Source organism: Streptomyces cyaneofuscatus, from assembly GCF_042718795.1.
Lineage (GTDB): Bacteria > Actinomycetota > Actinomycetes > Streptomycetales > Streptomycetaceae > Streptomyces > Streptomyces cyaneofuscatus_A.
In genome coordinates this window covers 105820-219185 of sequence record NZ_JBHXOX010000002.1, presented here as the reverse complement: position 1 = coordinate 219185, position 113366 = coordinate 105820, and the positions used below count along the sequence as shown (strand labels likewise).

Annotated in this window: 100 protein-coding genes, 1 tRNA gene and 3 pseudogenes (1 of these 104 running past the window's edge); 55 read left to right on the top strand and 49 right to left on the bottom strand. The window is 71.5% G+C overall.

Annotated features, from left to right (window positions below):
* The 3 genes from gntD to ACFWRT_RS02670 all read left to right on the top strand — a co-directional run.
* On the top strand, nt 1-485 hold the 3' end of the coding sequence (gntD, locus tag ACFWRT_RS02680; protein WP_380949377.1) for a guanitoxin biosynthesis L-enduracididine beta-hydroxylase GntD. Its footprint begins 604 nt before the window's first position; 485 of the gene's 1089 nt are visible here — the last part of the coding sequence; its start codon lies off the left edge, out of view; it ends in the stop codon at nt 483-485.
* A gap of 32 nt (nt 486-517) precedes the next feature.
* Entirely contained in the window at nt 518-1288 is a 771-nt protein-coding gene (locus ACFWRT_RS02675; protein ID WP_380949378.1) for an SDR family NAD(P)-dependent oxidoreductase, read from the top strand.
* An 83-nt stretch (nt 1289-1371) separates the two neighbouring features.
* Nucleotides 1372-2715: a cytochrome P450 gene (locus ACFWRT_RS02670; RefSeq protein ID WP_380949379.1), complete on the top strand. Its 1344-nt coding sequence runs from the start codon at nt 1372-1374 to the stop codon at nt 2713-2715.
* Here ACFWRT_RS02670 and ACFWRT_RS02665 read toward each other — a convergent pair.
* Nucleotides 2672-3349 (bottom strand): annotated as a pseudogene (locus ACFWRT_RS02665) (thioesterase II family protein); the annotation flags it as partial. The gene ACFWRT_RS02670 and the pseudogene ACFWRT_RS02665 overlap by 44 nt on opposite strands.
* A 257-nt stretch (nt 3350-3606) precedes the next feature.
* Between ACFWRT_RS02665 and ACFWRT_RS02660 the strand changes: the two are divergent.
* Complete coding sequence (locus ACFWRT_RS02660) at nt 3607-3951, top strand: acyl carrier protein (protein WP_380949380.1); 345 nt, start codon at nt 3607-3609, stop codon at nt 3949-3951.
* The gene (locus ACFWRT_RS02655; protein WP_380949381.1) at nt 3948-5696 is read left to right on the top strand and encodes an acyl-CoA dehydrogenase family protein; all 1749 of its coding nucleotides are present in this window, start codon (nt 3948-3950) and stop codon (nt 5694-5696) included. Before ACFWRT_RS02660 ends, ACFWRT_RS02655 begins: the two co-directional genes overlap by 4 nt.
* 25 nt (nt 5697-5721) lie before the next feature.
* Here ACFWRT_RS02655 and ACFWRT_RS02650 read toward each other — a convergent pair whose 3' ends face one another.
* Together ACFWRT_RS02650 and ACFWRT_RS02645 are read right to left on the bottom strand one after the other, a co-directional pair.
* Nucleotides 5722-7122 carry a helix-turn-helix domain-containing protein gene (locus ACFWRT_RS02650; protein ID WP_380949382.1) on the bottom strand — a complete coding sequence of 467 codons (1401 nt, stop codon included), beginning with the start codon at nt 7120-7122 and terminating at the stop codon, nt 5722-5724.
* A 608-nt stretch (nt 7123-7730) separates the two neighbouring features.
* Nucleotides 7731-8483 (bottom strand): 4'-phosphopantetheinyl transferase family protein, encoded by a 753-nt coding sequence (locus ACFWRT_RS02645; protein ID WP_380949383.1) that lies wholly within the window; start codon nt 8481-8483, stop codon nt 7731-7733.
* 299 nt (nt 8484-8782) lie between these two features.
* Here ACFWRT_RS02645 and ACFWRT_RS02640 point away from each other — a divergent pair, with 299 nt between their 5' ends.
* The 5 genes from ACFWRT_RS02640 (at nt 8783) to ACFWRT_RS02620 (ending at nt 14476) form a co-directional block, all read left to right on the top strand.
* The gene (locus ACFWRT_RS02640) at nt 8783-10174 is read left to right on the top strand and encodes an MFS transporter (RefSeq protein WP_380949384.1); all 1392 of its coding nucleotides are present in this window, start codon (nt 8783-8785) and stop codon (nt 10172-10174) included.
* A gap of 59 nt (nt 10175-10233) precedes the next feature.
* A complete protein-coding gene (locus tag ACFWRT_RS02635; protein ID WP_380949385.1) occupies nt 10234-11562 on the top strand; it encodes an amidase in 1329 nt (442 codons plus the stop codon).
* Nucleotides 11563-11572: 10 nt separating this feature from the next.
* On the top strand, nt 11573-12601 hold the full coding sequence (locus tag ACFWRT_RS02630) for a 3-oxoacyl-ACP synthase III family protein (protein ID WP_380949386.1): 1029 nt from the start codon (nt 11573-11575) through the stop codon (nt 12599-12601).
* A gap of 61 nt (nt 12602-12662) precedes the next feature.
* The gene (locus ACFWRT_RS02625; protein WP_380949387.1) at nt 12663-12959 is read left to right on the top strand and encodes an acyl carrier protein; all 297 of its coding nucleotides are present in this window, start codon (nt 12663-12665) and stop codon (nt 12957-12959) included.
* Nucleotides 12956-14476, top strand: coding sequence for an AMP-binding protein (locus tag ACFWRT_RS02620; RefSeq protein WP_380949388.1), 1521 nt, complete (start codon nt 12956-12958; stop codon nt 14474-14476). Before ACFWRT_RS02625 ends, ACFWRT_RS02620 begins: the two co-directional genes overlap by 4 nt.
* Before the next feature lie 340 nt (nt 14477-14816).
* Here the strand turns inward: ACFWRT_RS02620 and ACFWRT_RS02615 are convergent, their stop codons facing one another.
* From ACFWRT_RS02615 to ACFWRT_RS02605, 3 genes are all read right to left on the bottom strand, one after another.
* Entirely contained in the window at nt 14817-15377 is a 561-nt protein-coding gene (locus ACFWRT_RS02615) for a hypothetical protein (protein WP_380949389.1), read from the bottom strand.
* 62 nt (nt 15378-15439) lie between these two features.
* Nucleotides 15440-17740: a hypothetical protein gene (locus ACFWRT_RS02610; RefSeq protein ID WP_380949390.1), complete on the bottom strand. Its 2301-nt coding sequence runs from the start codon at nt 17738-17740 to the stop codon at nt 15440-15442.
* A 37-nt stretch (nt 17741-17777) separates the two neighbouring features.
* Complete coding sequence (locus ACFWRT_RS02605; protein ID WP_380949391.1) at nt 17778-18275, bottom strand: hypothetical protein; 498 nt, start codon at nt 18273-18275, stop codon at nt 17778-17780.
* Between the two features lie 261 nt (nt 18276-18536).
* Between ACFWRT_RS02605 and ACFWRT_RS02600 the strand changes: the two genes are divergently transcribed.
* Complete coding sequence (locus ACFWRT_RS02600; RefSeq protein ID WP_380949392.1) at nt 18537-19820, top strand: MFS transporter; 1284 nt, start codon at nt 18537-18539, stop codon at nt 19818-19820.
* 34 nt (nt 19821-19854) lie between these two features.
* Here ACFWRT_RS02600 and ACFWRT_RS02595 read toward each other — a convergent pair whose 3' ends face one another.
* Both ACFWRT_RS02595 and ACFWRT_RS02590 read right to left on the bottom strand, forming a co-directional pair.
* Nucleotides 19855-21228, bottom strand: coding sequence for a carboxyl transferase domain-containing protein (locus tag ACFWRT_RS02595; RefSeq protein ID WP_380949393.1), 1374 nt, complete (start codon nt 21226-21228; stop codon nt 19855-19857).
* Nucleotides 21218-22762, bottom strand: a complete 1545-nt coding sequence (locus tag ACFWRT_RS02590) for an acyl-CoA synthetase (protein WP_380949394.1) — start codon at nt 22760-22762, stop codon at nt 21218-21220. The genes ACFWRT_RS02595 and ACFWRT_RS02590 overlap by 11 nt, the downstream gene beginning before the upstream one ends.
* Before the next feature lie 182 nt (nt 22763-22944).
* Between ACFWRT_RS02590 and ACFWRT_RS02585 the strand changes: the two genes are divergently transcribed.
* The 3 genes from ACFWRT_RS02585 to ACFWRT_RS02575 all read left to right on the top strand — a co-directional run bounded on the left by ACFWRT_RS02585 (nt 22945) and on the right by ACFWRT_RS02575 (nt 28246).
* The gene (locus ACFWRT_RS02585; RefSeq protein ID WP_380949395.1) at nt 22945-23322 is read left to right on the top strand and encodes a DUF6086 family protein; all 378 of its coding nucleotides are present in this window, start codon (nt 22945-22947) and stop codon (nt 23320-23322) included.
* A 248-nt stretch (nt 23323-23570) separates the two neighbouring features.
* Nucleotides 23571-26081 carry a PQQ-dependent sugar dehydrogenase gene (locus ACFWRT_RS02580; protein ID WP_380949396.1) on the top strand — a complete coding sequence of 837 codons (2511 nt, stop codon included), beginning with the start codon at nt 23571-23573 and terminating at the stop codon, nt 26079-26081.
* Nucleotides 26078-28246, top strand: a complete 2169-nt coding sequence (locus ACFWRT_RS02575; RefSeq protein WP_380949397.1) for a glycoside hydrolase family 99 protein — start codon at nt 26078-26080, stop codon at nt 28244-28246. The genes ACFWRT_RS02580 and ACFWRT_RS02575 overlap by 4 nt, the downstream gene beginning before the upstream one ends.
* Nucleotides 28247-28315: 69 nt before the next feature.
* Here the strand turns inward: ACFWRT_RS02575 and ACFWRT_RS02570 are convergent, their stop codons facing one another.
* Nucleotides 28316-29548, bottom strand: coding sequence for an MFS transporter (locus tag ACFWRT_RS02570; protein WP_380949398.1), 1233 nt, complete (start codon nt 29546-29548; stop codon nt 28316-28318).
* Between the two features lie 137 nt (nt 29549-29685).
* Between ACFWRT_RS02570 and ACFWRT_RS02565 the strand changes: the two genes are divergently transcribed.
* Nucleotides 29686-30117 carry an Lrp/AsnC family transcriptional regulator gene (locus tag ACFWRT_RS02565; RefSeq protein WP_327218053.1) on the top strand — a complete coding sequence of 144 codons (432 nt, stop codon included), beginning with the start codon at nt 29686-29688 and terminating at the stop codon, nt 30115-30117.
* Nucleotides 30118-30130: 13 nt separating this feature from the next.
* Here the strand turns inward: ACFWRT_RS02565 and ACFWRT_RS02560 are convergent, their stop codons facing one another.
* The 3 genes from ACFWRT_RS02560 to ACFWRT_RS02550 all read right to left on the bottom strand — a co-directional run bounded on the left by ACFWRT_RS02560 (nt 30131) and on the right by ACFWRT_RS02550 (nt 33489).
* Nucleotides 30131-31732 (bottom strand): sensor histidine kinase, encoded by a 1602-nt coding sequence (locus ACFWRT_RS02560; RefSeq protein WP_380949399.1) that lies wholly within the window; start codon nt 31730-31732, stop codon nt 30131-30133.
* 8 nt (nt 31733-31740) lie between these two features.
* Entirely contained in the window at nt 31741-32778 is a 1038-nt protein-coding gene (gene mreB / locus ACFWRT_RS02555; RefSeq protein ID WP_380949400.1) for a rod shape-determining protein, read from the bottom strand.
* Nucleotides 32779-32922: 144 nt separating this feature from the next.
* Nucleotides 32923-33489, bottom strand: coding sequence for an RNA-binding protein (locus tag ACFWRT_RS02550; RefSeq protein WP_380949401.1), 567 nt, complete (start codon nt 33487-33489; stop codon nt 32923-32925).
* Between the two features lie 124 nt (nt 33490-33613).
* Here ACFWRT_RS02550 and ACFWRT_RS02545 point away from each other — a divergent pair, with 124 nt between their 5' ends.
* Entirely contained in the window at nt 33614-34363 is a 750-nt protein-coding gene (locus ACFWRT_RS02545; protein WP_380949402.1) for an SCO2400 family protein, read from the top strand.
* A gap of 38 nt (nt 34364-34401) precedes the next feature.
* Here the strand turns inward: ACFWRT_RS02545 and ACFWRT_RS02540 are convergent, their stop codons facing one another.
* On the bottom strand, nt 34402-34827 hold the full coding sequence (locus ACFWRT_RS02540; protein ID WP_380949403.1) for a MarR family winged helix-turn-helix transcriptional regulator: 426 nt from the start codon (nt 34825-34827) through the stop codon (nt 34402-34404).
* Between the two features lie 117 nt (nt 34828-34944).
* Here ACFWRT_RS02540 and ACFWRT_RS02535 point away from each other — a divergent pair, with 117 nt between their 5' ends.
* The 4 genes from ACFWRT_RS02535 (at nt 34945) to ACFWRT_RS02520 (ending at nt 38019) form a co-directional block, all read left to right on the top strand.
* Complete coding sequence (locus tag ACFWRT_RS02535; RefSeq protein WP_380949404.1) at nt 34945-35964, top strand: NADP-dependent oxidoreductase; 1020 nt, start codon at nt 34945-34947, stop codon at nt 35962-35964.
* A 158-nt stretch (nt 35965-36122) separates the two neighbouring features.
* A complete protein-coding gene (locus tag ACFWRT_RS02530; protein WP_380949405.1) occupies nt 36123-36551 on the top strand; it encodes an organic hydroperoxide resistance protein in 429 nt (142 codons plus the stop codon).
* An 86-nt stretch (nt 36552-36637) separates the two neighbouring features.
* Entirely contained in the window at nt 36638-37414 is a 777-nt protein-coding gene (locus tag ACFWRT_RS02525) for an EI24 domain-containing protein (RefSeq protein WP_380949406.1), read from the top strand.
* Nucleotides 37411-38019 carry a LysE family translocator gene (locus ACFWRT_RS02520; protein WP_380949407.1) on the top strand — a complete coding sequence of 203 codons (609 nt, stop codon included), beginning with the start codon at nt 37411-37413 and terminating at the stop codon, nt 38017-38019. Before ACFWRT_RS02525 ends, ACFWRT_RS02520 begins: the two co-directional genes overlap by 4 nt.
* Nucleotides 38020-38051: 32 nt before the next feature.
* Here the strand turns inward: ACFWRT_RS02520 and ACFWRT_RS02515 are convergent, their stop codons facing one another.
* Nucleotides 38052-38642, bottom strand: coding sequence for a TetR/AcrR family transcriptional regulator (locus tag ACFWRT_RS02515; RefSeq protein ID WP_380949408.1), 591 nt, complete (start codon nt 38640-38642; stop codon nt 38052-38054).
* 199 nt (nt 38643-38841) lie between these two features.
* On the opposite strand from ACFWRT_RS02515, the gene ACFWRT_RS02510 reads away from it, so the two are divergent.
* A complete protein-coding gene (locus tag ACFWRT_RS02510; RefSeq protein ID WP_380949409.1) occupies nt 38842-41430 on the top strand; it encodes a glycoside hydrolase family 3 C-terminal domain-containing protein in 2589 nt (862 codons plus the stop codon).
* On the opposite strand, the gene ACFWRT_RS02505 is transcribed toward ACFWRT_RS02510, so the two are convergent.
* The gene (locus ACFWRT_RS02505; protein ID WP_380949410.1) at nt 41418-42554 is read right to left on the bottom strand and encodes an amidinotransferase; all 1137 of its coding nucleotides are present in this window, start codon (nt 42552-42554) and stop codon (nt 41418-41420) included. The genes ACFWRT_RS02510 and ACFWRT_RS02505 overlap by 13 nt on opposite strands.
* 94 nt (nt 42555-42648) lie before the next feature.
* Nucleotides 42649-43560: an SGNH/GDSL hydrolase family protein gene (locus ACFWRT_RS02500; protein WP_380949411.1), complete on the bottom strand. Its 912-nt coding sequence runs from the start codon at nt 43558-43560 to the stop codon at nt 42649-42651.
* Nucleotides 43561-43975: 415 nt separating this feature from the next.
* On the opposite strand from ACFWRT_RS02500, the gene ACFWRT_RS02495 reads away from it, so the two are divergent.
* A complete protein-coding gene (locus ACFWRT_RS02495) occupies nt 43976-44470 on the top strand; it encodes a DUF3145 domain-containing protein (RefSeq protein WP_380949412.1) in 495 nt (164 codons plus the stop codon).
* 110 nt (nt 44471-44580) lie between these two features.
* Here the strand turns inward: ACFWRT_RS02495 and fabF are convergent, their stop codons facing one another.
* The 5 genes from fabF to ACFWRT_RS02470 all read right to left on the bottom strand — a co-directional run bounded on the left by fabF (nt 44581) and on the right by ACFWRT_RS02470 (nt 49481).
* Nucleotides 44581-45843, bottom strand: a complete 1263-nt coding sequence (fabF, locus tag ACFWRT_RS02490) for a beta-ketoacyl-ACP synthase II (protein WP_380949413.1) — start codon at nt 45841-45843, stop codon at nt 44581-44583.
* A 76-nt stretch (nt 45844-45919) separates the two neighbouring features.
* The gene (locus ACFWRT_RS02485; protein WP_014045780.1) at nt 45920-46168 is read right to left on the bottom strand and encodes an acyl carrier protein; all 249 of its coding nucleotides are present in this window, start codon (nt 46166-46168) and stop codon (nt 45920-45922) included.
* Between the two features lie 63 nt (nt 46169-46231).
* On the bottom strand, nt 46232-47263 hold the full coding sequence (locus ACFWRT_RS02480) for a ketoacyl-ACP synthase III (protein ID WP_380949414.1): 1032 nt from the start codon (nt 47261-47263) through the stop codon (nt 46232-46234).
* Nucleotides 47264-47274: 11 nt separating this feature from the next.
* A complete protein-coding gene (locus ACFWRT_RS02475; RefSeq protein WP_380949415.1) occupies nt 47275-48192 on the bottom strand; it encodes an ACP S-malonyltransferase in 918 nt (305 codons plus the stop codon).
* Nucleotides 48193-48281: 89 nt separating this feature from the next.
* Entirely contained in the window at nt 48282-49481 is a 1200-nt protein-coding gene (locus tag ACFWRT_RS02470) for a PucR family transcriptional regulator (RefSeq protein ID WP_380949417.1), read from the bottom strand.
* A 123-nt stretch (nt 49482-49604) separates the two neighbouring features.
* On the opposite strand from ACFWRT_RS02470, the gene ACFWRT_RS02465 reads away from it, so the two are divergent.
* From ACFWRT_RS02465 to ACFWRT_RS02455, 3 genes are read left to right on the top strand one after another with little or no spacing between them, the layout of a single operon-like run.
* A complete protein-coding gene (locus ACFWRT_RS02465) occupies nt 49605-50261 on the top strand; it encodes a pirin family protein (protein WP_380949418.1) in 657 nt (218 codons plus the stop codon).
* 58 nt (nt 50262-50319) lie between these two features.
* Nucleotides 50320-50655, top strand: a complete 336-nt coding sequence (locus ACFWRT_RS02460) for a hypothetical protein (protein ID WP_380949419.1) — start codon at nt 50320-50322, stop codon at nt 50653-50655.
* A gap of 11 nt (nt 50656-50666) precedes the next feature.
* Nucleotides 50667-50846: a hypothetical protein gene (locus ACFWRT_RS02455; protein ID WP_380949420.1), complete on the top strand. Its 180-nt coding sequence runs from the start codon at nt 50667-50669 to the stop codon at nt 50844-50846.
* Nucleotides 50847-50917: 71 nt separating this feature from the next.
* Here the strand turns inward: ACFWRT_RS02455 and ACFWRT_RS02450 are convergent, their stop codons facing one another.
* Both ACFWRT_RS02450 and ACFWRT_RS02445 read right to left on the bottom strand, forming a co-directional pair.
* On the bottom strand, nt 50918-51184 hold the full coding sequence (locus ACFWRT_RS02450) for a DUF397 domain-containing protein (protein ID WP_380949421.1): 267 nt from the start codon (nt 51182-51184) through the stop codon (nt 50918-50920).
* Nucleotides 51168-51992: a helix-turn-helix domain-containing protein gene (locus ACFWRT_RS02445; protein ID WP_380949422.1), complete on the bottom strand. Its 825-nt coding sequence runs from the start codon at nt 51990-51992 to the stop codon at nt 51168-51170. The genes ACFWRT_RS02450 and ACFWRT_RS02445 overlap by 17 nt, the downstream gene beginning before the upstream one ends.
* An 84-nt stretch (nt 51993-52076) precedes the next feature.
* On the opposite strand from ACFWRT_RS02445, the gene ACFWRT_RS02440 reads away from it, so the two are divergent.
* Nucleotides 52077-52559 (top strand): ATP-binding protein, encoded by a 483-nt coding sequence (locus ACFWRT_RS02440; protein WP_380949423.1) that lies wholly within the window; start codon nt 52077-52079, stop codon nt 52557-52559.
* Here ACFWRT_RS02440 and ACFWRT_RS02435 read toward each other — a convergent pair.
* Nucleotides 52525-53340 (bottom strand): serine hydrolase domain-containing protein, encoded by an 816-nt coding sequence (locus ACFWRT_RS02435; protein ID WP_380949424.1) that lies wholly within the window; start codon nt 53338-53340, stop codon nt 52525-52527. The two genes, ACFWRT_RS02440 and ACFWRT_RS02435, sit on opposite strands and share 35 nt — an antisense overlap.
* A 147-nt stretch (nt 53341-53487) precedes the next feature.
* Between ACFWRT_RS02435 and ACFWRT_RS02430 the strand changes: the two genes are divergently transcribed.
* From ACFWRT_RS02430 to ACFWRT_RS02420, 3 genes are all read left to right on the top strand, one after another.
* Nucleotides 53488-54027 carry a hypothetical protein gene (locus tag ACFWRT_RS02430; protein WP_380949593.1) on the top strand — a complete coding sequence of 180 codons (540 nt, stop codon included), beginning with the start codon at nt 53488-53490 and terminating at the stop codon, nt 54025-54027.
* Between the two features lie 98 nt (nt 54028-54125).
* Entirely contained in the window at nt 54126-54632 is a 507-nt protein-coding gene (locus ACFWRT_RS02425) for a MerR family transcriptional regulator (RefSeq protein WP_380949425.1), read from the top strand.
* Nucleotides 54632-55678: an aldo/keto reductase gene (locus ACFWRT_RS02420; protein WP_380949426.1), complete on the top strand. Its 1047-nt coding sequence runs from the start codon at nt 54632-54634 to the stop codon at nt 55676-55678. The genes ACFWRT_RS02425 and ACFWRT_RS02420 overlap by 1 nt, the downstream gene beginning before the upstream one ends.
* 17 nt (nt 55679-55695) lie before the next feature.
* On the opposite strand, the gene ACFWRT_RS02415 is transcribed toward ACFWRT_RS02420, so the two are convergent.
* From ACFWRT_RS02415 to ACFWRT_RS02385, 7 genes are all read right to left on the bottom strand, one after another.
* Entirely contained in the window at nt 55696-56937 is a 1242-nt protein-coding gene (locus tag ACFWRT_RS02415) for an acyltransferase family protein (RefSeq protein WP_380949427.1), read from the bottom strand.
* On the bottom strand, nt 56934-57995 hold the full coding sequence (locus tag ACFWRT_RS02410) for an alpha/beta hydrolase (RefSeq protein ID WP_380949428.1): 1062 nt from the start codon (nt 57993-57995) through the stop codon (nt 56934-56936). The genes ACFWRT_RS02415 and ACFWRT_RS02410 overlap by 4 nt, the downstream gene beginning before the upstream one ends.
* 129 nt (nt 57996-58124) lie before the next feature.
* On the bottom strand, nt 58125-58814 hold the full coding sequence (locus ACFWRT_RS02405) for a response regulator (protein WP_380949429.1): 690 nt from the start codon (nt 58812-58814) through the stop codon (nt 58125-58127).
* The gene (locus ACFWRT_RS02400; RefSeq protein WP_380949430.1) at nt 58811-60193 is read right to left on the bottom strand and encodes a sensor histidine kinase; all 1383 of its coding nucleotides are present in this window, start codon (nt 60191-60193) and stop codon (nt 58811-58813) included. Before ACFWRT_RS02400 ends, ACFWRT_RS02405 begins: the two co-directional genes overlap by 4 nt.
* A 181-nt stretch (nt 60194-60374) precedes the next feature.
* Nucleotides 60375-61343 (bottom strand): DUF4429 domain-containing protein, encoded by a 969-nt coding sequence (locus tag ACFWRT_RS02395; protein WP_380949431.1) that lies wholly within the window; start codon nt 61341-61343, stop codon nt 60375-60377.
* A gap of 86 nt (nt 61344-61429) precedes the next feature.
* Nucleotides 61430-62638, bottom strand: coding sequence for an alpha/beta hydrolase (locus ACFWRT_RS02390; protein ID WP_380949432.1), 1209 nt, complete (start codon nt 62636-62638; stop codon nt 61430-61432).
* 148 nt (nt 62639-62786) lie between these two features.
* Entirely contained in the window at nt 62787-63443 is a 657-nt protein-coding gene (locus ACFWRT_RS02385) for a TetR family transcriptional regulator (RefSeq protein WP_380949433.1), read from the bottom strand.
* Nucleotides 63444-63558: 115 nt separating this feature from the next.
* Here ACFWRT_RS02385 and ACFWRT_RS02380 point away from each other — a divergent pair, with 115 nt between their 5' ends.
* Together ACFWRT_RS02380 and ACFWRT_RS02375 are read left to right on the top strand one after the other, a co-directional pair.
* On the top strand, nt 63559-65178 hold the full coding sequence (locus ACFWRT_RS02380; RefSeq protein ID WP_380949434.1) for an MFS transporter: 1620 nt from the start codon (nt 63559-63561) through the stop codon (nt 65176-65178).
* 219 nt (nt 65179-65397) lie between these two features.
* Complete coding sequence (locus tag ACFWRT_RS02375) at nt 65398-65829, top strand: peptidase inhibitor family I36 protein (RefSeq protein ID WP_380949435.1); 432 nt, start codon at nt 65398-65400, stop codon at nt 65827-65829.
* Between the two features lie 74 nt (nt 65830-65903).
* Here ACFWRT_RS02375 and aceE read toward each other — a convergent pair whose 3' ends face one another.
* The gene (aceE, locus tag ACFWRT_RS02370) at nt 65904-68636 is read right to left on the bottom strand and encodes a pyruvate dehydrogenase (acetyl-transferring), homodimeric type (RefSeq protein ID WP_380949436.1); all 2733 of its coding nucleotides are present in this window, start codon (nt 68634-68636) and stop codon (nt 65904-65906) included.
* Nucleotides 68637-69142: 506 nt separating this feature from the next.
* Between aceE and ACFWRT_RS02365 the strand changes: the two genes are divergently transcribed.
* The 6 genes from ACFWRT_RS02365 (at nt 69143) to ACFWRT_RS02340 (ending at nt 73975) form a co-directional block, all read left to right on the top strand.
* Nucleotides 69143-69580, top strand: a complete 438-nt coding sequence (locus ACFWRT_RS02365) for a DUF3052 domain-containing protein (RefSeq protein ID WP_018486931.1) — start codon at nt 69143-69145, stop codon at nt 69578-69580.
* Between the two features lie 197 nt (nt 69581-69777).
* A complete protein-coding gene (locus tag ACFWRT_RS02360; protein ID WP_380949437.1) occupies nt 69778-70236 on the top strand; it encodes a peroxiredoxin in 459 nt (152 codons plus the stop codon).
* A 138-nt stretch (nt 70237-70374) separates the two neighbouring features.
* A complete protein-coding gene (locus ACFWRT_RS02355; RefSeq protein ID WP_096623105.1) occupies nt 70375-70950 on the top strand; it encodes a TerD family protein in 576 nt (191 codons plus the stop codon).
* A 306-nt stretch (nt 70951-71256) separates the two neighbouring features.
* On the top strand, nt 71257-71832 hold the full coding sequence (locus ACFWRT_RS02350) for a TerD family protein (RefSeq protein WP_070203934.1): 576 nt from the start codon (nt 71257-71259) through the stop codon (nt 71830-71832).
* Between the two features lie 70 nt (nt 71833-71902).
* Nucleotides 71903-73063: a DUF475 domain-containing protein gene (locus ACFWRT_RS02345; RefSeq protein ID WP_380949438.1), complete on the top strand. Its 1161-nt coding sequence runs from the start codon at nt 71903-71905 to the stop codon at nt 73061-73063.
* A 177-nt stretch (nt 73064-73240) separates the two neighbouring features.
* Nucleotides 73241-73975 (top strand): TerD family protein, encoded by a 735-nt coding sequence (locus ACFWRT_RS02340; protein WP_380949439.1) that lies wholly within the window; start codon nt 73241-73243, stop codon nt 73973-73975.
* A gap of 68 nt (nt 73976-74043) precedes the next feature.
* Here the strand turns inward: ACFWRT_RS02340 and ACFWRT_RS02335 are convergent, their stop codons facing one another.
* On the bottom strand, nt 74044-74979 hold the full coding sequence (locus tag ACFWRT_RS02335; protein ID WP_380949440.1) for a TerD family protein: 936 nt from the start codon (nt 74977-74979) through the stop codon (nt 74044-74046).
* Between the two features lie 246 nt (nt 74980-75225).
* Here ACFWRT_RS02335 and ACFWRT_RS02330 point away from each other — a divergent pair, with 246 nt between their 5' ends.
* The 4 genes from ACFWRT_RS02330 (at nt 75226) to ACFWRT_RS02315 (ending at nt 80527) form a co-directional block, all read left to right on the top strand.
* Complete coding sequence (locus ACFWRT_RS02330; RefSeq protein WP_380949441.1) at nt 75226-76398, top strand: HpcH/HpaI aldolase/citrate lyase family protein; 1173 nt, start codon at nt 75226-75228, stop codon at nt 76396-76398.
* A gap of 36 nt (nt 76399-76434) precedes the next feature.
* Nucleotides 76435-78927, top strand: coding sequence for a phosphoribosyltransferase (locus tag ACFWRT_RS02325; protein ID WP_380949442.1), 2493 nt, complete (start codon nt 76435-76437; stop codon nt 78925-78927).
* Nucleotides 78924-79757, top strand: a complete 834-nt coding sequence (locus ACFWRT_RS02320) for an HAD family hydrolase (RefSeq protein ID WP_380949443.1) — start codon at nt 78924-78926, stop codon at nt 79755-79757. The genes ACFWRT_RS02325 and ACFWRT_RS02320 overlap by 4 nt, the downstream gene beginning before the upstream one ends.
* A 110-nt stretch (nt 79758-79867) precedes the next feature.
* Nucleotides 79868-80527 (top strand): O-methyltransferase, encoded by a 660-nt coding sequence (locus tag ACFWRT_RS02315; protein WP_380949444.1) that lies wholly within the window; start codon nt 79868-79870, stop codon nt 80525-80527.
* 83 nt (nt 80528-80610) lie between these two features.
* Here ACFWRT_RS02315 and ACFWRT_RS02310 read toward each other — a convergent pair whose 3' ends face one another.
* From ACFWRT_RS02310 to ACFWRT_RS02300, 3 genes are all read right to left on the bottom strand, one after another.
* The gene (locus ACFWRT_RS02310) at nt 80611-80832 is read right to left on the bottom strand and encodes an FmdB family zinc ribbon protein (protein WP_026241426.1); all 222 of its coding nucleotides are present in this window, start codon (nt 80830-80832) and stop codon (nt 80611-80613) included.
* Nucleotides 80833-80938: 106 nt separating this feature from the next.
* Nucleotides 80939-82414 carry a hypothetical protein gene (locus ACFWRT_RS02305; protein WP_380949445.1) on the bottom strand — a complete coding sequence of 492 codons (1476 nt, stop codon included), beginning with the start codon at nt 82412-82414 and terminating at the stop codon, nt 80939-80941.
* Nucleotides 82415-82498: 84 nt separating this feature from the next.
* Complete coding sequence (locus tag ACFWRT_RS02300) at nt 82499-83299, bottom strand: DUF4097 family beta strand repeat-containing protein (RefSeq protein ID WP_380949446.1); 801 nt, start codon at nt 83297-83299, stop codon at nt 82499-82501.
* Nucleotides 83300-83557: 258 nt separating this feature from the next.
* On the opposite strand from ACFWRT_RS02300, the gene ACFWRT_RS02295 reads away from it, so the two are divergent.
* From ACFWRT_RS02295 to ACFWRT_RS02260, 8 genes and pseudogenes are all read left to right on the top strand, one after another.
* A tRNA-Val gene (locus tag ACFWRT_RS02295) sits at nt 83558-83629 on the top strand.
* 289 nt (nt 83630-83918) lie between these two features.
* On the top strand, nt 83919-86756 hold the full coding sequence (locus tag ACFWRT_RS02290; protein WP_380949447.1) for a CDP-glycerol glycerophosphotransferase family protein: 2838 nt from the start codon (nt 83919-83921) through the stop codon (nt 86754-86756).
* 150 nt (nt 86757-86906) lie between these two features.
* On the top strand, nt 86907-87230 hold the full coding sequence (locus ACFWRT_RS02285) for a TraR/DksA family transcriptional regulator (protein WP_380949594.1): 324 nt from the start codon (nt 86907-86909) through the stop codon (nt 87228-87230).
* Nucleotides 87231-87256: 26 nt separating this feature from the next.
* Nucleotides 87257-87415: pseudogene (locus ACFWRT_RS02280) on the top strand (GNAT family N-acetyltransferase); the annotation flags it as partial.
* Between the two features lie 78 nt (nt 87416-87493).
* The gene (locus ACFWRT_RS02275; RefSeq protein WP_030564620.1) at nt 87494-87712 is read left to right on the top strand and encodes a hypothetical protein; all 219 of its coding nucleotides are present in this window, start codon (nt 87494-87496) and stop codon (nt 87710-87712) included.
* Nucleotides 87713-87946: 234 nt separating this feature from the next.
* On the top strand, nt 87947-88396 hold the full coding sequence (locus tag ACFWRT_RS02270; RefSeq protein ID WP_380949448.1) for a DUF7144 family membrane protein: 450 nt from the start codon (nt 87947-87949) through the stop codon (nt 88394-88396).
* A 1-nt stretch (nt 88397) separates the two neighbouring features.
* Nucleotides 88398-89789, top strand: a pseudogene (locus ACFWRT_RS02265) (DUF1254 domain-containing protein).
* A 64-nt stretch (nt 89790-89853) separates the two neighbouring features.
* On the top strand, nt 89854-90093 hold the full coding sequence (locus ACFWRT_RS02260) for a DUF2277 domain-containing protein (RefSeq protein ID WP_380949449.1): 240 nt from the start codon (nt 89854-89856) through the stop codon (nt 90091-90093).
* 12 nt (nt 90094-90105) lie between these two features.
* Here ACFWRT_RS02260 and ACFWRT_RS02255 read toward each other — a convergent pair whose 3' ends face one another.
* Nucleotides 90106-90903 (bottom strand): DedA family protein, encoded by a 798-nt coding sequence (locus ACFWRT_RS02255; protein WP_380949450.1) that lies wholly within the window; start codon nt 90901-90903, stop codon nt 90106-90108.
* A gap of 363 nt (nt 90904-91266) precedes the next feature.
* On the opposite strand from ACFWRT_RS02255, the gene ACFWRT_RS02250 reads away from it, so the two are divergent.
* Nucleotides 91267-91848 (top strand): superoxide dismutase family protein, encoded by a 582-nt coding sequence (locus ACFWRT_RS02250; protein ID WP_380949595.1) that lies wholly within the window; start codon nt 91267-91269, stop codon nt 91846-91848.
* A gap of 107 nt (nt 91849-91955) precedes the next feature.
* Here ACFWRT_RS02250 and ACFWRT_RS02245 read toward each other — a convergent pair whose 3' ends face one another.
* The 3 genes from ACFWRT_RS02245 to ACFWRT_RS02235 form a co-directional block, all read right to left on the bottom strand.
* Nucleotides 91956-92405, bottom strand: coding sequence for a DoxX family protein (locus tag ACFWRT_RS02245; RefSeq protein ID WP_380949451.1), 450 nt, complete (start codon nt 92403-92405; stop codon nt 91956-91958).
* A 114-nt stretch (nt 92406-92519) separates the two neighbouring features.
* Nucleotides 92520-94199, bottom strand: coding sequence for an alkaline phosphatase D family protein (locus ACFWRT_RS02240; protein WP_380949452.1), 1680 nt, complete (start codon nt 94197-94199; stop codon nt 92520-92522).
* A 152-nt stretch (nt 94200-94351) separates the two neighbouring features.
* Nucleotides 94352-94996, bottom strand: a complete 645-nt coding sequence (locus ACFWRT_RS02235) for an HNH endonuclease family protein (protein WP_380949453.1) — start codon at nt 94994-94996, stop codon at nt 94352-94354.
* A gap of 242 nt (nt 94997-95238) precedes the next feature.
* On the opposite strand from ACFWRT_RS02235, the gene ACFWRT_RS02230 reads away from it, so the two are divergent.
* Entirely contained in the window at nt 95239-95973 is a 735-nt protein-coding gene (locus ACFWRT_RS02230; protein WP_380949454.1) for an ABC transporter permease, read from the top strand.
* Nucleotides 95974-96012: 39 nt separating this feature from the next.
* Here ACFWRT_RS02230 and ACFWRT_RS02225 read toward each other — a convergent pair whose 3' ends face one another.
* Together ACFWRT_RS02225 and ACFWRT_RS02220 are read right to left on the bottom strand one after the other, a co-directional pair.
* Entirely contained in the window at nt 96013-96675 is a 663-nt protein-coding gene (locus tag ACFWRT_RS02225; protein WP_380949455.1) for an HAD-IA family hydrolase, read from the bottom strand.
* A gap of 216 nt (nt 96676-96891) precedes the next feature.
* Nucleotides 96892-97995 (bottom strand): peptidoglycan-binding domain-containing protein, encoded by a 1104-nt coding sequence (locus ACFWRT_RS02220; RefSeq protein WP_381121208.1) that lies wholly within the window; start codon nt 97993-97995, stop codon nt 96892-96894.
* 180 nt (nt 97996-98175) lie between these two features.
* Here ACFWRT_RS02220 and ACFWRT_RS02215 point away from each other — a divergent pair, with 180 nt between their 5' ends.
* Complete coding sequence (locus tag ACFWRT_RS02215; protein ID WP_380949457.1) at nt 98176-100269, top strand: MDR family MFS transporter; 2094 nt, start codon at nt 98176-98178, stop codon at nt 100267-100269.
* A gap of 15 nt (nt 100270-100284) precedes the next feature.
* Here ACFWRT_RS02215 and ACFWRT_RS02210 read toward each other — a convergent pair whose 3' ends face one another.
* Entirely contained in the window at nt 100285-100773 is a 489-nt protein-coding gene (locus tag ACFWRT_RS02210) for a GNAT family N-acetyltransferase (protein ID WP_380949458.1), read from the bottom strand.
* A gap of 61 nt (nt 100774-100834) precedes the next feature.
* Between ACFWRT_RS02210 and ACFWRT_RS02205 the strand changes: the two genes are divergently transcribed.
* Nucleotides 100835-102013 carry a serpin family protein gene (locus tag ACFWRT_RS02205; RefSeq protein WP_380949460.1) on the top strand — a complete coding sequence of 393 codons (1179 nt, stop codon included), beginning with the start codon at nt 100835-100837 and terminating at the stop codon, nt 102011-102013.
* 132 nt (nt 102014-102145) lie between these two features.
* Entirely contained in the window at nt 102146-104221 is a 2076-nt protein-coding gene (locus ACFWRT_RS02200; RefSeq protein ID WP_380949461.1) for a bifunctional glycosyltransferase 87/phosphatase PAP2 family protein, read from the top strand.
* Between the two features lie 122 nt (nt 104222-104343).
* Here the strand turns inward: ACFWRT_RS02200 and ACFWRT_RS02195 are convergent, their stop codons facing one another.
* A complete protein-coding gene (locus ACFWRT_RS02195) occupies nt 104344-105606 on the bottom strand; it encodes a cytochrome P450 (RefSeq protein ID WP_380949462.1) in 1263 nt (420 codons plus the stop codon).
* Nucleotides 105607-105912: 306 nt separating this feature from the next.
* On the opposite strand from ACFWRT_RS02195, the gene ACFWRT_RS02190 reads away from it, so the two are divergent.
* Nucleotides 105913-107091 carry a steroid 3-ketoacyl-CoA thiolase gene (locus ACFWRT_RS02190; RefSeq protein ID WP_380949463.1) on the top strand — a complete coding sequence of 393 codons (1179 nt, stop codon included), beginning with the start codon at nt 105913-105915 and terminating at the stop codon, nt 107089-107091.
* Nucleotides 107092-107156: 65 nt separating this feature from the next.
* On the opposite strand, the gene ACFWRT_RS02185 is transcribed toward ACFWRT_RS02190, so the two are convergent.
* From ACFWRT_RS02185 to ACFWRT_RS02165, 5 genes are read right to left on the bottom strand one after another with little or no spacing between them, the layout of a single operon-like run.
* Nucleotides 107157-107990: an ECF transporter S component gene (locus ACFWRT_RS02185; protein WP_380949465.1), complete on the bottom strand. Its 834-nt coding sequence runs from the start codon at nt 107988-107990 to the stop codon at nt 107157-107159.
* Nucleotides 107987-109690: an ABC transporter ATP-binding protein gene (locus ACFWRT_RS02180; RefSeq protein WP_380949467.1), complete on the bottom strand. Its 1704-nt coding sequence runs from the start codon at nt 109688-109690 to the stop codon at nt 107987-107989. Before ACFWRT_RS02180 ends, ACFWRT_RS02185 begins: the two co-directional genes overlap by 4 nt.
* Nucleotides 109687-110880 carry an energy-coupling factor transporter transmembrane component T gene (locus ACFWRT_RS02175; protein ID WP_380949469.1) on the bottom strand — a complete coding sequence of 398 codons (1194 nt, stop codon included), beginning with the start codon at nt 110878-110880 and terminating at the stop codon, nt 109687-109689. The genes ACFWRT_RS02180 and ACFWRT_RS02175 overlap by 4 nt, the downstream gene beginning before the upstream one ends.
* Nucleotides 110877-111611, bottom strand: coding sequence for an SCO2322 family protein (locus tag ACFWRT_RS02170; protein WP_380949471.1), 735 nt, complete (start codon nt 111609-111611; stop codon nt 110877-110879). The genes ACFWRT_RS02175 and ACFWRT_RS02170 overlap by 4 nt, the downstream gene beginning before the upstream one ends.
* Entirely contained in the window at nt 111608-112861 is a 1254-nt protein-coding gene (locus tag ACFWRT_RS02165; protein WP_380949472.1) for a prenyltransferase/squalene oxidase repeat-containing protein, read from the bottom strand. Before ACFWRT_RS02165 ends, ACFWRT_RS02170 begins: the two co-directional genes overlap by 4 nt.
* Nucleotides 112862-113366: the final 505 nt, after the last annotated feature.

The following is a 113366-nucleotide window of genomic DNA, read 5'->3' as shown; positions in this document are numbered from 1 at the left end:
TCGCCTCCGTCCGTGACGTCCGGCTGAGCGACCACGACCGCGCGGTACTCGCCGAGGCCCGCTTCCGGATCATGCCGGACACCGAGCACATACGGCAGCTAGAGGCCCTGGACCCCGCACATCCCGCGCTGGAGAAGCTGTACGGGATGATCGACAGCGCCGTTCCGACCGCCGTTCTGTCGGGCGACCGGTTCAATCCCTACCTGCGCATCGACCGGCCGTTCATGGATGTCGCACCGGGGGACACCGAGGCCGAGGGCGCGCTCGACCGGCTGATGGCCGAGCTGCACCGGGTACAGCGGGACGTCGCTGTGGGCCCCGGCTCGCTGCTCATCGTGGACAACTACCGGGCCGTGCACGGCCGCCGGTCGTTCACAGCCCGGTACGACGGCACCGACCGCTGGCTGAAGAAGCTCACCGTCAGCCGCAACCTGCGCCGCAACTTCAGCGGATACGTACTCGGCAACCACCGCGTCATCGTCTGAGCCGGTCGGGCGGAAGGAGCAGGAGAGGCATCATGCGCACAGTCATCGTGTCCGGCGCGTCCAGCGGTATCGGACTCGCCACCGCCGAGCGGTTCGCCCGCTCGGGCGACCACGTGGTCAATCTCGACATCCAGGCACTCACCGGGGACGCGGCGGACGGCCCTCGCGAGGGGGGAGGCGAGATCCGGACGGTCATGCTCGACATCGCCGACTGGACCGCCGTGGGTGAAGCCGTCGACCGGGTGCACGCCGAGCGCGGCCGCATCGACGTCGTCATCGCCAATGCGGGCATCAGCGTCCGGCATTCCGTCCTCGACCTCACCGAGGCGGACGCCCGGCGCACCCTGGATGTCAATCTGATGGGTGTCCTGGCCCTGTGGCGGCACGCCGTTCCGCACATGCTGCGGGAGGGACGCGGGGTGCTCCTGGCGACGGCGTCCGTCAACGGGTCGCGCGGCTACCCCCTCTACGCGGACTACAACGCCAGCAAGGCAGGTGTCGCCTCGCTGTGCCAGACCTTCGCCGTGGAGCTGAGCCCGCTGATCAGGACGGCGTGTGTCGCCCCCGGCGCCGTACTGACACCCATGCAGCGCGCCGAGTACACCGACGCGATGCTCGACGAGGTCAACGAACGCATCCCGGCCCGGCGGCACGCCCTGCCCGAGGAGATCGCGGACGTGTTCCATTTCCTGGCCTCGCCGCAGGCGTCCTTCATCTCCGGTCAGCAGTTCACCGTGGACGGCGCGGAGACAGCCGGAGCCACCACAGCGTTCTTCCCCGGCCCCACCGAGCCGATGCGCTGACCCGGACGGCGGCGCCCGGCCGCCGTCCGCATCGCGCCCTTTTGCTGTCGCCCGCCCGTAACCGAGTCCGAGGAAACCGCCCCATGGACACCCGCCCCGCGCTCGACCAGGGCCCGCTCGACGCCGTCGATCTGGCCGATCCGCTCCTGCACGCCCACCACGACCTCGGACCGTGGTGGCGCCGGCTGCGGGACGAGGCGCCGGTGCACTGGCAGCCCGAGAGCGGCAGCCGTCCAGGGTTCTGGGTGATCAGTGGTCACGCGGACGTCGTCTCGGTGCTCAGCGACAGCGCGAACTTCACCTCGGAGCGGGGAAACGTGCTGGACACCCTGCTCGCCGGTGGTGACTCGGCGGCCGGGAGGATGCTCGCCGTCACGGACGGGCAGCCGCACAAGGCGCTGCGCAGCGCCCTGCTCAAGCCGTTCTCGCCGCGCTCCCTCGACGTGGTGGTCGAGAGCGTGCGGCGGGGTACCCGGCGGCTGGTCGAGGAGGCGGTGGAGCGGGGCGAGGTGGACTTCGCCGCCGACGTGGCCGCGCACATCCCGCTCGCCGCCATCTGCGACCTGCTCGGCGTGCCGCCCACCGACCGGCAGCACATCATCGAGCTCACCTCCTCCGCCCTGTCCACCGAGGACGGGCTCCCCGACGAGGAGGCCACCTGGGCGTCGCGCAACGGACTGCTGCTCTACTTCTCGGAGCTTGCCGCCGCCCGGCACGCCAAACCGTACGACGATGTTGTCAGCCTGCTGGTGACCAAGGAGATCGACGGGCGGCCCCTCACGCACGAGGAGATCGTCTTCAACTGCTACAGCATCATCATGGGCGGCCACGAGACGACCCGCTTCTCGATGGTCGGCGGGCTCCAGGCGCTGATGGAGCGGCCCGGCCAGTGGCGGGCCCTCAAGTCCGGCGAAGTGACGACGGACTCGGCGGTCGAGGAGGTACTGCGCTGGACGAGCCCTGCCCTGCACAGCGGGCGGACCGCGACCCAGGACCTCTTCCTCGGCGACCAGTTCGTCGAGGAGGGCGACGTCGTCACCACCTGGCTGGCCTCCGCCAACCGCGACGGCCGGGTCTTCGCCGAGCCCGACGAGTTCGACCTGGCGAGGACCCCCAACAAGCACCTGACGTTCGCCTACGGGCCCCACTTCTGCCTCGGTGCGTTCCTCGCCCGCGCCGAGCTGACGGCCCTCCTGGAGAGCCTGTGCGACCTGGTCGCACAGGCTCGTCCGACAGGCCCGCCGACCTACGTGTACTCGAACTTCCTGAGCGGTCTCTCGTCCCAGCCGGTGAGCCTCACCGGAGAGCCGGCAGGGAGTCGAGCACCGCTGACATCGTCTGCCGGGGGTGGGTGCCCGGGAACGAGTGACCGCCGGGCAGCACCCGGGTCCGGTGCTCCGCCGGTGTGTACGCGGCCCACGGTCTGACCTGTGCCACCGGGGCCACCGTGTCGTCCTCGCCGGCCAAGGTGAAGAGCGGGCAGCTCACGGCGACCGGGTGCGGAATGACGTAGCCCTCGGCGAGGGCCAGGTCGCCCCGGACAGCCGTCAGCAGATCGCTCAGGAAGTCGGGGAAGGCCAGGAGTTCGCGCGGCAGCCCGCCGGTACTCAGCAGCCAGGCGATCAGCTCGTCGTCGGAGCCGGCCGAGATCGGCTCACGCGTCAGGGGCAGATGCGGCGCGCGGGACGCCGAGGCCAGCAGGGCGCTGGGCGGCCGCAGCCCCGCCCGCTCGATCCGCAGCACCAGCTCGTACGCCACCACGGCGCCGAAGCTGTGACCGAACAGGGCGTAGGGCAGATTCAGTTCGGGCTCAACGCCGTGGAGAAGGGCCTCGACCAGTGCGTCGAGATCGTCCGGTACGGGCTCGTCGATCCGGGATCCGCGGCCCGGCAACTCCACCGGCACCAGCTCCAGGTGCTCGGGGACGTAAGGCCGCCAGGCATGGAAGGCGCCCGCGCCACTGCCCGCGGGCGGAAGGCATATCAGCCTCAGGCGCGGGTTCCCTACGGTGAACCGGGCGCTGACCCAGTCGGCTGCCGGCGTGCTGTCCACTGTGCTCATGCCGGTCAGCCTCATCGCCGAGCCCGGTTCCGGCAAGGCAGGCGGGCGGCAACTTCGGTGGAGCGGACGGTTCTTGGAGCGCTGTTCACACCTCGACGGCCGGGCCGGGGCCACCTCCCCGGGGCCTGACGACTGACGAGGCGTCATGATGCCCTGGACGAATGGTCGGCCGGGTTGCCCGACAGGCTTCTAGTTGCCGCGCGCTTGCCGGGCCCATTGCCTGGGCCCGGACATCGGCAGGTCCTAGCGTCGACGGCATGACTCACACTCCTGCCGCGATCGGCACCGAGGCCATCGCTCCCGTGGTGATCGGTATGGTCCAGGTGGTCGCGCCTCGCAAGCTGGACCGGATCGATCTCGACCACCGGCTCATCGGTGACCTCGGCTTCCACTCCTTGGTTCTCGCGGAGCTCGGCTACAACCTGGAGGATCTCTTCACCCTCCAGGCGCTGAACCCTGAGGCCGCCATGAAGCTGGAGCGGGTCAGTGATGTGATCGAGCTGGTCAGCGCCGAGGTGGTCGCGGGCCGGGCGGAGCTGCCCGACGCGGAAGCCTTGGACGGCATGTTCAGCCGCTACGGCGTCGACAGCCCCCTGGTATGAGCGGCCCCGCGGGCGAGCGCCCGGCCCACGCGCTGGTCGCCGATCTGGAGCGGACGCTCGGTGACCCGGCTGCGGGGAGCGGCCCCTTCAGCTTCGCCGAGATCGTGGCGCACGAGGAGAACGACAGTCTTCCGCCAGGGGCGGTGGAGCTGCTCAGATCGTGGGGATTCTCCGGTTACCTGGTGCCCGAGGAGTTCGGCGGCCGGCTCCGGAACCTCGAAGACCTCTTCCTGCTCACCCGTACGCTCGCGCGCCGCAATCTGACACTCGCGGTGATGTTCGGCTCCGCCCTTCTCGGGGTCAACTCGGTCTGGCTGTGGGGGAACGACGAGCAGCGCGCACGGGTCGCGGGTGCCCTCCTGGACGGGGAACTCGCCTGCTTCGCGGTTTCCGAACCCGGCCACGGCAGCGATCTCGGCACCAACGAGACCACGGCCGAGCCCGATGGTGACGATTTCCTCCTGACCGGCGAGAAGTGGCCCGTCGGCAATGCGACCCGGGGCCGCTTCGTCACCGTCTACGCGGCGATCGACGGTTCGCGGTCCTCCTTGCTGCTCCTTGACAAGAAGCAGATGGAGGAGGGGAGTTGGACCAACCACCCGTTCGTGAGAACGGTCGGGCTGCGCGGCCACGACCTCAGCGGGATCACCTTCGACCGCACCAGGGTGCCCGCCGGCGCACTCCTCGGGCGCCCCGGGGCCGGACTGGTCGGAATCCTTCAGGTGCTCCAGATCACCCGGACGGCGATCGGAGCACTGTCCATCGGCACCATGGACTCGGTATTGCGGATCGCTCTGCGTCACGCGCGTGAGCGAGTGCTCTACGGACAGGAGATCTACCAGCTTCCGGTCATCCGCCGGCATCTGGTCCACTCCCATGTGGACCTGCTGATCGCGGAGTGCACGGCGCTGCCGGTGGCGCGTTCGCTCTCCATCGTGCCGTCCCGGCTCAGCCTGTGGTCTTCGGTGGTCAAATACCTCGTGCCGACCCTCGGCGAGGAGGTGGTGCAGGAGGCGGCCAGGGTTCTCGGAGCCCGGAGCTATCTGCGGGAAGGCGTGGCTTCCGGCGCGTTCCAGAAGCTCCAGCGCGACCACGCGATAGCGAGCATCTTCGAGGGCACCACGCACGTCAATCTCCACAGCATCGCCGCACAGCTTCCCGCGGTGGCGCGCGTGGCCGACCGTCCCGCCGTCGGCGGGGAAGGGGTGCTGCGGCAGCTCTTCGACTGGTCCGAGGACGCCCCGCAGTGGCATCCGTCGGGCAGGGCGCTGCGGCTCACCAACGCCAGTGAGGACGAGATCACCCGGGGCTGGGGCCCGGCGGCCGACGAGGCCCGCCGGATCGCGGAACGCGAACTCGCCGGTCCCGAGGGCGCCGCGCTCGTCAAGGTTCTCAGCGAGCTCTCCCGACGCCGGACCGACTTCTACACGCGGATCGCCGCCGAGGCGCCCGACGCCGCCTCCACGCACGGGCAGGATCAGGCCACCGAGCACAGCGTCCACCACGCGGCTGCCTCCTGCCTCTACACCTGGCTCTACTCCTTCGAGCGGGAGCGGGCGGAGCCGGGGGGCAGCGGATGGCTGGTGCTGGCGCTTCAGCGACTACTGCGGCGGCTCGACCACACGACCGAGCTGGAGGAGAGCTGCCTGCCGTGGCTGGAGGAGCTGATGCTGTCGAGCCTCGAAGGCCCGCGCCATTTCTCGCTCCAGACGGTCAGGTCAGCTGCCGGGCCGGCGCCGGCATGAGCGGGCCGCCCTCCCCGGTGGCGCGTCAGATGGCCCGGCGCCAGGCGCTGCCCGCGAGTACAGGCCGGTCGCGGGCCTGCTCCGCGGACCGTCCGAGGTCCGTCGAGGCTTCCTCCTGTGTGACCCAATGGCGTACGAGTGCGTGGACCCCGTATCTGTACTGCTGCCCCCGATTGATCTGGACCAGTGAGACGTCGGCGAGTTCGGCCAGGAGGTGGGCGACGCGTGTGCTTCCGAAACCCCCGCCCGCCTGGGCCGGGATCGCGTCCAGGGAGAACGTGCCGGGCAGCGAGGACAGCTCACGGAGCAGCTCGCGATGAGGGGCGGGCAGCAGTTCGTAGCTCCACCGCACGCTGTCCGACAGCGTGCGGTGCCGCGACAGGTCACCGGCGTCGACATGTGCGAGCAGGTGGAAGAGCGTCCTGTCGTGCAGGAGGGTGGTGAGAGGGAGCGATCTGAGTCCTCGCGCGGCCACTTCTATCGCGAGTGGCATGCCGTCGAGGAGCCGGCAGAGCTGCTGCACCAGCGGCAGGCGGTTGCCCAGGTCGAGCGTCGGCAGACTGGCCCGTACCCGGCGCAGGAACAGCTCCACCGCGCTCGGGAGTTCGGTGTCCGAGCCGTCCCGCCGGTCGCACGAAAGCGGCTCGACCTCCCAGGTCTCGGCCGCGCCGACGGCCAGGGCGCGGCGCGAGGTCACGATGATCTGGAGCCCGGGATGCTCGTCGAGGAGTTGCCGCGCGATCCGCGCCGTCTGCTGCGAGACATGCTCGGCGCTGTCCAGGACCAGGAGCCGCCGTCCGAGCCCGGCACCGCCCCGCACACCGGCTTCGTTGCTGCTGGTCAGGCGCCGCACTACACGCGTCAACTCAGCCGCCGAGGCGGCGGGTTCCCGATGCTGGGGCGGGATGTCGTGCAGTTCGGCGACGGCCACGCCGCCCTGGAACAGCGGGCGCAGCCGGGACGCCGCTGCCAGGGCGATGCGGGTCTTGCCCACTCCGCCGGGTCCGGTGAGAACGATCAGCCGGCTGCGCTGCGCGGCGGAGAGGACGTGCTCCAGGTCGGCCTGGCGGCCCACCAACGCGTCGCCCAAGGGCCGGGGGCCCTGCCATGGCGGGAGTGCTGTCGGGTCGGAGTGGAGGTCCGGGGACTGCCCGAGCGCCGGCCTGCGCCCGCTGTCCCAGGGCGCCGGCTCGGGGAACGCGGTGGCGGTGGCGCCGAGCGCGGTGAGCAGCAGGCTGACGGAGGTCCGACGTGGGTTGGTGTTGGAGCCGGTTTCCAGATTGCGGATGGTCCGGACACTGACGCCGGAGCGGTCGGAGAGCTCCTCCTGCGTCCAGCCGGACAGTCTGCGTTGATTGACCAGGAAGTCGCGGAGCTGATGAATGTCTGTTCTGTCGAAAGAGTAGTGTTCCTTCAGAATCGGCATGTAAGCCCCCCGTGAATTATGAACAGTGCCAGTCGTGCGCATCCGCGCGATGCGAAAATCCGGTCGCCGCATTCTTTATGAGAGCGGTGGTACCGATAGGCGAGCCGTGGCGTTTGTAGCGCCGTGAGGTTCGCGTGTGCGCTGACGAGCGGCTCAGTGAAACATCTCCTGCAATTACGGAGGACCCTACTCCAAGACCTCATCCGAGTGGGAGATGCGGAGGCGGCAGAAAATTCGGCTGAGCAGGACGGATCGGGCCGCTCCGGCTTTGACCAGCAGTGACTCGTCGGCAATCGCGCGGCCCACCGGTGCACATGCTGAAATCATCAGCATGTGCCTATTCGTTCCTTGTGGAGCACGTGCATGGGGAGGCATGGGTACGGCAAGGTGCTGCTTGCTCGTATCGCCTGCGCAGCGCCCGTCCAACGCGTCGCCCTTCCGGGCGCCCGGACAAGAAGCGCCGCACTCTTCCGGGGTCGATCGGGGCTCCCGTCCCCGAAGGGGCGTTGACCGAGTCGACGAACGCTCATGACGGCCTGAAAGTACCGCATCGATGTGCTCTCGGACGGGCGAGATTGGCTTGAAATGGCATTGCCGCACGATGAAGCTCACCTGTTCCACCGGGTTGCTTGTTGCTGATTGTCCCAATTTTTCCCTGCTTTCGACGCCAAATCATCCAGGAGGTCGGATGATATGTAGCTGGCCGAAAGTGCCACTACGCACAGGAGGAGGCCGGAACGTGCCGCCCAGCGGCCGGTGAACCCGGCTGGGCCGCGGGATGAAATGGGTGGGTCAGACGTCGGGGGGACTGCGAGGAACGTGCCGTGGGGCCGCAGTCGGACAGTGAAGTCCCGAAAGCCGAAACGGGTTCCCGTCCACGGCGAGAACGCCTTGTAGGAAGCCTCTTTGGCGCAGAAGAGCAGACGGTCCAGTGGCAGACCGGCGGCCGAGGGAAAGTCCTGCCGGAGCCAGCCCGCTTCGACGTCCGTGACGATCCGCTCCGCCATAAAGGGGGAGAGGGGCTCCCGCGGTTCCGCGTCGATGCCCAGAGCCGCGAAGTCCTTGGTCAGCGCGACAGCGGCCGCGCGATAGTTCCGGCAATGGGTCATGCTCCCCACGACCCCCGCGGGCCAGCCGGGTGCGCCCAGGGGGCCGGGCACCAAGGGTGCCGGGTCCACCCCGAGGGCGGTCAGTGCCGCACGGGCGCACCCGCGCACCGTGGTGAACTCCTTGCGCCGCTCGTCGAGCACCCCTTCCACCGCCGCCTGTTCGGTGGCGAAGAGGGTGACGGCGCCGTCCGGGCCGTCGTCGTCGAATGCCTCCCGTGCTCGCACCTCGGTGGGCACCACCTCAGCGATCACGCCTCGCCTCCTCCTGCTGGACAACGGGTCACGCGGACGTCGCGATTCTTCCGGTAGCGGTGCGCCGGTCCTGCCGTCGGGGGTTCGATCCGGTGGCGGGGCGGGGCGGGGCGGGCCGGATCCGCGCCGGGACCATCGAGGTGTAAGACCGTGGTCCGGTCGATCGAGCGGCAATTCCCGCCCCGTGAGTTGCCGGTGCGCTGCCTGGCCCGGCCCGTTCTCCATCGACCAGCATGCATCGCAGGTCGGCGGCATACGCCCGGACGAGCGTGGAGACAAAGGACAGGGGACGACTAGCCATGGCGCAGGCGCGTCCCGAGGAGACCGGGCCGGCTTCGGTCAGCCCCCCGTCACTGTGGCGGGATCGCGACTACATGTACTGGTGGTCGGGCAACGGCCTGTCGACGCTGGGCACCAGCGTGTCGACGCTCGCCTTCCCGCTGCTCATCCTCCACCTGACCGGATCCGCCGCCCAAGCCGGCGTCATCACCGTCCTGCACATGGTCGGCAAGCTGGCCACCCTCGCGGTGGGCGGGGCGCTGGCGGACCGGGTGTCCCGCCGCGCCATCCTGTGTCTCGCACCGCTGGTCCAGGCGGTGTCGATGGGCGTCGTCGCCCTGCTGGTGTACCGGGGCACCCCCTCGATCACCGCGATCGGCGCGATGGCCCTGGTCAGTGGTCTGGCGGCCGGCCTGCGGGTCGCTGTCTCGATGCCGGTTCTCCGCAGGATCGTCCCCAAGGAGCAGATAGCGACCGCGACGGCCCAGGGGATGGGGCGCGACATGGTCGCCCAGTTGGTCGGAGCTCCGCTCGGTGGCCTCCTCTACGCGATGGGCCGCTGGATCCCGTTCCTCTTCGACGCGGTCTCCTTCCTCTTCGTCACCCTGGGCTCCCTGCTGATCCGCCGGCCCCTCGGCCCGGATCGGCACCCGGGCGACGGGCCCAGGTCCAGTCTGGCCAAGGACGTGGGCGACGGCCTGCGCATGATCAAGCGCAGCGACTACCTGGTGTTCACGCTCATCTGGGGCGCTGTGCTCAACGCCGTCGCCGAGGGCTTCATCCTGCTCTTCGTGGTGCTGATACAGCACCGGGGAGGCGGGCCCACGGCGGTCGGTCTCGCCACCTCGCTCGCGGTCACCGGTGGTGTCATCGGAGCGGTCCTCGGTCCTTTGCTGATGGGCAAGCTGGGCGCACGGCGGGTCCTGATCATCTCCGCGTGGGTCTTCATGGCCTCCTTCGCCGTGGTGGTGTCGGTCTCCCAGCCGTGGCAGATCGGCCTGGTGGTGATGGTGGCCATGATCAGCATGGTGCCGATGAACGTCGTGACCGAGTCGTACGAGGTCCGGCTGGTCCCGGACCAGTACCAGGGCAGAGTCGCGGCGACCAGTCGCTTCTTCGTCCAAGGGGTCCAGTGGATCGGCCCGTTGGGAGCGGGCATCCTCGCCGACGCGGCTGGCGTGGAGCGGGCCATCCTGGTGCTGGCCGCCGCCATGGCCCTGCTGGCTGTCACCCTGCACGCGGCGCGGCGGTATCTCAGGGTGCTCGACATCCCGCTGGCCGACGTGGAGGAACTGCTCCCGCCGGGCGCCCCGCCCCCCGGTGAGGAGAGCGGGCCGACGGCCCCTCCGGAGAACGACATCCCCACTCCGGCGACCGGTACCAAGACGCTGGGAGAGGCACAGCAGCGGTGACGGGCCTCCGCCCGCCGACCGGAACACATGCCCGCCGACCGGAACGTACGAAGGAAGTCATGGAAGATCTTGTTCAGCCCATATCGCTGACGGACGCCGCCGAAAGCCTGCGGACGGGTGCTGTCGAGCCGCAGAAGTACGCGGCGAGAACCATCGAGCGCATCGCGGAAGTGGACGGTACGGTCCAGTCCTTCGTGGCCGAGCCCGGCCGGGCGGACCGGTTGGCCCTCGCCGCCCAGGAAGCCGTCCGGCACGGGACGGAGCCGGGCGACCGTCCTCCGCTGTATGGAGTCCCGGTCGGGATCAAGGACATCATCCACGTCGAGGGGCTGCCCACCGCAGCGGGTTCGGCACTGCCGCCCGAGGCCCTGGCAGGACGGCAGGCCACGGTCGTGGACCGGCTGCTCAAGGCCGGGGCGGTCATCGCGGGGAAGACGGTGACAGGCGAGTTCGCCGTGACGGCGCCGGGGCCCACCCGCAATCCGCACCGTCCGGAGCACACCCCGGGCGGCACGAGCAGCGGCTCCGCCGCGGCCGTCGCCTCGGGTCTGGTGCCCCTCGCCATCGGTACCCAGACCATCGGGTCGCTCATCCGCCCCGCCGCCTACTGCGGAGTGGTCGGCTTCAAGCCCAGCCACGGACGCATTCCGCTGGACGGTGTCCTCCCCGTCGCCCCGACCTTCGACACCGTGGGCATGATCACCGCTCGGGTCGCCGACGTCGCGCTGGCCGCGAGCTGTCTGTGCGACGACTGGCGGTCCGACCGCGCGGTCCCCGGCCGGCCGGTGCTCGGCATCCCGGAGGGTCCGTACCTGAACTTCGCCGAGCCCGAGGCCCGTAGCGCTTTCGACGAGCAGGTGGCCGCGTTGCGCACGGCGGGCTACGACGTGGTGAGCGTCCCCCTGTTCGAGAACTTCGAGGAAGAGGTCTTCGACTTCTTCGTGATCAATCTCTACGAGCTGTCCCAAGCGCACGCCGACTGGTTCGCACGCTACGAGGAGCTCTACGACGAGCGCACCGCCGAGGCCATCCGCCAGGGCCAGGGTGCCCAGGCGTCCGACCATGCCGCCTCACTGGCGCGACGCGAAGCGTTCCGTGACCGGCTGGCCGCCTCCACGGCCGAGCACGGCGTCGACCTGTGGATCACCCCTGCCGCCACCGGACCGGCTCCGCTCGGCCTGGAGAGCGCCGGAGACTCGGTGATGTCCCTGCCGTGGAGCGGCGTCGGCCTCCCGTGCCTCACGATCCCCACCGCCCGTCCCGCGGGTGCCCTCCCGCTCGGCTTCCAGTGCGTAGGCCGTGCCGGTGAGGACGAGTCCCTGCTGCACTGGGGCCTCGGCCTCGAAGCCGTACTCACCTCCCGGGGGACCGATACCCGTGAGAACTGAAGGACGACCCGTGGAGACTCCGGCGGAGATGGGCATCGTCGCGACCGGTACCGCGTTCGGCACTCCACGTGATGTGGCCGGAACCGCGCACGAGTACCTTCCCGATCCCGAGGCCGTCACCAAGCTGGGCTACGAGAGCTACCACCGGGTGGCCGACGGGGTGACCGCCGTCGACCTGGCGGCCGAGGCGTCCCGCGTCGCCCTGAAGAACGCCGGCCTCTCCATCGCGGACGTGGACCTGATCGTCCTCGGCCATTCCGACATCCCCCAGTACCTGGGATGGGACCCCTCGGCGGCGGTGGCCAGGGCGCTCGGCGCCCAGGGCACCCCGACCGTGCTGTTCACCCAGTCCTGCGCCGCGTGGTCGTTGGCCTTCGACCACGCGGCGGGTGCGATGGCGCTATCGCCCGACACGGGCACCGTACTGGTGGCCATGGTCAACGTGGTCAGCGAGACGCACACCAACCGGATGGATTTCAACGGCACCATCGCCAGTGATGGAGCCGCCGCCGCCGTCCTGCGCCGGGGGCATCCCCGCCTCCGCCGGCTCTCCTCCGCCAGCTTCACCAATCCTGAGTTCGCGGATCTGTTCCGTATCGACATCGGCGGGTCCGCCCACCCCGTACCGCCCCCGGGCCGTACCCATCGCGACCTGGACCCGATGATCGCGGTCTACGAGCACTTCGGCGCGGACCCCGAGCGCTTCGGACGGTTCATCGGGGAGGTCGTCGGACGCTTCACCGACGTGGTCGATCAAGCTCTGGCACGGGCCGGCCGGGACCGGAGCGAACTGACCCGGCTCGTCTACTTCAACGACAGCCAACGGGCGATCCACGGTGCCGCCGACGCGATCGGCATCCATCTCGCCCGCACCAACGCCGAACTCGCCCGCCGACTCGGCCACATGGGCGCCGCCGATCAACTGGTCTCCCTCCACCTGCACGCGGAGGCCGGAGAGCTGGCGCCGGGGGACCTCGTCGCCCTCGCGGGTGTCGCCTCCCCCGGCATGCACTGGTTCTGCACGCTCCTCGAGGTGTGAGACCGAAGCATCGAGACAAGGCGGCGCTACCCATGTCACGACCCCAGGATGGGAAACAGAAATGACCACCGAGTCCGGGATCGAGCCGGAGGAACTGATCAGGATCTCCGACGAGCAGATCGCCCGATTCGTCGTCGAGCGCTTTCTCTCCGATGTCGAGTGGACCGAACTCGACCCGGACTACGATCTGTTGGTGACCGGGGTGATCGACAGCCTCGGGGTGCTGCAGATCGCGAGCTGGCTGGCGAAGCAACACGGCATCACTCTGGCCGGCCCTGAACTGACGGCCGGGAACTTCCGTTCCGTGCGGGCCATCCGGACGACGGCCGAGCGCGCGGAAGCGGGTGGCGTGGCATGACCCGCTCACTCGTCGCATCGTTCACGGCTCGCGCGGCCGCCCAGCCCGGCGCACCCGCGCTCATCTGGGAGGACCGGCCCGTAAGTTACGGCGATCTGTACGCCATGGCGGCCAGGGCACGCACCCAGGTCGAGGAGGCGTCGCCGGCCGCCGACCGTCCCGTCGGTCTGCTGGTACGCAAGTCACCGGAAGCCGTGGCCCTGGCGCTCGGCTGCCTGATGGCCGGCCGCTCCTTCCTCCTGCCCTCGCACGAGCTTCCCGAGGCGCCCCTGAAAGCCCTCTTCCAGCAAACGGGATGCGCGGTGGTGCTCGGCCTCGCCGACGCTCCACCCGTCGACCGGGTGGTGGATCCGGCCGGGGCTCCTACGGGCGGTGAGAAGTACCCCCCGGCCGCGGCCGTCGACGACGAAGCCGTGACCTTCATGCTCACCACGTCCGGCTCGACCGGTCTGCCCAAGGTCGTTCCGCTGTCGTCCGGGGCAGTCGGCCGCTTCACCGAGTGGGCGGCCGACACCTTCGGGATCACGACCGGCGTCGCTGTCCTCAACTACGCGCCGCTCAACTTCGATCTCTGCATGCTGGACGTGTGGACGACGCTGGCGTACGGCGGCACCGTCGTGCTGGTCGACCCGGACAGGGGCACCTCGGCCGGCTATCTGCGTGATCTGGTCGCCGATCACGAGGTATCCGTGGTTCAAGGTGTGCCGATGCTCTTCCAACTGCTCGCAGAGGCGACAGCGGAAAGCGGCCCTCTCGACACGCCCGAGCACGTCATCTTCGCCGGTGACAGCATGCCCGCTCGTGTGCTGGCCGGGGTGTCCACCACCTTCTCCAAGGCACGCTGGTACAACAACTACGGCTGTACGGAGACGAACAACAGCTTCCTCCACGAAGTGGACCAGGACCGGCCCCTCCGTACCCCGCTGCCGATCGGCCGGCCGCTGGCCGGTGTGCGCTGGCTGATCATCGGCCAGGACGGCCGGGCGTTGGCCGGCCCCGGACAGGGGGAGCTCTTGGTCAACACCCCCTTCCAGAGCGCGGGATACGTGAACGCGCCCAACGCGAAGACCTTCGCCCCGCACCCGGACGGTGCACCCGGCCTTGTCTACTACCGCACCGGCGACGTGGTCACCCTGCACGAGGACGGCGCCCTGAGCGTGATCGGCCGGACCGACTACCTGGTGAAGGTGCGTGGTTTCCAGGTCAGCACCCAGAGTGTGGAGCAGATCCTTCTGGACCACCCGGCCGTCGCCGAGGCCGCCGTCATCGCCCTCCCCGATCCGGTCGCCGGTCATCGCCTGCATGCCCGCCTTCGGCTGACCGATGCGGGAAGTGTGAACAGCCTTTCGCTGCGCCGGCATTGCTCGGAGCGAACGGTGCGCGCGGCGATCCCCAGCGTGATCGAGATGGTGACGGACCCGCTGCCCAGGACCTCCACCGGCAAAGTCGACCGTAACCGGATCAAGGCCTGCGTTCTCGCAGCCGAGGAGGAACGGGCCCGGACGCCGCGGCCCTGAGGCGCCGCAGTGCGGTCGATCATGGGGCTTGGTGGTCGATCTGATGCTCCTCGGGTCCCACGGGTCACGCCGGCGACGTCACCAAGCCCCACGCCTTGATTGACTTTGCGCCATCGGCCCCGACGTGACCTGATGCGGTGCAGCGAACACTGCACCGCATCCGCTGGAGCCGGACCGAGCGGGATTCGGCCGGATGGAGACGGGTTGCTTTGTCCGGCGTTCCGACAGTGTCGCAGGTGAGACGTGCCACTCGTCGGGTTCGAGTCCCACCGAGCGTCCCCAGGCAGAAGCGTTCTGGCCTGGGGACTCGGCTCTCCGGGGGCGTTTCACCGCGGCAAGGTCACCGGCAGGCCGCCGACCCCTCGACCGCCTTGGTGTAGGCGGTGAGGAGTTTCTCGATGGCGTCCGGATCGTCCACGCCCGATTCGCGGGTCTCGACCGCTACGTAGAGGTCCTGCTCCGGATGCCTCGATACCTTGCAGGAAGGGACGGTCCTGCCGACGCCGGCTTTCCCGCTGTAAATGAAGCGTTCGTCTTCGGACATCGTTCCTTCCTTCGTGCCGGGATACGCCGGCGCGACCGCCGCCGTGGTCTTCCCCTCACTCCACCAGGCCTGGGCGAGGCTGAGAACCAGCTTGCTGTCCACGGACAGGTTGCAGCGGATGGTTCCGCCGTTCGGCTTCTGAGTGGCCGAGGTGAGGGAGTCGCCGCCGGGCAGCACGGCCTTCACCAGCGCGGGTTCCACGGCGATGCCGCACAAGGAGCTGGGCACGGTGTACGCCTTCTTGGGCGGTTCGTCGCCGGAGCACGCCGACAGGGTGGCGGCGAGGGCGACGGCGGCCGACAGGGAGACGACCCTGCTGGTGAACCGACGGCGCCGAAGAGTTCCACGGGCAGACAACGAGAGAAGCCTTTCGATGCGGGAGCAGGGAAGACGCGGCAGGCGCCGTCCCGGGCATGCGGTCAGATGTCCGTCTTCAAGTGGGGGTTCATTTGGTCGGTGCTCGTGCCGGCGGCCATGAACCCGTCCTGCGTGGCCCTGCGCGCCTTCTCGTCGATGCTGTTGTCCATCAGGTCGTCACGGCCGTGCGCCTTCGCCGCCGCCTCCACGGCTTGCTCGGTGTATTCCGAGTTCTTCTCGACACCGCTCTCCCACAATTCGCCCATGACGGGGCCTGCATCGTCCTTGGCCTTCCCCTCGGCGTCCTTGAAGAAGGATTCCAGGACCATGCTGCTCGCCGTCTCCGCCAAGCCGCCGGCCACCGCGCCGCCGACCGGGCTGGCGACGAACGACGTACCGACGCCGATACCTGTACCGATGCCCCCCGAGATGGCGTTCTTCCACTGCGCCACGGACTGCTCGTACTTCTTGTCGGCCTCCTCGGCGTCGCCGGCGACCGCCTCCTGGCGGCCCATGGCGAGCGTGCCGGACACCTCGCCCGAGCCGTGGGCGATCTCGTGGACAGCGAACTCCGGGTCCTTCGAGTAGACCTTGTCGGCCGACAGGTCCGGGTTCAGGTGGTAGTCCATGAGGTTCGCCATGTACGCCTTGTTGGCCACCTCCACGGCCGCGTACCCCTCGGGGTTCTGCCCCACGGTCAGCAGCAGGGCGTTCACATCACGGTGGTTGAGCGTGGCGGAGCTGCCGGCGACGGGGAACAGCCTGTCCGTCTCCCCGTCCGAGTCGTTCGTCATCGCCCGGTTGATGTCCGGCAGGTACTCCGAGGTGATCTGCCCGATGCTGTCGGACATGTAGTTGTGCTTCGTGAGCCGTTCGTTGTCCTCCGCCACGGAGGCCACGATCGACTCGAAGAGCTTGGTCTGGCCCTCGTTGTGGGCCGGAGTGTCCGCCGTCGGCAGCTCGCCCGCCGGGTGCCCGGTCGTGGCGGCCTCCAGGGCGAGGGCGAGGTTGTTGCGGCCGGTGTTGTCGTCGTCGCCCTTGAGGTTGCTCTCCTGCGGCCATTCCCGCTCCTCGAACAGGTACTGGAAGTTGGAGAGCGGGACGTTCCCCTTCTTGCCGTTACCGTCCGTGTCGCGCTCGAAGGGGGAGTCGTCCTTGGAGACGTACCCCTCGTTGAAGAAGTCCGTCGCCGCGTCCGGGCTGTTGGACAGGCCCTTGAGGTAGCCGGTCAGCGGGTCGTCGCCGCTGTCGTCGCCGATGCGGTTGAGCCAGGGGTCGATGCCCAGGTGCTGCCACGCCATGTTGGCGTGCTCGCCGTTGCCGGTGAGCTTGCGTTCCGTCTCCATGAGCTTGGTGCCGTAGCTCTTGAGGAACTGGTCGTCGTAGTCGCCGGTCCGCATCAGGTTGCTCATGACCTGGAAGCCCATGGGGCCGCCGCCGTCCCGGCCGATGGGCTGGTCGCCGAGCTTGATCATGTTGCCCTTCCAGCTCGTCATGTCGGCGGAGTCGCTCTGTGTGGCGGTGGCGAGCGTCAGACCGAGATTGCGCTGGAGGTCGTCGAGCTTGTCGAGCCGTTCGCGGCCCACGTTGTGGTTCACGGCCGGGTCGTTGATGCCCTGCCAGAACTCGAGGGTCTTCTGCGGCCCGAGCTGCGTGGCGAACCGCTCGGCGAACAGCGGGTCGTCCTTGTACGTGGCCAGACCGTCGTTGATCTTGTCGAAGTCGGCGGGGGTGAGGTCCTTGGGCTTCTTCGCCGCGATCTTGGCGAGGTCCTCCGCCGCCTGGACGGCCTCTGCCGCGGAGTCGCGGTCCTTGTAGCTCGCGTCCGAGAAGCCCGTCCTGGCCTGATCGGCTATCGCGGTCAGTACCTTGCTCGCCGAGGTGTCGCTCTCCGTGGCCTTCTGGAGGATGGCCTGGACCTCGTCGCGCAGCGCGGTGACATCGCTCTCGCTGTGCTCCGGAACCGAGGTGCCCTTCGCCGCCCGGTCGGGGTGGATGTTCATCGTGACGGTGAAACCGCCGTCACCGGAGTTGGTGACGGTCAGGTTCTTCCGCGCCCCGCGGCTGATGGCGCCTTCGAGGTCCTTCTTGTACTGCCGCAGCTCGTCCCGGGTGTCGCTGAGGATCTTGTGAATAATGTTCGCCTGCGTGTGGGCATCGGCGAACTCGCCGGCGGTCTTGCCGACGAACTCCTTGGTGACCTGTGCGTTCATGCCGGCCCAGTCGGCCGTGTTGGCGGCCTTGCGCAGCCCGTCCTGGGCCTGCTTCTTCAGGTCCACGAGGTGCCGTACGAGCAGGCCCCAGTCGGAGACGGCTTCGTCGAGGGTCGCGAAGTTGGCGAAGCGCAGCGCGTCGAGATCCATGAGGTGTCGTTTCTCCTGTACGTCTGTGGTCGCGCCGCTACTTCTTCGCCTCGTACGCCGGGTTCTTCGCTCCCGGCTCGCCAACCCGCTCGTCGAATCCGGCGTCCAGGGTGGCGATGCTGCTCATCTGCCGGTGGATGTAGTGCTCGTCACCGGCGTGCACCTTCTTGGTGACCTGCATGTGGTTGGCGATATGGGCGCACGCGTCCATGAGCGACTTCAGCTGGTCGTCCCACCGGCTCGACACGTGCTTCAGCCCGCCGCCCAGCGCGAAACCCTGACCGCTCAGGTCACCGGCGGCCTTGTCGCTGCTGGGAACGGCCACCCGGGCCTTGTTCCAGAGGCTGTCGTAGAGGCGGTGCGCCTCACTGCCGATCTTCGTCAGATCGCTCTGGCCCACCTTCAGGTCGCCCGTCTGCCCGGGAAGCCGAGCGGCGGAGCCGCCGTCCCCGGGGTCGAGCTGGTTCAGCTGCATCCCGCTCGGCTGCCGGTCGGCGGCGTCCGCCTTCAGTTGCTCCCACTCGTCCCATGCCATGGAAAAACCTTCCCCCGTGCACCCGCTGCGTTCCGTGGCGCCCGATGGCGCCTCTGCTCCAGGCCAAGCTAGCAACTCGACCAGGTGTTCACAGGGGCGTCGTCCGGTCCCTGGGCGAGGGGTGTGGCCATCTCGTGAAGGCTTCGGGGACGGCGTCGTCCGATGTGCCGAAGTCGAGTGGTTTGCCTCCTTTTGCGTCCTGTCAGGGCTCATCAAAGGTCCATCTTCACGGGCGGGGCAGGTGCATGGCTACCATCCCCTGTGACCGAATCAACCGAACCACCTGTACACCGCACGCGAATATTCGCCGACCTCACCCCGCTGCGGTCCTCGCCCGACTACCGGCGGCTCTGGTTCGGCAACACCGTGTCCTGGATCGGGCAGGGGATGACGGCCCTCGCCGTGTCGCTCCAGGTCTACGACATCACCGGGTCCGCGTTCTCCGTGGGGCTCATCGGGTTCTGTTCGCTCGTGCCGCTCGTGGTGTTCGGGCTCTACGGCGGGGCCGTCGCCGACACCGTCGACCGGCGCAAGCTCGGGCTGTTCAGCGCCGCGGGGTCGTTCTCGCTGGCCCTCGTCCTGATGGCCGCGACCTTCGCGGGCGTCGAGAACGTCGGCCTGCTGTACGCGATCGTCGCCCTCCAGGCCGTCTGCTTCGCGCTCAACGCACCCGCACGCTCGTCGATGGTCGCCCGGCTGCTGCCGCCCGAACAGCTCCCCGCCGCCAACGCGTTGAGCTCCATGACCAGTACGACGGGCGCCCTCATCGGGCCGATGCTGGGCGGGCTGATCGTCGGCTGGTGGGGGTACCGCGCCGCGTACACCGTCGACGCCCTCACCTTCACCGCCTCCCTCTACGCGATGTGGCGGCTGCCCGCCATGCTGCCCGACCGGGAGGGCCAGGAGGACCGGGAGGGTGGCGGGGCGCGTAAACGGGCCTCCGTGCTGGACGGGCTGCGGTTCCTCGCGGGCCGGCCCAACCTCCGGATGACCTTCCTGACCGACCTGTGCGCCATGGTCCTCGCCCACCCCCGGGCGCTCTTCCCGGTCGTCGCCATCGTCTGGTACGGAGGTGACGCCCGGACCACCGGCATGCTCGTCGCCGCCCCCGCGCTCGGGGCGCTCCTCGGCGGGGTGTTCTCCGGCTGGCTCGGCCGGGTCCGGCTGCACGGCCTCGCCGTCCTGCTGGCCGTCGGCAGTTGGGGCGCCGCCATCGCCGTCTTCGGGCTCACCCGGCACCTCTGGCTCGGGCTGCTCTTCCTGGCGCTCGCCGGGTGTGCCGACACCGTGTCCATGGTCTTCCGCAACACCATGCTCCAGGCGGCCGTCCCCGACGAGATGCGCGGCCGGCTCCAGGGCGTGTTCATCGTCGTCGTCGCGGGCGGGCCCCGGCTCGGCGACTTCCTGGCCGGTTCGGTCGCCGACCTCACCTCGCCCGCCGTGGCCGTCGTCGGCGGAGGTGTCGCGTGTGTCGTCGCCGTCTCCCTGCTCGCCCTGAAGTGGCGCGGCTTCGCCCGCTACGACGCCCGGGACCCGCAGCCGTGAGCGCCTGCCGGCCCTGCCTCACGTGACGCCTGCCTCACGTGACGATCGAGCGGGCGATGCCCAACTCCACCAGGTCCTGCGGGCGCAGGCGGAGCTGGTCGGCGGTGGCGCCCGTCTCCGCCGGTGCGCGCTTGAGGATCGCCGCCGCGAGCTCGGGGGCGATGACGGAGAAGTAACTGTCCGCCGTGACATGGGTGTTGCCCGGCGCCGCGAGGGCCAGTGCGCCGCCCGAGCCGCCCTCGCCGATCACCAGCGTCGTCACCGGGACCCGGGCAGCCGCGATCGCCGCGAAGGTGTCCGCGATGGCCGCGCCCGCGCCCGCCCGCTCCGCCTCGGCGTCGTTGGCGGCGCCCGGGGTGTCGACCAGGGTGAGGACGGGTACGCCGAGCCGGTCCGCGAGCCGGATCGTGCGGGCCGCCGCGCGGTACCCGGCCGGGCGGGTCGGGGTCCCGCACTGGGCGACGTACGCGACCGGCTGCCCGTCCGCGCGCAGCCCGAAGCCGGTCAGCAGTCCCGGGTCCGTCGAGCCGCATCTGTCCCCGTGGAGGGGGAGCCGTACGGTGAAGTAGTCCGCCAAGTACGCCTCCGCGCGCGGGCGTTGCGCCGAACGGGCCCGCTCCACCGCCTTTCGGCCGCTCGTGGGCAGCCCGGAGGCGGCGGACGGCTGGGCGCGGGGGAGCGGTGCGGCGGCGGGCAGCCCTTCGTGCGGGCCGGGAGGGCCCGGCCCCAGCGCCCGCAGCCAGAGCCCCACCGTGCCCGCCAGCTCCCCGACCGGGACCACCGCGTCCACCTGGCCCGCCGCGAACTGGCCCTCGGCGCCGTACGCGTACGGGTCCGCGTCCGGCGGCCGCACCCGGGACCCGGCGAACCCGACCTGGGCGCCCGGCAGGGCCAGCACCACGTCCGCGCCCGCCCCCACCGTGGCCCAGCCGCCGCCGGTCGTGGGGTCGCGGACCACGGCGATCTGCGGGAGCCCCGCCGCCCGCAGCCGGGTGGAGGCGGCCGCCACCCGCTGGAGCTGGGTGAGCGCGACCATGCCCTCCTGCATCCGGCTGCCGCCCGTGGCGACGAGCGCCAGCAGCGGGAGCCGGCGGGACAGGGCCAGTTCGTAGGCGGCTTCCAGGCGGTCGCCCGTCAACTGGCCCAACGAGCCGCCCAGGAAGCCGAACTCGAAGGCCAGCAGCACGCACGCGCGGTCTCCGACGACCCCGGTGCCGTACACCACGGACTCTTCCTCGCCGGTCCGGGCCGAGGCACGTTCCCGCGCCGCGTCGTACCCTGCCCAGCCGAGCGGGCCGTCCGGCGGCAGGGTGCGCGGCGGCGGGCGGTGCTCGGTGAAGCCCGCCGCGCCGGTGAGCAGCGCGATCGCCTCCCGGGCCGTCATGCGCGAGGACGGGTCAGCGGGCATGGAGCGACCTCTTCATGATCTTGCCCAGGTCGTTCCGGGGCAGCACGTCCAGGAAGTGCACCGTGCGCGGGCGCTTGTGCGGGGCCAACTGGCCCGCCACATGGTCCGCCAACTCTTCGGCCCGGGGCGGAGAGTCCGGGTCGGCCGCGACCACCCAGGCCACGACCCGCTCGCCAAGGTCCGGGTCCGCTTCACCGGTCACGGCCACCTCCCGGACGCCGGGGTGGCCGAGCAGCACGTTCTCGATCTCGCCCGCGCCGATCTTGTAGCCGCCGCTCTTGATCAGGTCGGTGGCCTTGCGCCCGACGATCGTGACGTACCCGTCCTCGTCCACCGTGCCGACATCGCCCGTACGGAACCAGCCGTCGGCCGTGTGCGCGGCGGCCGTGGCGTCGGGCCGGTTCAGGTAGCCGGTGAAGAGGTTCGGGCCGCGCACCTGGATCTCGCCGATCGCCTCCGGCCCCTCCAGCACCGTGCCGTCCTCCTCCACCAGGCGCAGCTCCACCCCGGCCAGCGGCGGGCCGACCGTGCCCGGGCGGGGTGCGCCGTCCGCCCGGATTCCCGTGTTCATCAGGGTCTCCGTCATCCCGTACCGCTCGATCACGCGCCGCCCGGTCGCCGCCGCGATGCGCTCGTGGTCGTGGACGGGGAGCGCCGCCGAACCGGAGACCAGCAGCCGCGCCCCGGCCAGCGCCTCGGCCAGCGCCCCGGCCAACGCCTCGGTCAACGGCCTTACGAGACCGTCCCGTTCGGCGCCACCGACCCGGGGGTCCCGATCCCCGCCACCCGCCGGCGCGTCCAGCGCCTCGGCCAGCCGGTGGTACATCGTCGGTACGCCGAACAGCATCGTGCCCCCGGACCCCAGCTCCCGCGCCACCCCCTCGGCGGAGAACTTGCCCAGGTGGCGCAGGGAGCCGCCCCGCCGCAACGGGCCGAGCACGCCCAGGATCAGCCCGTGGACGTGGAACAGCGGCAGCGCGTGGACCAGGACGTCGTCGCCGGTCCACCCCCAGGCCTCCTCCAGCGCGTCCAGCGACGCGGCGATCGCACGGCGTGGCAGAACGGCCCCCTTGGGCGGGCCGGTGGTGCCGGAGGTGTAGACGATCAGGGCGGGGGCCTCGGCGGCCGCCTCACCCGGCCCGTACCCCTCCGGAGCCTCGGACGCCGCCGCCCGCGCGTCCACGGTCACCCGGCGCAGCTTCTCCAGCGCCGGGGGCAGCGCGTCGTCCGGGCCCGCCAGCACGGCCGTGGGCTCGCTGTCGGCCAGGATGTGCGCCAACTCGGCTTCGCCGGTACGAGGGTTGAGCGGTACGGCCGGCACCCCGGCCCGCAGCGCCGCCACCACCGCGATCACCGTCTCCGCCGTCGGGGTGGCCCAGACGGCGACCCGGCCCGCGTCCGCGATCCGGGCGGCGAGGGCGGTGGAGGCGGCGGCCAGCTCGCCGTAGGTCAGGGAGAGGGCGCCGAAGCGGACGGCCTCCCGGGAGGCTGCCGGGCCGGTGGGGGACTGGAGCGCGGGAAGAAGGAGGGTCACGCCGGGAAGCCTAGGGCGTCGGCGGCGGCCCCGCCGGGAGCCGGAGGCCGATGAGGGCAGCGTCACCATCGGACGGTCGCGGTCTCCATCCGGGGGCCGCCCCGGCCCTCCCCCCGCCGCTCACTAAACTCCCCCGAAAAGATCCACCGGGGGAGAACCGGGGAGAGCCGGGGAGGGCCGACATGAGCCAGTTCTACGACCTGGGTGACCGGACCCTGTGGAACCCGTCCCACGGGGTCTCTCTGCTGTTCACGGCCCAGATCGCCGCGCACGAGACCGAAGTGGGGATCTCGTCCGGCATCGGCCCCATGGAAGCCGACGAGTGCCGGATCGACCCCGTCGCCTTCGCGGCCTTCGCCGGTGCGCTGCTCACCTGGCGCTCCCGCTCCCCGCACCCCGTCCGGGCCGCCCTCTCCGACGGGTTCCTGGCCATGGTGCTCGCCCTGGCCGAGCGAGGGGGGATCGAGGTGGAGTGGCCGCACGCCACTGCCACCGAGGCCGGCTGGGGCGCCGAAATCCGGCAGAAGGCACGCGAGCTGCACCGTCACCTGGCGGCCTGAGGCAGGTTCGGCGCAAGGCGCACGCACCCGCGCCACATCGCTGCACGGAGCACTGAACCGCAATTTCGACACGCCATTGACAAATTAATTTTGCGTTGCCAGCATGCAAAAAGCCTGCCCCACACGGGCGTTGGAGCGCTCTCCCGAAGAAAAATGCCGCCCGCTCCCCGGCGCTTGCACGTCGCAAAGCGCGACAGCGCCTTGCCTGACAGACCCCACGTACCGTCAGGAAGGAACAACCGCACCCCATGTCACCCGCACCCCCACGCTGGTCCAGATACGCCACCGCGCTCGCCGCCCTGCTGGCGACCACCCTGGCCGTCCCCACCGCCACCGCCACGGCAGCGGCCACGGCCGCCGATCCCGGCGCCCGCGCCCCACACGCCGCCGACACCTCTGCCGCCGACATCCCCGCCGCCGACTTCCAGCAGGTCCAACTCGCCCTCGGCCCGGCCGAACTGGGCGAGGCCATGTCCCTCGCCGTGCTGCCCGACCGGTCCGTCCTGCACACCGCCCGCGACGGCACACTCCGTCTCACCGACGCGGCCGGGGCGACGAAGACGGCGGGCAAGCTCGACGTCTACACGCACGACGAGGAAGGCCTCCAAGGCGTTGCCGTCGACCCGGACTTCGCGGCCAACCGGTACGTCTACCTCTACTACTCGCCCGCCCTGGACACCCCGCCCGGTGACGCCCCCACCACCGGCTCGGCCGCCGACTTCGAACCGTGGAAGGGCCACCTGAACCTCTCCCGCTTCGTGCTGAAGGCCGACGGAACACTGGATACCGCCAGCGAGAAGGTCGTCCTGGAAATCGAGAGCGACCGGGGCCAGTGCTGCCACGTCGGCGGTGACATCGACTTCGACGCCGCCGGGAACCTCTACCTCACCACCGGCGACGACACCAACCCCTTCGAGTCGGCCGGCTACGCGCCCATCGACGAACGCACGGACCGCAACCCGCAGTTCGACGCCCAGCGCTCCTCCGGAAACACGAACGACCTGCGCGGCAAGCTGCTCCGGATCAAGCCCACGGCCGACGGGGGCTACACCGTCCCGGCGGGCAACCTCTTCGCCCCCGGCACCGCGAACACCCGCCCCGAGATCTACGCGATGGGCTTCCGCAACCCCTTCCGGATGTCCGTCGACAAGTCGACCGGAGCCGTCTACATCGGCGACTACGGCCCCGACGCCGGAACCACCGACCCGAACCGGGGCCCCAGCGGCCAGGTCGAGTTCAACCGCGTCACCCAGCCCGGCAACTTCGGCTGGCCGTACTGCACGGGCACCAACACGCCCACGGAGACGTACGGCGAGTACACCTTCCCCGGCGGCCCCGCCGGACCGAAGTACGACTGCGCGGCCGGCCCGGCCAACAACTCCTTCCGCAACACCGGCCTCGCCGCCCTCCCGCCCGCTCAGCCCGCCTGGATCCGGTACGCCGGTGACGCGGGCTCCCCGCCGGAGTTCGGCGGCGGCTCGGAGTCCCCGATGGCCGGACCCGTATACGACTTCGACCCGGACCTCGACTCCGCCGTGAAGTTCCCGGCCTCCCTCGACGGCCGGTTCTTCGCCACCGAGTACGGCCGCAAGTGGATCAAGCCGGTCGAGGTGAAGGCCGACGGATCGCCCGGCGCCATCGACACCTTCCCGTGGACCGGCACCCAGGTGATGGACTCCGCGTTCGGACCGGACGGGGCGCTGTACGTCCTCGACTACGGGACCGGCGCGAGCAATCAGGCCCTCTACCGCATCGAGTACCTCGCGGGCAGCAACCGCTCCCCGGTCGCGAAGGCCGCCGCCGACAAGACCTCCGGCCCCACCCCGCTCGCGGTCTCCTTCTCCTCGGCCGGCAGCAACGACCCCGAGGGCGGAAACCTCACCTATGCCTGGGACTTCGGCGACGGGTCCACCTCGACCGACCCGAACCCCGACCACACCTACACCACCGCCGGGACCTTCAACCCGACCCTCACCGTCACCGACCCCGAAGGCCTCACCGGCACCGCGAGCCTGGTCGTCACGGCGGGCAACACCGCACCGACGGTCACCCTCACCACCCCGGTGGACGGCACGCTCTTCTCCTTCGGCGACTCCGTCCCGTTCACCGTGACCGTCAGCGACCCCGAGGACGGCACGGTCGACTGCTCCAAGGTCAAGGTCACCTACCTCCTCGGCCACGACAGCCACCGCCACCAGATCACCTCGAAGAACGGCTGCTCCGGCACCATCGACGTACCCGTGGACGGCGAGCACGACAGCGCCGCCAACATCTACGGGGTCTTCGACGCCGAGTACACCGACGCGGGCGGGCTGACCACGCACAGCGACTCCATCCTCCAGCCCCGCCACCGCCAGGGCGAGCACTTCGCCGCCCAGGACGGCATCGAGGTCGCCGCGCACGGGCCCGCCGAGGGCGGCGCCACCGTCGGCTACACCGACGACGGCGACTGGGTCTCCTTCGAGCCGTACGTCCTGGCCAACGCCACCTCCGTCACCGCCCGGGTCGCCTCCGGTGGCGCGGGCGGCACCCTGGAGGTACGGGCGGGCTCGCCCACCGGCACGCTCCTGTCCACCCTCACCGTCGCCCCGACCGGCGGCTGGGAGAACTTCGTGAACCTCACGGCGGACGTGAACAACGCGCCCGCCGGATCCACCGAACTCTTCTTCGTCTTCAAGGGACCGACGGGCCAGGGCAGCCTCTTCGACCTGGACGCCTTCACGTTCGACACGCAGGGAGCACAGGTGAGCAACCGATGAGACGATCCCGCATCCGCCGCCTGGCCTGCGCCGCAGCGCTCGCTCTCGGAGCGGCCCTTCTGAGCCCCACCGTCCCGAGCGCGGCGGCGGCCGCCGACCCGTACCAGATCCTGGTCTTCTCCAAGACCGCCGGATTCCGCCACGACTCCATCCCGGCGGGCATCGCCGCCATCCAACAGCTGGGCGCGGCGAACGACTTCACCGTCACCGCCACCGAGGACGCGACCGCCTTCACCCCGCAGAACCTTGCCACGTACGAGGCCGTCGTCTTCCTCTCCACCACCGGCGACGTCCTGAACGACAGCCAGCAGAGCGCACTGAAGGGGTACGTCGACGGGGGCGGCGGCTTCGTCGGCGTCCACGCGGCGGCGGACACCGAGTACGACTGGCCGGAGTACGAGGATCTCGTCGGCGCCTGGTTCCGGAGCCACCCGGCGATCCAGGAGGCCCGCCTCACCACCGAGGACCACGTCCACCCGGCCACCGCGCACCTGGACGACACCTGGACGCGGACCGACGAGTGGTACAACTACCGCTCCAACCCGCGCGGGGACGTCCACGTCCTCCAGTCGCTCGACGAATCCAGTTACAGCGGCGGCGAGATGGCCGGCGACCACCCCATCACCTGGTGCCACGAGCAGCAGGACGGCCGCTCCTTCTACACCGGCCTCGGCCACACCATCGAGTCCTTCGCCGACCCGGACTTCCGCCAACTCCTCCTGGGCGGCATCCAGTACGCGGCTGGAGCCGTCGAGGCGGACTGCTCCTCCACCGGGGACCCCGACCCGGATGGCGACAGCGCCGAGGCGGAAACGTACACCTCTTCCTCCGGCGTCCAGACCGCCCCGCACGCGACGGCGAGCGGCGGCGCCACCCTCGGCTACATCGACCACGGCGACTGGGCGGGCTACGCCTCTCTCGACACCGCCGGGGCCACCACCTTCACCGCCCGGGTCTCCTCGGCCGGTGCGGGCGGCACCATCGAGGTCCGCGCCGGCTCGGCCACCGGGCAGCTCCTCGGCTCGGTGGAGGTCACGCCCACCGGCGGCTGGGACACCTTCACCGATGTCACCACCACGCTCACCGCCGCCGCACCGGGCGCGGGTCCGCTCTTCCTGCGGTTCACCGGGGGCGCGGGCGCCCTCTTCGACGTCGACCGCCTCACCCTCACCCGCGCCCCGGCCGCCGAGGACGAGGGCTCCTCCAACGTCCACCTCTTCTACTACCCCTGGTACGGCACCCCCGAAGGCCCGGCGGGGAGCTGGCGCCACTGGCAGCAGGGCGGCCACACCCCGCCCGCCTCCATCGGCGCCGACCTCTACCCCAAGCTCGGCCCGTACGACTCCGGGGACATCGCCGGCGCGGTCGACCAGCACATGGAGTGGGTGCGGCGGTCCGGCGCGGGCGTGATCGTCTCCAGTTGGTGGGGGCAGGGGAGTTACGAGGACGGCCTCGCCGCCGGCCTCCTGGACGCCGCCGCCCGCCACGGCATCGAGGTCGCCTGGCACATCGAGCCGTACAACGGCCGCACCGCCGCCTCCGTCGTCGACGACATCGCCTACCTGGAAGGGAAGTTCGGCGACCACCCCGCCTTCTACCGGGACGCGGCCCACGGTGACCGCAACGCCTACTACGTCTTCGAGAGCCTGAGGATCCAGGACTGGTCGGCCCTGGACGCCGTCAAGGACACCGCCATCGTCCTCGCCCAGACCACGGACACCAGCAAGGTCGCCCACTTCGGCGGGATCTACACCTACGACGGCATCGCCGGCGCCACCGCCCCCGGCTGGAAGAACGCGGGCGACCACGCCAAGGCCAACGGCCTGGTCTGGGCCCCCTCGGTCGCCCCCGGCTACAACGACGACCGGGCCGTCCCCGGCAACACCACCCCCACCCTCGGCCGCGCGGACGGCGCCTCCTACGACCGCCAGTGGAACAACGCCCTGGACCCGGCCATCGGCGGTGACCCCACCTGGGTCTCCGTCACCTCGTTCAACGAGTGGCACGAGGGCAGCTCCATCGAACCGGCCGCCTCCGACCCGCCCCCGGGCCACGGCTACGAGACCTTCGAGGGGGCCTACGGCAAGACCGGTGAGGCCGCCGAGACGGCCTACCTGGACCGGACCGCGTACTGGACGGACCGCTTCGAACAGCAGCGCGGGTAGAACCGGGGGACACACACGAACGGCCGCGTTCCGGCGGGAACGCGGCCGTTCTCCCGCATCGCGTACGCCTCACCCGTCGCGCTGGACGTTCCGCATCCGCCCGTACGCGTACACGCACCCCGCCAGCGCCAGATCGGACAGGAGCATGAAGCCGATGGCGTACGAGTCCTTGGCGCTGTAGATCGCCCCCATCACCAGCGGCGGCACGAAACCGCCGAGCCCGCCCATCGCGCCCACGATGCCCGTCACACTGCCCACCTTCGGCTGCGGGGTCACCTGCGAGACCAGGGCGAAGACGCTGCCGCTCGCGGTGCCGAGTCCGGCTGCCATGGCCAGCAGAGCGATGGTGCCGACCGGATTCAGCGGCGGCTCGAAGGCCTGGACGACCGCCATCAGGGCCGCCAGCAGCAGTGCGGCGGAGGTCACCAGCGCCGGGTGGCTCCGGTCCGAGAGCCAGCCGCCGATCGGCCGGAAGACGACCGTGACGAGCGCGAACCCGGCCGCTTTGGTGCCCGCCTCGGTGGGTGACATCTCGTACCAGGTCTTCAGGTACGTCGGCAGGTAGACCCCGAACGCCACGATCCCGCCGAAGCCGATCGCGTACAGCGCCGACAGCTCCCAGGTCACCCGCAGCTTCGCGGCCTCGCCCAGCCGGTGTGCCAACGTGTCCGTGGGGATCTTCCGGTCGGGGTGGTCGCTGACCAGGACGGCGGCGAGCAGCGCGAACACCACCAGCGCGCCCGCGACCACGAGGAACGGCAGGTTGTCGCCGTGCTTGGCGATGCGCGGGGTGAAGTAGCCGGACAGCGCGACCCCGCCCATGCCCATCCCGAACACGCCCAGCGCGAACCCCCGCTTGGCCGGCGGGAACCAGGAGTTGACCAGCGGGACGCCGATCGCGAACGTCGTGCCGCCGAGCCCGAGCAGGAAGCCGACCGCGATCATCGCGCCGTACGAGTTCTTCGCCGGGATCAGCAGCAGCACCGGCACGACCGTCAGCGCCGACACCAGCGGGAACATCAGCTTCGCGCCGTACTTGTCGGTCAGCGCGCCCACCGGGATCCGGCCGAGCGACCCGACGAGCACCGGCACGGCCACCAGGAACGACTGCTGGAACGAGCTGAGCCCGAGCCGGTCCTTGTAGTCGCCGGACATCGGCGCGATCAGGTTCCACGCCCAGAAGGTGAGGGCGAAGCCGACTGTCGCCATGGCGAGATTGCGGTACGCGGCCGGGGAGGGCGCGGCGGCCGCAGGGGCGGGGGCGTCCGGAGGCTCGGGGGACTGCTTGACGGCGGTGTTCACACGGCAAGTCAAGGCCGCGGGGGAGTGCACGGCCCGCCGGACTGCGCCGACCGGGCGACAGAGGGCTCTCCCCGGATCCCCCCGGTTCCCCTCGGCTCCCTTCAGCCGATATCGCCACAAGCTGGGACAATCGCGGTATGGATCGGCTGGACAGGGAAATCCTCGGCATTCTCCAGGAGGACGCGCGGATCTCGTACCGGGATCTGGGCGTACGCGTGGGGCTCAGCGCCAACGCGGCGGGCGACCGGGTCCGCCGCATGCGCAAGGACGGGGTCATCCGCGGCTTCACCGTCATCGTCGACCCGGCCGCCGACACCCGTTCGGGCCTGGTCGTCTTCATCGATGTGACGCTGCGGCTCGACACGACGAACGAGGAGTTCGAGCGCTCGGTGCTGATGCTGCCCGGGATCACGGAGGTGGTGCACGTGACGGGCGGCCACGACTACCTGATCCGCGCCACGGCGGCCGACCCGGTGGCGCTGGACTCGCTGCTGCGGCGGCTGAAACGGGAGGCGGGGGTGGCCCACTCCACCACCCGGATCGCGCTGCGGGCGGCCCCGAAGCGCTGACCCGCTCACCGCATCACAGCGGCGCCTCCCAGGTCAGCGCCGTCGACCGGCCCCCCTCCTCGTCCCGCCCGTCATCGGCCACCGCCAGACGCACCGCACTCCGCCCGTCCGGCAGCCGCACCGTCGCGTCCACCGCCACCTCGATCGCCGAGACCCCGGGCCTGCGGTGCGCGGCGGCCAGCGCCCCGCGCAGCGCGGCCAGCAGCTCCCGGCCCGTCTCCTCGCCCACCAGCGCGTCCACCGCCCCCGTGAAGTGCACCGACGGCGGGAACCCCAGCAGCGCCGCCGCGCCCCCGGTCTCCCGCAGCACCCGGCCCCGGAACGTGCTCGGGGCCTCGGCCGGCGGCTGCTGGAGGGCGAAGATCGCGGTGCGGACCTCCTGGATGGTGGAGTCCAGCTCGTCCACGGCCCGCCCGAGCAGCTCACCGGCCTCTCTCTCGCCCGGCTTCTCGCCCGGCTTCTCGCCCGGCTTCTCGCCCGGCTTCTCGCTGGTCTCCGCTCCGGCCGCTCTCGTCGCTCCCGTCACTCCGGTCACTCCCGTCACTCCGGTCGCCCCCATCGCCCGCCGGCGCGTCGACTCCAGCATCATCTCCGTCGCGAAGAGCCGCTGGACCACCAGATCGTGCAGGTCACGGGCGATCCGGTCGCGGTCCTCGTACACCGCGAGCTGCTCCCGGTCCGCCTGCGCGTCGGCCATCACCAGCGCCAGGGCGGCCTGCGAGGCGAACTGGGTCGCCAGCAGCCGGTCGACCGCCGTGTACGGGGGTGCGCCGCGCCGCCGGGGCAGCGCGAGGGTGCCGATGAGCCGGCCGCCGCTCTGGAGCGGCAGCATCATGCTGGGCCCGAACCGGGACCGTACGTCGGTGGTCATCCGGGGATCGGTGGCGGAGTCGTCGATGAACACCGGCTCGCCGCCGAGCAGTTGGACCAGGACGGGGGAGCCGGGGGCGATGGTCGTGCCGACGATGCCCGCCGGGTCGTCGAGCGTGGAGGCGGTCACGATCTCCATCCCGCCCGCCTCGGTGGGCTGGAGGATCACCCCGGCCGAGGCACCGGCCAGCACCCGGGCGCTCTCGGCCACGGTCATCAGGGCGTCGGCCGCGTCCGTACCGGTCAGCAGGGCCGTGGTGACGGCGGCCGCCCCCTCGATCCACCGCTCACGCTGCCGGGCGCTCTCGTAGAGCCGGGCGTTGCCGATGGCGATGCCCGCCTGGGAGGCGAGGACGTGCAACAGGGCCCGGTCCGTCTCGGAGAAGGGGCCCGAACTCTTCTCCGCCAGGCAGAGGTGGCCGAAGAGTTGGGTGTGAACCTGGATCGGGGCGGTGAGGAAGGCCGGGGCGGGCGGTGCCTTCTTCCCCTCCTCGGGAGGAAGGGCCGCCCGCCGCTCCGGGAGGAGGTGGCCGACGCGCTCCCGCTCCGCCTCGGTCATCCCCGTCGTGTACAGCGCCTCGGTCCGGTCCTGGTCGGGTTCCAGCACGCCGAGGGCGCCGTAGCGGGCCCCGGTCAGCGTGGTCGCGGTGTCCACGATCTGCTGGAGGGTGGCCCGGAGCCCGAGGTCGCTGCCGATGCTGAGGACGGCCTCCAGAAGGAGCGGCAGCCGGCCTACGGAGGTCAAGGCACGCCCTAACCCGCCAGCGGGTCGAGGACCATCGGCTGGATCCTGCCGTCCAGCATCGCGCCGAGGCCGAGCACCGAGCAGACGTCGGGGCGGTCGGCGATGTGCACCGGCATGCCGGTCGCGTCCCGGAGCATCTCGTCGAACCCGGGGAGCAGCGCACTGCCGCCCACCATCATGATCCCGCGGTCCGCGAGGTCGGCGACCAGGTCGGGCGGGCACTCGCGCAGCACCTTGCCGACGCCGTCCAGGACGGCGGTGAGCGGCGTGTGGATGGCCTTCCGTACGGCGGCGGTGTCGACCTGCACCGAGCGGGCCAGGCCGGTCGCCACGTCCCGACCGTGGATCTCGGTGAGCGCGGGCCCGGTGAGCTGGAGGCCGTTGCCGTGCAGCGCCAGTTGCAGGGGGCGCACGGACTGGCTGGGCAGCATCAGCGCGTGGTGCTGGCGCAGGTACTGGATCACCGCCTCGTCGATGGCGTTGCCGCCGACCGGGAGCCGGACGGCCGTCACGATCGAGCCGAGCGAGAGCACCGCGATCTGCGTGGTGGCCGCGCCGCACGCCATGATCATGGTCGCGGTCGGCTGTTCCACCGGCAGCCCGCAGCCGGCCGCCGCCGCGATCAGCGTGTCCACCAGCTCGACCCGCCGGGCGCCGAGCCCGGTGAGCGTCTCCACCGTGGCGCGCCGGGCCAGCGGATCGGCCTCGTGCGGGATGCAGGCGGCGGCACGCAGTCGCGGCTTGCGGCGCAACTGGCGGCGGAGCTTGTCGCCGAGCAGATGGCGCAGCATCCGCTGGGCCATCTCGATGTCGACGACGGAGCCGCCGGAGACCGGGCGGACCACCCGGATGTACTCGGGGGTGCGGCCGGTCATCTGCTCGGCCAGCACGCCGACCGCGATGAGCGATCCGGTACGGGTGTTGACGGCGGCGACGCTCGGTTCGTCGACGACGAGCCCGAGCCCCTTGACGTACACACGGGTCCTCGCGGCCCCGAGATCGACGGCGATGTGGCAACGCTGCAACTGCTCAAGGCTGACGGTCACGGCAGGTTCTCCCGAGAGCACGGATGGGGGTACCGGCGGCAGCCGGCCTCTCATCGCATCGTCGCCTTCCCCGCCGGGCCGCGCGCGCTGGGATGCGCCGTACGTGGGTCACGACCTGACGCCCCGCCAGGTTGTACGCAGCACTCAGCCGGGGAGCAACCGCTGGAACAGCCCCCAGGTGAACTCGGCGACGTACGCCTCCCCGCTCCCCGGGTCGGTGACGGCCAGCGCCCACCGGGTCGGCGCGCTGCCCTCCATCGGCCGGGCCGGCGGAAAGGCCCGGGCCACCTCGTCCACGGTGCACGACCAGGGGCGGAGCGAAGGTACGGAGGTGAGCTGCGGGCCCGTCGCCCCCGGCGCCCGGACGAGCCACTCGTTCCACACGGCCCCGCCCGGCCCGGCCATCACCTCGAACCGGAGGTCCGGCCAGAGCGGCACCGGCCAGAGCAGCGCCTCGCACTCCAGGTCGCCGACCCGGCGCTTCAGCGTCAGCTCCGGCTCTCCGAGCACCGAGCGGTAGCGCCGCAGCGATCCCCGCCCCCGGGGCGCGCGGACCATGGCCTGCCAGCGGCGGTTGGCCTCCCGCATGTCGGCGAGCGAGGCGCTCAGCTCCTGCCGTGCCTCCTCGACCAGATCCGGTTGGTGGTCGGCCATCCGGCGGAGCAGGACGAGCTGGAACGCGAGCGGGCCGAAGGGGGTGGAGGCGGTCATGCCGCCCATCTTCCCGCAGGTCAGGCGTATCGGACCGGTCGTCCGCGGAATCCCGTGTTCCTCACAGGATCCTCACCTGGTCCGCTTCCTCCGCCGATCCGCGCACGTCTAATCTGCGGGCGCCATGGATTACTGCCACCCGTGCCGACGGCATCTCAACGGCGCCCTGGCCTGCGCCGGGTGCGGGACTCCCGCCGAGGCACTGGGCCCCTTCGCGGTGCCCGCGCCGACGCCCACGGGCCACGCGCGGGACGCCCCCGCCGATCCCGCCGCGCCCACACCCGCCGCCCGCTCGCGCCGGCGTGCGCGGGGCAGCCACCGCAGACGCGGCCGTACGGCGCTGCTCGCGGTGGGCGGTCTGGTCCTCGCGGCGGGTGCGCTGAGCCTGGCGGAGCTCGCCATGGAGCCGGGCCGGGACGACACCGCCGCCGACTTCGTCGAGGACGCGCCGCGCGACCCGGATGATCCGCCCGCCCCGGACTCCGTCTCCGGCGAGCCGCCGCAGGACCCGGGCCCGGTCACGACCGGTCGCGGCCGGCCCGTGGACCCGTCGCCGTCGGGCAGCGCCCGGGCGGCCGACCCGGCGAAGTCACCCGGCGCCTCCGCCACGGCCGCGCCCACGGAGTCGCAGGAACCCGACCCCGGCTCGGACCCCGACCTGGACGGCACGACCACCGCACCCGCCTCGCCCCCGGACGCCTCGGACAGCCCGCCCGCCGACCCGCCGGGCCCGGTCGAGCCGGGAGACCCGCAGGAGCCGCCGACCGTACCGGCGCCTCCGCCCCCGCCGGGCGACCCGACCGAGGACCCGACGCCCACGCCCTCCCCGACCCCGTCGCCGACCTGCACCCCGTTCCTCTGGTGGTGCCGGTAAGGGCTGCCGGGTGGTGGTGCCGGTAAGGGCTGCCGGGGTTACGCCTCGCCCAGCATCCGCCGCAGCAGATCCCGCAGTACGGTCCGCTCCGCGTCCGAGAGCCCGGCCAGCGGCTCCCGGGCGAAGTTCAGCGAGTCGCGCAGCTCCCGGGCCGTCCGCCGCCCCGCCTCCGTCGCGGCGGCCAGCTTCACCCGGCGGTCCACCGGGTCCGCCCGGCGTTCGACCAGGCCACGGGTCTCCAGGCGGTCCACGATGCCGGTCACGTTCGACGGCTCGCACTTCAGCTTGACGGCGATCTTCCGCATCGGGGTCGGCTCCAGCGCGAGCAGCCCGAGGACCCGCGCCTGCGCCCCGGTGAGGGAGTGCTCGGCGGCGGCCCGGTCGTACTCCTCGTGGTAGCGCGCCACGACGGTGCCGATGAGTTCGACGACCTCAAGGGTCAAGGGGTCTGTGCGGGTGGCCATGGGGACCAGCGTACCGATTTACTTGACAATATGAAATATTCAGGTGCACGGTTGTTTCATGTCATGAAGCTTTCCCCCAAGGCTTCCCCCGTAGGACATTGAGGAGAACCCGAGCCCATGTCTGCAGCACTTCCCACGTCCAGCCGCGAATGGCACCTCGTCGCCCGCCCCCACGGCTGGCCCGCGTCCGAGGACTTCGCGCTGCGTGAGACCGCGGTGGCCGCTCCGGCCGAAGGCCGCATCCTCGTCCGCAACAAGTTCTTCTCCGTCGACCCGTACATGCGGGGCCGGATGAACGACGTGAAGTCGTACACCCCGCCCTTCAAGCTCGACCACCCCATGGACGGCGGCGCGGTCGGCGAGGTCATCGCCTCGAACGCGGAGGGCTTCGCCGTCGGCGACCACGTCCTGCACGGCCTCGGCTGGCGCGAGATCGCCGACGTGCCCGCGAAGCACGCGGTGAAGGTCGACCCCGACCTCGCCCCGCTCTCCGCCTACCTCGGCGTGCTCGGCATGACCGGACTCACCGCCTACGCGGGCCTGTTCGACGTCGCCTCCTTCAAGGAGGGCGACGCGGTCTTCGTCTCCGGCGCCGCCGGTGCCGTCGGCAGCCAGGTCGGCCAGCTCGCCAAGCTCAAGGGCGCCTCCCGGGTCATCGGCTCCGCGGGCTCCGACGAGAAGGTCAAGCTCCTCATCGAGGAGTACGGCTTCGACGCCGCGTTCAACTACAAGAACGGGCCCGTCCGCGACCAGCTCAAGGAAGCCGCCCCGGACGGCATCGACGTCTACTTCGACAACGTCGGCGGCGACCACCTGGAAGCGGCCATCGGCGCGCTCAACGTGCACGGCCGCGCCACCATCTGCGGCATGATCGCGCAGTACAACGCGACCGAGCCGACCCCCGGCCCGCGCAACATGGCGCTGATCATCGGCAAGCGGCTGCGCCTCCAGGGCATGCTCGTCGGCGACCACGCCGACCTCCAGCCGAAGTTCGTCGAGGAGGTCGCCGGCTGGCTGGCCTCCGGTGAGCTGAAGTACCGCGAGACGACGGTTGAGGGCATCGAACGCGGCTACGACGCGTTTATCGGCCTCCTGCGCGGTGAGAACACCGGGAAGATGATCGTTTCACTCGCGTGACCCGGCCCTGACCCACCCCGGGTTCGCCCCGGGCCCGGGGCGGGCCCGCCCCTGACCCACCACCCCTGGCCCGTTCCGGTCACGCGTTAGGCTCATCCCCAGGCCGTCGCGATCGTGGGCGCGAGTCGCGGCGCACCAACAGGAGGAATCCTCACATCATGACCATCCAGAAGATCGACGTCGCCTACACCGCTGTCGCCACCGCCGAGAACGGCCGTGACGGCCGCGTCTCCTCGGACGACGGCCAGCTCGACGTCGTCGTCAACCCGCCGAAGGCCCTCGGCGGCAACGGCGCCGGCACCAACCCGGAGCAGCTCTTCGCGGCGGGCTACAGCGCCTGCTTCCAGGGCGCGCTGGGCGTCGTCGCCCGCCAGGAGAAGGCCGACATCTCCGGCTACACGGTCACCGCCTCGGTCTCCATCGGCAAGACCGAGGCCGGCGGCTTCGGCCTGGAGGTCGCCATCAGCGCGACCATCCCCAACGTCGACGCCGCCACCGCCCAGTCGCTCATCGAGAAGGCCCACCAGGTCTGCCCGTACTCGAACGCGACCCGCGGCAACATCAAGGTCGAGCTCTCGGTCGCCTGACCCGGCAGCAGCCTTCGCGCGTGAGGACCGCACCCCACTCCGGGGTGCGGTCCTCACCGCTTCCCGTACGCCAGTACGCTGACGCCATGAGCGATCTCGGGGCAGGCTTCGGCTACTTGATGAAGGGGCAGCGCTGGGTCATCGGGCACGGCCGGTGGTTCGGCTTCGGGCTGCTGCCCGGACTGATCACCCTCGTCGTGTACGCCGGTGCCCTGGTCGGACTCGGTTACGGCGCCGACGACTTCGTCGCCTGGGCCACCCCGTTCGCCGACGACTGGTCCTCGCCCTGGATGGGCCTGCTCCGCACCACGCTGACCGCGTTCGTCTTCGTCTTCGGCCTGTTCCTCGCGGTCATCACCTTCACCGCGGTCACCCTCCTGGTCGGCCAGCCGTTCTACGAGTCGCTCTCCGAGGAGGTCGAGCGCGACGCGGGCGGCGAGGTCCACGAGTCCGGACTGCCGCTCTGGCGCGAACTGTGGATCTCCGCCCGGGACTCCGTACGCATCCTGCTGCGCGTCGCCCTCTTCGGGATCGTCCTCTTCGCCTGCGGCTTCATCCCGGTCGTCGGCCAGACCGTCGTGCCCGCGCTCGGCTTCTGCGTCTCCGGCTACTTCCTGACCCAGGAGCTGACCGGCGTGGCCCTCCAGCGCCGGGGGCTGCACCTCAAGAAGCGGCTCGGCCTGCTGCGCACCCGCCGGCTGCTGGTGCTCGGCTTCGGCGTCCCGCTCGCCCTCTCGTTCCTGGTCCCGTTCGTCGCGGTGTTCCTGATGCCGGGAGCGGTCGCCGGGGCCACCCTCCTCGCCCGTGAACTGGTCGACCCGGCCGCGGGCCTCCCCGCCGCCCCGAAGGAGTGGGCCGCATGACCGAGCTGCTGGCCGTCGCCGCCATCACCGTCCTCGCCGTCATCAGCCCGGGCGCCGACTTCGCCATGGTCGTCCGCAACAGCTATCTGTACGGGCGCACCACCGGCGTCCTCGCGGCGGCCGGGGTCGCGGCGGGCGTCCTGGTCCACGTCACGTACACGATGCTCGGCGTCGGGCTGCTCATCGCCTCCTCCACCGCCCTGTTCACCGCGGTGAAGCTCGCCGGCGCCGCCTACCTGATCTACATCGGCGTACGCACCTTCCTGGCCCGCGCCGACCTCGACGTCGACCTGAGCGACCGGCCCGGGCTCACCCGCTTCGGGGCGCTGCGCAGCGGCTTCCTGACCAACGCGCTCAACCCGAAGACCACCCTGTTCGTCGTCGCGACCTTCACCCAGGTCGTCGGCCCGGAGACCGCGCTGTGGCAGCAGGCGGGCTACGGACTCTTCATGTCGGTGGCGCACCTCGGCTGGTTCGCGCTGGTCGCGCTCTTCTTCTCGCACTCCCGGCTGCGCGGCGCGATGCTGCGCCGCCAGAAGGCACTGAACCGGTCCATCGGCTCGGTCCTGGTCGGCCTCGGCGTCACCCTGGGCCTCGCGCGCTGAGACCGGCAGCTGTACGAGGGGTCCTCAAAGCGCTACGAGGGGTCCCCGGGCCCCCGCAACAGCCCCAGGAAGTCCCCGAACGCCCCCGGCATGTCCACCGCATCCGGGTCCAGCAGCCACTGGTACTGCAACCCGTCCATCACCGCCACCAGCAGCACCGCCGCCCGCTCCGGGCTCAGCCCGCCCGGCAGCGTGTCGCCGTACTCGGCGCGCAGGGTGGCCGCCATGCCCGCCCGGACCTGGGTGTAGCGCCGGGTGAAGAACTCCCGGGCCGGGTGGTCCTCCGTCACGCTCTCGCCGAGCAGCGCCGAGAAGGTCCGCACGATCACCGGCCGCATCGCGTTGTACTCCACCAGCGAGCCCAGCAGCTCCAGCCGCCACGCCCCCTGCTCGCCCTTGTCCCCGCCCCGGCCCCCGCCCGTGTCCCACCGGTCCCGGTCCTCCAGCACCGCCACCAGCAGCGCCTCCTTGGTCGGGAAGTAGTGCAGCAGCCCCTGCTGGGTCAGCCCCACCCGCTCGGCCACCGCCCCCAGCGTCGCGCCCCGGTAGCCGCGCTCGGCGATCACTTCGAGGGTGGCGCGCAGGATCTCGGCCCGCCGCTCCTCGCTCCTGGCCCGTGCCATCGCCGACCCCTTCCCTGCCGCCCCGGCCGACGACCGGCTCCCGGCCGTCCGGCCTCACGCCGGTCACGCTCACCAGAACCGTACGTCGTCACCGCACCCGCCATGCCGCAACATAACGGACACATAACAAAACTTACCGCTCTACCGGTCGGCGCGTCACCATGGAAGGGTCCACCGGACTCGACCAGGAGGTACGGCTGTGGCAGCCCCGTCCATCCCCAGCAACTCCGAGACCCTCCGCCGGGAGGCCGTCGACACGGCCCTCGCCGCCCTGGGCCTCGACGACAAGGCGCGCCTCCTGGCCGGACAGGACCTGTGGTCGCTGCCCGCCCTGCCCGCGATCGGCCTGCGCTCCCTGGTGATGTCGGACGGCCCGATCGGCGTCCGGGGCGTCCGCTGGACCGCCGCCGACCCCTCGGTCGCCCTGCCCTCGCCCACCGCCCTCGCCGCCACCTGGGACCCGGAGCTGGCCCGCCGCGCGGGCCGCCTGCTCGCCCAGGAGGCCCGCCGCAAGGGCGTCCACGTGCTGCTCGCCCCCACGGTCAACCTGCACCGCACCCCGCTCGGCGGCCGCCACTTCGAGGCGTACAGCGAGGACCCGTACCTCACCGGCGAGATCGGCACCGGATACGTCCGGGGCGTCCAGGACGGCGGGGTCGGCACCACGGTCAAGCACTTCGTGGCCAACGACGCCGAGACCGACCGCTTCACCGTCAACAACGTCGTCGCCCCGCGCCCCCTGCGCGAGCTCTACCTCGCCCCCTTCGAGCGGATCGTCAAGAACGCCCAGCCCTGGGGCATCATGGCCGCCTACAACCAGGTCAACGGCTCGACGATGACCGAGCACCGCTACCTCCAGAACGCCGTGCTGCGCGGCGAATGGGGCTTCGACGGCTTCATCGTCTCCGACTGGCTCGCCGCCCGGACCACGGTCGGCGCGATCACCGGCGGCCTGGACGCGGCGATGCCCGGCCCGCGCACGGTCTACGGCGAGCCGCTGGCCGACGCCGTCCGAGCGGGCGAGGTGGACGAGAAGATCGTCGACATCGCCGTACGGAACATCCTGCTGCTCGCCGCCCGCGTCGGCGCCCTGGACGCGGCCCCGCCCGCCGTGCCCGCCGCCGACCTGCCCGCCCCCGTGGACGGCGATGCGCTGGCCCGCGAGATCGCCCGCCGCTCCTTCGTGCTCGTACGCAACGAGTCACGCGACGGTATACGCAACGAGTCACGCGACAAGGCGCACAACAAGGCACGCGACGAGGCACGCGACAAGGCGCACCAGGAGGTACGGGACGAGGTGCGCGACGAAGCGGCCGTCCTCCCGCTCGCCCCCCACACCACCGTCGCCCTCTCCGGCGCGCTGGCCCGGGACGCCCGGGTGCTCGGCGGCGGTTCGGCCCTGGTCTTCCCCGACCATGTGGTCTCGCCGCTCGACGGGCTGACCGCCGCCCTCCCCGAGGGCGCGCTGACGTACACGGTCGGTGCCGACCCCAGCGACGAACTGGCCATCGCCGAGGCCGGGTTCGACCTCACCGCCGTCTGCCGTGACGCCGACGGAACCGTCCTCGCCACCGTCCCGCTGCCCAGCGGCCAGATCCAGTGGATCGGCGCCGACCTGCCCGAGGGCGTCACCCACGACACCCTGGACACCGTCGAGATCACCGGCACCTTCACCCCGCGCGAGAGCGGCGAGCACACCTTCGGCACCCGGGGCACCGGCTCCTTCGCGCTCACCGTCGACGACCGCCCGCTCTTCGAGGGCACCCAGGACCGCGCCCCCGGCACCGACCCGCTCGGCGCCTTCTTCAACGAGCCGGTCGAACGCGGCCGCCTCCCCCTCACCGCGAACACCCCCGTCCGGGTCTCGCTCAACCACCGCCCCGGCCCTCCCATCGGCCACCCGCTCAGGGGCGTCGCCTTCTCCCTCGTCCACCTCGCCCCGCTCCGCGACCCGGACGAACTGATCGCCGAGGCCGTCGAGGCGGCCCGCGGCGCGGACACCGCGATCGTGGTCGTCGGCACCACGGAGCGCGTCGAGTCCGAAGGGTTCGACCGCACCGACCTGCGCCTCCCCGGTCACCAGGACCCCCTGGTCCACGCGGTCGCCGCCGCCAACCCCCGTACGGTCGTCATCGTCAACTCCGGCTCCCCGGTGGAGCTGCCCTGGCGCGACGAGGTCGCCGCGATCCTGCTGTCCTGGTTCCCCGGCCAGGAGGCGGGCCACGCGCTCGCCGACGTCCTGCGCGGGCGGGAGGAGCCGGGCGGCCGCCTCCCCACCACCTGGCCCGTCACCCTGGCCGACGTCCCGGTCTCCGCCACCACGCCCACGGGTGGCGAACTCCCTTACACCGAAGGCGTCTTCATCGGCTACCGCGCCTGGGAGCAGGCGGGCACCACCCCCGCGTACGCCTTCGGCCACGGACTCGGCTACACCACCTGGGAGTACGACACCGTCACCGCCACCCCCGACGCGGTCACCGTGCGCGCCCGCAACACCGGCCCCCGCCCCGGCGGCGACACCGTCCAGATCTACCTGGCCCCCGAGCCCGCCCCCACGGCCCCCGAGCGCCCGGCCCGCTGGCTCGCCGGCTTCGCGAGGGTCACGGCGGGCCCCGGCGAGAGCGTGGAGGTCACGATCCCCGTCGAGCGGCGCGCGTACCAGGTCTGGGACGAGGCGGCGTACGGCTGGAGGACGGTACCCGGCACGTACACGGTCCAGGCGGCCCGCTCCCTGGCGGACGTCCGAGCGACCGCGACGGTGGAGATCGCGGGAGATCAGTCGAAGTAGGACTCCAGCGTCCCGCGCCGCCGCACGTCGAGCGTCGCGCAGTGGAAGGACCCGCCGAACGGCGCGTAGTGCATCAGGTCGCACGGGATCGGTTCGAAGCCCCACCGCTCCAGCGCGCGCAGCATGCCGGTGTGGTGGCGCTCCGCGATGACCCGCTTCTCGTCGACCATGAGGATGTTCATGCTGAGCCACTTGCCGCACATCGAGGTCGTCCGGAGCACGAGCTCCTTGACGGGCTCCGGCTCGGGGGCGACGAGGATGTCCCAGGAGTCCAGGACGGCGGGCAGCCGGTCGACGTCGATGTAGTCCGGGTTGATCAGGGCCTTGCCGGGCGCCAGGACGAGGAAGGTCGTGTCGATGTGCATGGGCGTCCGGCAGCGGCTCTCGATCTCGTGGATGCGGTAGCCGGGGCCGAGGTGGCGGCGCAGCCATTCGATGCCCATGCCGTTGGTGACGTTGGAGCGCGTCACGAACAGATCGCGCCCGGCCCGTACGAAGTCCGCCGCGTCGAAGACCGGCTCGAACTCGGTGAGGATGTACCGCATGGGCTCGTCGGCCCCGGGCGTACGGAAGTCCTTCTCGAACAGCTCGTCCGTCAGTTGCGGCTTCGGCGCGGCCGTCCAGCGGGCCCCGCGCCGGAAGTAGTCCTTCAGGATCCGGCGGTAGGAGTGCGTCTCGAAGTACCGGCACGGCCACGCCATCGGGGTCTCGATGATCTCGTCGCCGACCACCAGCATGCTGTCGCGCGGGCAGGTGTTGCAGAAGCCGCGCGAGGACCAGTCGGGGGTGGCGAACCGCTTGCGGTGGTCGACCGCGTCCGGACGGGTGACGGTGATGCCGAGGGAGTGGAGCAGCGAGACGAACCCGTCCAGCTCCTGCTGCGCCGGCTCGATCAGCCGGCGCGGGTATGTGTGGCCGGCCGCGAGCCCCTGGAGGCGGGCCGCCCACGGCGGGATGTTGCAGGAGACGACGGGATGGCTGGACGGGATCGTCGCGTCGTCGAGCCGTCCGACGATGATCTCCTCCAGCGGATCCCACTCGTTGTGGGAGCCGACCGGTGAGACGAGCGGGGCGGCGGCGTCCTCGGCGGCCGGAGCGCCGGGCCTCCGCTCCACTGTCGTCATGATCAACCACCCTCGGTCGCGGACCGGCACATCCCGCCACCCATGGTGAACGGGGGGAGCGGGTTCGCGCCACCGGTAGGGAGGGGCGAGCGTCCTACGCGGGCGGTTCGGCGGCCGTGATGGTGCGGTAGGCGATCTCCGCCAGCCGGGCCTGGCCGTCGCGGCTGGGGTGGAACCAGTCCCACGGGCTGAGCTGCGCCCCGGTGAAGCGGAAACCGAAGACCGCCCCGCCGTCGTACCGGCAGTGCCGGTCCTTCGCGCAGACGTCCCGCAGCACCTCGTTGTACGCCACCACCCGGTCCCGCACCGCGTCGCGCCGCGCGACGGCCGCCGGTCCCAGGTCGTCCGCGTCCGCCAGCATCGACCGGCAGACGCCGAGGCTCCATATCTTCTTGGCCCCCTCGTCCAGCCGCCCGGTCGACCAGAGCCGCTTCAGGTCCGGCACGCTGGCCACGTACACCTGCGCCTTCGGCGCCCCGGCCCGCAGTTGCCGCATCGACGCCTCGAACGACGCCCGGAAGTCCGCGACGGGCGTCATCAGCCGCTCCGAGTCCCGGCAGGCGTCGTTCGCGCCCATCATCACGGTGACCAGCTCCGGCCGCTCCTTCGCCGCCAGCGCCATCTGCTCCGGGAGCTGGACCATCCGGGCGCCCGACACCGCGTGGTTCGAGCTCCGGTCGGCGGCCTTCGTCGCCCCCAGCAGCCGGACGGCGAGACTCCGCACCAGGCGGTCGCTCCCGGTCGCCCAGGACACCTCGGGACAGTCCGCCAGCACCGAGCAGGCGTCGAAGCCCCGGGTGATGGAGTCCCCGACGGCGGCGACGGACCCCGGACGCGGGTTCCAGCCGGAGGCGGGGGAGGGGGAAGCGGATGAGGATGAGGTCGGAGAGGAGGCGGCGGGCGCGTTCCGTGACACGCCGTCACCCGAACCCTCGCCGCCGCATCCGGCCAGCGCGGCGACACCGACGAACGAGAGCGCCGTCAGCGCGGCCCCGACGGTACGCATTCGAGGGCGTGTCGCACGCTCCGTCATCCCTGGTTCCCCTCCGGTCAACCCCTGGTTTATGCCTCTGGTCATGCCCCCGGCAAGCCCACGATCCCCCAGGTCGTGGGTCCGCGCGCCCTGCCGGGTGAAAGCCGGCGAATCAGGGGGCCCGGACCGACGGTACGTCACACGGACGGCCCCCGCGCACGGTAGCTTTTCCCCGTCGAACCAGTGGCACCGTTGCCCATCTCGTCACGGCGGGTGGCTCCGGTACATTACGTCACGTCACACACTGTCCCTTTTCAGGAGATTAACTCCCGATGCTGTTTACTGATGACAACCTCGGGCCCTGTCCGGAAAGAGACGGTCCGGAAAGAGACGGTACGGACGCGAGGCCGCTGGGGAAGGCGTACCTCGTCCCACATGGGAGGTTCCGGTGACGACACGTGGAGTCCTGTACGTTCACTCCGCCCCGCGCGCGCTGTGCCCACATGTCGAGTGGGCAGTGGCGGGCGTCCTCGGTGTGCGGGTCCAGCTCGACTGGATCAGACAGCCGGCCGCGCCCGGCACCTGGCGGTCCGAATTCTCCTGGAAGGGCCGCGCCGGCACCGCGTCGCAGCTCGCCTCCGCCCTGCGCGGCTGGGACCTGCTGCGCTTCGAGGTGACCGCCGAGCCGTGTCCCACGGCCGAGGGCGAGCGCTACAGCTCCACGCCCGGCCTCGGCATCTTCCACGCCGTCACCGGCATGCACGGTGACATCCTGATCCCCGAGGACCGCCTGCGCGCGGCCCTGGCCCGCTCGACGCGCGGCGAGAGCGACCTGGAGACGGAGATCGCCTCCCTCCTGGGCAAGCCGTGGGACGACGAACTGGAGTCCTTCCGCCACGCGGGCGAGGGCGCGCCGGTCCGCTGGCTGCACCAGGTCGTCTGACTGCCGGGGCGCTGCCCCGGACCCCGCTCCTCCCTCGCCGGAGGGGCTTGAACGCGCGGAAGCCCGCTCCCCGACAACCGGGAAGCGGGCTTCACCCGTAAAAGGCGGGGCTACACGGACCGGAACGCCAGCACCACGTTGTGCCCACCGAACCCGAACGAGTTGTTGATCGCCGCGATCGGCCCCTCGGGCAGCACCCGCGGCTCACCGCGCACGATGTCCGCGTCGACCGCCTCGTCCAGCTCGTCGACGTTGATGGTCGGCGGAGCGATCCGGTGGTGCAGCGCGAGCACGGTGGCCACCGTCTCGATACCGCCCGCACCACCCAGCAGATGCCCCGTCATCGACTTGGTCGCCGAGATCGCGACATGGTCCAGGTCGTCGCCCAGAACCTTCCGCAGCGCCTTGATCTCCGCGATGTCACCTTGCGGCGTCGACGTGGCGTGCGCGTTGAGGTGAACCACCTCGGACGGCTTGAGGTCGCTGGAGTCCAGCAGGTTCTGCATCGCGGCCGCGATGCCCCGGCCGGTCGGCTCGGGCTGCGCGATGTGGTGGGCGTCGGCCGACAGACCCTGGCCCAGCACCTCGCAGTAGATCTTGGCGCCCCGCTTGGCGGCGTGCTCGGCCGACTCCAGGATGACGACGCCCGCGCCCTCTCCGAGGACGAAGCCGTCGCGGCCGGTGTCGTACGGGCGCGAGGCCTTCTCCGGCTCGTCGTTGCTCTTGGACATCGCCATCATGTTGGCGAAGGCCGCGATCGGCAGCGGGTGGATCGCCGCCTCGGTGCCGCCGGCCACGACCACGTCGGCCCGGCCGGTGCGGATCATCTCGACGGCGTACCCGATGGCCTCGGCGCCGGACGCGCAGGCGGAGACCGGGGTGTGGACACCGGCCTGGGCGTTGACCTCCAGGCCGACGTTGGCCGCCGGGCCGTTGGGCATGAGCATGGGAACGGTGTGCGGGGAGACGCGACGTACGCCCTTCTCCTTGAGCACGTCGTACTGGTCGAGCAGGGTGATCACGCCGCCGATGCCGGAGGCGATGACCGAGCCGAGCCGCTCGGGGGCGATGGACTCGTCCTCGCCGGCCTTGGCGGTGAAGCCCGCGTCGGCCCACGCCTCACGGGCCGCGATCAGCGCGAACTGCGCCGAGCGGTCCAGCTTGCGGGCGAGCGGGCGGGGCAGTACGTCGTTCGGGTCGACGGCCGCGAGGGCGGCGATCCGGACGGGCAGTTCGGCGAAGCGCTCGCCTTCGAGAGGCTTGACGCCGGACCGGCCGGCCATCAGACCTTCCCAGGTCGATGCGGAGTCGCCACCCAGCGGAGTGGTTGCGCCGATACCGGTGACGACCACGGTGCGATTGGTCGAGTTCACTGGAAAATCTTCTCCACGTGTAGAGGGTCGTGAATCAGCGGCGCCACCGCCGGGTGGCGACACAGCCGGGCTGGGATCAGCCCTGGTGCTTCAGGATGTAGTCGGCAGCGTCGCCGACCGTCTTGAGGTTCTTGACGTCCTCGTCGGGGATCTTGACGTCGAAGCGCTCCTCGGCGGCGACGACGACCTCGACCATGGACAGCGAGTCGACGTCCAGGTCGTCGGTGAAGGACTTGTCCAGCTGGACGTCCTCGACCGGGATACCGGCGATCTCGTTGACGATCTCGGCGAGACCGGTGACGATCTCTTCCTGCGTGGCGGCCATCTTGGCGCTCCTTCGGTGGGTTTCTTCAGGGGTCGTGCATACGGACCAAAAGGCCCGGTGTGCCTAGGGGAGGGTAACGACCGTCGCGGCGTAGACGAGACCCGCCCCGAAGCCGATGACGAGCGCGGTGTCGCCGCTCTTCGCCTGACCGGTCGCCAGGAGCCGCTCCATCGCGAGCGGGATCGAGGCGGCGGACGTGTTGCCGGTGGACTCGATGTCACGGGCGACCGTGACGTGTTCCGGCAGCTTGAGGGTCTTCACCATCGAGTCGATGATCCGCATGTTGGCCTGGTGCGGGATGAAGACGTCCAGGTCCTCCGGGGCGATCCCGGCCGCGTCCAGCGCCTGCTGGGCGACCTTGGCCATCTCGTAGACGGCCCAGCGGAAGACCGACTGGCCCTCCTGCGTGATGGCCGGGAACTTGATCTCGCCCTTGGAGTCGAGCGGCAGCGTGGAGACGTCGCCGACGTGCAGCTCGTTCCAGGACACCGTCTGCTTGATGGTCTCGGACTTGTCGCCCTCGGAGCCCCACACGGTCGGGCCGATGGCGGGCTCCTGGGAGGGGCCGACGACGACCGCGCCCGCGCCGTCACCGAACAGGAAGGCCGTCGCGCGGTCCTCCAGGTCGGTCAGGTCGCTGAGCCGCTCCACGCCGATCACGAGGACGTATTCCGCCGAACCCTCGACGATCATGCCCTTGGCGAGGGTCAGGCCGTAGCCGAAGCCCGCGCAGCCGGCCGAGATGTCGAAGGCAGCGGGCTTGCCCGAGCCGATCTTGTGGGCGATCTCGGTGGCGACGGCCGGGGTCTGCTTGAAGTGCGAGACGGTCGAGACGATGACCGCGCCGATCTGCTCGGGCGTGATGCCCGCGTCCGCGATGGCCTTGCCGGACGCCTCGATCGACATCATGGCCACGGTCTCCTCCTCGGAGGCCCAGTGGCGGGTGACGATGCCGGAGCGCGAGCGGATCCACTCGTCGGAGGAGTCGATCGTCTCGAGGATCACCTCGTTCGGCACGACCCGGGTCGGGCGGTAGCCGCCGACCCCGAGGATGCGCGCGTACGGGGCGCCCTTGCTGGGCTTGATCTTCGCCATGCTCGGGCTCCTTAGGCGCCTGCGTGCTCGGAGATGAGCGCGCGGGCGGCGTCGAGGTCGTCGGGGGTCTTGAGCGCGAGCGTCTTCACACCGGGCAGCGCCCGCTTGGCGAGGCCGGTGAGGGTGCCGCCGGGGCTCAGCTCGACCAGCGCGGTGACGCCGAGCTCCTGGAAGGTCTCCATGCACAGGTCCCAGCGGACCGGGTTCGCGACCTGGCCGACCAGCCGGGCGATGACCTCGGTGCCGGTGGCGACCGTGTGGCCGTCGGCGTTGGACACGTACCGCACGGTCGGGTCGGTGACCGTGAGGTCCCCGACGGCCGCGCGGAGCTTCTCCACGGCCGGAGCCATGTGGTGCGTGTGGAACGCGCCGGCCACCTTCAGCGCGACGACCCGGCGGACGCCCTCGGGCTTGTCGGCCTCCAGGGCGGCGATCTGGGCCGCGGTGCCGGCGGCGACGATCTGGCCGCCCCCGTTGACGTTGGCGGGGGTGAGACCGAGCTTCTCCAGGTGCGGGACCGTCACGGCGGGGTCGCCGCCGAGCAGGGCCGCCATACCGGTCTCGGTGACCGCGGCGGCCTCGGCCATGCCGAGTCCCCGGGTCCGGACGAAGCGGAGCGCGGCCTCGTCGTCGATGACACCGGCGATCGCGGCGGCGGTGATCTCACCGACGCTGTGACCTGCGACGACGTCGGGGGAGGGAGCGTCCAGGGCCGCGGCCGAAAGCAGGCCGGCGGCGACCAGGAGCGGTTGGGCGACGGCCGTGTCGCGGATCTCGTCCGCGTCGGCCTGCGTGCCGTAGTGGGCAAGGTCGAGCCCGATGGCGTCGGACCAGGCCGCGATGCGGTCGGCGGCACCGGGGAGGTCGAGCCAGGGAGTCAGGAAGCCGGGCGTCTGAGCGCCTTGGCCGGGAGCGACGAGTACGAGCACCCTCACACTCTCTCTTGTGGACGGCCCCGTACGCCCGTGGGGACAGGGACGAAGAACCGTCAGGGGAATTGTTGAAGTCCGACAAAAGTCTAGGATTGAGGATCCGCCGCGGCCAAGCGCCCCAGGATGAGAGCGATTCGGAGGGTGAACGCGGAGCGCACATCGGAGGGTGACCATCCGGTGACGTCGGTCACACGTCGTAGCCGGTAGCGCACGGTGTTGGGGTGGACGAAAAGCATCCGCGCCGCCCCCTCCAGACTGCTCGCCTGCTCCAGATAGACACTCAGCGTTTCCAGCAGCGCCGAACCGGCTTCCTCCAGCGGTCTGTAGATCTCCTCCACCAACTGGTCCCGCGCGGCAGGGTCCCCGGCCATCGCGCGCTCGGGCAGGAGATCGTCCGCCAGCACCGGGCGCGGCGCGTCCTGCCACGCCAGGCAGGCCTTCAGCCCGGCCGCCGCGGCCTGCGCGGACCGGGTGGCCGCCAGCAGGTCCGGCACGACGGGTCCGGCGACGACCGGCCCGGCCGCGTACGGCCCGATCAGCCCCTTCGCGACCTGGAGCGGGTTGTCGCTGCCGCCCGCGATGACGACGAGCCGGTTGCCGAGGACCCCGGTGAGGACCTGGAGCTTCGCATGCCGGGCGGCCCGTCGGATCGCCTCCACGGTCAGCTCGCTGTCCCCGTCGGGCGCGGTGCCGAGGATGACGCTGACGTGCTCCGGCGAGTTCCACCCCAGCGCGGCGGCCCGCGAGACGGCCCCCTCGTCCGCCTCGCCGGAGAGCACCGCGTTCACCACGAGCGACTCCAGCCGCGCGTCCCACGCCCCCCGGGCCTCGGCGGCCTGGGCGTAGACCTGGGCGGTCGCGAAGGCGATCTCCCGCGCGTAGACGAGCAGCGCCTCCCGCAGTAGGGACTCGTCGCCCGGGGCGGCCACCTCCTCGATCGCGGCCTCCATGACCTCGATCGTGGTCCGCACCATCTCGACGGTCTGCCGCAGCGTGATCGCCCGGGTCAGCTCACGCGGCGCGGTGCCGAACACATCGGTCGAGATGGCCTGCGGGGTCTCCGGATGCCGGAACCACTCGGTGAACGCCGCGATACCGGCCTGGGCGACCAGGCCGATCCAGGACCGGTTCTCCGGGGGCATCGCCCGGTACCACGGCAGCGATTCGTCCATGCGCGCAATCGCGTTCGCGGCCAGCCGGCCGGAGGACTGCTCCAGCCGTTTCAGGGTCGCGGCATGCAGGTGGGCGTCGTGGGCGGCGGAATGCTCAGGATCGGGTCGGGGCACGAGGACAAGACTGCCTTATCGGGCCGGAGGATCGGTGGGGCGGGGCGATGGTCTCGCCTACCGATCGGTACGGGGGTGCCCGCGCCGGTCCCGGAAAGGGGGCCACCGGGCTACCGTGGCCGGGTGATTTCCGTACACCGGTCCGAGGACCGCTACCGGGGCGGCGAGCCGGACGCCGGTATCGAGACCCGGCACGCCCTCTCCTTCGGCCCCTTCTACGACCCTGACAACCTCCGCTTCGGCCCGATCCTGGCCTGCAACGAGGAACACCTCGCAGCGGGCACGGGCTTCGACGAGCACCCGCACAGCCATACGGAGATCGTCACCTGGGTGGTGGAGGGCGAGCTGACCCACCGCGACTCGGCCGGCCACTCCACCGTCGTACGGGCCGGGGACGTCGCCCACCTCAGCGCCGCCGCCGGAGTCCGCCACGTCGAACGCAACGACGGCGAGGCCCCGTTGACCTTCCTCCAGATGTGGCTCGCCCCCCTGGAGTCCGGCGGCGAACCCGCGTACACCGTCGTCCCCGGCATCGCCGACTCGACCCCGTACGCCCTGCCCCAGGCCGGCGCGATGCTGCACGTGCGCCGGTTGACGGAGGGCGAGCGCACGGCGCTGCCGGACGCGGTGCGCCTGTACGTGCATGTGGTACGCGGCCGAGTCGCCCTGGACGGTGAGGAGTTGGGGCCGGGGGATGCGGCCCGGATCACGGACGCGGCGGGGCTGGAGGCCGCTGCGGTGGCGGAGGCGGCGGAGCTGCTGGTCTGGGAGCTGCGCTGACGGCTTCGGTGCACGCCCGGAGGCGGTCTGCGGCGGCGCCGGCGGGCAGTATGTCCCCATGACCGTCACCCTCGTCGAGATACACGTGCCGATGCTGCCGACGCCGGACCTGCCGGACGGCTCCTCCGCGTACCCCTGGATCGACCAGGTCGAGGACTTCCTGGTCGACCTGGAGGACGAGGGCGGTATCGAAGTCCATGACGAGGGCGAGGAATACGGGGACGCCTACGTCTTCTTCGTCACCGGAGCCGCTGATGAGGAACTCTTGGCCCTGGCTTCCCGTGTGGCCACGCTGCCCGGGGTCCCCGCAGGCGCGTTCGCGATCGTCAGCGATGATGAGGCCGAGGAGTTCGGGCAGGGGCGACGCATAGCGCTTCCGTTGCCCGGAGTGTGAGGGGGCGAACGGTGAAGCTGTCCGATGTGCTGATCATCATCGGCGTCCTGGGTGTGGCCGCGGGGCTGGCCGCCCTTCTCGGGGACGGCTGGGCGAGTCAGGCGCTGCTGCCGCTCGCCGGGGGAGGAGTTGCCGGGTTCGTGGGGGAGAGGATCAAGGACCGGCGGAAGCGGGCGGCTGCCGACCTCTGAAAGCAGCAGCGGCGGTACGGAGGCGAGTCGCCTCCGTACCGCCGCTGCGGCCGCGCCGGTGTGAACGCGCCTCAGCGCAGCCCGTCCACGAAGGCCGTCCAGGCGGGGGCGCCGATGGTGATGGCGGGGCCGGTGGGGCTCTTGCTGTCCCGGACGGGGACGGAGCCGCAGGGGGCGGCGGCCATCTCGACGCACTCGCCACCGGTGTTGCCGCTGTAGGAGGACTTCTGCCAGGTGGCGCCGCCGGTCACGGTGCATTCGACGCACTCGCCGCCCGTGGATCCGCTGTAGCTGGACTTACGCCACTCCGCGCTCGTCAGGTCAGGGCCGGTCTCCATAACGCTCCTCCATCACGCGGCTGATCCGCGCCACCGATTTCTCGACGGAGAGTGCGGTGGCCTGCAGACGAGCGTATCGGAGCGAGCTCTCCCTGACCGTGTCGGGGTTGGCCGTCATGTGGCCGGAGATGAGGTCCTCCGTGTAGATGATGTCCGGGTCGTCGTCGAAGCGCATAGAGGTGAACGAACCATCCAGGCTGGCGTGTTCACCGGCCTCGAGCGGCAGCACCTGGATCTGCATCCAGCGGTTCGAGGCGAACTCCAACAGCCTGCCGAGTTGGGCTCGCATCACCTCGTGGCCACCGATGGGGCGGTACAGCACAGCCTCGTCCAGGACCACCCAGCAGAGCGGCGGCTGCTCCCGCTCCAGGATCCGCTGGCGCTCCATCCGGGCGGCCACCAGGCTGTCCAGGTCGTCGGGCATGCCCGTGGCCAGGACCGCACGCGCATAGGCCTCCGTCTGCAACAACCCGTAGACCACCTGCGACTGGAAGGTGGAGATGTACGTGGCCTTCGCCTCCATGTCCGCGTACGGACGAAACCAGCTCGGCAGTTGGCTTCGCAGGACCAGCCCCACCAGCCGGGAGAAGTACCCCTCCGCGCGCAGCGCTTGGTCCACGGCCTCCGCGAACTGGCGGGTGGGGACCTTCTTCGTCGTCTCGATCTGGCCGATCAGCGAGCCCGTGCAGTAGAGCATCGCGCCCAACTCGTTCTGTTTCAGGCCGAGCGCCTCGCGCATGCGGCGCAGCTCCGAGCCGAAGTAGTTGAGAGGGGACAGGGTCGGGTCGAGCGTCTGGATGTTGGCCACAGCACGGACCTCCGGTGTGCAACGCCTTGGGGCGTTCGGTTCACGGCGTAGCCGAGCGTAGCCACGTGATCGCAGGCTGGGAGCATGAACCGTGTATCCATCCCCCGAATTGATCCAGGGGAGCCCGTCTACCGTGCCGACCTCGCCATGGGAGAGCACTCCGCCCGCCATCTGCGCCGCATCATGCGGCTCTACCTCACCACCTGGGACCTGCTCGAACTCGCCCCGGCGGCGGAACTCGCACTCACCGAGCTGATCGCCAACGTGGTGCGGCACGTGCCCGGGCGCCGCTGCCAGACCTTCGTCTTCCGGCTGCCGAGCGGGGACGGCGTACGCGTGGAGGTCGCGGACAACAGTCCGGCGATCCCGCTCGCGATCAAGCGCGACGAACTCGACGACGGCGGGCGGGGGCTGATTCTGGTCAATGCCGTCACCGACGACTGGGGCGTGATCAAGCGCTGGGACGGCACGGGCAAGACCGTGTGGTTCGAGTGCGTCGACCGGAAGAAGTCGACGGGCGCCCGCGCCCGGTTCAGCCCGCGGCCTCCGACAGGACCGCGTCCGTGAAGGGGGGCCACACCTCCGCCGCCCACGGTCCGAAGGCCCGGTCCGTCAATGCGACGCAGGCGAGCCCGGCCACCGGGTCGATCCACAGGAACGTGCCCGACTGGCCGAAGTGCCCGAAGGTCGCCGGAGAGGAGGAAGCACCTGTCCAGTGCGGGGACTTGGAGTCGCGGATCTCGAAGCCGAGGCCCCAGTCGTTCGGGCTCTGGTGGCCGTAGCCCGGCAGGACGCCCTTGAGGCCCGGGTGGACGACGCTCTGGGCCTCCAGGACCGTACGGGGGTCGAGCAGGCGGGGGGCCTGGACCTCGGCGGCGAAGCGGACCAGGTCGTCCACGGTGGAGACGCCGTCGCGGGCCGGGGAGCCGTCCAGGGTCGTGGACGTCATGCCCAGCGGCTCCAGGACGGCCTGGCGCAGGTACTCCGCGAACGGGATGCCTGACGCCTTGGCGATGTGGTCGCCCAGCACCTCGAACCCCGCGTTGGAGTAGAGGCGGCGGTTGCCGGGCGGGGCCGTCACCCGGTGCTCGTCGAAGGCGAGGCCGCTGGTGTGGGCCAGGAGGTGGCGGACCGTGGAGCCCTCGGGCCCGGCCGGTTCGTCCAGCTCCACGGCCCCCTCCTCGTACGCCACCAGAGCCGCGTAGGCCGCGAGCGGCTTGGTGACCGAGGCGAGGGGGAAGCGGTGGGCGGTCGGGCCGTGCGTACCGAGGACGGTGCCGTCCGCCCGTACGACGGCGGCCGCCGCGGTCGGGACGGGCCAGGTGTCGATGATCCGCAAGCTCTCCATGGGACCCGAGCCTAACGTTCGCGGCGGCGGCTCCCTCACCGCGTCCGAAAGGTGACGAAGTCACCAACTCCCGCCCCCTCGGCCGACTACTGTGCGGAGGCGAGGCGCTGCGCACCGCAGCCGTACGAGGAGGTTTCCGTGTCCACTGTGTCATCGGCCTACGGCCCCCAGCACGCTCCCGCAGGCGATGTGGGCGGGGCCCTCATGCTGATCGACTCCCGGCTCCGGGCCATCCACGCGGGTAACGCGGAGACCGACGCCGAACAGCAGGCGATGATGGCGCAGTTCACCGAGTCGCTCGGCCCCGACGGGGCCGAAGACCTGCTGGACGGCGTCTGCACGCTGATCTACATGTACATGACCTGGCTGCGGAAGGCCCACGAGGACCACGACAAGGACGTCATCGAGTACGTGGTCCCGACCCTGGTCGCCTCGATGCGCATGATGCCCAAGAGCATCCGCCCGGAAGCCGTCCCCACGATGGCCGGCCTGGTCATCGCCGCGGGCACCGGCCTGAGCCCCAGCCTCTGGCGCAAGCAGTACGGGGGCTGGACGCGAGCGGAGATGACCCCCTTGGAGGCCACCGCATTCCTGCTCGCGGAGCACATCAACCGCATCGCCGACGACGCGAACTTCGCCACCCGGGTGATCACCGACGCGCTGACCCGGGCGGAGGACGAACTCTGAGCCCCCTTCCCCGCTGATTCCTCCCGTCGGGCCTTCCCGCCGATTGCCTGCCGGCTTCGCTTGCTTCGAGTGCACTCCAAGGATTTAGCGTGGAGGGCATGACGGTGATCGACGGAACCTCCCGGAGCACCCCCGCGACCGGCGCACCACCACGGCCGCAGCCCTCCTCGGGGGTGAACGCCTGTACGGATCTCCCCAAGCCGCACCCCCGGCCCGAGGGCAAGGACAGCTACACGATCAGCGAGGTCGTCGCCTTCACCGGGCTCACCGCGCACACCCTGCGCTGGTACGAACGGATCGGGCTCATGCCCCACGTCGACCGCTCGCACACCGGCCAGCGCCGCTTCTCCAACCGCGACCTGGACTGGCTGGTCTTCGTCGGCAAGCTGCGGCTGACCGGCATGCCCGTCGCCGACATGGTGCGGTACGCGGAGCTGCTGCGTGAGGGCGAGTCCACCTTCGAGGCACGCCAGGAACTGCTGGAGTCGACCCGACGCGATGTGATCACGCGGATCGCGGAACTCCACGACACCCTCGCCGTCCTCGACCACAAGATCGAGTTCTACGCGGGCGCCCGCACGGCGCCGGAGAGGCACAGCGCCTGATGACCGACAACGACACGAACACGAACACGAACGACACGCACACCATCGCCACCGTCGAGCTGGGTGGAGAGGGCGGCCCGACGGTCGGTGTCCAAGGGCTCGGCTGCATGGGCATGAGCGAGTTCTACGGCGACACCGACGAGCTCTCCGCCCGCGACACCCTCGACGCCGCGCTGGAGGCGGGCGTCACGCTCTTCGACACCGCCGACGTCTACGGGCGCGGCGCCAACGAGGAGTTCCTCGCCCCCTTCATCGGTGCCCACCGCGACGAGATCACCCTCGCCACCAAGTACGCCCTGGTGCGCTCCGACGACCCCGGCTACCGGGGCGTGAGCAACGACCCCGCCTACATCCGGACCGCCGTCGAGGCGAGCCTGCGCCGGCTGAACACCGACGTCATCGACCTCTACTACATGCACCGCCACGACCCGGCCGTCCCGTTCGCCGAATCGGTCGGCGCGATGGCGGAGCTGATCCAGCAGGGCAAGATCAAGCAGATCGGGCTGAGCGAGGTCACCGGCCCCGAACTGCGCGCTGCGTACGCCGTGCACCCGATCGCCGCCCTCCAGTCGGAGTGGTCCCTCTTCAGCCGGGACGTGGAGAAGAGCGCGCTCGGTGCGGCGGTGGAGCTGGGCGTCACGCTCGTGCCGTACTCGCCGCTCGGCCGGGGCTTCCTCACCGGCTCCTTCACCGACGCGGGGAAGGACCTGGGCGAGGGCGACTTCCGCAAGCACCAGCCCCGCTTCACCGGCGACAACGCCCGCACCAACGCGGCCCTGCTGGAGCCGGTCCACAAGATCGCCGCCGCTCACGGGGTGACGGCCGCGCAGGTGGCCCTCGCCTGGGTGCAGCAGCGGGCCCAGGTGCACGGCCTGACGGTGGTCCCGATCCCCGGCACCCGCAAGCGCAGCCGCCTCCTGGAGAACGTCGCGGCGACCCGCCTGACGCTGACGCCCGAGGAACTGGCCCTCCTGGAGCCGATCGCCGGCCAGGTGGCGGGCGACCGCTACCCGGACATGAGCATGACGTCGGCGGCGCGGGAGTAGCCGGGCCGGCACGCCCCTCACGCCAGCCCCAGCGCGAACACCGCGAACCCCGCCGCCAGCACCCCCGCCAACGCGCGGCGGGCGTTCGCGGCGCGGGTACCCGTCTTCCAGGGGGCGTCGAAGCGGCGGGTGTACCGGGCTATCAGCACCAGCAGCCCCGCGAACACCGGTAGCCACACGATCCGGGCCAGCACCCAGCCCACCGTGTCCGGCCCGGTCGTCAGCCCCGCCACCGCTGCCGTACCCCCGTCCAGCAACGAGGCCGGTACGGCGGCGGCCAGCATCGCGCTCTGGTGCCAGCACAGGATGGTCATCGCCGACAGGTTGACCACCACGACCGGCGCCCACAGCAACGGCCTGCGCAACGCCCGCCCCAGCCGGGCCTTCACCAGGATCGCCGCCCCGCTCTGCGCCGCTGCCAGCGCCACCACCAGCAGCGACGGCGGGTGCGAGTTGGTCCGCACCTCACCGGGCACGCCCACCAACGACGCCGGGTAGTGGAACGCCAGCAGCAGTACGGCGAAGAGCACCCCGCCGCCGACGAGCAGCAGCCGCGCACCCCGCTTCCCTATCCGCCCCTCGCCCCACGAGACGCCGAGCTGATAGGCGAAGAGCCACCCCGGCAGGATGTTCAGCACGCTCAGCCAGGACGGCATCCCCTCGGCGAAGGGCCCGTACCGCAGGAAGTCCACCACCGCGACCGACCCCAGCAGCGGCAGCGCCGCCCACCCGCCGAGCCTGCGCGCGAGGCGGACGCAGAGCGGGGTGAGTGCGGTGACCACGGTGTACACCCCGACGAACCAGAGCGGCTGGATCACCAGCGTCGACCCCGTACGCAGGGTGTCGCCCGGTACGCCCAGCCAGGACAGCGCGGCCAGCAGCACCGCCCACACCGCGGTCACCCCGAGCACCGGCCGACCGAGCCGGACCAGCCGCCCGCGCAGCCAGGCGGCCGCGGTCGAGGGCCGGCGGTGGTAGGAGAGGACCGAGGCATACCCGCCGACCAGGAAGAAGATCCCCAGCATCTGGAGCACCCAACTGAGCGGGGCGAAGGCCCCGAACGTCGAGAGCGGGCTCGCGTTGTGCAGCCCGTCCGCATCGAGCCGGAAACCGCCGAGCATCCAGTGCCCGAGCGGCACGGCGAGCAGCGCCAGGGCGCGCAGGCCGTCGATGGCCCGGTCCCGGTGGGCGGGGGTGGCGGCCTCGACGAGGGCGCCGAGCCGGTGCACACGCGTGCGGGTACTGGTGTGCGTGATCATCGGGCCGCCCCTTCCACGGTCGTGGCTCCCCGCGCGATCGCCGCGAAGGCCCGCAGCGAGTCCGTGCCCGGGGCGAAGTAGCCGGTGTGGCCCCGGGCGTCGCCGGCCGGTATGCGCTGGGCCCCGAACGCCGGGTCGGTGGGGTCGGTCCCGTGGCCGAGCCCGGCGAACCGCACGCTCGGCACGTCGTCGATCCAGTCGGTCGGATCCTTCGCCGCCCACACCGTCGCCCGGGTCCGCAGCGCGTCCACGTCGTCGGCCCGCATCCCGGGGGAGCCGAGCACCACCAGGTCGGTGGCGGGCAGGCGGTGGGCGGCGAGGCCGCAGACGACGGAGCCGTAGCTGTGGCAGAAGACGGCCGGTTCGTGCAGCCCGTCGGCGGTGAGCCCCTCGACGAATCGCGCCAGCCGCCCCGCGCCCGCCTCCGCGAGCCGCCCGGTCGCCGCGTCGATGCCGACGCCCACCGGAGTGGTGTACCCGGCCCAGGCGATGACGGCGGTGTCCGGACCGGCCTCCGCGTACAGGGACTTGGCCATGCCGGCGGGCGTCCCGTACACATCGTTCGCCCGGTCGAAGGTCCCGGCGTCGTTGTCGGAGCCGGGCACCACCACCGAGACCCGGTGCGCCGAGCGCAGGTCCCCGAAGACCTCGGCGACCTGGCCGCGCCCGCGCGGGTCGAACGCGAGGATCTGGCGGCCGGGGGCGGCGAGCGAGCGGTAGCGCGGGTCATCGGCGGTTGCGAGGGCGAGGGAGTTGGCGCGGTAACGCAGCTCAAGCGGGGCGCCGTCGAGGTTTCCGACGACGGACGGGTGCCGGAGGAGCAGAAGTTGCCGCTCCTTGGTGCTCAACCTGTCGAAGAATGCGGCCACTTCGGCGGGGGTCGCACGCTCCGGGTCGGGCAGCTCCGCCCCCAGCACCCGGTCCGCCCGCCACGACGTGGTGTCCGGCGGCGGCCCGGTCAGCGCCTGCTGCGCATCCCCCGAGACCCAGCCCGCCGTCCCTGTCACCACGCTCGTAGCCAGTGCGAACGCGACCACGGTCCTCGCGTATCGGCGCATCGTGCCCTCCCTCTCCGCTGCCGCACCGACCGGCGCGAACGTGAGGAAGGTAGGAAGAAGATGGGTGAGGGAGCGTCACACCGGGGGGCCAACTGCGATGTGCTACTGGGGTAGGGGGTGGGCGAAGGTTCAGGCCCCCGCGTCCCCCGGCGTCACCAGCCCCGACTCGTACGCGAAGATCACCGCCTGCGCCCGGTCCCGCAGGTCCAGCTTGGCCAGCACCCGCCCGATGTGCGTCTTCACGGTCTGCTCGGCCAGCACCAGACGCCCCGCGATCTCCTGGTTCGAGAGGCCCCGGGCGATCAGCTCCAGCACCTCCGTCTCGCGCGGAGTCAGCCCGTTCAGCCGCAGCGCCTGGCCGCCGCGCGTCGCCCCCGACGGCCGCTGCGCCGCGAAGTCCGCGATCAGCCGCCGCGTCACCGAGGGCGCCAGCAGCGCGTCGCCCGCCGCCACCACCCGTACCGCCGCGATCAGATCGGCGGGCGGGGCGTCCTTCAGCAGGAACCCGGATGCCCCGGCGCGCAGCGCCTCGTACACGTAGTCGTCCACGTCGAACGTGGTCAGCATCAGCACCTTCGGCCGGTGCACCACACCGATCGGCGGGTTCAACAACTCGCGGGCGGCCGCCAGTCCGTCCATCTCCGGCATCCGCACGTCCATCAGGACCACATCCGGGTGCTGGTGGCGGCTGACCTCCACGCCCTTCCGGCCGTCCGACGCCTCGCCGACCACGTCGATGTCGCTCTGCGCCGCCAGCAGCGCCGCGAACCCCGCCCGCACCATGGCCTGGTCGTCGACGATGATCACGCGGATGGTCACAGATCCTCCGGAGGCAGGGGAGTCGGTGGTGCGGCGGACGAGGGAGCGGACGGCGCGGCGGCCGGGGGCAGCGGCATCCGGGCCGCGACCCGGAATCCGCCGTCGGGCAGCGGGCCGGTGTCCAGCGTGCCGCCGGTCAACCGTACGCGCTCGCGCATCCCGACCAGCCCGTGCCCGGTCCCGCTCGTCTCCAACGGCGAAGCGCGGGTGGCGGCGCGCTCGTTGACGACGAGCACGAGGAGGTGACCGCGCTCCGGCGCGACGAGGACCCGGGTGCGGGCCCCCGGCGCGTGCCGCACGACATTGGCCAGGGCCTCCTGCACGATCCGGTACGCCGACAGGTCCACCGCCGGGGGCACCTCGCTCAGCCGGGAACCCCGCCCCGGGCTCAGCTCCGGGCTGAGCGCCAGCTCCGCCGGCAGCCCCGCCCGCACGGTCGCCTCCACCAACTGCTGGAGCCGGTCCAGGCCGGGCTGCGGCGCCCGGTCGCCCTCGGTCCCCTCGCTGCGCAGCACCGACAGCAGCCGCCGCATCTCGCCCAGCGACTCCCGCGCCGCCGCCGCGATCGCCGTGAACTCCTCCTCGGCCGCCTTCGGCAGCCCGCTGATCCGGTACGGGGCGGAGTCCGCCTGCACGGTGATCACCGACATGTGGTGGGCGACCACGTCGTGCAGCTCACGCGCGATCCGCGTCCGCTCCTCCAACAGCGTGCGCTGCGCCCGCTCGGCCTCGCTGATCGTCTCCTGCTCGGCGAGCCGGCGCTGAGCCACGCCCCGCTCCCGTACCGCCCCGCCGATCACCAGCACCACCCCGCCGAGGATGGTCAGCAGCAGGGCGCTCCCGCTGCTGCGGTCCGGTGCGATCAGGTGCAGCACGGCTCCGGCGGTGCCCGTCACCGCCCAGACCGCGATCACGGTCCGCCGCGTCTCCCGCAGCCCGAGCGCCAGCAGCAGGAAGAGGTAGGCGACGATCGCCGGCGGTGTCCATGGCCAGACGTCGCTCGGGTCGGCGGGCTGCGCCAGCAGCACCAGCGCGCCCAGGATGTCGGCGGGGAAGATGATCCACCACGCCTGGAGCGGTCGGTGGGCCAGCATCAGCAGCGGCGCCGCCTGGGCCACGCCGAGCGCCCCCGCCAGCGCGCCGGGCACGCCGTACTGCGTGGTCAGGACGGTGATGGTGACCGGGATGAAGGTCGCGGCCAGCGCGAGGACCACGACGTACGGAAGCAGCCGCTGCCACCGCTTCGGGGCGTGGGCCAGCAACGGCGTGGACGGATGGGACGCGTGGGACAGCCCGTGGGCGAGCTCGCGCAGATTGCGGCGGGCGGCGCTCAGCAGGCCGTCGGCGGGCGGCAGGGGCCCGGCGGGGGAAGTGGACATGGCCGGGTCAGCCTAGGAGGGCGAGCGCCTCCCGCGCGTCATACCGGGGACTTGCCCGCCCCCGGCCCGCCTCATACCGGGGTACGGGGCGGCGGGGCCGGTCCCCATGGCGCGAGGGGTGGCGGGGCCGGTGTCCGGACCGAACGGGCCGGCTGGGCCGGTCTCCGGGACGTACGCGGCCTCACAGCTCCGCCAGCAGTTGTGCCTTCTTCGCGCTGTACTCGTCGTCCGTCACCAGCCCCGCCTGATGGAGCTCGCCGAGGTGATGTATCCGCTCGGCGATGTCCGCCGGGTCGCGCCGCCCTGCGTTCACCAGGACCGGGGCCGGGACGGCCGGCGCGCTCTGGGTGCTGCGTACGGATTCCAGTACGGCGGCGGCGAAGGGCAGCGACTCGTGCACCGGCCCGTAGCCGAGGCCGAAAAGGACCGCCGCCGGGTCCTGGTCCGCCGGGGCGCGGTTCACGGTGCCCGAGGCGCCGTCCAGGGCTGTGCCCGCTCCCTTCGGACCAGGGCTGACGGGCCCGTGGAGGTCGCCGAGGCTGCCGCCGGTGCGGTGGTCCGCCGGGACGGCCGCACGGGGCACCAGCCGGAGGTAGCCGTCGAGGCCTTCGGGGGAGCGCCACTCGATTCCAGCCAGTTCGCTCACCCGGTACGTCTGGTCACCGGCCTTCCACTTCGCGCTGGAGGCCCCCGTCCAGAACCACCGGAAGGAGATCCGCTCCCCGTCGAACGCGGCCCGTCCGTCGTACGCCTTGAACTGCATCGGCGCCTCGGGGGCGGCGACCAGGAAACGGTCGGCGGGCTCGTCGGACGCGGGGCCCAGACAGGACCGCAGCTCGTCCGCGTAATACTCCGCGAGCAGCTCCCGGTCTGCCGGAAGCACCAGGCGGTAGGGGTCGCACCCCTCCTTCAGCTGCCCCGCGGCAGCCTCCAGGAGCGGGTCTGCACCCGGTCTCGGCACGACACGCAGCACCACCGTGTCCCGCTTGCCCGGGGTCAGCGTCACCGACGACAGCGCAGCATGCGGGATGCGGCGCTCCCGCAGGTTCTGCAGGAGCTTCGGCGTGCGGATACCCCGTTCGAAGCGGATGAGCACGGAGTCGGTGTCGAACTCCCAGGTGGCATGAATTCCGGCCAGCACATCACCCATGTGCCTCATCGTATGCGGCACAGGCTCACACGTCCCCCCTCGGCGTAAGTCGCAATTAATCGGCTTGTCACGCTGCTCTACGCGCGTCAGCCTTCCCGATCACCGGAAATACCACTGTGGCAAGCGCCGTCGGCAGTTGCGCAGCTGACCGATCCGTAGGCGCCGACGCCGATCGCGGCGAAGTTGCCGAGGCTCTCGGTGCCGGGTTCGAAGTAGCCGCTGTGGCCGGCGGCCCCGGCCGCTGAGACCCGCCGGGCCCCGAAGGCCGGGTCGACCGGGTCGGCGCCGTGCCCGATCCCGCCGAACTCCAGGTGCGGCACATCCTGGATCCAGTCGTCCCGGTCCCGCATCGCCCAGATCCGGGCGTCGGTGTCGAGCCGTGCGGCGCTGTCGGCCCGCATGCCGGGGGATCCGGCGACCGCGATGTCGGCCACCCGGTCGGGGGCCTTGTCGGCGGCCACCCCGCACACCACGGAGCCGTAGCTGTGGCAGAACAGCGAGACCGTGGACGTGCCGGGCAACGCCCCCACCAGTGCGTTCAGCCGCAGGGCACCCTCCGTCGCGAGTCCGCCGAGCGCCGCGTCCATGCCGAGACCGGCCGGGGCGGTGTAGTCGGCCCAGGCGATGACGGCGGTACGGGTCCCGGGGGAGGCCGCGCGCTCCGCCCCGTACAGGGACTTCGCCATGCCGACGGGCGCGGAGTTGACGCGCCGGCTCCGCTCCAGCGTGAGGAGGTTGGTGTCGACACCCGGGACGACCACGGAGACCCGGGAGGCCCGGTCGAGATCGCCGAACACCTCGGCGGCACGGCCCCGCCCGGACGGGTCGAAGGCCAGGATCTGGCGGTCCTTCGCGAGCATCGACCGGAAGCGGGCCGCCCGCTGGGCCGCCTCGCCGCGACCGCCCGCCGAGAGCGTCCGGTCGTACGTACGCCGCTGCTCGACGGCCATCGCCTGCTTCAGGGCCAGCCGGTTGGCGTGGTAGCGCAGGGTGACCGGGACGCCGTTCAGGTTCCCCACGACCGTGGGGTACTTGTCGGCCAGCGCCATCTGCTGCCCCGAGGTGAGCGTGGCGAAGAAGTGGGCCATCCGGAAGGCGGGCGCCCCGGCCTCCGGCAGCGGACGTCCCGCTATCCGGTCCCGCGCCCAGGAGGCGAGGGCCAGCTCACGCTCCCCTTTTACCTGGTGATCCCGTACGGCGGACCAGCCCGTCGTCGCCAGCATCACGAACACGACCGCTACGGCGAGCAGCGCGCGCCATGCGGTCAGGGTGGGGGAGGAGTCGAAAGAAGTCACCGCGCCACACCCTAGGAGACGGGCGCGTACGACCGTGATTCAGGTGAGGTACATCACCCGGCTGCGAAGGATTCAACCGCATTACTTCACAGATGGTTACGGCAGACCGCTGTCGCTGTTGTCGCCGCCGTCCGCCTGCGGGACGTGGTCACCCCGACCGCCGCCAGTCCCCCGCCAGCGCCGGGACGAGCTGGTCCAGATACTCCTCGGTGAGGTCGCGCAGCGCCTCCACGCTCGAATCGTGCCCCTGGCCCCATAGCTGGCCGGTCACCCGCATCACCCCGGAGAAGGCAGCGACAGCCACCCGGGGCCGCGGGTCCCTCGTCACGTCGAGCCCCTCGCGCTCCGCGACCAGGTGGGCGATCTGGTTCTCCAGGGCGATCCCGCGCCGCATATGGGCGGCGAGCAGGGAGGGGGTCGATTCGATCATCTGGTACGTGCGCATATGGAGGTCGACCGTGATGACCTCCTCGATCGCCTCACCGATGCTGTTCCAGGCGCAGAGCACCGCCCGGCGCATCGCCTCGAACGGGGCCTCGCCGGCGGGGCGGTCGCGCAGCTCCGCGATGAAGCGGGACTCGACCATCTCCTGTACCGCGAACGTGATGTCCTCCTTGCTCGCGAAGTAGCGGAAGAAGGTGCGCTGGGAGACGTCTACCGCCTCGACGATCTCGTCGACGGTGGTGCGTTCGTACCCCTGGGTGGTGAAGAGTTCGAGGGCGGCGCGCAACAGGGCGTCGCGGGTGCGCTGCTTCTTGCGCTCACGCAGTCCGGGCCGGGTCGCGGCTCTCTGCCCATGGGTCACGTACCAGTCCTCTTTTCCCTCGTTTGTCCAGGTCAGCTTACCTGTGAGCTATGCGACAGCTACTGTCTCGTGAATGCGTTTGTCAACTGTCAGTGGCTGTCACTAGTCTCCGCGTATGACTAGTCAGACCACCGTCGAGAAGGCGTCGCGGGAACCGGAAGACGGCCCCGTACCCGCCGCGGCCAAGGGGCTTCGCGGCCACCCCTGGCTGACCCTGTTCGCCGTCGCCATCGGCGTGATGATGGTCGCGCTCGACGGCACGATCGTCGCCATCGCGAACCCCGCGATCCAGAAGGACCTCGGCGCCACGCTCGCCGACGTCCAGTGGATCACCAACGGCTATCTGCTCGCCCTGGCCGTCGCCCTGATCACCGCGGGCAAGCTCGGTGACCGCTTCGGCCACCGCCAGACCTTCCTCATCGGCATCGCGGGCTTCGCCGTCTCCTCCGCCGCCATCGGCTTCTCCAAGGAGATCGGCCTGGTCGTCCTCTTCCGGGTGCTCCAGGGCCTCTTCGGCGCCCTGCTGATGCCGGCCGCGCTCGGTCTCCTGCGGGCCACCTTCCCCGCCGAGAAGCTGAACATGGCCATCGGCATCTGGGGCATGGTCATCGGGGCGTCCACCGCGGGCGGCCCCATCGTCGGCGGTCTGCTCGTCGAGCACGTCAGCTGGCAGTCGGTCTTCTTCATCAACGTGCCGGTCGGCATCGTCGCGCTCATCTTCGGCCTGGTGATCCTCAAGGACCACCGCGCCGCCAACGCGCCGCGCTCCTTCGACATCCTGGGCATCGTGCTGCTCTCGGGCGCGATGTTCTCCCTCATCTGGGGCATCATCAAGGCCGGTGAGTCCTGGGGCTGGGGCGGCGGCTGGACCTGGTTCTTCCTCGGCCTCGCGCTCGCCCTCTTCCTCGCCTTCGGCCTCTGGCAGACGCGGGTACGCGAGCCGCTCGTCCCGCTGGCGATGTTCCGGTCCATCCCGTTGACGGCCGGCACCATCCTCATGGTGCTGATGGCGTTCGCCTTCATGGGCGGCCTCTTCTTCGTGACGTTCTTCCTTCAGGGCGTCCACGGCCTCAGCCCGGTCGACAGCGGTCTCCACCTGCTGCCGCTGACCGCCATGATGATCGTCTCCTCGCCGGTCGCCGGTCTGCTGATCACCAAGTTCGGCCCCCGTGTGCCGCTGGTCGGCGGCATGGTCTGCACGGCCACCGCCATGTTCGGCATGACGACGCTCAGCGAGTCCACCGGCACCTTCGCCATGTCCCTCTGGTTCGCCCTGCTCGGCTGCGGGCTCGCCCCGGTCATGGTCGGCGCCACCGAGGTCATCGTCGGCAACGCGCCCCTGGAGCTCTCCGGTGTGGCCGGCGGCCTCCAGCAGGCCGCCATGCAGGTCGGCGGCGCCCTCGGCACCGCCGTCCTCGGCGCGGTCATGTCCTCCAAGGTCAGCTCGGAGTTCGCGGGCAACTGGACGGACGCGGGCCTGCCCGGCACGCCCGACCCGAAGCTGGAGGAGGCCGCCGAGTTCGGCATGGTCCCGGTGGACGCGCTCTCCAAGGCCCCCGGCATGACGCCGGACGTCGTCGACACCATCGGCGGCGTCATCCACGACACGTTCATGTCCGGCATGGGCCTGGCCTTCACCGTCGCGGGCGTCGTCGCCGTCATCGCGGCCGGTGTCGCCACCCTCACCAAGCGTGGCGCGAACGCCGAGGCGGGCGCCGGAGTCGGCCACATCTAGGCCCCGGCCCCAGACCTCCGGCCCAGACCCCCGGACCCCGGAAACGCGTCAACACAGCGCACACCACAGCCCCGCCGAATCCTTTCGGCGGGGCTGTCGCCTATCAGGGTGGCGTGCGTCGTCCCCCTCTTCCCCGGGCGCCTCCGCGCTGGTCAGGCTGGTCAGGACAGCACCGCGCCACGACATGGCGCGGCGCACGACCACGGGGGTTGATCCACCATGCGTACGACCACACGCACGACCACGCGTACGAACCGCACGACCGTTCTCGCCGCAGGCCTGGCGGTCACCGCGCTCACCGCACTCATCCCGCAGGCGCTCGCCCAGGACCGGTCCCCGGCGCGCGTGCAGCCCGCCTCGGACGTCCGGCTCGGCACCTGCGAGGCGGGCCGGCTCTGCCTCTGGAAGAAGCCCGACTTCACCGGCGGCCGGCAGACGTACGAACTCTCCACCGTCGACATCGAGAGCTGCACCCCGCTCCCCAAGGGCGGCGACGCCCAGTCCCTCGCCAACCGCACCGGCCGGCCCGTCACCACCTACCAGTCGGCCGAATGCCAGGAGACGGGCGAGTTCGAGACGTACCCGGGCGGTGGGACCTGGCTGCCCCGCTCCCCGTACCAGGTGCGGGCGTTCAAGATCTGGGAGAACTAGCGGCTCCCGGGTGTGCCGAGGGGCGGCGACGCGCTCGCGTCACCGCCCCTCGGGCCCGTACAGCAGCTCTACGGCTACGCGTCGCCGCCCGCCGCGCCCGGATCGGCCGCGGCCACATCCAGGAGGTCGTAGCGGTCCAGCGCCGTCTTCAGGGCCGACCGGTCGATCTTCCCCTCCTTCGCGAGCTCGGTGAGCACCGCGAGGACGATCGACTGCGCGTCGATGTGGAAGAACCGGCGCGCCGCACCCCGGGTGTCCGCGAAGCCGAAGCCGTCCGCGCCCAGCGACTGGTAGGTGCCGGGCACCCAGCGCGCGATCTGGTCCGGCACCGAACGCATCCAGTCCGAGACCGCAACGAACGGGCCCTCGGCCCCTTCGAGCTTCTTCGTCACGTACGGGACGCGCTGCTCCTCCTCCGGGTGGAGCAGGTTGTACCGCTCCACGTCCACGGCCTCGCGCCGCAGCTCGTTCCAGGAGGTGGCCGACCAGACGTCCGCCTTGACGTTCCACTCCTCGGCGAGGATCTTCTGCGCCTCGACGGCCCAGGGGACCGCCACACCGGACGCCAGGATCTGCGCCGGGATCTCGCCCGCCCCGCCCTGCTTGAAGCGGTAGACACCCTTGAGGATGCCGTCCACGTCGACGTTCTCGGGCTCGGCCGGGTGCTGGATCGGCTCGTTGTAGACCGTGAGGTAGTAGAAGACGTCCTCGTTGGCCTCGCCGTACATCCGGCGCAGCCCGTCCTGCATGATGTGCGCGATCTCGTACCCGAAGGCCGGGTCGTAGGCGACACAGCCCGGGTTGGTCGAGGCGAGCAGCTGCGAGTGGCCGTCCGCGTGCTGGAGGCCCTCACCGGTCAGGGTCGTACGCCCGGCGGTCGCACCCAGCACGAAACCGCGCGAGAGCTGGTCGGCCATCTGCCAGAACTGGTCGCCGGTGCGCTGGAACCCGAACATCGAGTAGAAGACGTACACCGGGATCAGTGGCTCGCCGTGCGTCGCGTACGCCGAACCGGCGGCGATCAGCGACGCCGTACAGCCCGCCTCGGAGATGCCGTCGTGCAGCATCTGGCCCGTCGGCGACTCCTTGTACGCGAGCAGCAGATCGCGGTCGACCGCCTCGTACTGCTGGCCCAGCGGGTTGTAGATCTTCGCACTCGGGAAGAACGCGTCCATGCCGAACGTGCGGTACTCGTCGGGCGCGATCAGCACGAACCGCTTGCCGATCTCCTTGTCCCGCATGAGGTCCTTCAGGATGCGGACGAACGCCATGGTGGTGGCGATCGACTGCGTACCCGAACCCTTCTTCGCAGCCGCGTACGTCTTGTCCTCGGGCTGCGGCAGGGGCTTCGCGCGCACCACCCGGGTCGGCACGTAGCCGCCCAGACTGTTGCGGCGGTCGTGCATGTACTGGATCTCCTCCGAGTCGCGGCCCGGGTGGTAGTAGGGCGGGTAGCCCTCGTCGAGCTGCTTGTCGGTGATCGGGATGTGCAGCCGGTCGCGGAACCGCTTGAGGTCCTCGACCGTGAGCTTCTTCATCTGGTGGGTCGCGTTGCGGCCCTCGAAGTTCGGCCCCAGCGTCCAGCCCTTGACCGTCTGCGCCAGGATCACGGTCGGCTGGCCCTTATGGGCCTTGGCCGCCGCGTAGGCCGCGTAGACCTTCCTGTGGTCGTGCCCGCCGCGCCCCAGGTGCAGGATCTGGTGGTCGGTCATGTCCTTGACCATGTCGCGCAGCCGCGGGTCGTCACCGAAGAAGTGCTCGCGGATGTACGAACCGGTCTCGGTGGCGTACGTCTGGAACTGCCCGTCCGGGGTGGTGTTCAGCTTGTTGACCAGGATGCCCGTGCGGTCCTGCGCCAGCAGCGGGTCCCAGGAGCGGTCCCAGACCAGCTTGATGACGTTCCACCCGGCGCCCCGGAACTGCGACTCCAGCTCCTGGATGATCTTGCCATTACCGCGCACCGGGCCGTCGAGGCGCTGAAGGTTGCAGTTGACGACGAAAGTCAGGTTGTCCAGGTTCTCGCGGGCGGCGATGGAGAGCTGGCCCAGCGACTCGGGCTCGTCCATCTCGCCGTCGCCCAGATAGGCCCACACGTGCGACTTGGAGGTGTCGGCGATACCGCGCGCCTCCATGTAGCGGTTCATCCGCGCCTGGTAGATCGCGCCGAGCGGGCCGAGGCCCATCGAGACGGTCGGGAACTCCCAGAAGTCCGGCATCAGCCGCGGGTGCGGGTAGCTGGACAGGCCGTTCGGCGCCTTCGACTTCTCCTGGCGGAACGCGTCGAGCTGGGCCTCGCTCAGCCGGTCCAGCAGGAACGCGCGGGCGTAGATCCCCGGGGACGCGTGCCCCTGGAAGAAGATCTGGTCGCCGCCGTCGCCCTGGTCCTTGCCGCGGAAGAAGTGGTTGAAGCCCACGTCGTACAGCGAGGCGGAGGAGGCGAAGGTGGCGATGTGGCCGCCGACACCGATCCCGGGTCGCTGCGCCCGGGAGACCATCACGGCCGCGTTCCAGCGGGTCGCGTTGAGGACCTTGCGCTCGATCTCCTCGTCACCCGGGAAGAACGGCTCGTCCTTCGTGGCGATCGTGTTCACGTAGTCCGTGCTGCGCATCTCCGGCACGGCGACGCGCTTCTCCCGCGCGCGCTCGATGAGCCGGAGCATCAGGTAGCGGGCCCGCTCACGGCCTCGCTCGTCGACGGCGGCGTCGAGGGAGTCGAGCCATTCCTGGGTCTCCTCCGGATCAAAATCCGGGACCTGGCTCGGAAGGCCGCCAATGATGATCGGGTTGCGATCGGATCCGGAAGCCACACTGTTCCTTCGCTGTTCGGTGGTGCTCTGCGGGGTCTGTTACGGGGAACGTACCCCCGGGACAACTGTGTGCGCGCCGCCTCCATCGTGCTACCGCGAGGGCCCGGACGTCATCTCTACCGTGGGGTAACCCCGAGGTTCCGAAATTTCTCCGGCGGGGCACGAGTATGGGCAGTACGCGGCGGGGTACGGGCAAACCGCAACCTTACGCCCAACCCGTCCAAGCGTTCCCAAAGGCCGTTCGAATCCGATTGGCGGAGCGAAACGGCATAAGCTGAGGAAGGACGTAAACGGATGGGGTGACCTTGCGAAGCCCCGGAGGGACCGGCCCAGGCCCCGGAGAGACATGCCGGAGCCTGCGGTGACGTGGCAGGGAACGTCACCGTTCAGGCGGTCTCGCCCGCCGGGTACTTGCGCGATTCGCCGGGCCCGTGTGGACTACGGCCTACGCCCCGCGCACGCGCGTGGCCACAGCATTTTCCGAAGACATGATCAGGAGGCATCCCGTGAGCGCGACCGCGGACCACGCGGAGGAGCGGACCAACCCGGCAGCACGCCTGGGGTTCGAGCCCGGACAGGTGGTCCAGGAGATCGGCTACGACGACGACGTCGAGCTGGAGCTCCGTGAGGGCATTGAGGCCACTACCGGCCAGGAACTCGTCGACGAGGAGTACGACGACGTCGCAGACGTCGTCCTGCTCTGGTTCCGCGACGAGGACGGCGACCTTACGGACGCGCTGGTGGATGCCATTGGTCTGCTCGAGGACGGCGGCACGGTCTGGCTGATGACGCCGAAGACCGGCCGTGACGGATACGTCGAGCCGAGCGACATCAATGAGGCCGCCCAGACGGCCGGTCTCGCCCAGACCAAGAGCATCAGCGCGGGCAAGGACTGGACGGGCAGCCGTCTGGCCACCCCCAAGGGGGCCAAGGCCAAGCGCTGAACCACTCGCTGGACCACCCGGGGCCCCCGACGGCGCTGAGCCGCCTTCGGGGGCCTTCGTACGTGCTCCCGCGGCCCGTGCGTAGGGTGGGAGTCCACCCGGGGCCGCCGGACACGTGTGAACGGGCACGACGGCCACGTACGAACGGAAGCCGGGACGTGAGAGACGTGAGAAGCGACGGAAGGGCTGTGTGTTCCATGGCGATCGAGGTCGGCACCGAGGCCCCGGATTTCGAACTCAAGGACAACCACGGCCGGACCGTGCGGCTGGCGGACTTCCGGGGTGAGAAGAACGTCGTGCTGCTCTTCTACCCGTTCGCCTTCACCGGCGTCTGCACGGGTGAGCTGTGCGCGCTCCGCGACGAACTGCCCCGGTTCGAGAACGACGACACCCAGCTGCTCGCGGTCTCCAACGACTCCATCCACACCCTGCGCGTCTTCGCCGAGCAGGAGGGCCTGGAATACCCGCTGCTCTCCGACTTCTGGCCGCACGGCGAGGCCTCGCGGGCGTACGGCGTCTTCGACGAGGACAAGGGCTGCGCGGTGCGCGGCACCTTCGTCATCGACAAGGCGGGCACGGTTCGCTGGAGCGTCGTCAACGGCCTGCCGGACGCGCGTGACCTGAACGACTACATCAAGGCGCTCGAAGCGCTCTGAGGCGATCTCCTGGCGGCGCCCGGCCTAAAGCCTGTTTTCGCCGGGAACCGGTCACTAGGATCCAATCGTTGATCCGATGCCAACGAACGACGGGGACGCTGGTGTCTGCCGGCCCCTGAGAAAACTACTGGAGGACTCGTGGGAGTCAGCCTCAGCAAGGGCGGCAACGTCTCGCTGACCAAGGCCGCGCCCAACCTGACCGCGGTCATCGTCGGTCTGGGCTGGGACGCCCGCACCACCACCGGCGGCGACTTCGACCTCGACGCCAGCGCGCTGCTGGCGAACGCCGAGGGCAAGGTCGCGGCGGACGGCAATTTCGTCTTCTTCAACAACCTGAAGAGCCCCGACGGCTCCGTCGAGCACACCGGTGACAACCTCACCGGTGAGGGCGAGGGCGACGACGAGGTCATCAAGGTGAACCTCGCCGGCGTCCCGGCCGATGTCGACAAGATCGTCTTCCCGGTCTCGATCTACGAGGCCGAGACCCGCCAGCAGAGCTTCGGCCAGGTCCGCAACGCGTACATCCGCGTGGTGAACCAGGCCGACAACACCGAGCTCGCCCGGTACGACCTGAGTGAGGACGCCTCGACGGAGACCGCGATGGTCTTCGGCGAGCTCTACCGCAACGGTGCCGAGTGGAAGTTCCGCGCCATCGGCCAGGGCTACGCCTCGGGCCTGCGCGGCATCGCGCAGGACTTCGGCGTGAACGTCTGAGGACCAGGACTTTCGGCGTCAGCGTCCTGAGGGCCAGGACTTCGGTGTCAGCGTCCTGAGGACCAGGACTCCGGTGTCAGCGTCCGAGGACACCGTCCGAGGGCGTCAGGGCCCAGCATGGCCGAGCGCTCGCAGCGCTCACGCACCACCCGTCCGGCGCCGCATCCTGTGCGGCGCCGGACGCGCTCAGGGGGTGTCCGGTGGATCCACGGCCGGGTCCACCCTGACCGGGCGGCCGCCCTCGGCGCCCGACCGCGGGCGTGGAGAGCGCCCGTAAAGCGTTTCCACGACTCGGGGAGGACACACATGGGCGTCACACTCGCCAAGGGAGGCAATGTCTCCCTCTCCAAGGTCGCACCCAACCTCACGCAGGTGCTGGTCGGGCTCGGCTGGGACGCACGCTCCACCACCGGAGCCGATTTCGACCTCGACGCCAGCGCGCTGCTGTGCCGGTCGGGCCGGGTGCTCGGTGACGAGTGGTTCGTCTTCTACAACAACCTCACCAGCCCCGACGGCTCCGTCGAGCACACCGGTGACAACCTGACGGGTGAGGGCGACGGCGACGACGAGTCGGTCATCGTGCGGCTCGACCAGGTCCCCGCGCACTGCGACAAGATCGTCTTCCCGGTCTCCATCCACGACGCCGACAACCGGGGTCAGGCGTTCGGACAGGTCAGCAACGCCTTCATCCGCGTGGTCAACCAGGCCGACGGCCAGGAGCTGGCGCGCTACGACCTCAGCGAGGACGCCTCCACCGAGACCGCGATGATCTTCGGCGAGCTCTACCGCTACCAGGGCGAGTGGAAGTTCCGTGCAGTCGGTCAGGGGTACGCGTCGGGCCTCCGGGGCATCGCTCTAGACTTCGGCGTCAACGTTTCGTAACGCCGCGCACGGCGCGGGGGAGCCCCGTACACACCGGGGGAGACCCTTACATAAACACGATGGGGTAGCAGTGGTTCTGAAAACCTTCGGCTGGTCGTTCGCGATTACCGCGCTCGGCCTGGTCGCAGCCTTCTTCTACGGGGGGTGGCAAGCCTTCGGTATCGTCGCGATCCTGACGATCCTGGAGATCTCGCTGTCCTTCGACAACGCGGTGATCAACGCCGGAATCCTGAAGAAGATGAATGCCTTCTGGCAGAAAATCTTCCTCACCATCGGCATCCTGATCGCCGTCTTCGGTATGCGGCTGGTCTTCCCCGTCGTGATCGTGGCCGTGAGCGCCCAGCTCGGACCGATCGAGGCCATCGACCTTTCCTTCAACGATCCTGAGCGCTACAAGGAACTGGTGACGGACGCCCATCCGTCGATCGCCGCCTTCGGTGGCATGTTCCTGTTGATGATCTTCCTCGACTTCATCTTCGAGGACCGCGACATCCAGTGGCTCCGCTGGATCGAGCGCCCGCTCGCCAAGCTCGGCAAGGTCGACATGCTGTCGGTCTGCGTCGCGCTGATCGTGCTGATGATCTCCGCCATGACCTTCGCGACCCAGGCCCACCAGCACGGTGGCGGGCACGTGGACAAGGCGTCGACCGTGATGCTCTCGGGTATCGCGGGTCTGATCACCTACCTCATCGTCGGCGGGCTCTCCGGATTCTTCGAGGGCAAGCTCGAAGAGGAGGAGGAGCGCGAGCACGAGGCCGAGGAAGAGGCCAAGAAGAAGGGCAAGCCCGTCACCGGGGTCGCTCTCGCCGGAAAGGCCGCGTTCTTCCTCTTCCTCTACCTGGAAGTCCTGGACGCCTCCTTCTCGTTCGACGGCGTCATCGGCGCCTTCGCCATCACCAACGAGATCGTGCTGATGGCCCTCGGCCTCGGTATCGGCGCCATGTACGTCCGTTCGCTCACCGTCTACCTGGTCCGCCAGGGCACGCTGGACGACTACGTCTACCTGGAGCACGGCGCGCACTACGCGATCGGTGCGCTCTCCGTCATCCTGCTGGTCACCATCCAGTACGAGATCAACGAGATCATCACCGGCCTGATCGGTGTCGTCCTCATCGGCCTCTCCTTCTGGTCCTCGCTCCGCCGCAACAAGGCCATCGCCGCCTCGGGCGGAGGCCACGGGGACATCGACGGAAGTCCGGGTTCCCAGGCCGAAGTCCACTCCGGGGTGTGACCCGGTAGGGATTGAGGAACGCTCTCTGCGGGGCGGCCCACACGGCGACGGCTCTCCGGGATTCTCCCGGACCCGGCCCGGTGGCCGCCCCGCAGTGGTGTGTGGGGCCCGCGGCAGCGGGCAGCAGGCCGGGGGACGGGTCGGGACCAGGTCCGGGAACGACAGGTGGGGGTTGGGATGGGATTCTTCGACGGCCTGTGGCCGGCGCGCGCGGCACAGTTCGACTCGGGCAACGGCACATCGAGCGCCATCGTGCTCTCGAAACGCAACGCCACGGTCTCGCTCAGCAAGCAGGGCGCCCTCTCGGGCAACCTGCGGGTCAACCTGTCCTGGCGGATGCGTACATCGGACATCGAGGGCCGCTCGCGCCAGAGCGGACGGCTGCGGCGCCCCCTCAAGCTCTTCCAGCCCGAGGTGGTCCAGGCGCACACCCAGGGCGTCGTCAACGTCGACCTGGACCTCGGCTGCATGTACGAGCTGGCGGACGGCACCAAGGGGGTCGTGCAGCCGCTGGGCAACCTCATCGGCGACCTGAACAGCCCGCCCTACATCCGGCTCAGCGGTGACGACCGCTTCGGCGCCCCGTCCGGGGAGACGGTCTACGTCAACCTCGACCAGCGCGACCAGTTCAAGCGGCTGCTGTTCTTCGTCTACATCTACGACCGGACGCCCGCGTTCGACCGTACGCACGCCAAGATCACGCTCTACCCGGGCAACGGCCCCCGGATCGAGATCGAGCTGGACGAACGCGCACCGCAGGCCCGCTCCTGCGCGGTGTTCACCGTGGACAACGTCAAGGGCGAGCTGATCGTGCGGCGCGAGGTGAAGTTCGTGTACGGATTCCAGTCCGAGCTGGACCGGCTCTACGGCTACGGCATGCAGTGGGGCAGGGGCTACAAGTCACGGACCTGAGCCCTCGGGGCCGGATGAGGTCGAGGCTGGTTGAGTTCAGGGCCAGCGGCTCTCAGGACCGGATGAGATCAGGACCGGATGAATTGCGGGCCCTGCGGAGGCAGGACGAAGTGCGGGTCCGGCGCGTGGGCGGCGGCCGCCGCCGGCTGCGGATAGCCGTACGCGGGCGGCGCACCGGCCCCCTGCGGGTAGCCGTACGCCGGCTGGGCGTTGGCCGCGGGCTGCGGCGCGGGCAGGGCGGGCAGCGGGGGCACGGCCGGGGGCGCGACGGGCGGCGGGTAGCCGTAGGCGGGCTGCCGGTGCAGGACCGTGGCCTGGGAGTCGTGGTCCGGTGCGGAGGCCGCGTGCGTGACGGCGGCGGAATCGGAGGCTGCGTGGGCGGGCGCGTGGGCGGCGGGCGGCCGGGCGGGGCACGGGGCGGCCCCGGACGGCTCCTCCCCACCACCGGCCTCCGAATCGTCGACCGAGATCCCGAAGGCGGTGGCAAGACCGATCAGCCCGGTGGGGTAGCCCTGGCCGACCGCCCGGAACTTCCATCCCTCGCCGCGCCGGTAGAGCTCCCCGCAGATGATCGCGGTCTCTTCCCCGGTCTCCGGCCGCACATCGAAGACGGCCAGCGGGTCCCCGTCGGCGAACGCCGCGTCGAAGAGGAGTATCCGCAGGTCAGGCACGCGCTGAAAGGCGTCGCCGTCGGTGGAGGCGGCGATGACCACCTGGTCCACCGACGCGTCCAGCGCCCCGAGATCCGCCTCGACCGTGTCCGTGAGCCCCTCGGCGACGCTGCGCTTCGGCAGCCGCCGGACCAGCCCGGAGGGGTGGCGGGGCTGGTTGTAGAAGACGAAGTCCTCGTCGGACCGCACACGGCCGGAGGTCCCGAGCAGCAGGGCGGAGGCGTCCACATCGGGAACACCGGTCCCCGGGGTCCAGCGCAGCACGGCCCGTACGGCCACGGCGTCGACCGGGACGTTCGAGCCCTTCAGCATCGTGTGCGTCATGGGCGTCATCCTGCCTGCCGGCGGTGCGTGCGGACAACGCGGGGGGCGGCAAGGACCCGGTCCTGTTGCGGTCTTGTTGCGCCGGTACCGAACCGCATAGCGGGAAGAAGGAGGGCGGAACGGTACCGCGAGAAGACGTGGCGTGAAGGGCGGGTAACCGGAAGTTCATGTACATCGGGAACTGTTGACACGCGTCCGTACGTACTATTACCGGCCATACGTTGTCCGGCCGGTCAGGCAGTTCGGGGGAAACTCATGCGTCACTTCGGGTATATACCGCCCGCTGCCCGGGAGGGCCTGTTCTTCCAGGAGCCGTGCGAGTTCAGCGCGGCCTCGCCCGCGAGCCTGCTCTCCGTCGCCCTGGGCGCCACGCTCTACTCCCCGGCCACCCGGCCCACGCTGGCCGACGATGTGATGAAGCAGGCCGCGCGCGGCGTCGTCTCCATGGTGCTGTGCCTGGAGGACTCGATCGACGACGCCGAGGTGGTCGACGCCGAGGCCAACCTGGTCAGGCAGTTCGCGCGGCTCGCGGAGCGGGACGCCACGGGCGCCGGGCTGCCGCTCCTCTTCGTCCGGGTCCGCGAACCGGGCCAGATCACCGACCTCGTCGACCGGCTCGGTGCCTCCGTCCGAATGTTGTCCGGTTTTGTACTTCCCAAATTCACCGAAGAGCGGGGAACGCTCTTCCTGGAGGCCCTGGCGGGAGCCGAAGCGGCCTGCGGGCAGCGGCTGTTCGCCATGCCGGTCCTCGAATCGCCCGAGCTGCTCCACCTGGAGACGCGCGGTGAGGTCCTCCGGGGAATCGCGCGCTCCGTCGACAAGTACCGGGACCGGGTGCTCGCCCTCCGGCTCGGCGTCACCGACTTCTGCTCGGCCTACGGACTGCGCCGCGCGCCCGACATGACGGCGTACGACGTCCAGATCGTCGGCTCCGTGATCGCCGACGTGGTCAACGTGCTGGGCCGCGCCGACGGCACCGGCTTCACGATCACCGGCCCGGTCTGGGAGTACTTCCGCCGCCAGGAGCGCATGTTCAAGCCCCAGCTGCGCCGCAGCCCCTTCCTGGAGGGCAGCGCGGAGGAGCTGCGCACGGCACTGATCGAGCACGACCTCGACGGCCTGCTGCGGGAGATCGAGCTCGACCGGGCCAACGGCCTGCTCGGCAAGACCTGCATCCACCCGTCGCACGTGGCACCCGTCCACGCACTGTCCGTGGTCAGCCACGAGGAGTTCACCGACGCGCAGGACATCCTGCGGCCCGAGCGCGGGGGCGGCGGGGTGCTGCGCTCGGCGTATACGAACAAGATGAATGAAGTGAAGCCCCACCGGGCCTGGGCCGAGCGCACGCTCCGGCGGGCCGAGGTCTTCGGGGTGGCGAGCGAGGACGTCGGCTTCGTCGACCTGCTGGCCGCCGGCCTGACGAAGTGAGCGGGTACCGGAGTGCGGGAAAGTGAGCGCGTACCGATGAGCGGGCGCGTCAGGAGAGAAGAGGCCGTGGACGTGGTGTGGTCGGGCGACTGGGTGGCCGAGCGGCTGGGAGTGGCCCTGGAGGGCGACGGGGAGCTCCAGGAGCTGCTGGGCCTCGCCCTGCGGCGCAACCCCAAGCGGGCCCACCTGCTCGTCTCCAACGTGCTGGGCAAGCATGTGCCCCAGAAACCCTCCGTCGTGTACGGGGCGGGGTACGGGCTCGGTGAGCGCGTACGGGCGCTCCTCGGCGCCGACGAGGCCCGCCGCGCGGTCGTCCTCGGGTACGCGGAGACGGCCACCGGCCTCGGCCACGCCGTCGCGGACGGCCTGCGGGACGCCCCGTACCTCCACTCCACCCGGCGGCCCGTCGCGGGTGTCGCGCAGGCGGGCGGCTTCGAGGAGGCCCATTCGCACGCCACCTCGCACCTGCTGCTGCCGGAGGACCCGGAGCTGCTGGCGGGGGGAGCGGAGGCGTCCACCCTGGTGCTGGTCGACGACGAGTTCTCCACCGGCAACACCGTGCTCAACACCATTCGCGCCCTGCACGCGTCGCACCCGCGCGAGCGGTACGTCATCGTCGCGCTGGTCGACATGCGCTCGGCGGGGGACCGCGACCGACTGACCGCCTTCGCCGCCGAGATCGGCGCCCGCGTCGACCTGGTGACCCGCTCCTCGGGCACGGTCACGCTCCCCGAAGGCGTACTGGAACGGGGCCAGGCCCTGGTCGCGGCCCAGGAGGCGGAGCAGCCGGGGCGGGCCGACCACGCGCTCGAAGGTGCCACCCCCGTCACCCGGGTCGCCCTGGGCTGGCCGACGGAGGTCCCCGACGGCGGCCGGCACGGCTTCACCCCAACCCACCGGGCGGCGCTCGAAGCGGCGCTCCCGGGCATGGCGGAGCGGATCGCGGGCGCGCTGGACAGCAACGTCCGCCGCGTGCTCGTCCTCGGCTTCGAGGAGCTGATGTACGCGCCGCTGCGCCTGGGCACCGCCCTGGAAGCGGCGCTGGGCGCGGACGCCGAGGTCCGGTACTCCACCACCACCCGCTCGCCCGTCCTCGCCGTCGACGACCCCGGCTACGCGATACGCACCCGCCTCGTCTTCCCGGCCCACGACGACCCGGCGGACGGCCCCGGCGACCGGTACGCGTACAACGTGGCGGGCGCGGGCTTCGACGCGGTGGTCGCCGTCGTCGACTCCACCGCCGACACCCCCGAGCTCCACGCCCCCGACGGCCTGCTGGCCCGCCTGGCGGCCCACGCCGGCCAGGTCCTCCTCGCGGTCGTCCCCTCGTACGCCCCCACACCTGTCCCCCAAACGCAGGAGCCCGCCGTGCTGCCCGAGCCCCTCCGAGGCCCCGACTTCTCCAGTTACGCGCCCGAGGACGTCGGCTGGCTGCTCCAGGACCTCTCGGACACCGAGCTGGAGGCGCCCACCGAGGAGCGCGAGGAGGCGATCCAGAGCGGTGGTGCGCACTACGCGGAGTCGCTGCCCGTGGAGTACCAGCCGAGCGCCGAGTACCAGGCCCTGTTCACGGCCGCCCTGGACGCCTCCGCCGCGCGCATCGCCCGTGCGGTGGGCACCGTCACCGAGACGGTCCTCGCCGAACGCGGACCGCGCCCGGTCCTCGTCTCGCTCGCCCGCGCCGGCACGCCCGTCGGGGTCCTGATGCGCCGCTGGGCCCGCCACCGGCACGGCCTGGACCTGCCGCACTACGCCATCTCCATCGTCCGGGGCCGGGGCATCGACGTCACCGCCCTGCGCTGGCTCGCCGCCCACCACGAACCGGCCGACGTGGTGTTCGTCGACGGCTGGACGGGGAAGGGCGCGATCACCCGCGAACTGGCGGCGGCGATCAGCGAGTTCGAGGCATCGACCGGGATCACCGGCTTCGATCCTGAGATCGCGGTGCTCGCCGACCCGGGCGGCTGCGTCCGTACGTACGGCACCCGCGAGGACTTCCTGATCCCCTCGGCCTGCCTCAACTCCACGGTCTCCGGCCTCATCTCCCGTACGGTGCTCCGCGCCGACCTGGTCGGCCCCGACGACTTCCACGGCGCGAAGTTCTACCGCGAGCTGGCGGGGTCCGACGTCTCCGGCGACTTCCTGGCGGCGGTGACCGCGCGGTTCGACGAGGTGGCGGACCAGGTCGACGCCGAGACCAAGGAGCTGCTCGCCGCCGACCGGGCCCCGACCTGGGAGGGCTGGGCGGCCGTCGAGCGGATCAGCGAGGAGTACGGCATCCACGACGTCAACCTGGTGAAGCCGGGCGTCGGCGAGACCACCCGGGTCCTGCTGCGCCGGGTCCCCTGGAAGATCCTCGCCAAGCGCGGGGCGGGCGCGGACCTGACCCACATCCGGCTGCTGGCCGAACAGCGCGGCGTCCCGGTCGAGGAGGTCGACGACCTCCCGTACAGCTGTGTCGGTCTGATCCACCCCCGGTTCACGCGCGGTGCGACGGGCGCGGACGGCAAGGCGGTGCAGGGCGCATGAGCACCCCTGTTGCCGGGAACGGCTCCGCCACGCTGGTGGCGAGCGACCTCGACCGTACGTTGATCTACTCGGCGGCGGCGCTCGACCTGGCGATGCCTGACGCGGAGGCTCCCCGGCTCCTCTGCGTCGAGGTGTACGGCCACAAGCCCCTCTCGTACATGACCGAGACGTCCGCCGCCCTCCTCACCGAGGTGGCCGGCTCCACGGTCTTCGTGCCCACCACCACCCGGACCCGCGAGCAGTACCACCGCATCCATCTCCCCGGCCCCGCCCCGCAGTACGCGATCTGCGCCAACGGCGGACACATCCTGGTCGACGGGGTCTCCGACCGGGACTGGCAGCAGCAGGTGGAGGCGCGCATCGCCGACGAGTGCGCCCCCCTCACCGAGATCCGCGCCCACCTCGCCACCACCGCCGACCCGGCCTGGCTCCTCAAGGAGCGCGTGGCCGAGAACCTCTTCGCCTATCTGGTCGTCGAACGCTCCCTGCTCCCCGAGGAGTGGGTGAAGGAGCTCGCGGTCTGGGCGCAGGAGCGCGGCTGGACCGTCTCCCTCCAGGGCCGCAAGATCTACGCGGTCCCCGTGCCGCTCACCAAGAGTGCCGCCATGAACGAGGTCGCCCGCCGCTCCGGCGCCACCCGCACCCTCGCCGCCGGGGACTCCCTCCTCGACGCGGACCTGCTGCTCGCCGCCGACCTCGGCTGGCGCCCCGGCCATGGCGAACTGGCCGAGAACGACTGGCGCGCCCCGCACGTCGTGGCGCTGGAGGAGCGGGGTGGGGCTGCGGGGGAGGAGATCCTGCGCCGGTTCCTGGCGGCTGTCGGCGGGTGAGTGCGGCTGCGTGAGTCCGGGTGCGTGAGTCCGCCCGCGTGAGTCTGCCTGTGTGAGTCGCCTGTGGGGGTTCGGCTGCGCGACGGCGCGGGTTGGGGAAGGCTGGGGGCATGACCAAGGGCAACGAGACCACGATCACTCCCGAGCTATACGCGTACATGCTGGCCCACAACCCGCCGCTTGACCCGGTCCAACGGGGGCTGGTGGAGACCACGTACGCCCGCTTCCCCGACCACGCGGGCATGGTGTCGGCCGAGGAGCAGGCCCCGCTGCTCGCCTTCCTCGTCCGGCTGGTCGGCGCGCGGCATGTGGTGGAGGTCGGCACGTTCACCGGGTTCAGCGCCCTCGCCATGGCCCAGGCGCTGCCCGCCGACGGCACGCTGATCGCCTGCGACATCTCGGAGGAGTGGACGGCGTACGGCCGTGAGGCCTGGGAGAAGGCGGGCGTCGCGGACCGCATCGACCTGCGCATCGCCCCGGCCCTGGACACCCTGCGCGCGATGCCCGCCGAGCCGCACATCGACTTCGCCTACCTGGACGCCGACAAGGGCGGCTACATCGGGTACTGGGAGGAGCTGGTGCCCCGGATGCGGCAGGGCGGCGTGATCGCCGTGGACAACGTGCTCTTCCACGGCGGTGTCACGGACCCGCACGCCACCGGGTCGGCGGCGGCGATCAAGGAGTTCAACGACCATGCGAGCGCGGACGCCCGGATGGACAGCGTGCTGCTGACGGTCTCGGACGGCCTGACGCTCGCGCGCAAGAAGTAGCGCGCGAGCCTTTTCCGCTTTTCGCGCGAGCCTCTCTTCTGCTTGTTTACGCGGCTTTACGCGGCTTATTTACGCGGCCGGGCTCAGCCGCAGCAACCGCCGCCGCAGCAGCCTCCGCCCCCACCGCCGCCACCGGACGGTGCGGGTGCGGACGCGGCGGCGCCGCCCACGGCCACGGCGGAGAGCAGCTTGACCGTGTCGTCGTGGCCGGCCGGGCAGGAGGCCGGGTCCGAGGACTGGGCCATGGGACGGCTGAGTTCGAACGTGTCTCCGCAGGTGCGGCAGCGGAATTCATAGCGAGGCATGGCCTCAGGCTAGAGCCATCGCCGCCGGACGGCTACGGCCACCTGAGGTGGCGTGGATCCGGCCGTCCGAGGCGGCGAGGCTCCGGGCACGGGGAGCAGCGCGGGCTCAGGCGCCGGCGCCGCGCTCCTCGCGGATATCGGAGACGACCCGGGCCGCGGTCTGCCGCACGGCCTCGGTCTCGGTCAGGAAGTGCCAGTAGTCGGGGTGCCGGCCCTCCAGACCGGCGATGGCCCGGTCCAGCCGCGCCACCGAGTCGTCCAGCGGCCGGGCGTGCCGGGGGTCGGGCGTGTGCCGGCCGGCCATCGCGAGGCGCTGCGCGTCCCGTACGGCGAACCGGGTCCGCTCGATCTCCTGCTGCGGGTCCTTCGCCACGGCGTCCAGCCGCTGCAACCGGTCCCCGGCGGCGGAGACCGCCTCGTCCACCGCGTTCAGCAGGGCGCGGACCGTGGAGAGCCGGGACGTGGCATCCGCCCAGCGCTGCTCGTCCCGGGCCTTCGCCGCCTCCGCGAGCTTCTCCTCGGCCTGCCGCACGTTGACGGCGGCCTGCTCCGGCACCGGCTGGAGGTCCTGCCAGCAGGCGGCCGAGAACCGGCGCCGCAGCTCGCTGAGGACCGGCTCCACCGAGCCCGTCCGCGTCGTCAGGGCCTGGGCGCGGGTCCGCAGCGACACCAGCCGCCGGTCGATCTCGGCGGCCCGCTCCGGCAGCCGCTCCGCCTCGGCCCGCAGGGCCTCCGCATCGCGCAGGACCACATCGGCCCGCTGGAGCGTCTCGGCGACCCCGTGCTTTCCCGCGCCCTGGTTCAGCTTGGTCAGCTCCGGGGCCAGGGCGGCGAGCCGGGCCGCGAGCTCATCGGCGCGCAGCCCCGCCGCCCGTACGGCATCGAGCGCGTTGCTCGCCCCGAGCAGCGCCTGCCGGGCCCGCTCCACGGCGGGGGCGAGCCGGGCGAGCTGGGTCTCCGCACTGCCCAGCAGCGTGCCGAGCCCCTGGCCGAACCGGTCCAGCTCGCCCTTGACCCGTACGAGATCGTCCTTGGCCCGGGTCAGCTCGGTGCGGGCGCTCGCGGCGACGGAGGGCTCCAGATCGTCCCGGTCCAGGTCGTGGGCGTCGACGGCGGTGATGTAGGCGTGGCTGACGTCGTCGATGCGGCGTCCCAGCGCGGCGAAGTCCTCGGCCGCCTTGCGGCCGCGGGGGGAGTTGTCGACGGCGTTGATCGTCTCGATGGAGATCTTGAGGTCACGCTGGGCGGTGTCCAGCTCGTAGAAGGCCTCGGCCGCCGCGTCCCTCGCCGCCTGGGCCTCGGCTCGCTGGCTCTCCCCACGCCCGCCGAACCACCGCCGCGTACCGCCTCCGGCGAAGGCGGCGGGCAGCGCGGCGACGAGCAGGGGCGCGGGCAGCAGCGCGAGGGCCACGGCGTCCCGGAGCCCTTGGAGCCCCCGGAGTCCCTGCAGCCCCCGGAGTCCCTGGCCTGCCGGCCTTCCGGGCGCTCGCCGCTCGCGGCTCCCGCCCCGGGCACCGGAGACGCTCTCGACGGCGGAACTCCCACCCGCTCCTGCCTCTGGCCGCGTGTGTGTCGCCGTCACATCCCTCTCCCGTGCTGTTCCGCCCCTGCCGGTACATTCTCCCACCAGGTAAGGACGAACACACGGGCCCGATAGTTCGCGGTTCTAGTTCGCTGTTCGAACCTTCACCTCCCCGTTGTCGCTGCGGGCCTTCACCACGTGGGCGCTGCTGTCGCTGCGCGGCACCCCGATGGTGACCTCCCCGTTGTCGGCGCTCGCGTTCACGGCGTACTTCTGTCCGCCCTGCGGCAGGTCGATGACGATGCTCCCGTTGTCGCTGACGGTGTCCACCAGATCGGGCACACCGCTGAACCCCAGCCGGATCTCGCCGTTGTCCGCACGGGCGACCACGGACCTGGTGCCTATCCGCTCGGCGAGGACGGACCCGTTGTCGCTCTTGAGGTCGAGCGGTCCGCCGGAATCCCGTACGGCGATGTCGCCGTTGTCGGCGGAGAGCCGCAGCGGAACGTCGAACCCGGTCGCGGTGATCTCACCGTTCTCCGCGTCGGCCTTCACGGTCACCCCGCGCGGCACCTTCACCTCGTGACGGGCGGCACAGTTGTTGATCATGGCGTCGCACTTCACCCGCAGCGTCAGGGTGTCGTTCTCCATCTTCCAGACGGGATCGGGCCCACTCCCCAGCACCACCCATCCGTCGAACTGCCGCTCCACCTCGACGTCGTCCACATCGGCCGGTACGAGGGTCACGTTCGAATCCTCGGCGTCGATGGTCAGCGTCTTCCCCGCCAACGCGAACGACTTGCGCTCCACCGGCGCGTCCTCGACGTCGGTGGAGCCGCACCCGGTGAGCCCGAGAGCGAGCAGCACGGCCCCGCTCCCCACGGCGAGCACCCGGCCGGGGGCCCTGCGGCGCTTGCGGGTCGGTGCGCTGGTACGGATGTCCACGATGATCGGTCCCCCAGAAATACAGCCGGACAGTGCCACCGGTCGTCGCTGCCGGTGTACTGCAAACCGTATGTACCGGGGCCCGGTCGGGGATATCCGGACGGCTACCGTCTCCGGGGTGGGGTTATCCCCCCCAACCCCCCAACCCCTCACCCGCGCCCAGCCCCGCTCGCGGCCCGCACCCGGCCCCCGCAGCTCGGGGCTCGTATCGGTTTAGGAGCAGGGGGCCCGGCCCATGTACGCTGTTGCCTCATCCACGGGTGCGTAGCTCAGGGGTAGAGCGCTGCTCTTACAAAGCAGATGTCGGCGGTTCGAAACCGTCCGCGCCCACCGGTCAGAACGCCCCTCGCAGCGAGCCGCTGCGGGGGGCGTTGACGGTGGTCGACGACGACAGCCTTCGCAGCGTTCGCTGGTCCGGACCCCCGAAACCACTCCACCGATCCCGGGCACCGGAAGCCACGACCCGCTTCCCGGCAAGCCCCTGGCGAACTGCTCAAGCCCGACTGTTCCGAGCTGCATGTGTTCGTACTGTTATCACGCGAAGTGTGAGGCACGCGAGCAGCTCGGTTAACGTGCGATGGCTTGGAGTTGACCAGTACGTTGAAGAGGGGCGTTACCCATGGCACAGTCTCTCGCCGATCTGGCATCGGCAGGAGCGCGAAGGACCTTGCGGTTCTTTCCCGAGAGCTCGCAGGCGGAGCGCGAGGAGTTGCGTGCCACGGCGCGGGAACTGCTCGACACCCACGGTGAGAAGGTGCTCACCGGCCTCCGTCCGGTCGAGCGTGTCATGTGGTATCTCGCGTCCGAGGGGCGTGCCGAGGATCTCGTCGAGGTGGTCAAGGGCCAGCGCAGGGACCCGGGCGGCTTCCTCGTGGCGGGCGCCCGGCGTCCTCGGCTGGTGCTGCCGGGGCTGCGGAGTCTTGCGCTGCCTGAGCGGATCACCGCGCTCGAACGCCGCGATCTGCCGGTGACGGCGCAGCTCACCTCGGTCGAGTGGCGCGGCGACGACCTGGTGTGGGGCGGGTACGCGTTCATCGCGAACCTGCCGGGTCCGTCGGGCCGGATCGGCCGCTTCGCGGTGCTGAAGCACGGGAAGACCGGGCGCCTCATCAAGCTGCGCCTGCGGCGTACCACCAGTGAGCAGGCCACGGTCGCCTCCGGGCAGGCGCTGCACTGCTACGACCGGGCGGGTTTCGAGGTCGTCGTCTCCGCGCGTCGGCTGCGTGAGCTCGCCGGGCGCGGGGCCGGCCAGTGGTTTCTCCACATCGGGATACCGGGGCCGGGCGGGATCCACACCTCGCGGGTGCGCCAGCGCGACGCGGGTACGGCCGGGCACAGCCAGGTCCGTCATCTGGCGGACGGCTCACGCCTCGTGGTCGGCTTCACCAAGGATGCCGTGAACATCACGGTGCAGCAGCCTCCCGTCGAGGTCGAGTCCTGCACCGTCGTGGACGGCGAACTGCTCCTGGTCGCCCGGGTGCGAAGTGGCGCCGAGGTCCCCACCGCCGTGAGCGTCACCCAAGGCGCCACCGCACTCGACAGCCCGCTCACCCCCCTGCCCGGCCCGAACGGCCCGAACAGTCCGAACGGCCTGCCCCGCCCGTCCGGTTCCGCCGGCGCGTTCCGGCGCTACCGAGCGGTCTTCAGTCTTGACCGGCTGGCCGCGAACGACCCGTCAGGAATCAAGACCCGCCTCTTCAAGGTGGCCTTGAAGGGCGCCGACGGTAAGGGCCGGGAGGCCCTCCTCGCCGAGGACTTCACGACCGGCAGGCACGGGCTTGCGCCCGGCCGTGAGCTGGCCGTCCACCGCGACGAGCGTGGCCGGCTGGTGCTGGCGACGCGACCCGTCCGCCCCATCGTCGACGCGATGACCGTGACGGGCGCGGGAGAGCTGGTGATCGAGGGCACGTATCCCGGTGAGGAGACGGCCAAGAAGAAGGTCGTCCTGCGGCACGGCGTCCGCTTGGAGGAGAAGGAGCTGCCGGTCGAGCTCGCCGACGGGCGGTTCACGGTCCGGGTCGAGCCGGAGGCGGCTCCTCAGGTGGACGGTCCGGAGCTTCCCCTGTGCCCCGGCCGGTGGTACCTGTTCTTCCGCGACGCGGACGCCTGGGACAAGTCCGGGGACATTCCGGTGACCTTGCGCCCGGAGCAGGTGGGGGAGCTGCCCCTGCGCTTCAGCGGCCCGCAGCGTGAGGATGGGCTGCGGCGTGCTTTCGCCGTGGACCGCCGCGACTTCGACCGCATCTTCATCGAGCCGGAACGGGTACTCGGCCCGGATGAGCACGGCGCCTACCGGCAGCGCATCCTGCGCGAGGCGTACTTCCACGAGCAGCGCAAGCTTCCCCTGCGCGACGCGGTGCTCTACCTGAGCCTCGGCGGCAAGCAGTTCTCGGACTCGCCGCGGTTCGTCTACGAGGAGCTGGTGCGCCGGGGAGTGGAGGTCGAGCACATCTGGACCCAGGACGCGGGACTGCCGGAGATGCCGGCGGAGGCGCGGGTGGCGGTCTGGGGCAGCCGTGCGTGGTACGAGGCGCTGGCGCGCTGCCGCTACGTCGTCGTCAACACGGTGATCGGCGACTGGTTCGTCACCCGCCCCGGACAGCGGGCCGTGCAGACCTGGCACGGCACGCCGCTGAAGAAGATCGGCGCGGACCTGCTCGGCTCTCCCAAGTCGAGTCCCGCGTACATCGCCAGCCTGCCGCACAGCTACCGGCAGTTCGACTTCGTGGTGTCGCCGAACGCCTACACCACGGAGATCATGAGCAGGGCCTACTGCATCGAAGGCGGCATGTTCGAGAGCGGTTATCCGCGCAACGACGTCTTCTACGCCGCCGACCGTGAGGAGCGGGCGGCGCGGGTCAGGGAGCGGCTCGGCCTGCCGGAGGGCAAGAAGGTGGTTCTTTACGCTCCCACCTGGCGTGAGGACCAGCGGCACGCGAGCAAGCTGTACAAGCTCGATCTGCGGATCGACCTGGCCGCGGCGCAGGCCGAGCTCGGTGACGATCACGTGCTGCTCTTCCGCAAGCACCCGAAGGTCCATGGCAGCGTCCCGGGTGCCGGACGGGGCTTCGTCTGGGACGTGACCCGCTATCCGGACATCGCCGATCTGTATCTCGTCGCCGATGTGCTGATCACGGACTACTCCTCGGCACTGTTCGACTTCGCGCACTCGGACAAGCCGATGCTCTTCTTCACGTACGACCTGGAGCACTACCGCGACACGCTGCGCGGCCTGTACTTCGACTTCACCACCCGCGCCCCCGGCCCGCTGCTGAAGACGTCCGAGGAGCTGGTCAAGGCCCTGCGCGACGTCGATGCCGTCGAGGCGGAGTACCGGGAGAAGTACGCCCAGTTCAAGAAGGACTTCTGCGAGCCCGGGGACGGTCTGGCTACGGCGCGGGTCGTGGACCGCATGCTCGCCGGCGGACCGCACGCCGTGGCCTCGACCGACGGCTGAACGGAACGGTAGGGGCGGCACGGAACGGGCGGCGCGGAAGGGGCGGCGCGGAATGGGCGGTCCCGGTCCGGCGTTGTGCAGTGGGTGACCGAAAATGTCCAGGGTGACCCGTACGTCCCGCCCGATCGGGAAGCGGTACGGCAGCGGCTCGTGGCCGAACACGCCGATACGAGCGAGCGGGTGGCGGCGCTGGGCCGTGACTTCGAGGCGATCGTCGAGGCGAACGCCTTGGTGGCCGTCGACGACGAGCACGACCCCGAGGGGTCGAGTACCGCTTTCGAGCGGGCCCACGTCGCCGCCCTGCTGGCGCAGGCGCGGGAGCACCTGGCCGAGCTGGACCTGGCCGTGGAGCGGCTGGCGAGCGGCGACTACGGGCGCTGCGAGGTATGCGGAGACCCCATTCCGGCCGCCCGGCTGGAGGTGCGGCCGGCGGCTACGACCTGCGTCGGTTGCGCGGGCGGACGGTCGAAGTGAGCCTCGCTTCGACCGTCATGTCAGCCCCTCTGGGGCGGGCCCTGGCCACCGCCGCCCGGCATCTGGTGCCCGACGGCGAGCCCCTCTGGTCCCAGCAGGCCGCGGGCAACGCGCGCAGCATCAGGGCGTTCCAGGCGGCCGGGTTCCGGCCGGTGGGCTCGGAGGCGTTGCTGCTCGGCCCGTAGGGCGCGGTCGCCCCGGGCGGAGCCGGTGGCGAGGCCTCCCGGGATGCGCTCCCGCGACCCCCAAGGCACCGTGGAGACATGGCCGCGCACCCGCCTGTGATCGTCTATCCGCCCTCCGCGACCGGAGGGCGGCGGGTCACCGTGCACGGGCAGATCGTGGGGCTGGCGCACGGGCGGGGTGAGGTGGCCGCCCTGTTGCGGGCCGCCGGATTCGCGCCGGGGCCGGACGAGGCCGTCGAGCTGGACCGGCCGGGGCTGATCGAATGGCGCGGCGGCGACCTCGACACGTGGGAGTGAGCGCGGCGGGACCTCGGCACGTGGGAGTGGGTGCGGGGGCGACCTCGGCACGTGGGAATGAGCGCGGCGGCGACCTCGACACGTGGGCCCGTGAGTTCGTGAGCCATCACCCGAACGGGTGCGTCCACGTGGCTCGCCGGCCAGGTTCCAGGGAACGTCGATCCTGATCTGCGCGCATCATCAGCGCAGCTCAGGACCGCAGGCACCCGTGCCTGTCCCGGCCAAGGAGTCCCCATGTCCCAGCCCAGCGCACCGACACCCGGCAGCACCCCCCGCCCCGCCGCGTCCGACGCCGTCGACTCCGGCAACCCGTGGGCCGGCGGCGGGACGCTGTTCGCCGGTTTCCTGCTCCTCGTCGACGGTGTCCTCGGAGTCATCAAGGGCGTCGCGGGGATCGCCACCAACGATGTGTACGCGGCGGTCAACGACTACGTCTTCAAGTTCAACGTCACCACATGGGGGTGGATCCACCTCATCCTCGGCGTCGTCCTGATCTTCGTCGGCTGGGGCATCCTCAAGGGCGCGACCTGGGCCCGGGCCGTGGGCATCGCCCTCGCCTCCCTGAACCTGATCGCCAACTTCATGTGGCTCCCGTACACGCCGATCTGGGCCATCGTCACCATCGCCATCGACGTCTTCATCATCTGGGCCCTGTGCACCGACCGCTCCGAGCCGGTGGTCTGACGTGGCGGAGGGCACCGGGGCGGATCCCGCGGGCCTCGTGGATGCCGTGGACCTCGCCGCTGAGGCGTACGTCTACGGATACCCCCTGGTCTGCGACCTCTCCATGGTCGGCACCTCGCTCCGGGACGGGTTCGGCGCGCTGGCGGCCGCGCCCTTCAACCGGTTCGCGCACTCCGAACGCCTCGCCGACCACCGTACGGAGTTCGTCTCCGTCAACAACGACACCGTCTACTCCCTCGCCCAGCTCGACCTGTCCGTCGGGCCGCTGCGCCTCCACGTCCCCGACAGCGGCGGCGCGTACTACGTGCTCCAGCTCATCGACGCCTGGACGAACAACTTCGCGTACGTCGGCCGGCGTGCCACCGGTACCGGCGAGGGCGAGTGGCTGATCGTGCCGCCCGGCTGGGCGGGCAGTCTCCCCGACGGCGTACGCGGGGTCATCGACGCGCCCACCGCCGTGGTGACCGTGGCGGGGCGTTACGCCTGCGACGGTCCCAGTGACCTGCCGCGCGTCCGGGCGCTCCAGGAGCGGCTCACCCTCGCCCCGCTCGACGGCCGGCCCCACCGCACCGGGCTGCCCGCGCCCGAACCCGGCGTACCGGAGGAGCTGCGGTTCTTCGAGGAGCTGCGGGTGTGGATGGCCGACTTCCCGCCGTCCGCGGCCGATTAGGCGTACCAGGACCGGTTCCAGCCGCTGGGGCTGCTGGAGGAGGGGCCCTCGCCGTACGCCGCCGCCGGCCCGGCCCTCGTCGACGCGCTGACGAAGGGGCTGGAGCGGGGGCGGGCCCGGGTCGAGGGGGTCAGCCGCGCCGGGACGGGCGGCGGCGGGGGCGGGAGACCGGGGAGCTGGGTCATGGACCCGCATCTGTTCGACTACAACCTGGACCACTTCGGCGTCGGCACCATAGACGCGCCGCAGTGGCGGATCGGCGACCGGGAGGCCTCCTACCTGGCCCGCGCGGTGGCGGCCCGGATCGGGCTGTGGGGGAACCACGGGTACGAGGCGGTGTACGCCCAGACCTTCCAGGACAGCGAGGGGCGGCCGCTGAACGGCGCGCACTCCTACGTCCTGCGCTTCCCGGAGCCGCCGCCCGTCGAGTCGTTCTGGTCGGTGACCATGTACAGCACCCCGGACTACTACCTCGTGGACAACCCGGCCGGCCGGTACTCGATCGGGGACCGTACACCCGGCCTCGTCCACGCGGACGACGGCTCGCTCACCCTGTACCTCTCCCACGACCGGCCCACCGACCCGGCCCGGGCGGCGAACTGGCTTCCCGCGCCCGCCGGGGACTTCCGGCCCATGCTGCGGCTGTACACGCCGGGGGCCGCCGTCCTGGACGGGAGTTACGAGATCCCCGCCGTCGAGCGGGTCGAGCGGGTCGAGGGGTAGGCACCCCGGTCGCTCCGCGGGCTGACGCCGGGCCGTTGTCAGTGGCGCGGTCCACACTGGAGTCATGTGCCGCAGTATCAAGACCCTTCGCCCGCCCGCCATCCCCGAAGAGGCCACCGAGGAGGACATGCGGGCCGCAGCCCTTCAGTACGTACGCAAGGTGTCCGGCTTCCGCGCACCCGCCGCGCACAACCGGGAGGTGTTCGACCGTGCCGTCGACGAGATCACCGAGGCCACGATGAAGCTGCTGGACGGCCTGGAGATACGGGGCGCGGCCGCCGCCCGGAGCACCGTCGAGAGCTGAGCGCGGAACGGCTCAGGGAGAGACCGGCGCCGGTGATGTGACCGGTGCGGGGCCGTCCGGCCGGCCGGGAACGGTCCCGGTCGCCGGCACGGCCTGGAACGCGGTGACCGAGGCGGTGGAGCCGGATGTGTCCGCCGGTGCGGAGGATCCCTGGAGCGCCTCCGCCGATCCCGCCCCCGCCCCGGCCTCCCGCGCCGCCTTCGGGCGCTTCACCACGAATGCCGCGAGCGCGCCCGCCATGAACAGGGCCAGCACCGAGACGGCCGTCCCGAACCAGGTCGAGCCGAGCCACCGGCCCCCGAAGTAGCCGAGCCCGACGCTGTAGCCCGCCCAGACCAGGCCCGCCACGGCGGACCAGGGGAGGAAGTCCCGCTTCCGGCGGTGGGCGGCGCCTGCGCCGAGCGAGACCACCGAGCGGCCCGCGGGGGCGAACCGGGCGATGATCACCAGTGCCCCACCGCCCCGGCTCAGCGCCGCGCCGAGACGTTCCTGCGCCTTGGTGAGGCGGCGCGAGCGTGCGATCGCCCGGTCCAGCCGGTCGCCGCCACGCCAGGCGAGGCGGTACGCGACGAGGTCGCCGAGCACCGAGGCGGTGGCCGCGCAGAGAATGAGGACGACGAGCGACGGCACCTCACCGGTGGCGTCGCCCGAACCGTTGACGCCGGTCGAGCCCGCGGCGGCCGCGGTGGCGGCGGTGATCACGAGCACACCGCTGGGCAGCAGAGGGAGGAAGACGTCCAGGAGCACCGAGGCCGCGACCACCACGTAGATCCATGGGCTGCTGGTCAGTGCGGCCACACTCTCAAGCACCCGTCGACTCCCCGATCGTGTCAACGCCGCGACGTCGCAGGGGAGCGGCATGGGCGGCAGGTTCAGCTGTACAGCGTACGCGTGGAGGTTCCGCGCAGATGGCTCAGGGTCGGGTGATGTTGTGCGGGTCCTGTACACCTCGTCGGCGGTGCAGGCGTTAGGCAGGCCGAAGCGACCGGCACGAGCGAGGAGCCACAGGTGGACAGGACAGCGGGCACGGCGAGGACGGTAGGCACGGCGAGGACGGTGGGGGCGGCGAGGACGGTGGGGGCGGCTGAGGTGGCAAGGGCGGAAGCTACGCCCCCGACGCGGGTTCCGGGGACGGTGCGGAGGAGGCTCCTGGTCGGCGCGGCGGCCCTGACGATGCTCGTCGGCGGTGTCTCCCTCGCCCATGGCGCGGCGGATGGGCCGGGCGGCGGAGGTCACGCGGCGCACACCACCGGTGCCGGTGCCGGTGGTGCCAAGGAGGCGGGGCCGGTCGGCGGTGCGTCGCGGAGCGGCGTGTTCTACATGCGGGCCGACGGGGTGTTCTCGCCGCCCGGCTCCTTCGTCCCGTCCGACGCGCTGACGTACGACACCGCCCTCGTACCGGCCGCCGCGCGGATCGAGATCACGCAGTACGCCGACCGGACCAGCCACCGCGTCGGCACCCGGCTGCGCGGCCTCGTCCCGAACCGCGCGTACGGGATGCATGTGCACACCTCGCCCTGTGCGGCCGACCCGGCGTCGGCGGGGCCGCACTACCAGCACCGCGCCCCCGCCACAGCGGACCCGGTCAACGAGGTGTGGCTGGACTTCCGTACCGACCGGAACGGTGCCGGCGAGGCGGAGGCCCGGCACGAGTGGGGGTTCCGGGACGGCGGTGCCCGGTCGGTGGTCGTCCACGACGCGCAGGGCGGCGCGGGGAAGCGGGTGGCCTGCTTCACGGTGCCGTTCGCGCCCTAGACGCGTACGGCGGTGCCCCGCCCCGCCCCGCCCCCGCGCGAGCGTCGCGCGGGGGCGGGGCGGGGGCGTTGGGGTTGTGCCGGGGCGGGCGGGGGTGAGCCGTGAGGTCAGACCGAGACGCCGGCCGTGGCGGGCTCGCGGCGCGACTCCTCGGCGGGGACGCGCCCGGCGCGCGACCCGAAGAGCCGGTCCAGGGCGACGGCGCCCGGGCCGGTGAAGACCAGCAGCAGGAACGCCCAGCAGAAGACGGCCGACGTCTCTCCGCCGTTGCCCACCGGGGTGAGCGCCTCGGGCTGGTGGACCACGAAGTACGCGTAGGCCATCGAGCCGGAGGCGAGGAAGGCGGCGATACGGGTGCCGAGGCCGAGGGCGACCAGGGAGCCGCAGACCAACTGGATGAGGGCGGCGTACCAGCCCGGCCAGGCTCCGGCCTCCGCCTCGCGGCCGCCGAACACGCCGAAGAGGCTGGAGGCGCCGTGGATGGCGAAGATCAGGCCGATGGCGAAACGGAAGAGGCCGAGCGCATAGGGCTGGGCACCGTTCAGGCGAGAGGACATGGGGGGTGGGCTCCTTCGGTCTGGGTGGGGGCGTGAACCGACTGAGCGCCTCAGGTTAGGGAAACCTCACTATTACTTGCAAGTTCAACATTCTGGCGTGTGGCTGAAAATCGACTAGGACTCCCTGGTGAGTGAACGCTCAAGAACACTCACGAGCTGGTTGTCGCCGCGTACGGACTTGGCCTGGACCAATGTCAGCGCAGAGTTCCGGCCACGCAGGGTCAGTGTCATGAGCTGGTTGCCGAACCACGGGCCGCCCGCCCTGTTCCAGGTGACCGGCGACGGTTCCGTACGTCCGTGGCGGGTCAGCATCCGGCCGATGCGCCGGCCCACCCCGCTCCAGCCGAAGCGGAAGCCCAGCCGGATGTACCGGGGGACCGAGTTGTGCACGGGGGAACACGTCAACTGGAGGACGTGGGCGCGCGGGGGGCCGCCGGGGGTGTCGGCGGGCCAGTGCGGTTCGGCGACGTAGGCATGGTGCACGTCTCCCGACAGCACACATACGGTCGCCGGGGCGTCCGGGCCGCTCCCCACGCGGCGGAGCAACTCCGTGAACCGGCCGAAGGACTCGGGGAACGCGGCCCAGTGCTCCAGATCGCCCGCCCGGCGCACCTTCTCCCCGATCCGCGCCCAGCGGCCACCGCGGGCCCCCGCGCTCAGGGCCGCGTTCCAGGTCTCGGCATCGTGGACGAGCGGAGGCAGCAGCCACGGCAGCGAGCTGCCGATCAGGAGATGGTCGTACGCGGCGGGGTCCTCCAGCACGCGCTCCCGCACCCAGCGGGCCTCCTCCTCGTCCAGCATCGCGCGACGCCCCTCGGCCAGGACGCGGGCCGCCCGGGTGTCCACCATCAGCAGTTGGACTCGGCCGAAAACGCGCTGGTAGCTCCAGCGGGTCCGGGCCGGATCCGCGTCGGTCTCGGCGGCGAAGCGGCGCAGGGGCTCGGTGCCGTCGGGGCAGGCCCGCACCGCGGAATACACCGGATCGGCCGCCAGCTCGGCGGGGGAGAGGTTGCCCAGGTGCTGGTAGACCCAGTACGACATCAGTCCGCTGACGATCCGCTCGTGCCACCAGGGCGTGGCGCGCATCTCCTCCTGCCAGGCGGCGCTGGTGTTCCAGTCGTCGATGACGTCGTGATCGTCGAAGATCATGCAGCTCGGCACGGTGGAGAGCAGCCAGCGCACCTCGGGGTCGCGCCACGATTCGTCGTACAGGCAGGTGTACTCCTCGTAGTCCGCGACCTCCGCGCCCGGCGGCTCCCGCAGATCGCGCCGCATCGCGAGCCGCCGCCGCGTCGCCGCCGACGTCTCGTCCGCGTACACCTGGTCGCCGAGCAGCAGCAGGACGTCGGGCCGCTCGGCGGCCGGATCGGCGGCGAGATGGGCGGCCAGGGTGACCAGCGCGTCCGGGCCCACAGGGTCGTTCCCGTCGCCGGGGGCCGCGGCCCAGCGGCACGAGCCGAACGAGACCCGGACCCCGGGTCCGTCCGCCGCGGCCGCGCCCACCGGAGGCGTGGTGATGGTGCTCGGCGGAAGGCGCGACCCCTCGGACGGCCACACGCGCCGTTCCCCGATCAGCACCTCGTACGCGGTCGTGGTGCCGGGCGTCAGCCCCTCCACGACCACCAGGGCGTAGTGGTGCCCGCCCACCGCGAAGGTCGGCGACACCCCCGAGGCCCCGTCCGCGCACCGGACCTCCACGGTGCACGGACGGCTCGCCTCGACCCAGACGGTCGCGGCGGAACCGGACTCCCAGTCCACGTACCGCAGCAGTGGCCCCAGTCGCAGGTCGGTCATGTCGTGCCCTCCTCGCGCCTATGTCACGGATGGGCTCCGTAACGTACAGAACGACGAGGGAGGGTGCACGGGTTCCGACGGTCGGCGGCGGCGGCGGCGGGGTCGGGGCCGGCGGTGTCGGCGGTGTGCGGCCCGGGCGTGGGTTCCGGGGGTCAGCAGCCGTTCAGGGCTGTCTGGAGCGCGCTCTTCTCGGCCGAGTCCACGCTCAGGCCGTAGTAGTGCTTCACGTGGACCCACGCGCGGACGTAGGTGCACTTGTACGCCGCGCGCGGCGGCATCCACTTGGCCGGGTCCTTGTCGCCCTTGGCCTGGTTGACGTTGTCGGTGACCGCGATGAGCTGGGGGCGGGTCAGGTCGTTGGCGAAGGACTGGCGCTGGGCGTTGGACCAGCCGCTCGCGCCGGAGCGCCAGGCCTCGGCGAGGGGGATCATGTGGTCGATGTCGACGTCGTCGGCGGCGCTCCAGGTGGCGCCGTCGTACTGCGAGTACCAACTGCCGCTGACTGCGGCACAGGCGGCGTCCTGCTGGACGTTCGTGCCGTCGCGCTTGAGGACCACCTCTCGGGTGTTGCAGGCGCCCGACTGCGTAATCCAGTGCGGGAACTTGTCGCGGCTGTAGCCGCTGGACGAGCCCTCGGCGCCGACGGTGAGCTGGCCGAGGTAGGTGCGTGCGGTGGCAGCGCTGACCGGGGTGGGGAGGGCGGCCTGGGCGGTCGGGGCGGTGAGCAGGACGGACGTGGCGGCGAGGGTGGCGGTCGCGGCGGCGACGGCCGAGCGACGCGCGTAGATACCGAACATGCGAACTCCCTTGAGGTGGGGGGTGCTTGGGCGGGCGGCGGGTGGAGCCCGGCCAGCGTGGCGGCGCCAGGTTTCCTGGGGGTGGGCACCAGGTAACAGAGTGACGACATGTGCACGTCACATCAAGGGGTGTGGCGGGGTGCGTGGTGGTGAACCGACCGCCGGGCGTGGGAAGGGAGTTGTGCGGTCGGAGCGTCCGCCGGGGGGCGTGAACGGGCTCCGGGCGGCTCTATCGTTGCCTGGTGCTGCTTCCGGTCACGCCGGCCCTCGGGGTCGTCCTTGTCGCCCTGTTGGCCCTCGCCGCCGTTGTCGCCGCGTGGGCCCGGCTGGGCCGTTCGCGCGAGATCCTGGTGGCCGGGGTGCGGGCCGCGGGCCAACTCGCCGCCGTCTCCCTGCTCATCGGCTGGGTGGCCCAGCGGCTCGGGCCGCTGCTCGGGTTCCTGGCGCTGATGTTCGCCGTGGCCGCCTGGACGGCGGGGCACCGCGTCACCCGCAACCGCACCTGGTGGTGGGCGGCCCTGCCGATCGGGGCGGGGGCGCTCCCGGTCATCGGGCTGCTGCTGGTCACGGGGCTCGTGCCGGTCCGGGGGCCGGCGCTCATTCCGGTGGCGGGCATCCTCATCGGAGGGGCGCTCACCGCGACCGTTCTCGGGGGGCGGCGCGCGCTGGACGAACTCGCCACCCGTTACGGGGAGGTGGAGGCGGGCATGGCCCTCGGGATGCTCGACCGGGACGCCCGGCTGGAGATCGTACGGCCCGCCGTGTCGGACGCGCTGCTGCCGGGGCTCGACCAGACGCGGACGGTGGGGCTCGTCACGTTGCCGGGAGCCTTCGTGGGCATGCTGCTGGGCGGCGCCTCACCGGTGGAGGCGGGCGCCGTGCAGCTCTTCGTCCTGGTGGCGTTGATGGCGGTGCAGGTGGTGGCCGTCGCGGTGGTGCTGGAGCTGGTCGCGCGGGGGTGGCTGCACCGGGGGTGAGGGGGTGAGCGGGTGAGGGGGTGAGGGGTGTCTGGTGGCTCAGGCCGCGCTGATGTGCAGACGGATCATGCCGTCGCCGGTCGCCTCCACCCGGATCTGCGTCAGGTCCTCGACGTGTGCGTCCGGCGACAGGGCCGCGGCGCGCGGGCCGACGCCCACCACGCGCATCCCGGCCGCCCGGCCCGCCGCGATGCCCGCCTCGGAGTCCTCGAACACGATGCAGTCCGCCGCCGCGAAGCCCAGCTCCGCCGCGCCCTTGAGGAAGCCCTCGGGGTCCGGCTTGCTGGCGCCGACCTGCTCGGCGGTGACGCGGACGGCGGGCATCGGCAGCGCGGCCGCACCCATCCGGGCCGTCGCGAGCGCGCTGTCGGCCGAGGTGACCAGGGCGTGCGGGAGGTCGGCGATCGCGGCCATGAACGCGGGGGCGCCGCCGATCGGGACCACGCCGTCGACATCGGCGGTCTCCTCGGCGAGCATCACCCGGTTGTCCGCGTAGTTCTCCTCGACGGGGCGGTCCGGGAGCAGGACGGCCATCGTGGCGTACCCCTGGCGGCCGTGGACCACCTTGAGGGCGGCCTCGGGGTCCAGTCCGTGCTTGAGCGCCCACCGGCGCCAGCAGCGCTCCACGACCGCGTCGGAGTTCACGAGGGTGCCGTCCATGTCCAACAGGAGGGCGCTTGTGGTGAGGACGGTGGCCGACATCGGCTGACTCCAGAGCGCGGGGATGGTGGTGCGGTGACGCGGGTGGTGCGGTGACGCGGGTGGTGCGGTGACGCTGGGTGGTGCGGTACAAGAGCAGCCCCGCCCGCCGGTCAGGGAGTGCGGGCGGGAGCTACTTTGTTCCATGAAGATACAAAAACCTGGGCCGGAAAGCCAATCCCGCAGGCCGGATGCTGCCCGAAGGCCCGGCGCGCCCGGTCAGCCGCGGCCCAGTCCGGTCGTCTCCGCCTCCAGCGCGCGCCGCGTCTCCGGCCCGTACACACCGGCCGGGTCGCCCTGGATCGCCTTGTACGACTGGTAGATCCGTACGGCGTTCTCCACGCGGTCGTCGAAGTTCCCGTCCGCGTCGCCGTGGTAGAGCCACACCTCCGCGAGCCGGTTCTGCAACACGGCCACCTGCGGACCCTGGTCGCCGTGCCGCAGCGAGGAAGGGGCCAGCTCCGCGGGAGGCGCGGCGGACGGCGGGGGCGCGTCACCGGTCGCCGACGCGGACGGGGCCTCCGGGCTCGGTGTCGCCGACGCGGAGGCGGTCGGGCTCGGCGCCGCGCTCTCCGAGGGCGAGGCGGAGGGGGACGGGGAGGCGGTGGACGCCGAGGGGGTGGGCGAGGCCGATGCCGTACGGGACGGAGCGGCCGAGGGGGAGGGGGACGGGGCCACGGAGGCCGCCGCCGGCTCGTCCGCGGTGTCCGGGGCGCTCGTGATCGCCTCCGGCAGTGCCTCCTCCTGGCTCCCGTCCCGGTCGAAGAGCCCCCCGGCGAAGGCCGCCGTGCCGACCACCGCCGCCACGGCCGCGCCCACGGCCAGGGCCGCGAAGGGGCGCCTGCGGCGCGGTTGGACGGGGTCGGGGGTGGCGGGGGCGGTGCTGAAGGCCTGCTTGGGGCCGATTGCCGGTCCCGCGCCGGGCCCCGGCCTCGTACCCATGCCCATGCCCGTACCGCGGCCCCCGCCCGGCCCCATCCCCAGGTGCAGCGGCATGGTGGTGGCCGCGTCGCCCCCGGCGCCCTGCCCCGCCCCACCGGCACCGGCCTCCGCAGACCCGCCTGCACCGGCCTCCCCAGGGTCGCCGTCCCCCGCGCCGGGGCCATCCCCCGCCGACGCCTCCCCCAACGTCACGTACGGCCTGATCCGCAGCGGGTCGAAGTCCTCCGCCGCCGCCATCTCCGCCGAGCGGGCGGCGCGCAGCTCGTCCCCCGTGAGCGGCGTCGCGCCCGTGTCCGCACCGCACCGGCAGGGCACCCGGTGCTCCGTGCCGGGCTCGCCGGCCGTCCGTCTGCCGCACTCCGGGCATGCGTGTCCGGTCATCGTGGGTCCCCTCCCCTTGAACTGCCTGCGATTATGCAGCCCGCCCCGGCGAAGCCCAATGCCCCATCGGTGCCCGACAGGCCATAACAGGGCGGAACGGCCAGGATGGGGTGTAGTGGATCAGCGGAGTGCAGTGAATCAGCGGATCGCAGCGCATCGCAGCCGATCGAGGAGACGCCCATGGCCCAGCAGCTGAGCCCGCCCATGGTCCCCGGCGAGGGGCAGTCCCGCCGGACCGTCCTGGTGGCGATCGGCGCGCTGCTCCTCGGCATGCTGCTGGCGGCACTCGATCAGACCATCGTCTCCACCGCGCTGCCGACCATCGTCAGCGAACTCGGCGGTCTCGACCACCTCTCCTGGGTGGTCACCGCCTATCTGCTGGCGGCGACGGCGGCGACCCCGCTCTGGGGAAAGCTCGGCGACCAGTACGGCCGCAAGAAGCTCTTCCAGACCGCGATCGTCATCTTCCTGATCGGCTCCGCCCTCTGCGGCATGGCCCAGAACATGCCCCAGCTCATCGGCTTCCGCGCTCTCCAGGGACTCGGCGGCGGCGGGCTCATGGTGCTCTCGATGGCGATCGTCGGGGACATCGTCACCCCGCGCGAACGCGGCAAGTACCAGGGTCTGTTCGGTGCCGTCTTCGGCGTGACGAGCGTGCTCGGGCCGCTGCTCGGCGGGTTCTTCACCGAGACCCTGAGCTGGCGCTGGGTGTTCTACATCAACCTGCCGATCGGCGTCGTCGCGCTGCTCGTCATCGCGGCCGTGCTGCACATCCCGGTCCACCGCGAGAAGCACACCATCGACTACCTCGGCACCTTCCTCATCGCCTCCGTCGCCACCTGCCTCATCCTCGTGGCGTCCCTCGGCGGCACGACCTGGGCCTGGGGGTCGGTGCAGATCATCGCGCTGGCGGTGCTCGCCGTCGTGCTGCTGATCGCGTTCGTCGCCGTCGAGCGGCGGGCGGCGGAACCGGTGCTGCCGCTCAAGCTCTTCCGGATCAGGACGTTCAGCCTCGTCGCCGTGATCAGCTTCATCGTCGGCTTCGCGATGTTCGGCGCGATGACCTACCTGCCCACGTTCCTCCAGGTGGTCCACGGCATCACCCCGACCATGTCCGGTGTGCACATGCTGCCGATGGTCCTCGGCATGCTGCTCACCTCCACCGGCTCAGGCCAGCTCGTCAGCCGTACCGGCCGCTGGAAGGTCTTCCCCCTCGCGGGCACCGCCCTCACCGCCGCCGGCCTGCTGCTCCTCCACCGGCTTTCCCCGGCCAGCTCCACCTGGGAGATGAGCCTCTCCTTCTTCGTCTTCGGCGCCGGGCTCGGCCTCGTCATGCAGGTCCTCGTCCTCGTCGTGCAGAACGCCGTCTCCTACCGGGACCTCGGCGTCGCCACCTCCGGCGCGACCTTCTTCCGCTCCATCGGCGCCTCGTTCGGCGTGGCCATCTTCGGCACCGTCTTCACCAACCGGCTCACCGGCCGGCTCGACAGCGCCCTCGCGGGCCGGTCCCTGCCTCCGGGTGTCGACGCCGAGCGGCTGGCGGCCGACCCCCGCTCCATCCAGATGCTCCCGGCCGACCTGCGCCCCTCGATCCTGGACGCGTACTCCACCTCCATCACGGACGTCTTCCTGTACGCGGCCCCCGTCGTCCTCCTCGCCTTCGTCCTGGCCTGGTTCCTGCGGGAGGACAAGCTCCGGGGCTCGGTGACCGCCCCCGACACCAGCCAGACGCTCGCCTCGAACCCGGTGGAGCGTTCCTCGTACGACGAGTGCGCCCGCGCACTCTCGGTGCTCGCCACCCGGGAGGGGCGCCGCGAGATCTACGAGAAGATCACCGCGCGCGCCGGGTACGACCTGCTGCCGGCGGCGAGCTGGCTGCTGCTCCGGATCAAGCGGCACGGCACCGTCGAACCCGCCCGGCTCGCCGAGGTGACCCCCGTACCGCTCCGGGTGATCACCGAGGCGGCCCGGCAGGTGGAGGGGCGCGGACTGGCCCGCCGCGAGGGGCTCCAGATGATCCTCACCGACACGGGGGCCGAGGCGGTCGTCCGGCTCTCCCAGGCCCGGGAGGACTCGCTCGCGGAGCTGCTGGGGGACTGGTGGGGGCCCGAGCGCCCCACCGACCTGGTCAGACTCGTCGCCGAGCTGACCGCCGAGGTCAGCGGGTCGAGCAAGGAACGCCCGCATACGCCGGCACTGCCCCGCGACCACGCGGCGGACCGGCACCACGACATCGACCACCCGGACCACCGGCGGCACGAGGACCGCCCCTGACGGTTCTCCAGCCCCTCACAGCTCCTTCGCGAACCAGACCTCCGCGTACGGGTTGCGCCGGTGGAAGGCCTGCACCTCCCCGTAGCCGTGCTTCGCGTACAGCCCGCGCGCCTCGACCAGGTCGAGACGGGTGTCCAGCCGGAGCAGCCGCACCCCGAGCGTCCGCGCCTCCTCCTCGATCGCGGCCAGCAGCAGCCCGCCGCCGCCCGTGGAGCGGAACGCCGGGCGTACGTACACCCGCGTCAGCTCCGCCGAACCCGGCGCGGCCTCCTCCGTCAGCACCAGCCCGGCGCAGCTCGCGGCCTTGCCCTCGTGGCGGCCCACGACGAACCGACCGGTGGGCGGCAGCAGCAGGTCCGCGCCGTCGTCGGCGAGCCCCTCGGCTGTCTCCGCGGCGGTGGCGGGCCGCTGCCAGTAGCGGCTCGCGACCTCGTCGTAGTAGTCGCGGCGCAGCGCGGTGGCGTCGGCGGAGTCGAAGCGTTCGGCGGTCACGGTCCAGGTCATGTGCGGCATTCTTGCTCCCGCACGGCCGAAGGACGACGTGTTTTATCTGTAGGGGGCAGCAATGAACGGACCGACGACCGGCAGCGACGTGGCGTCGAGGGCCCGGGCCGTCCAGCACCTCGCCGACCGCTGGATAGGCAACGCGCTCGCCACCGGGAAGCCGGCCGGCGGCGGCAGCTTCGTCTGCTCGCCCGCCGGACTGTGGCTGGCGCTCGCCGCCGTGGCCGCCGGGGCGCGCGGCGAGACCGCCCGGGAGCTGCGGGCGCTGCTCGGTACGGCGGACCGGGAGGCGGCACCCGCCGTGACGGCGGCCGCCCGCGAGCTGGCGCTGACCGGTGCGCTGGAGGTGGCGACCCGGGTGTGGAGCCGGGTGCCGGTACGGGACGCGTACCGCGAGGCGCTGCCGGACGTCCGGTTCGACGACCTGACGGACCCGGCCGCCGCCGACGCCTGGGTACGGGAGGCCACCGGCGGGCTGATCGAGCGGCTCCCCCTGGCGATCACCGACGAGACCCTGCTCGCCCTCGTCAACGTCCTGGCGCTGAAGGCCCGCTGGGAGAAGCCGTTCGAGGGCTGGCTGACCCGGGACCGGCCGTTCACCGACGCGTCCGGCAGGACCCGCCCGGTGCCGACCATGACCAAGGGCGTGCCGCTCGCCGACGTCCGGGTGGTGGACGGCACGTACGTCGTCGAGCTGCGCTGCACCGCCGGGGAGGGTGGCGGAGAGGGGGCCCGGGTCAGGTTCGTCCTGGGGGAGCCGGGCGCGGGCGCCGGGCAGGTGCTGCCCGCCGGCTGGGCGGACCGGTCCACCGGAACCCGCCCCGAGACGGACCTGGTGTCCATCGCCCTGCCACGCCTCGCCCTCCGTACGCGCATCGCCGTCACCGGACAACTGCCCGCGCTCGGCGTCCGGCTGGCCACCTCCGACGCGGCGGACTTCTCCGGCCTCTCGCCCCTGCCGCTCGCCGTCTCCGACGTGGTCCAGGAGGCCGTGCTGAAGGTCGCCGAGGAGGGAGTGGAGGCCGCGGCGGTGACCGTGGTCGCGATGCGGGCAGGGAGCGCGGCCCCGCCGCCGCAGCGGGTCCTGCACCTGGCCTTCGACCGCCCGTTCGGCATCGTCGTGCTGCCCGCCGCCACCGACGTCCCGCTCTTCGCCGCCTGGCAGGCGGACATCCCCAGCGGCCCGGGGCACGCCCCCAGCGGTCCGGCGCACGCGCCTGGCGGTCCGGCGCACATCTGATCGTCTTTTCGGACAGGCATTCTTCCGGACGAAAGCATGATGACAGTCAGGCAAAGAGGGGGTTGATTGTGTCTACCTCGTAGGGCAATGCGAGGCTTCATGCTGCGCTGCCCCGAGTCGAAGGGGCTGGGCATGGAACGGTGGGAGGGTCGGCGCAGCGTGACAAATGCGGATCACAGTGTGCGCGGTGGCGCGGTGGCGGACGCGATGACGAACACGGAGACGAGGGCCGGGCTGACCCGGGTCCTGCTCTGGGTGATCGTGACCGTGCTGGCGGTACGGCAGATGGCGGTGGTGCTACGGCAGCCGCCCGGCGAACGGCTCACCGATCTGGAGACCTGGATCGGGGAGAACGGCGTCCTGCACGTGACGGGATCGCTGTACGACAGCGGCCGGTTCACCGGGACGCCCTTCGCCGGTCTGGTGCTGAAGCCGCTCACCGCGTCGGCCGAGGCGGCCCTCGGTATCGCGTGGACCTTCGGCACCCTGCTCCTGGTGGCCGCCCTCGGTGTCGTCGCCGCCCGGGCCCTGCCCGCGCCGGTCGGCCGGCGTACGGCGCTGCTCGCCGTGCCCGTCGCGATCACCCTGCTCATGGTGTCGCTGCCGGTCCGCAACACCCTCCACCTCGGCCAGACCAGCATCCTGCCGGTCCTCCTGGTGCTGCTGGCCTGCTTCGTCGTCCGGGACCACCGGCTGCAGGGCGTCCTCGTCGGCCTCGCCGCCGCCTTCCAGCCGACGCTCCTGCTCTTCGCCGCCCTGCTCTGGCTGACCGGGAAGCGGCGTGCCTCGGTGGTCTCGGTGGCCGCCTTCGCCCTCTGCACGGCCGCCGCCTGGGCCGCGGTGCCGAAGGACTCGTGGACGTACTGGGTGCACCACGTCGCGGGCGCCGGGCTCGGTGAGCGGCCGGACAGCCTGGCCAACCAGTCCCTCCACGGCGCGCTGCTCCGGCTCGGCTTCGAGGGGCCGGCGGAGATCGCCCTGTTCCTCGTGCTCGCCGCCGCGGTCACCGTCGTCGGCGTACGCCGCGCGGTCCGCTACGCCCAGGACGGGCAGTTGCTCCTCGCCGTCGCCGTGACCGGCTGCGTCGTCGTGGCCGTCTCGCCGACCGCCTGGCAGCACCAGTTGCTGTGGGTGCTCCTCGCCGTCGTCGGCAAGGTCGGCAAGCGCGCCTCCGACCGGCTGGTCTGGCCGGCCGTCGTGGTGCTCGTCCTCACGCTCCCCGGCAAGATGCTGCTGCCGAACGTGGGCCTGGCCATCCCCGTACGGGACAACGCGCTGCTCATCGTGGCGCTCGGCGCGGCCTGCCTCGCCCCGTTCCTGCTGCGCACCTCGCCGTACTGGCAGCAGCCGATCCCCACCGACCACGCGAAGCCGGTCGCCGCGCGCTGGAGACGCGTGCCGCTCCTGCCGTTCTGGCGCCGGGCGCTCCACCGCCCCAACCTCCTGCTGGAACTCCTGCTCATCCGCGTCGTCTACTCCGCGTACGCCCAGGTCCGCCTCGCCGCCACCGCGGGCCGCCCGCTCGCCGAGGAGCACGGCCGGCAGATCCACGCCATCGAGCAGTGGCTGCACATCGATATCGAACTCTGGGTCAACCAGACGGTCGTGCGGATCGCCTGGCTGCGGGAGTTCTTCGACTACTACTACCTGACCTTCCACTTCATCGTCCCGCTGACGATCCTCGGTGTGCTGTACGCGCGCCGCCCCGCCGACTACCGCTGGGTCCGCTCGTCCATCGGCTTCGCCACCCTGCTGGCGCTCGTCGGCTTCTGGCTCTACCCGCTGGCCCCGCCCCGGCTCATGCCGGGCCTCGGCTTCATCGACACGGTCCACGGCGTCCAGGACTTCGCGAAGCCCGACTACGGGACGCTGACCACGGTCACCAACCAGTACGCGGCGATGCCGTCCCTGCACTTCGGCTGGTCGCTGTGGTGCGGTGTGGTCATCGTGATGCTCGCCCCGAAGCTGTGGATGAAGGCGCTCGGCCTGCTCCACCCGCTCTTCACCATCGCCGCGATCGTGGCGACCGCCAACCACTGGGTGCTGGACGCGGCCGGCGGGGCGCTGGTCGTCTCGCTGGGCTTCGGGCTGACGTATCTGCTGTCGGGGCCGCGGAAGCTGGTGGCCGGGGAGAAGCCGACGGCGGCGGGTCCCGCGAAGCGGGAGGCGGAACCCGAACCCGTACGCGTCGAGGCAGTCGGCACGTAGCGAACAGCTCGAAGGGGTGCCGGGACGACATCGAACACCGTCCCGGCACCCCTTCGGCATGGATCGCCGCGTCCCTACATGGTCCGCCCGCCGCGCCCGCCCCGCCACCCGGGCGGCCGGTCCTACGAAACGGCCGACGCACTCACCTGAAGCTGCTTGATCCCGTTCAGCCAGGCCGACCGCAGCCGCCGCGGGTCCTCCAGGAGCCGCAGATCCGGCAGGACGTCCGCGATGGCGTTGAAGATCAGGTCGATCTCCATCACGGCCAGCGACTTGCCCAGGCAGAAGTGCGGGCCGCCGCCCCCGAAGCCGAGGTGCGGGTTGGGGTCGCGGGTGATGTCGAAGGCTTCCGGGGCGTCGAAGACCTCGGGGTCGTTGTTGGCCGAGGAGTAGAACAGCCCGACCCGCTCGCCCTTCTTGATCCGCTGACCGCCCAGCTCCACGTCCTGGGTGGCGGTCCGCTGGAAGGAGACCACGGGGGTCGCCCAGCGCACGATCTCCTCGGCCGTCGTCTTCGGGCGCTCCCTCTTGTAGAGCTCCCACTGCTCGGGGTGGGTGAGGAAGGCGTGCATGCCGTGGCTGATCGCGTTACGGGTGGTCTCGTTGCCGGCCACCGCGAGCAGGATCACGAAGAACCCGAACTCGTCGGAGGACAGGTTCCCCTCGCCCTCCGCCGCGACGAGCTGGCTCACGATGTCCTGCGCCGGACACTCCTTGCGGGCCGCCGCCAGGTTCATCGAGTACGCCACGATCTCCATCGCCGCCTCGGCGCCGACCTCCTCGGTGATCGCGTACTCGGGATCGTCGTACGCGGCCATCTTGTTGGACCAGTCGAAGATCTTGGACCGGTCCTCCTGCGGTACGCCGATGAGTTCGGCGATCGCCTGGAGCGGCAGCTCCACCGCGATGTTCGTGACGAAGTCGAACGAGCCGTCGGCCCCGGCCCCGGCCGCCGCCGCGTGGGCGGTCTCCACGATGGACCGGGCGCGCGCCCGCAGCGCCTGCTCCAGCGAACGCACGGCACGCGGCGTGAAGCCGCGCTGGACGATCTGGCGGACCCGGGTGTGCTCCGGCGGGTCCATGTTGAGCATGATGAGTTTCTGGACCTCGATCTGGTCGCGGCTGATCGTCTCGTTGAAGCGGATGACCGCGGTGTTGGTGTTCGAGGAGAACAACTCAGGGTGCGTGGAAACGTACTTGACGTCCGCGTGACGGGTGACGACCCAGTACCCCTCGTCGCCGAAGCCGGAGATGTTGGCGGGCTGGGTGCACCACCACACCGGCGCGGTCTGCCGCATCAGCGCGAACTCCGGGTGCGGGACCCGGTCTTGGAGGAGGTCGGGGTCGGTGAAGTCGAACCCGTCGGGCAGATGGGGGCAGCGCATGGGCACCTCTCCACTCCGGATCTGGCGGCGAACCGTCGGACGATCGGCAACGTCTGACGTTCCATCAGAATCTGCCCGCAAGGTAGTAACGAGTTCTACAAGTCGCAAGAGTCCTGGCCGGATCCGTTCCCCGTGCGGTGGGCAACCCTGAAGCAGGGGCGCGCGCAGGGGGTGTACGCGGTCGCCGCACGCCCCTTGCGCAGTCGGTCCCGCGTCACGAGACTGCATGCATAACTAGAACGCGTACTAGTTCCTTCCGTGGGCGCCGGGACGCCCCCGACGGAAGGGCGAGGAGAGGACGAGCTCATGGCCGCGGAACCCGTCATCGTCGAAGCCGTACGCACCCCGATCGGCAAGCGTGGAGGCGCGCTCGCCCATCTGCACCCCGCCTACCTGCTGGGCGAGACCTACCGTGAACTGCTCGGCCGCACCGGCATCCAGGCCGACTGCGTCGAGCAGATCGTCGGCGGCACCGTCACCCACGCCGGGGAGCAGTCCATGAACCCGGCCCGCAACGCCTGGCTGGCCGTCGGCCTGCCGTACGAGACCGCCGCGACCACCGTGGACTGCCAGTGCGGCTCCTCGCAGCAGGCCGCGCACATGGTGGCCAACATGGTGGCCGCCGGAGTCATCGACGTCGGCATCAGTTGCGGCGTCGAGGCGATGTCACGGGTGCCGCTGGGCAGCGGCTCGAAACACGGACCGGGCAAGCCCTGGCCCGACGAGTGGAACGTCGACCTGCCCAACCAGTTCGAGGCCGCCGAGCGCATCGCGCGCAAACGCGGCCTCACCCGCGAGCGGGTCGACGCGCTCGGCCTCCTCTCGCAGCAGCGGGCGGCCGCCGCCTGGGCCGAGGAGCGCTTCAAGCGCGAGACGTACGCCGTCCAGGTCCCCACCACCGAGGAGGAGCAGGCGGCCGGCCAGGGCATGTGGCGCCTCGTCGACCGGGACGAGGGGCTGCGGGACACCTCCATGGAGGCGCTCGCCGGCCTCAAGGCGGTCATGCCGAGCGCGATCCACACCGCCGGCAACTCCTCCCAGATATCCGACGGGGCCGCCGCCATCCTCTGGTCCTCGAAGCGGATGGCCCGCGCCCTGAAGCTCAAGCCCCGCGCCCGGATCGTCGCCCAGGCGCTCGTCGGCTCGGACCCGCACTTCCACCTGGACGGTCCGATCGACGCCACCCGGGCTGTGCTCGGCAAGGCGGGCATGTCGCTGAAGGACATCGACGTCGTCGAGATCAACGAGGCGTTCGCGTCGGTGGTGCTGAGCTGGGCCCAGGAGTTCGAGGCGGACCTCGACGGCCTGGAGAAGGTCAACGTCAACGGCGGCGCGATCGCGCTCGGCCACCCGGTCGGCGCGACGGGGGCCCGTCTGATCACCACGGCCCTGCACGAACTGGAACGCGGAGACAAGGAGTTCGCGCTGATCACGATGTGCGCGGGCGGCGCGCTGGCCACGGGCACGATCATCCAGCGGCTGTAGCCGCGAGACCGCTCAGGAGTCCAGGGGGCCGTCCACCCCTCGGGCACCTCGGGCACCTATGGCACCTACGGCACCTGGGGCTTCTCAAACCCCACCCGCGCGTCGAACGCCGCCCGCCGGGTCGCCCGCCGCAGCGCCTTCAGCAGCGTCGGGCCGATGGTCAGCGTCAGGACGACGGTGAGCACCGCCCGCCCCAGGTCCCAGCCCAGCGAGGTCGCCGCGCAGTAGGCGAGGAAGCGCACCAGGTTCTCGGGGAGCGGGTCGCCCGCGACGAACGAGATGCCCGAGCCGAGACCCGGGATGATCGTCCACCCGTACAGATTCATGATCGTGCCGTACGCGAACGCCGCCACGGACCCGTAGACCGCGAGCATCGCCAGCTCGGCCCGGCCGCGCAGCCGGTCCGCGCCCGGCAGCAGCCCCGCGCCCATCGTGAACCAGCCCATCGCGAGCATCTGGAACGGCATCCACGGCCCCACCCCGCCCGTGAGCAGGGCGGACGCGAACATGGTCACCGAGCCGAGCACGAAGCCGAAACCCGGCCCCAGCACCCGCCCGCTCAGCACCATCAGGAAGAACATCGGCTCCAGGCCCGCCGTCCCCGCCCCCAGTGGGCGCAGCGCCGCCCCGACCGCCGCCAGCACCCCGAGCATCGCGACGGCCTTGGCGTCCATCCCGGACTCCGAGATCGTCGCCACCACCACCGCGACCAGCAGCGGCAGCAGCGCCGCGAACAGCCACGGCGCGTCCTGCGCGTGCGCGAGCCCGGACCCGGCACCGGCGAGCAGCGGCCACCCGAAGGCGACCACCCCGACCGCGCTGACCAGCACCAGCGCGGCGACCGACTTCGGCCCGAGCCGCACGGGCCGGGGAGCCCGCACCCTCTCCGTAACACTCACGCGCCCGCCTCCAGCGCGCCGCGCACCTGGGAGACGGTCAACCACTCCTGCGGGGCGAGGATCTTCGCGGTCTGCGGGGCGAAGGCGGGGGAGGAGACCACCACCCGCCCGGTCGGGCCGTCCGCGACGACCTCCCCGTCGGCGAGGATCACCACCCGGTGGGCCAGCTCCGCCGCCAGCTCCACATCGTGCGTGGCCAGGACGATCGCGTGACCTTCGGCCGCCAGCGACCGCAGGACCCCGACGAGCCGGCCCTTCGCCGCGTAGTCCAGGCCGCGCGTCGGCTCGTCCAGCAGCAACAGCGGTGGCCGGGCCGTGAGGACCAGCGCCAGAGCGAGCGCGAGGCGCTGGCCTTCGGAGAGGTCGCGCGGGTGCGTGCCGTCCTCCACACCCGGCAGCAGCTCGGTGACCAGCGCCCGGCAGGTGCCCTCGGCCGCGCCCGCGTCCCGGTCGGCGGCGGCGCACTCGGCGGCCACCGTGTCCGCGTACAGCAGGTCGCGCGGCTCCTGCGGGACGAGGCCGACCCGGCGGATCATGGCGCGCGGATCGGTACGGGCGGGGGCCAGGCCGCCGACGCGCACGGACCCGGAGGTGGGCTCGACCATGCCGACGAGGGCGCCGAGCAGCGTGGACTTCCCGGCCCCGTTACGGCCCATCAGCGCCACGGTCTCGCCGGGCGCCACGGTGAGCGTGATCCGCCGCAACGCCTCGATCCGCCCGCGCCGCACGCCGAGCGCGTCGACCCGGGTGACGGGGTCGGCGGGATTGGGCGCTTCCACGGCTTTCGTACGTCCCAGGAGCCGGGCGAGACGCCCGGGACGGGGACCGGCGGATACGGGAGGGGGCACCACGGGCACACGCGCGGCAACCTCCGGCGGCGAGGCCTGCGCCAGCCGGTCCCGCAGCTCACCGGCCCCGCGCCGGGCGTCCCGTACGGAGAGCGGCAGCGGGTTCCACCCCGCCAGCAGCCCCAACTCGGCGACCGGCGGCCGGACCGGAGACACCTTCATGATCTCGGCGGGCGCACCCATCACCGGGGCGGCGCCCGGCGCGGGCAGCAGGACGACCTGGTCCGCGTACTGCACCACCCGCTCCAGCCGGTGCTCGGCCATCAGCACGGTCGTCCCCAGATCGTGCACCAGCCGCTGGAGCACGGCGAGGACCTCCTCGGCCGCCGCCGGGTCCAGCGCGGACGTCGGCTCGTCGAGCACCAGCACCTTGGGGTGCGGGGTCAGCACCGAACCGATCGCCACCCGCTGCTGCTGGCCGCCCGAGAGGGTCGCGATCGGCCGGTCCCGCAGCTCGGCCAGCCCCAGCAGATCGAGCGTCTCCTCCACGCGCCGGCGCATGACGTCCGGCGCCAGGCCCAACGACTCCATGCCGTACGCGAGTTCGTCCTCGACCGTGTCCGTGACGAAGTGGGCCAGGGGGTCCTGCCCCACCGTGCCCACCAGATCGGCCAGTTCACGCGGCTTGTGCGTACGGGTATCACGCCCGTCCACCGTGACCCGGCCGCTCAGCACCCCGCCCGTGAAGTGCGGGACGAGCCCCGAGACCGTCCCCAGCAACGTCGACTTGCCGACCCCGGACGGCCCGACGAGCAGCACCAACTCGCCCTCCGGGACCGCGAGATCGACGCCGGAGAGCGTGGGCCGGCCCGTCCCGTCGTACCGCACGGAGACCTGCTCGAACCTGATCACGCCTGCTCCTTGCCGCGATGGTCGTGTACTTCAAGGCCGCGACGATCGCGTTCTTCCGGGCCGCGTGGAGACGGCGGTACGGGGGCGACCAGCGCGGGCAGCAGCCCGACCAGCACAGCGGCAGCGGGCCAGAGCGGCAGCACGGGTGCGGTCAGCGGGACGACCCCGGGGTGCAGCGCCTCCGGATCGACCGAGCCCGCCCAGATCATCGCGGCCGCCACCACCGCACCCGACCCCGCCACCAGCCAGGCCCGCACCCCCCACCGGTCCGGGCGGTAGCGGGTCCGTACCGAGCGCCGCCCGCCCAGCCGCAGCCCCGCCATCGCCGCGACGAGCCCCACCAGCAGCAACGGCAGCCCGTACACGGCCCCTTGGGCGGCGAGCAGCCCGTACGTCCCGGCGCACACCCCGAGCAGCCCGCCGAGCGTGAGCACGTTGGTGGTGTGCCGGACGGCGGGCGGGACCTGGGCGGTACGCCCGTACCCGCGCGCGTCCATCGACGCGGCCACCGCCACCGACCGCTCCAACGCCCCCTCCAGCACCGGCAGTCCGATCTGCGCGACCGCCTTCACACCACCGGTCGGCCGCCCCCGCAGCCGCCGCGCGGTCCGCAGCCGGACCACGTCGGCGACCATGTTCGGGGCGAACGTCATCGCGACGACGACGGCGACCCCCACCTCGTACAGCGCACCGGGCAGGGACTTCAGCAGCCGGGCCGGGTTGGCGAGCGAGTTCGCCGCGCCGACGCAGATCAGCAGGGCGGCCAGCTTCATCCCGTCGTAGAGCGAGAAGACGAGCTGCTCCGCCGTGACCCGGCCGCCGATCCGCACCCCCTGCGCCCAGTCGGGCATCGGCACCTCGGGGAGCGTGAACACGGTGTGCGAGCCGGGGATCTGCGAGCCGAGGAAGACGGAGAAGAGCAGGCGCAGCGCCACGACGAAGAGCCCGAGCTTGATGAACGCCCCGTAGGAGCGGGCCCAGGGCGCGTCCGTGCGCCGGGCCGCCACCACATACCCCGCCACCCCGACCAGCAGGCCGAGCAGCAGCGGGTTGGTGGTCCGGGAGGCGGCGGTGGCCAGCCCCAGGGCCCACAGCCACCACGCCCCGGCGGGCAGCGCGTTGGAGCGGCCCGCCTCGGGCGCGTGCAGGGCACGGCGGAGCAGCCGGGCCGTCCCCGGGGCATACGTCATCGGCGCCGGCGGGCCTGGAACACGGCGGCGACGCCCAGCAGCAGGACCGCGCCGATGCCGAGGAGGAGACCGGCGGAGGGACCACCGCCGCTGCCCCCGTCATCCGCCGCCGGGGCGGGGGAGGCGGAGGCGTCATCGGTCGGCTTCCCGCTGCCGTCCCTCCCGCTGCCGTCCTTCTTGCTGCCGTCCCCCGACACCTGCTCGCCGCAGCCGGACTTCGGGTAGCCGGAGATCGCGCAGATCATGGCGCTGCTGTCGTACCGCAGCGGCTTCGCCACCGAGGCCAGCGCCTCCGCGCTGCTGGCGTCCGGCGCGACCTGGGCGCAGGCGGTGCGCAGCGCGGGCGGCTTCTCCCCGGCCGGGGCGTCCTCCGCCGTACCCGGGTCGATCACCACGGCGACCCGCTTGGCGCCGCCCTTCGCCGGGGTCTCCGCGCAGATCGCCGCGAAGTCCGGGGCCTGGCGCGGCCGGTCGGCGTCGGCGGAGTCCTCACTGACGGCGAACCGGAAGCCCTGGACCGTACCGTCGTCGGGGCGCACGAGGGACGGGCCCTGGGTGGCGTAGGCCCAGTTCTTGCCGTCGGCCTCCCAGAAGGACCAGTAGCGGTACCCGGCGGCCTGAGCCCCACCCGCCCCGAACAGGACGCCCGAGGCGGCGAGGAGGACGGCGAGGATGACGGTGAGGAGAGCGGCGACCGGACTCCGGAGCAGCGCCGACGAGGTGTGCGTCACGGCTGCTTCTTCTTCCGGCGCATGGAGAGCAGGAAGCCGATGCCCGCGCCGAAGAAGAGACCCAGGCCGACCAGCCACCACAGGCTGAGCCCGCTGTCCTCGCTCTCGGTGCCGCTGGAGGGCTGCGGACCGGTCGGCGTCGGCGACGGCAGCGCGGTCACGGCGGGGGCGGGGCCGGTCCCGTTGAGCTGGGCGACCAGGTCGACCCCGCCGAAGTCGCGGGCATCGGCGGCGGTGGCGTGCGCGGCGAAGATCAGTTGCGCGGCGGCGGCGGGCCCGCCCTGCTGCGCCCAGTCCTTGGAGTTCTTCTCCAGCCACTCCACCGAGGCGGCGGCCTTGTCCTTGTGCCCGGAGGCGGCGAGTGCGACGACCATGTCGGCGGTGTTGCCGAAGTCGGGCTGCGGCTCGCTCTCCTCGGCGCCCGGCATCGGCGGCTGCTCCAGGAAGGGGGAGGCGGCCAGGGTCGCGGCGAGGTAGTGGGCGCCGTTCTGCGCGCTCTGCTCGGCGGTGAGGTCGTCGCCCTTGGTGCAGACGGGGTCCTTCACCACGTCGGAGTCGCCCACGGCCATGCCTCTGCCGAGCAGCCCGAGCACGGCGGCGGCGGACGCGTCGTTGTTGGCGACGAGCTCGCCCTTCTTGCCGGGCTGGTAGGCGAAGGCGCCGCCGTCCTTCTTGCCGCACGGGATGGCGAGGGCCTGGAGCGCGGTGTACGGGGTGCTGCCGTCGGCGGTGGTGAGCTCGCCGACCGGGACGCTCGTACGGGCGAGGGCGCCGATCACGACGGCGGTGGAGTTGGCATCGCTGGGGCTGCCCGGGTTGTACCCCCAGCCGCCGTCCTCGTTCTGTACGGACTTCAGCCAGTCGGCCCCGTTGTCGGCGGCCTCCCGGTGCTGGCCCAGCTCGACGAAGGCCTGGACGGCGGCGGCGGTGGCGTTGGTGTCCATCACGGTCGACGCGTCGCAGGGAGTGGAGGCGTCGTCCCGGTACGAGGTGAAGGCGCCGCTGTCGCACTGCTGCTCCAGCAGCCAGTCCACGGACTGCTTCGACGGCGTGACGTACTCGATCTTCTGGGCGAGGAAGGCCAGCGACTGCCGCCACACCCCGTCGTACGTGGGGTCCGTGGTCCCGTAGAGCCCCAGCGGTAGCTGGACCGACGGGGACGGGCTCGGCGCGGCGACCGCGACGGGTGCGGCCGCGCCCAGAAGAACGGCGGTGGTCGCGAGCGCGGCTGCGCTGCGGCGTACGGTCATGGCGGGCTGCGCCTCTCCTGCGGGGGCCGGCTCTCCCGGGCGCACGAGGACACCGGGCTCCGGCCCCGTATACCTCGACGGTGCCGGTCACCGGGGTTCCGGTGACCCTGGCCACCGGGTTCCCGGTGGCCCTGGGGCCCGTGGTCACACTGCCCCCGGCCGCTCACACTCCGACCTGGGGACGTTCCGGCTGCCGTCGCGCGGACGGCTCGGACGATTCACGGCTGGGGCCGGCGCCGGTTCGCACCGGCTCACCCCTGTACGGGCATGATGACGACCTGCCCACTCTACCGGGCCGTAGCGTCCCCGCTCGGGGCGGCAGACCGCGGGGGTCGTCCGGAGGGAGCAGCGCGCGGGGCGGGTGCGGTATGGCTCACACGGCGATGTACGTGACCTGTGCACTCACACCGCGATGTACGTGACCTGTGCACTCACACCGCGATGTACGTGACCTGTGCACTCACACCGCGATGTACGTGACCTGTGCACTCACACCGCGATGTAC

Excerpts from the sequence above, each read along its gene's own strand:
- ACFWRT_RS02675 (WP_380949378.1), top strand. The coding sequence starts at position 518 with ATGCGCACAGTCATCGTGTCCGGCGCGTCCAGCGGTATCGGACTCGCC.
- ACFWRT_RS02670 (WP_380949379.1), top strand. The coding sequence starts at position 1,372 with ATGGACACCCGCCCCGCGCTCGACCAGGGCCCGCTCGACGCCGTCGAT.
- ACFWRT_RS02660 (WP_380949380.1), top strand. The coding sequence starts at position 3,607 with ATGACTCACACTCCTGCCGCGATCGGCACCGAGGCCATCGCTCCCGTG.
- ACFWRT_RS02655 (WP_380949381.1), top strand. The coding sequence starts at position 3,948 with ATGAGCGGCCCCGCGGGCGAGCGCCCGGCCCACGCGCTGGTCGCCGAT.
- ACFWRT_RS02650 (WP_380949382.1), bottom strand. The coding sequence starts at position 7,122 with ATGCCGATTCTGAAGGAACACTACTCTTTCGACAGAACAGACATTCAT.
- ACFWRT_RS02640 (WP_380949384.1), top strand. The coding sequence starts at position 8,783 with ATGGCGCAGGCGCGTCCCGAGGAGACCGGGCCGGCTTCGGTCAGCCCC.
- ACFWRT_RS02635 (WP_380949385.1), top strand. The coding sequence starts at position 10,234 with ATGGAAGATCTTGTTCAGCCCATATCGCTGACGGACGCCGCCGAAAGC.
- ACFWRT_RS02625 (WP_380949387.1), top strand. The coding sequence starts at position 12,663 with ATGACCACCGAGTCCGGGATCGAGCCGGAGGAACTGATCAGGATCTCC.
- ACFWRT_RS02620 (WP_380949388.1), top strand. The coding sequence starts at position 12,956 with ATGACCCGCTCACTCGTCGCATCGTTCACGGCTCGCGCGGCCGCCCAG.
- ACFWRT_RS02610 (WP_380949390.1), bottom strand. The coding sequence starts at position 17,740 with ATGGATCTCGACGCGCTGCGCTTCGCCAACTTCGCGACCCTCGACGAA.
- ACFWRT_RS02605 (WP_380949391.1), bottom strand. The coding sequence starts at position 18,275 with ATGGCATGGGACGAGTGGGAGCAACTGAAGGCGGACGCCGCCGACCGG.
- ACFWRT_RS02595 (WP_380949393.1), bottom strand. The coding sequence starts at position 21,228 with ATGCCCGCTGACCCGTCCTCGCGCATGACGGCCCGGGAGGCGATCGCG.
- ACFWRT_RS02585 (WP_380949395.1), top strand. The coding sequence starts at position 22,945 with ATGAGCCAGTTCTACGACCTGGGTGACCGGACCCTGTGGAACCCGTCC.
- ACFWRT_RS02580 (WP_380949396.1), top strand. The coding sequence starts at position 23,571 with ATGTCACCCGCACCCCCACGCTGGTCCAGATACGCCACCGCGCTCGCC.
- ACFWRT_RS02575 (WP_380949397.1), top strand. The coding sequence starts at position 26,078 with ATGAGACGATCCCGCATCCGCCGCCTGGCCTGCGCCGCAGCGCTCGCT.
- ACFWRT_RS02565 (WP_327218053.1), top strand. The coding sequence starts at position 29,686 with ATGGATCGGCTGGACAGGGAAATCCTCGGCATTCTCCAGGAGGACGCG.
- ACFWRT_RS02550 (WP_380949401.1), bottom strand. The coding sequence starts at position 33,489 with ATGACCGCCTCCACCCCCTTCGGCCCGCTCGCGTTCCAGCTCGTCCTG.
- ACFWRT_RS02545 (WP_380949402.1), top strand. The coding sequence starts at position 33,614 with ATGGATTACTGCCACCCGTGCCGACGGCATCTCAACGGCGCCCTGGCC.
- ACFWRT_RS02540 (WP_380949403.1), bottom strand. The coding sequence starts at position 34,827 with ATGGCCACCCGCACAGACCCCTTGACCCTTGAGGTCGTCGAACTCATC.
- ACFWRT_RS02535 (WP_380949404.1), top strand. The coding sequence starts at position 34,945 with ATGTCTGCAGCACTTCCCACGTCCAGCCGCGAATGGCACCTCGTCGCC.
- ACFWRT_RS02530 (WP_380949405.1), top strand. The coding sequence starts at position 36,123 with ATGACCATCCAGAAGATCGACGTCGCCTACACCGCTGTCGCCACCGCC.
- ACFWRT_RS02525 (WP_380949406.1), top strand. The coding sequence starts at position 36,638 with ATGAGCGATCTCGGGGCAGGCTTCGGCTACTTGATGAAGGGGCAGCGC.
- ACFWRT_RS02520 (WP_380949407.1), top strand. The coding sequence starts at position 37,411 with ATGACCGAGCTGCTGGCCGTCGCCGCCATCACCGTCCTCGCCGTCATC.
- ACFWRT_RS02515 (WP_380949408.1), bottom strand. The coding sequence starts at position 38,642 with ATGGCACGGGCCAGGAGCGAGGAGCGGCGGGCCGAGATCCTGCGCGCC.
- ACFWRT_RS02505 (WP_380949410.1), bottom strand. The coding sequence starts at position 42,554 with ATGACGACAGTGGAGCGGAGGCCCGGCGCTCCGGCCGCCGAGGACGCC.
- ACFWRT_RS02500 (WP_380949411.1), bottom strand. The coding sequence starts at position 43,560 with ATGCGTACCGTCGGGGCCGCGCTGACGGCGCTCTCGTTCGTCGGTGTC.
- ACFWRT_RS02485 (WP_014045780.1), bottom strand. The coding sequence starts at position 46,168 with ATGGCCGCCACGCAGGAAGAGATCGTCACCGGTCTCGCCGAGATCGTC.
- ACFWRT_RS02480 (WP_380949414.1), bottom strand. The coding sequence starts at position 47,263 with ATGGCGAAGATCAAGCCCAGCAAGGGCGCCCCGTACGCGCGCATCCTC.
- ACFWRT_RS02460 (WP_380949419.1), top strand. The coding sequence starts at position 50,320 with ATGACCGTCACCCTCGTCGAGATACACGTGCCGATGCTGCCGACGCCG.
- ACFWRT_RS02450 (WP_380949421.1), bottom strand. The coding sequence starts at position 51,184 with ATGGAGACCGGCCCTGACCTGACGAGCGCGGAGTGGCGTAAGTCCAGC.
- ACFWRT_RS02440 (WP_380949423.1), top strand. The coding sequence starts at position 52,077 with ATGAACCGTGTATCCATCCCCCGAATTGATCCAGGGGAGCCCGTCTAC.
- ACFWRT_RS02435 (WP_380949424.1), bottom strand. The coding sequence starts at position 53,340 with ATGGAGAGCTTGCGGATCATCGACACCTGGCCCGTCCCGACCGCGGCG.
- ACFWRT_RS02425 (WP_380949425.1), top strand. The coding sequence starts at position 54,126 with ATGACGGTGATCGACGGAACCTCCCGGAGCACCCCCGCGACCGGCGCA.
- ACFWRT_RS02420 (WP_380949426.1), top strand. The coding sequence starts at position 54,632 with ATGACCGACAACGACACGAACACGAACACGAACGACACGCACACCATC.
- ACFWRT_RS02415 (WP_380949427.1), bottom strand. The coding sequence starts at position 56,937 with ATGATCACGCACACCAGTACCCGCACGCGTGTGCACCGGCTCGGCGCC.
- ACFWRT_RS02410 (WP_380949428.1), bottom strand. The coding sequence starts at position 57,995 with ATGCGCCGATACGCGAGGACCGTGGTCGCGTTCGCACTGGCTACGAGC.
- ACFWRT_RS02400 (WP_380949430.1), bottom strand. The coding sequence starts at position 60,193 with ATGTCCACTTCCCCCGCCGGGCCCCTGCCGCCCGCCGACGGCCTGCTG.
- ACFWRT_RS02395 (WP_380949431.1), bottom strand. The coding sequence starts at position 61,343 with ATGGGTGATGTGCTGGCCGGAATTCATGCCACCTGGGAGTTCGACACC.
- ACFWRT_RS02380 (WP_380949434.1), top strand. The coding sequence starts at position 63,559 with ATGACTAGTCAGACCACCGTCGAGAAGGCGTCGCGGGAACCGGAAGAC.
- ACFWRT_RS02375 (WP_380949435.1), top strand. The coding sequence starts at position 65,398 with ATGCGTACGACCACACGCACGACCACGCGTACGAACCGCACGACCGTT.
- ACFWRT_RS02360 (WP_380949437.1), top strand. The coding sequence starts at position 69,778 with ATGGCGATCGAGGTCGGCACCGAGGCCCCGGATTTCGAACTCAAGGAC.
- ACFWRT_RS02350 (WP_070203934.1), top strand. The coding sequence starts at position 71,257 with ATGGGCGTCACACTCGCCAAGGGAGGCAATGTCTCCCTCTCCAAGGTC.
- ACFWRT_RS02340 (WP_380949439.1), top strand. The coding sequence starts at position 73,241 with ATGGGATTCTTCGACGGCCTGTGGCCGGCGCGCGCGGCACAGTTCGAC.
- ACFWRT_RS02335 (WP_380949440.1), bottom strand. The coding sequence starts at position 74,979 with ATGACGCCCATGACGCACACGATGCTGAAGGGCTCGAACGTCCCGGTC.
- ACFWRT_RS02330 (WP_380949441.1), top strand. The coding sequence starts at position 75,226 with ATGCGTCACTTCGGGTATATACCGCCCGCTGCCCGGGAGGGCCTGTTC.
- ACFWRT_RS02325 (WP_380949442.1), top strand. The coding sequence starts at position 76,435 with ATGAGCGGGCGCGTCAGGAGAGAAGAGGCCGTGGACGTGGTGTGGTCG.
- ACFWRT_RS02320 (WP_380949443.1), top strand. The coding sequence starts at position 78,924 with ATGAGCACCCCTGTTGCCGGGAACGGCTCCGCCACGCTGGTGGCGAGC.
- ACFWRT_RS02315 (WP_380949444.1), top strand. The coding sequence starts at position 79,868 with ATGACCAAGGGCAACGAGACCACGATCACTCCCGAGCTATACGCGTAC.
- ACFWRT_RS02310 (WP_026241426.1), bottom strand. The coding sequence starts at position 80,832 with ATGCCTCGCTATGAATTCCGCTGCCGCACCTGCGGAGACACGTTCGAA.
- ACFWRT_RS02290 (WP_380949447.1), top strand. The coding sequence starts at position 83,919 with ATGGCACAGTCTCTCGCCGATCTGGCATCGGCAGGAGCGCGAAGGACC.
- ACFWRT_RS02275 (WP_030564620.1), top strand. The coding sequence starts at position 87,494 with ATGGCCGCGCACCCGCCTGTGATCGTCTATCCGCCCTCCGCGACCGGA.
- ACFWRT_RS02270 (WP_380949448.1), top strand. The coding sequence starts at position 87,947 with ATGTCCCAGCCCAGCGCACCGACACCCGGCAGCACCCCCCGCCCCGCC.
- ACFWRT_RS02260 (WP_380949449.1), top strand. The coding sequence starts at position 89,854 with ATGTGCCGCAGTATCAAGACCCTTCGCCCGCCCGCCATCCCCGAAGAG.
- ACFWRT_RS02250 (WP_380949595.1), top strand. The coding sequence starts at position 91,267 with ATGCTCGTCGGCGGTGTCTCCCTCGCCCATGGCGCGGCGGATGGGCCG.
- ACFWRT_RS02245 (WP_380949451.1), bottom strand. The coding sequence starts at position 92,405 with ATGTCCTCTCGCCTGAACGGTGCCCAGCCCTATGCGCTCGGCCTCTTC.
- ACFWRT_RS02240 (WP_380949452.1), bottom strand. The coding sequence starts at position 94,199 with ATGACCGACCTGCGACTGGGGCCACTGCTGCGGTACGTGGACTGGGAG.
- ACFWRT_RS02235 (WP_380949453.1), bottom strand. The coding sequence starts at position 94,996 with ATGTTCGGTATCTACGCGCGTCGCTCGGCCGTCGCCGCCGCGACCGCC.
- ACFWRT_RS02225 (WP_380949455.1), bottom strand. The coding sequence starts at position 96,675 with ATGTCGGCCACCGTCCTCACCACAAGCGCCCTCCTGTTGGACATGGAC.
- ACFWRT_RS02220 (WP_381121208.1), bottom strand. The coding sequence starts at position 97,995 with ATGACCGGACACGCATGCCCGGAGTGCGGCAGACGGACGGCCGGCGAG.
- ACFWRT_RS02215 (WP_380949457.1), top strand. The coding sequence starts at position 98,176 with ATGGCCCAGCAGCTGAGCCCGCCCATGGTCCCCGGCGAGGGGCAGTCC.
- ACFWRT_RS02210 (WP_380949458.1), bottom strand. The coding sequence starts at position 100,773 with ATGACCTGGACCGTGACCGCCGAACGCTTCGACTCCGCCGACGCCACC.
- ACFWRT_RS02205 (WP_380949460.1), top strand. The coding sequence starts at position 100,835 with ATGAACGGACCGACGACCGGCAGCGACGTGGCGTCGAGGGCCCGGGCC.
- ACFWRT_RS02200 (WP_380949461.1), top strand. The coding sequence starts at position 102,146 with ATGGAACGGTGGGAGGGTCGGCGCAGCGTGACAAATGCGGATCACAGT.
- ACFWRT_RS02195 (WP_380949462.1), bottom strand. The coding sequence starts at position 105,606 with ATGCGCTGCCCCCATCTGCCCGACGGGTTCGACTTCACCGACCCCGAC.
- ACFWRT_RS02190 (WP_380949463.1), top strand. The coding sequence starts at position 105,913 with ATGGCCGCGGAACCCGTCATCGTCGAAGCCGTACGCACCCCGATCGGC.
- ACFWRT_RS02175 (WP_380949469.1), bottom strand. The coding sequence starts at position 110,880 with ATGACGTATGCCCCGGGGACGGCCCGGCTGCTCCGCCGTGCCCTGCAC.
- ACFWRT_RS02165 (WP_380949472.1), bottom strand. The coding sequence starts at position 112,861 with ATGACCGTACGCCGCAGCGCAGCCGCGCTCGCGACCACCGCCGTTCTT.